This is a genomic window from Dyadobacter subterraneus (genome assembly GCF_015221875.1).
In the GTDB taxonomy this organism is placed as follows: Bacteria; Bacteroidota; Bacteroidia; order Cytophagales; family Spirosomataceae; genus Dyadobacter; species Dyadobacter subterraneus.
The window spans coordinates 2,582,501-2,697,843 of sequence record NZ_JACYGY010000001.1 but is presented as its reverse complement, the minus strand read 5'-3'; the positions used below and the strand labels follow the sequence as shown (position 1 = coordinate 2,697,843).

The following is a 115,343-nucleotide window of genomic DNA, read 5'->3' as shown; positions in this document are numbered from 1 at the left end:
CCTGCGACAAATTATCGGGAAGACAGATCTGCAAATTATCCTACGATCCAGTGGGTTGGAAAAAACCAGTGGATCGAATATATAGCCAATTATCAAAATCCGGCTTTTTTAACCCATTTACCCTCTTTTCAACTGCCAAATTTACCGTCCGGGTATTACCGTGCTTTTGAAAGTAGTAACGATTTTGAGTATCCGGGATCTTTACTGGTTGGTTCTTTTATCAGAAACTGGTATGAAATCAAGGATGGTTCGAATTATCTTTTCGTTCTTAAAAACCAGGGTTTTCTTTATAGAAAAGCATTTAATCAGGTAAAAACGAAAGGGACGTTATTACTAAGTTCTGATATTTCAGGCATTCCGGAACTGGAAGCTGCCCTTCATGAGGTACTTGAAGTTTGGGAAGTTAAAGCTTTTATAAGTTTGCAATTGCCCAATCCTTCTCCTTCTATGGATCGAATTGGGCAATTGGTTGATGAGCTACAAATTGAGCTAAGTCGTGCTAAACCATTCGGCGGATTACCTTATTAATTTAGAAAATAAAGATTCGATCATTTGCAGATCCTTGCTTTTTGCTGTTGTTTCCAATACTGCTACGCCTAGCTGATACCAAAGTTGGTCGCCGATGTAAAGGTATTTCCCTTTTTTAGTAGGTTTACTTTCAGCAGCATTGTCATAAACAAATTCTGCGCGGTAAACGGTATCCATCACTTTTTGCAAAAATCCCCAGTCAAGCTGTTTAAGCGGACCGCCGTTTGCGCTCATTGTGAAAAGTTTTGTTGCGAAAGAAGCTTTTAAGGCCACTTCACTTTTTGGCTCGGCATCGTAGTCAAGATAGGTTAATTCGAAAGGAAGTTCTCGGCCTGATGTTTCCAAAATGGCTTGCATAAATTCCTGAAGAAAGTAAACCCAGCGCTCTTTATCAACCGGATATACGGTTACACGCTTGTCATTTTCTTCAATTTCTATTTCAACAAAATCTTCAAATTCCTTTTCTTCACGTTGACGGATAATTTTGGAAGAGCCGTAAATCTTATCAAATTCCTTGATCCAGTTAGCCGGAACAGCACCTTTCCAGGTAAAATCATCGTCCATCGTAAATCCTTCTTCCAGAATTTCATCCTCTTCAAGATCCTCGCGGTCGGTGTATTTTATTGAAAAATCAACGCTTAAATCATCTTCTGAAATCAGCTGCAATTTGATGGTTTGGAAATTTGCATAAGGCGCTGGCACAACCGGAGCGGTCTGGTAGCGTATGATGTACAAACCGGGAATTTGAAGGTCTTTATTCATATAAGTAATATTTCTGGTATTGGTAAAAAACTGACTTTGTCGAAACTTCGCTATCTACTGTTTCCCATTAAATAACTGTGAAACTGTGCGTCGCTTATCAACCTTATCAGTGGGCGTTTTTATAAATTCGTCCACAAAGTAAACATGTTTTGGTGTTTCATAGGTTGAAATCCGTTTTCTTATTTCACCAAGCAGGTTTTCTTCTGATAAAACATTTACGTTTTTCAATACAACCAAAATAAGTTTCTGACCAAGTTTTTCATCATTTTCAAACCAGGAAAAAAAACTGTTTTCGTATCCGAGCTCGTAAAATACCTCTGCAACTATCTCATCTACTTTATCTAAAACAATTTTCATTCCGCCGGAATTGATAATATTGTCAATCCTCCCTATCCAGTTAAAAGTATTTTCAGAAGTAATTTCTGCAAGATCGTTGGTCTGAATTCTTTCCCAGTTTGTCACATCGCCTGAGAGAAAAATGCATCCCCGATCATCAAGCCCAAATTCAATTTCAGGTAAAACCTTATAACCATTTTCCACTTCCGGACCATTCAATTTTCTTAATGCGACATGAGAAACGGTTTCCGTCATACCATAACTTTGATAAACCGGAATCTTCAACTGATCAATTTGTTTCTGTAACTGAATACCAACCGGAGCTCCTCCAAGAAGTATTTTACCAAGATTTTCAATTTTATCTCTGGTATTTTCATTTCCCAAACCAGTTGAAAGTTGCAAAGGTACCATGGCGGCAAAATCAAAAATTGGATTTTGAAATTCCAACAAAGGGTTAGACGATGGTTCAACGATACTCAGCTCCCACCCCAGCTCCATCCCACGGACCAGCATCATAATTCCTGCGATGTAGGAAATATTCAAACAAACCAACGCACGTGTACCTTTGGGCAATTTCAATGCCTCACCCGTCATATGCGCACTGCTGCTCAGCTGATTTCTTTTTATTAAAATATCTTTTGGTATACCCGTTGACCCGGAAGTATGCAGCATAAATTCGCTTTGCCCGTTCAGCCAGGAAATCATAAAATCGTAAGCCTTACGGAAATACGGTTCTTCGGGAGGAGATTGTGTTTGTATTAAAGCTGCGTTTGTATTCCAAATCATTTTATTACCAAATTGACCAATGCCCGAAAGTTATCATTTTGTTTTTGACGGAAACGTAAACAATCCGTAATTTCGCCAATTAATTCGAATGACCGCTTTAAAACAGCAACAGTCATTTATTTTCACTCATTCACAGATTGCTCATATGTCTAGTTCAATAAAATGGGAAACCATTAAAGAGTACGAAGAAATTCTTTTTACACTGCACGAAGGAATTGCCAAAATCAGCATTAACCGTCCCCATAAACATAACGCATTCACCCCACAGACTGTCACAGAAATGATTGATGCGATGCACATTTGTCGTGAAGATACGCGTATTGATGTAATCATATTAACAGGTGAAGGCGGAAAAGCATTTTGTTCAGGCGGCGACCAATCCGTTCGCGGACATGGCGGATATATCGGAGAAGATCACGTTCCGCGTTTAAATGTCCTGGATCTTCAAAGAATGATTCGTTCTATTCCTAAGGCTGTCATTGCGATGGTGGCAGGCTGGGCAATTGGCGGCGGACACGTGCTTCATGTAATTTGTGATTTATCCATTGCTGCTGAAAACGCTCGTTTTGGACAAACAGGACCAAAAGTTGGAAGTTTTGACGGTGGCTTCGGAGCATCTTATCTTGCCCGTGTGGTTGGACAAAAGAAAGCACGTGAAATCTGGTTCCTTTGCGATCAATACGATGCACAGGAAGCTTTACAAATGGGATTGGTCAACAAAGTTGTTCCTTTGGAAGATCTGGAAACGACAACTGTTGAGTGGTGTAAAAAAATTCAGCAGAAAAGTCCTTTATCAATCCGTATGCTGAAAAGCTCTTTCAACGCAGAACTTGACGGGCAAGCCGGAATCCAGGAACTGGCCGGAAATGCAACATTGCTATACTATCTGAGCGAAGAAGCGAAAGAAGGACAAAGATCATTCCTTGAAAAACGTGATCCTGATTTCAGTAAATTTCCAAAATTTCCTTAACTTTTTTTAGTTGAAAGTTGAAAGCGCCCGGCGCTCGGTGGAGAGTTGAAAGTGTGGGTCCAGGCAGTTGAAATATTTTGCCTCACCATAAATTCTTAACTCTCCAAATAATGCTTCCGCACTAACTTTCAACTCTCAACTCTCCACTTTCAACTAAACAAAAATGAACTACTGGCTTATCAAATCTGAACCTTTCAAATATTCGTGGGACCACTTCGTGGAAGAGGGAAAATCCATATGGGATGGGGTTCGTAGCTACGAGGCACGTAATAATATGATGGCAATGAAAGCCGGCGATCTTGCTCTTTTTTATCATAGCAATGAGGGAAAAGAAGTTGTCGGTCTGGCAAAAGTTTCGAAGGAACATTGGCCAGATCCAACGACAGAAGATGATCGCTGGGTCGTTGTGGAATTTGTTCCGGTTGAACGTTTCCCAAAAACAGTCACATTGGCACAAATAAAAGCGGATGAAAGTTTGAAGGATATGGCTTTGATCCGTCAATCGAGATTATCAGTAATTCCGGTTAAAGCAGAAGAATTTGATCATATTGTTGGCTTGGCACATGCTTAAAAATCAACGTTTCCTTTACCTGGCAACGCAGGTAATGTTTTGTTTTCTGGTTATTTCTTACGCTGCATCAGCACAAGTTGTCAAGCGGATAGAACTTCCGTTACAAAATGCAAATGCAGCTTTTCAGACAATGCCACTTGGTGAGAAAGGTGTTTTGTTGATTTCAAAGCCGGATAAAGGAACGTACAATGTGCAAAAATTTGATACTAATCTGGACCGGGTCTGGTCTATTGATGGCCCCGTTGAGTCAAATCTGGATTATGTAGCTTCTTGCTATGACGGACAATCTGTTTTTCTTCTTTTCAGCAAATACCGCAGTTCGCTTTACCAGATTGTCAAGGTAAATGTTGCGCCAGGATTTGTTGAAACCTTTACAATCAATACGATTGACCGTTTTGAAATTACTGATTTTAAAACATTAGGTTATGCCGTTTTTATGGCTGGAATGGTCAGAAACGAGCCTGTTTTGATCCATACCAATTTGACTACTTCCCAAACAAGGGTTTTACCAACCGCCATCAAAGGCTCAAATGCCATCCAGACTGTTGAAGTAGACACTACACATCATTTGGTTAATGTCTGTTTCGCTGTTAAAAAAGGACGTCAGACAAAAATTGTAGCCCGGTCTTATGAAGAAACTGGCGAGCTTTATGTGCAGGCATCTATTGATCCGGAGGACGATTATTCCTTATTGAGTGGTCGTTTGCAGATTTTGAACGATTCGGTTCGTATGGTAATCGGAACTTATGGGTATCGGAATATGCAGAGCACAAACAATGCTGCATCTCAGGGACTTTATATTTCCAAAATTGTAAACGACGAAGTTATTTTCACCCGTTACCACAGCTTCACCGATTTCAAGAATTTTTTCAGTTACATGAATGAACGCCAGCAGGAAAAAATTGAGCGTAAAATTCGTAAAAAGAAAGAAAACGGTGATGACCTTAAATTAAATTACCGGCTTCTGGTTCATGATATTGTTCCAAAAAATAATCAGTTTTTGCTTGTAGCAGAGGTTTTCTACCCTGAATATCGCTACCAGAATAACATGATGAGTGGGTTTGGCTATGGCTCAATGATGATGGGCGGTTATCCATTTGGCATGGGCTTGTACAATCCTTACTTATGGAATCCGATGTATGGCGGCATGCGCGGGTACAACAATCAAATATTCGATGGCTTCACTTATACCCACGCCATTGTTGCAGACGTAGATCAAAACGGTAAATTGCTCTGGGACAACAGCATCAGTTTTGATAATGTCAAGAGTATGGACCTTCGCGAAAAGATAAAAGTACAAAGCGAGGCAAACGGTACGACCCAACTTGTATACAGCCACAATGGCGGAATCCGCAGCAAAGTAATTAAAGGAAACCAGGTATTAGACAATAACCGGATCGTTGACAACAGTACAACAGTTGAAGGCGATAAAGTCCGGAAAACAAGTACGGATGATATCGATTACTGGTTTGATAATTTCTATATTGCCTGGGGAGAACAACGTATAAGCAACGCGCAGGGAGACGTTCAGACGCGCGGCAGACGTAATGTTTATTATTTAAACAAAATATCATTCTAAATTGTTAACGCTAAGCTTTTAGTAACGACAGGAATAGTCGTAACAAAGCCACTAACAACTTACCATTTATAATTAATCATTAAAATAAGTGATACTTCTTTCACCAGAACAACATACAGAATATCAATTAATTGATACCGGCGGATTCGAAAAACTGGAACGTTTCGGGCCTTACACGCTGACACGTCCGGAGCCTCAGGCGATTTGGGATAAAACATTAAGTGAAAAAGAATGGGCCGATAAATCCAATGCTGTTTTCAAACGGGATAAAAATTCACAGGAAAAAGGCCAGTGGATTTCCAAACCGGATATGCCTGAACGTTGGGTGATGCAATATCGCTCCGGCTCGCTTCATTTGCGGGCAAAACTTGCTTTATCCTCTTTCAAGCACGTGGGCGTTTTTCCCGAACAGGCTACAAACTGGGATTATATTTCCAAAAAAGTTAAGCAAATCCCGGAAGACAAGCCAAATGTGCTTAATTTATTTGCTTACACCGGAATTGCTTCGTTGGCAGCAAAAGCGTCGGGAGCGGACGTAACACACGTAGATGCCGTAAAACAAGTAATCAGCTGGTCGCGTGATAATATGGAACTGAGCGGTTTGGACAACATTCGCTGGGTAGTTGAAGATGCGTTGAAATTTGTAAATCGCGAAGTGCGTCGTGGTAATCAATACAACGGAATTATCCTTGATCCGCCAGCCTACGGTCGCGGTCCCGATGGGGAAAAGTGGCTTTTAGAAGAAAATCTGAATGAAATCCTTCGTCTTTGTGCTTTGCTTTTGAAGAAGAAAAACTTCTTTTTTATCATCAATTTGTACTCGCTTGGTTTCTCTGCTTTAATTCTTGAAAACCTGATCAAAGCACATTTCCCGGACATAACCAATCACGAATTTGGCGAATTGTTTATTCCGGATTCTTTTGGAAAAAATCTGCCGCTGGGAGTATTTTCGCGTTTTTCAGATCAAACGATTTAAAATTCGAACAGATTGCTCAATTTTGCAATTGAGATATATACAACAAGGTTCGGAAAGTTTTTTGCACGGGATTTATTCCAAATGAAGAAAAGTCGTTTCTTACTGGTTTTTTTATTGCTTTTGACAGTCTTGTCGGGAAGCATTTTACAGTCATGCCAAAGTGACGCCAGAAACGCTACGCGCATACCCCCTACGGTTAAAAAATCTAAAAAACAGTGGCAGGACGACGCGCTGTTATCTTTGTCAGATTTGATCAACCGAAATACCGATGTGGATCTCAACTATTTTAAACGGGCAAGAATTTATTTTGACCGTGAAGAATATAGCCTTGCACTAGCGGATATCAATGAAGCGATCGATGAAAAAGATAATGTGGGAGAGTATTTTCTTTTAAGAGGAAAAGTTAACCGCGAGCTTGGAGAAATTGATAACGCACTGGAAGATGCCGAACGTGCAGAAGCGTTGCAGCAGACAAGCCCGGATTTGTATATTTTGCTGGCTGATATTTTTCAGGTAAAAAATAGGTTTCGCGATGCCAACCGATATCTGGTGCAGGCTATGAAAATGGCGCCTTATGATGGTTCGGCCTATTATGTCAAGGGAATGCTGCTTGCACGACAAGGTGATTCTCTGGCAAGTCTGGCGAATCTGAACAGTGCTATTAATATGAATCCGCGCCTTATCAGAGCTTATCAGCAGAGTACAGTGATCTATTTGAAGCTTTTAAACTACGGACAGGCACTTGCCTTTAATAACAGGGCGATCAAACGTTTTCCTAATAACGCCGAATTATATTTTGAACGCGGCGACATTTATAAAAATCTTTCTGTTATAGATACGGCGTTAGCGAATTACCGTAAGGCAACGAGCATCAATCCAAAATACGCAGATGCATTTTTTCAGATTGGAGCATTAGAAATTGGACAACGGGGATATTATAGTGCTTTACTTGCATTTCAATCATTACTAATTCTTCGTCCGGACCATCCCCAGATTAATTATCTGGTAGGTTATTGTTACGAAAGACTTAGAAATGATGTTAAAGCAAAGGAGTATTTCACATATGAAAACGAGAAAAATCCTGCGGATCAAATGGCGATAAATGGTTTGTGGAGAATACGTCAAAGGGAAAATGGCAGATTGTTCCCTGAATATTATTCAGATGAAGGTATAGACCAGGATTATAAAACGCTTGATAGTTCAAGGGTGAAGATTGACCTCATAAAACCGCGCGGAACCATAAATATGCGAATTGATTCCTCTCGAAACGCTAAAATTCAATAGATTTGTAAGAATTAAGAGTAATAGAATTATTTTTTTGAATGAAAGACGAGTCTCTAATTAAAATCACCCTGCCCGATGGTAGCGTGCGCGAATACGAAAAAGGCATTACTGCCCATGGTATTGCGCTGAGTATCAGTGAAGGTCTGGCGCGTAATGTTATTGCGGCCAAAGTAAACGGCGAAGTGTGGGATCCTACGCGCGCTATTGAAAAAGATTCACTTGTAGTGTTGCTCACGTGGAATGATGAAGATGGAAAATCAACATTCTGGCATTCTTCCGCCCACTTATTGGCGGAAGCTTTGGAAGCACTATATCCGGGCGTTAAATTAGGTACGGGTCCTTCAATCGAAAGAGGATTTTATTATGACGTGGATTTGGGTGAAAACACCATTTCATCTGATGATTTCCCAAAGATCGAAGCTAAAATGCTTGAACTGGCTCGTCAGAAAAGCGAATTCAAACGTATTCCGATCAGCAAGCAGGATGCGATCGATTTCTTTACCAAAAAAGGTGACGAGTATAAGCTCGAACTGATTGATGGTTTGGAAGACGGATCTATCACGCTTTATGAGCAAGGTGCATTTACTGACCTTTGCCGTGGACCGCATATTCCTAATACCGGTATTATCAAGGCTGTAAAGCTGACAAATATTGCTGGCGCCTACTGGCGTAACAAGCAGGAAAACAAAATGTTAACCCGTATTTACGGGATTACTTTTCCAAAACAAAAGGAATTGGAAGAGTATGTAACATTGATGGAAGAAGCAAAAAAACGTGACCACCGTAAACTTGGAAAAGAACTCGAATTGTTCGCGTTCTCAGAGAAAGTGGGTCAGGGTTTACCATTGTGGCTGCCAAAAGGTGCCATGCTGCGTGAGCGTCTGCAATCGTTTTTGAGCAAAGCGCAATCTCGTGCGGGTTATTTGCCTGTGGTTACTCCTCATATTGGCAGCAAAGAACTATATGTGACCTCCGGTCACTGGGATAAATATGGTAAGGATTCATTCCAGCCAATTAAAACTCCAAATCCAGGGGAAGAATATTTGTTAAAACCGATGAACTGTCCGCATCACTGCGAGATATACAAAACTTCACCGCGTTCATACAAAGATCTTCCGCTGCGTTTTTCTGAGTTTGGAACTGTTTATCGTTACGAACAAAGTGGTGAATTACACGGTTTAACCCGCGTTCGTGGATTTACTCAGGATGATGCGCATATTTTCTGTCGTCCGGATCAGGTGAAGGAAGAATTTATCCGCGTTATTGATCTGGTTTTGTATGTTTTCAAATCCCTGGGTTTTGAAGATTACAGCGCGCAGATTTCGCTTCGTGATCCTAACGACAAACAAAAATATATTGGTAGAGACGAAGACTGGATACGTGCTGAAAGCGCGATCATCGAAGCTTCGGCGGAACGTGGACTGGAAACAGTAACTGAATTGGGAGAAGCGGCTTTCTACGGCCCAAAACTTGATTTCATGGTTCGTGATGCTTTGGGAAGAAAATGGCAGCTTGGAACTATTCAGGTTGATTACCAGCTTCCGCAGCGTTTTGAACTTGAATACACAGGTTCAGATAATCAGAAACATCGCCCGGTAATGATCCACCGTGCGCCGTTTGGTTCGATGGAACGTTTCATTGCGATTTTGATCGAAAATTCGGCGGGACAATTCCCGTTATGGTTGTCACCAGATCAAATTGCGATTTTGCCGATTTCAGAAAAGTATGCTGAGTATGCAGAAACTGTTTTTGCTCAATTACAAGAGGCCGATATCCGTGGATTTATTGATCACCGCGATGAAAAAATTGGCCGTAAAATCCGTGATGCGGAAGTTACCAAAGTTCCGTTCATGCTGATCGTTGGAGAAAAAGAAGCCGCCGAAGGTAAATTATCTGTCAGAAGAAAGGGTGAAGGCGATTTGGGAAGTATGTCAATTGAAGAATTTGCCTCTTATTTTCAAAAAGAAGCAAAAATAATTGGATGATTTTACAATTTTTCTTATTATTCCCGTATTAACGCACTATTTTTGTCACAGCATTGTTAATTTTCTGATTTCCATCTAAAAATACAAAAATCACCAAACCAAGTAATATGGCATTAAGACCCCCGAGTGGACGTTTCAGAGTAGTAGAAGAACCTTATAAAATCAATGAGCGCATCACAGCAAAAGAAGTTCGTCTGGTTGGCGAAAATATTGAAGCTGGCGTTGTAGATATAAATACCGCGAGAGCAATCGCAAAAACACAGAATCTTGACCTAGTTGAAATTGCACCAACAGCAGTACCGCCTGTTTGTAAAGTAGTTGACTACTCGAAATTCAAGTACGAGCAAAAGAAGAAACAGAAAGAAATAAAAGCAAAAGCACAGAAAGTTGTCATCAAAGAGATCCGTTTCGGCCCTAATACTGATGATCACGATTTTGACTTTAAGCTTAAACATGCTATCAATTTCCTTAAAGAAGGTTCAAAAGTAAAAGCATACGTTCACTTTGTAGGTCGTACGATCGTTTTCAAAGAAAGAGGTGTAAATTTGCTTAATAAATTTTCAGAAGCTTTGACAGATTACGGCAAGCTTGAAATGGAGCCGAAACTGGAAGGAAAAAGAATGACAATTATTCTGGCTCCTTTGCCTCCGAAAAAATAGATTTTTTCAGCTGTTGGCTTTTAGTGATTGGTAGTTAGTCAATTCAACAAACAAAGTGTGGCTTGATTTGATAGATATATTTTCTTGATAAATGAAATATAAAATCGTGTTAAAGACAATTGTCTTTAACACGATTTTTGTTTTACAAGGAAATTCACTAATTTTGCGCGCTGTTTTATATTTTTTCAACTATTATTTTTTTGTACCATGGGTAAAATGAAAACAAATTCTGGTGCTAAAAAGCGTTTTTCGCTTACTGGTACTGGTAAAATTAAACGCAAACATGCGTTCCACAGTCACATCCTGACCAAAAAATCAAACAAGCGTAAGCGTGGATTGGTTAAAACAGGTCTTATTGATGTGTCTAACCACAAACAAGTATTGGCAATGCTTGGGAAGTAATTCCGAAAAAGCCAAAAGATTACCAAATACCATTTCGGTTTTTTGTTCAACCCGATAGCCGGCCTTAAAGTCCCAAAATGGGCGCCGTCAATCAAAAACAGTTACTATTATGCCACGTTCGGTAAACCATGTTGCGTCACGCGCAAGACGTAAAAAAGTGTTAAAATTAGCGAAAGGCTATTTCGGCCGTCGTAAAAATGTTTGGACCGTAGCGAAAAACGCCGTTGAGCGTGGACTTGCATACGCGTACAAAGGTCGTAAGCAAAAGAAACGTAATTTCCGCGCATTGTGGATCCAACGTATTAACGCTGGTGCACGTCTGCACGGACTATCATATTCTGCTCTTATGGGTAAAATTAATGCAAAAGGCATTGAGTTGAACCGTAAGGTACTTGCCGATTTGGCAATGAATCACCCGGATGCATTTAAAGCAATCGTTGATCAGGTTAAATAAAACAGCAAACCCGCTTCGGCGGGTTTTTTTATGTTTAGTTGTACCGTTACTTTTAGCACAATTATTGTCTAAGCTATATACAACTAAATTAATTCGATCATGCTCGACCAACTTCTAGGCCTAATTCAGGAACATTCTCAACAGGCAATCGTACAAAACCCGGAAATTCCAAATAGTCAGAATGCAGATGTTATGCATACTTTGATGGGATCAATTACCGGAGGACTCCAAGAGCAGGCACAATCAGGCAATATTCAGGGAATAATGGGTTTGCTGTCAGGCAAAGAAACCGGCAACGGAATCATGAACAACCCTATCGTGGCATCGATTGCAGGAAACGCAGTTTCGGCCATTATGCAGAAATTCGGTCTTAGCAGCAGTTCCGCAGGTGGAATTGTTTCCTCAGTTCTTCCTGGCGTACTAGGCAGCCTTATTAACAAAACAAGTAATCCGTCGGATGGCAGCTTTGATTTTAACAGTATTCTTGGCGGTTTGCTGGGAGGTGGTGGAGCAACAGCAGCTTCCCCGGCAGCGGCAGCAGCATCGGGATTTGATTTCAATCAAATTGGTTATGCTCTGGCTGACGGAAAACTGGATATGAATGACGTAATGTCAATTGGAAAAAGCTTTATGGGCGGCGGAAATGCGGCGCCAGCAAATCCAAGTCAACCAAAAGAACAAGGAGGATTTGATTTAGGTGGAATGCTCGGTGGCTTTTTTGGAGGAAAATAGTCAAAATTCAAATATTAGTATAAAAGCTGTAAGCAAGGAAATATTCCTGGTTTACAGCTTTTTTGCTTTAAAAAGTTGGTATGATGTGTTTTCCATATAAAAGATAACCGTAATTTAATAAGCCGAAAACAGTAAAGCGTGGTACTTTTGGTAAAATTTCAGGTAATACTGAGTATGATTTCCCAAACCCGTTAATTCAACCCATGGACTCAAGAAGAGAATTTATTAAAAAAGCGGCCATGCTTTCAGGCGGTGCCGGCCTTTTAAGTGTACTTCCTCCTTCAATTCAAAAAGCATTAGCTATTGACCCTCAGCCAGGAAGTACTTATCTGGATGCTGAACATGTGGTCATTCTCATGCAGGAAAACCGTTCTTTTGATCATTGTTATGGTTCGCTTCGCGGCGTAAGAGGTTTTAACGATCCAAGAGCGATTACCTTACCAAATAAAAATCTTGTCTGGCTGCAAACTAATGCGGCTGGTGAAACATACACACCGTTTCGCCTGAATATGAAGGATTCCAAAGCAACCTGGATGGGATCTTTACCTCATTCCTGGCCAAATCAGGTTGATGCAAGAAACGGAGGGAAATATGATAAATGGCTGATTGCAAAACAGGCCGGGCATAAAGATTACATAAAAATGCCGTTGACCCAGGGTTTTTACAACCGGGAAGATATTCCATTTTATTATGCATTAGCCGATGCATTCACAGTTTGTGATCAAAACTATTGCTCTTCGCTGACCGGAACTACGCCAAACCGTCTTTTTTTATGGACAGGAACTGTTCGTGAAAAACAGGACACAGAAGCTTATGCAAATATTCGGAATGAAAATGTAGATTACGATAAACCAGCTACCTGGACAACTTTTCCGGAGAGATTGGAAGACAATGGCATTTCATGGAAAATATATCAAAATGAGATCAGCCTTCCGATGGGATTTGAAGGTGAGGAAGAATCCTGGCTTGCCAATTTTACTGACAATCCGATTGAGTGGTTTACTCAATATCACGTTCGGTATTCGACAGGTTTCCAAAAACATTTAAAATCCCAGGCTGCACAATTACCAAAAGATATAGCTGCACTTGAAGCAAAAATCAAGACCCTACCAGCGGGAAAGGATGCAGATTTGGCACAAAGTGCTTTGAAAGAAAAGCTTGCTTTACAGGAAATCGTAAAAAAAGAACTGGCTGAATGGAGTCCTGAAAATTTTGCCAAATTATCCCAAAGAGAAAAAAATCTTCATCAGAAAGCATTTACAACCAATATTAAAGATCCTGATTACCACGATGTCACTACTTTTAAATATGACGAAGGCGCGACAAGTCGTGAAGTCAAACTTCCAAAAGGTGATGTACTTCATCAATTCAGGGATGATGTCAAAACAGGAAAATTGCCAACCGTTTCCTGGCTGGTAGCACCCGAAAACTTTTCTGACCACCCGACTTCACCATGGTACGGCGCCTGGTATGTATCCGAAGTGATGGATATTCTGACAAAAAATCCGGAGGTCTGGAAAAAGACGATTTTCATTCTTTGTTATGATGAAAATGACGGATACTTTGATCACGTTCCGCCCTATGTAGTTCCAGAGCCATACAAGGAAGACACCGGAAAAACATCGGAAGGAATTGATACCAAAGTTGAATTTGTGACTTTGGAGCAGGATATGAAGAAAAAAGCAAAAAGAGAATCCCGTGAGAGCCCGATTGGACTCGGATTTCGTGTTCCGCTTTTGATCGCTTCTCCCTGGAATCGCGGCGGAAGTGTTTGTTCAGAAATATTTGACCATACATCGGTCATCCAGTTTTTGGAAAAATTTACAAGCCACAAATCCGGCAAGAAAATTGAGGAAACAAATATCAGTGCATGGCGACGTACAATTTGCGGGGATCTGACTTCCACATTCAAACCATATGACGGCCAGAAAATTCCCCTACCCGCTTTTGTCAAACATGACGAATTTATTGAAGGAATCCATAAAGCCAAATTCAAAGGTCTTCCAAATGGCTATAAATCATTGTCGGCAGCCGAAATCTCACAGATAAATCAGGATCCATCATCGTCGCAGTATATGCCTCAGCAGGAAAAAGGAACTCGCCCTGCCTGTGCATTACCATATCAGTTATACGCAGATGGCCACATCAGCGCCGATAAAAAATCTTTTGAAATAAAATTGAAATCGGGAAATGATATTTTCGGAAAAGATTCTGCCGGTTCGCCTTTCATGGTTTATGCACCAGGAAAATACAAAGAGGAAGATGTCAAAGTCTGGAACTATGCAGTGAAACCAGGTGATGCGCTGAGTGATTATTATAAAATTGAAAATTTTGAAAACCAGCATTATCATTTGCGGGCATATGGACCTAACGGTTTTTTCCGTGAATATACTGGTAATACAAATGACCCATTGGTTTTGGTTCAGTGTGATTATCAACTGGATAAAAACAAAAAACCTACCGGAAACATTGAGCTGACGATCAAAAATACCGATCCGAAAAATAAACTAACCGTTGAGATTGTAGATAATGCATATAAAAGTGTGGGGCAAAAGAAGACCCTTGACGCCGCCGGATCAAAATCAGCAACCACTACAATGGTGCTAAATCTTGAAAAAAGTCATAACTGGTATGATTTCAGTTTAAATTTCGAAGGATATAAATCTACTTTAAAGCGATATGCAGGGCACGTGGAAACTGGCAAGGAAAGTATAAGTGATCCTTTAATGGCCAGAATAATTGCTTAAATCATAACCAGTATGTAAAACAACAAACCGTTGAGTAACTAAATTTTTATTTTGTAAGAATTATGTATTACTGTTGAATTAAATATGATATTTCTCATTTAAGTCGACATCAATGACTAAAAATTTAGCTATCCTGTTAACGTGTTTGTTGTTTTCCTTATTACACAAAACTGCAATTGCAAAAGAAGTATTGTTTGTCAACGAAATTGTTGCATCCAACAATACCGGTATTACCGATGCCACCGGTGCTCATGAGGACTGGTTTGAAATTTACAATCCCACCGATCACGTAATCGATATTGCAGGTTATTTTCTGAGCGACAAGCCAGGAACTCCCAACAAATATCAAATGCCAACGGGGAGCGCTCTTACCAAAATTCCTTCGAAGGGATTTATTGTCATATGGGCAAGTGGCGTCCCGTCCAGGGGAGCATTACATGTATCTTTTAGCTTGTCAAAAGATGGAGAAGATGTTGTGATTTCTTCCCCGGAATTAGAACTGATCGATGACGTAACGTTTGGAGCAATTGGAGACGACGTTTCTTATGGTCGCAGTCCTGACGGAGCCACCAGCCTTGTAAATTATTCGACACCCTCTCCTGGCAAAAGTAATGCAACCGGAACTACCCAGCTGCCCACGCTTGCACCTCCCGTATTTTCAGCCTCATCGGGTTTCAAAGGTTCAGCCTTTTTGCTTACGATTACTCATCCTGAACCTGGTGTTACCATCCGTTATACATTGGACGGTTCAGATCCACAAAACAACAATAATCTCAATTTCTGGGCTTACAAAAACAAATACAATGAAAACGGAACTGCGGCTCAGGAACAGCAGGCGCAAGGTCTTGGCCAGGGTTTATCAACGGACGGATATTCCTCAACGGTTTACCAGAATCCAATTTCAATTACTGACCGATCTACCGCTGAGAATAAAGTGTCCCTTAAAAACACCACCTTTACCGTAAATCCTCAGGTGCCATCCAGTAAAATATATAAAGGCACCGTTGTGCGGGTTAAAGTGTTTAAATCCGGATTTAATCCTAGTGAGACTGTTACCAAAACCTATTTTATAAACAATGGCGGCGTATCAAAGTATCCGGTTCCTGTACTTTCTTTGGCCACTACGGAAACTTCTCTTTTTGAATATAATACCGGTATCTATACACCCGGTATTACTTTTGATAAATTCCGCGCTGCCAACCCGACAACACCAGCAGAAGTATGTACGTTTGCCAACTTTTCATGGGCAGGCGACGATTGGCAGCGTGATGGAAATATTGAATATTTTGATAATAATAATCCGGTACTAAACCAGCAAATTGGTTTTCGCCTACATGGCGGATGTACAAGGTCGTTAAGACAAAAAACACTTCGGCTTTACAGCGATACAGAATTTAATTATTCGATCTTTCCCGAAAATCCAACGTTATACCCCAAAAGAATACTGCTGAGAAATTCGGGGAATGACACGCCTTTGACCATGTTGAGGGATTCCTATTTTCAGAATCTGGTAAGGCACTTGCCATTTGACACACAGTTGTCGAGGCCTTCAATCCTTTTTATAAACTCGGAATACTGGGGAATTCATAACATTACGGAACGCTACGACAAATTTTATCTAAAAAAGAAATATGGAGTGGATGAAGATGAAGTAGATATCATATCTGTGGAAGGATCGGAAGTTGAGGAGGGAGATATTACCAAGTACAATGAATTTCTGAATTTTGTAAATAATAATTCTCTTGCCGACGCAGCAAATTATAATACGCTGAAAACAATTATAGACCTGGAAAATTACACTGATTACCAGATCTCGGAAATTTATAGTGCCAACGGTGACTGGCCTTTTAAAAACATGCGCTTGTGGAGATACAAAACGGCTGGTTCTAATCCCACTGCTTCATTTTATGAGGATGGCAGATGGAGATGGATGTTGTATGATACTGATCTTGGTTTGACTAATCCCGGCAGCAATTCTCTCCTGGGAGCTTCTAACGCACCAGCGGCAGGTCCTATGGCGATTGTACTCAAAAAGCTTTTGCAAAATCCTGATTATAAAATCTATTTCACTAACCGTTTGGCAGATCTATTAAATACTACGTTTTTACCATCCAGAGCTTCTGCCCTGCTGGATCAGATCAAGGCGCAATATACGCCACTCATGCCGGATCACATTGCCCGGTGGGGAGCGCCCGGTGACATGAATAACTGGAACCAGAATGTTGATGTTATCAAAACTTTCGTTTCGCAAAGACCTCCCAGTTTCCGGGATCATGTTCGTACCTTATATGGAGCTGCCCTGGCCAACTTTAACCTTACTGTTGATGTTTCCGACGCAGCACAGGGTTATGTTAAGATAAACACCCTTGACATAGTGCCAGAAACGGTAGGTGTTCCTGCAACGCCATATCCATGGACCGGTATTTATTTTCAAACCATTCCGGTGAAATTAACAGCAGTTGCTAAATCTGGTTTTCACTTTGTTCGCTGGGAAGACAAAAATGGTGTGAGTACCACGGATCCTGTACTTACTGTAACCTCTGCAACAGCCGCTTTAAATTACAAAGCATTCTTCTCGGCAGGTCCGCTGCCGGTAGTACTTAAATCTTTTAATGCAAAAAAAGATCAAAGCCAGGTGAAAATATCATGGGAAACGACTTCGGAAACGAACAATGATTATTTTGAAATCGAACGCTCAGCGGACGTAAAAAGCTGGACATCGATTGGTCGGATAAAAGGATTTTCCTCGTCAACTGCCCGGCAGGCTTACAAGTTGACTGATGAACAACCTCTGCCAAATATTAGTTATTATCGTTTGAAGCAAGTTGATCTGGACGGCACATTAACGTATTCAAGAGCTGTTTCGGTTGACATGGGTACTTTAAACCTCACTAACTTTTGGCCCAACCCTGTTTCCGAGACGCTGAATATTGCTTTAGATCAAGCCATTCCCTGGACAAAATATGCAATTACTGACATAAATGGCACAATAGTAAAGTCAGAACAAAAAGTAATGACAACTAATGCCATTCAGATTCCTGTTTCCAAACTTAATAGAGGCATGTACATTATTCAACTTACCAATGACGAAGGCAGAACTGAAAGCGTACGGTTTTTAAAGCAATAATCGAAACGATAAGAAACAAGAACAATGACTTTCAGCATCATTTGATAACTGCTCACTCGTTACTAATCAAGGTATTATAATAAAATTGGTTTATTAAGCCAGACAGAAATATTATGAAACAATATTTCTGTCTGGCGTTTTGATTTTATGCTTTCTATTTCAATATAGCATAAAATTTATGGTTTGGACATGAACACAACTGGCTGTCAAAACTGACACTTTGTCACTGCAATAATCCGTTTGTATAGTCTGGTACGGGCTTTTTAAAGAATACTGAAACACGACATGAAATTGAAAAAGATCTTAGTCGCGAAACAGGAAATAAATAATATTTAACTTTAATATATCACAATGGGAAAAATTATTGGCATAGACTTAGGAACCACTAACTCCTGCGTAGCTGTCATGGAAGGTAATGAGCCTGTCGTAATCGCAAATAGCGAAGGTGCTCGTACGACTCCTTCCGTAGTTGCGTTCATGGACAATGGCGAACGTAAAGTAGGTGCGCCTGCAAAACGTCAGGCAATCACCAATCCCAAGCATACGATTAGCTCCATCAAGCGTTTCATGGGTAAAAAATATGACGAGGTTTCCGGTGAAATGAAAACTGTCGCATATACCGTAGAGAAAGGTCCAAATAACACTCCACGTATCCCGATCGGTGATCGCTTGTACACTCCACAAGAAGTTTCTGCTTTCATTCTGCAAAAAATGAAACAAACTGCTGAGGATTATTTAGGGGTAGAAGTAACAGAAGCAGTAATCACTGTTCCGGCTTATTTCAATGATGCTGAACGTCAGGCTACCAAAGAAGCAGGTCAAATTGCTGGTTTGGATGTTAAACGTATCATTAACGAACCAACTGCTGCTGCCTTGGCTTACGGTCTTGACAAGCAACATATCGATATGAAAATTGCTGTTTTCGATTTAGGTGGTGGTACGTTTGACGTATCTGTACTTGAATTGGGAGACGGAGTTTTTGAAGTAAAATCAACTGACGGTGATACGCACCTTGGTGGTGATGACTTCGACCAGGTAATTATAAACTGGCTTGCTGCTGAATTCAAATCTGACGAAGGTGTAGATCTTACAAAAGATCCTATGGCTTTGCAACGTTTGAAAGAAGCTGCTGAAAAAGCAAAAGTTGAACTTTCAAGCTCAACACAAACGGAAATCAATTTACCATACATTTTCCCGGTAGATGGTATTCCAAAACACCTTGTTCGTTCATTGACTCGTGCCAAATTTGAACAATTGGCAGATAACTTGTTCCAACGCATGATGGAACCTTGCAAAAGAGCGATGAAAAACGCAGGTTATTCAAACAGTGATATCAGCGAAGTTATTCTTGTAGGTGGATCAACCCGTATTCCTCGTGTTCAGGAAGAAGTTGAGAAATTCTTTGGAAGAAAACCTTCGAAAGGTGTTAACCCTGATGAAGCTGTTGCTGTTGGAGCTGCAATTCAAGGTGGAGTATTGACAGGTGAAGTGAAAGACGTTCTTTTGTTAGACGTTATTCCTTTGTCTCTTGGTATTGAAACTTTGGGTGGTGTTTCTACAAAATTGATTGAAGCTAACACGACTATTCCTTCCAAGAAAACGGAAGTATTCTCAACTGCTGCTGATAACCAGCCTTCTGTTGAGATCCACATCTTGCAAGGTGAACGTCCTTTGGCGAATCAAAACCGTACATTAGGTCGTTTCCATTTATCTGATATTCCACCAGCACAACGCGGTACTCCTCAAATTGAAGTAACATTTGACGTTGATGCAAATGGTATCCTGCACGTTTCTGCAAAAGATAAAGGAACCGGAAAAGAACAAAAAATCCGTATTGAGGCTTCAAGTGGATTAACTGATGCTGAAATCAACCGTATGCGTGAAGAAGCGAAAGCTAACGAAGCATCTGATAAAGCAGAACGTGAAAAAATTGAAAAAATCAATACAGCAGACAGTCTGATTTTCTCAACTGACAAACAGTTGAAAGAATTTGGAGATAAATTGTCTGAACCAAATAAAACTGCGATCGAAGGTGCACTTGCTGAATTGCGTACTGCACACCAGACTCAGGATTTGGCTGCTATTGATTCTTCAATGGAAAAACTTAACGCTGCATGGCAGGCTGCTTCTCAGGAGATGTATGCTCAGGGAGGCGAAGGTCAGCAAGGAGCTCCTAACCCACAAGGAAACGGAGCGGCCGGTGAAAGTGCCGGAGCGGAAGACGTAACCGACGTAAATTTCGAGGAAGTCAAATAAGGAATACAAATTGAAAAAATCCCCTTCGAGAGTTGGGGATTTTTTTTCAGCTAAAATTTAAAAAGTGCGTAATTAATCTTCATGGATACGTCATTAAGTTGGATAAAATCCTGGCACAAATTTTTATCACACCGAGCAACACATTCATCAATTAATCAGATCAAACCGACTTTTATGGACGCAATGATGACACTACCTGAATTGAGATATTTGTCTCCCACTACACGTGAAAAAGCAATGACCATTGCACAGGAATTAATTAAAACTTCTAATATCTCTCCAAAGGATGCTATTTCAAAAGCTGTTTTGATAGCAAAAAACTGGGCTGTCAAAAATGTCACAAGAAGTGTTTGGAAAAAATTAAAATCAATCGATAACGAAGCGATATGAGTACTTCTGATCAGCGGTTTAAAGATAAAGTAGTTGTTGTTACAGGTTCGAGCTCAGGAATAGGCAAAGCCTGTGCAGTTTATTTTGGTCAGCTTGGCGCTAAGGTTGTTGTGAATTACAGCGCCAATGCAGATGCCGGTAAGGAAGTTTTAGATGAAATTACTAAAAATGGCGGTACTGCAATCCTTGTAAAAGCTGACGTCAGCAAAGAGGAAGAAGTAAAAGCAATGTTTAATGAAACAATTGCGACCTATGGAAGACTTGATGTGCTTGTAAGTAATGCAGGCCTTCAACAGGATTCTTCATTCCTTGATATGACATTGCAGCAGTGGCAGAAAGTGATTGATGTAAATCTAACCGGACAATTTTTATGTTGTCGCGAAGCAGCCCGTCAATTTGTTACCCAACAAAAAATCGCAACGCAAGATCAGCCTGACCATAGTGAATTATCAATTGGGAAAATAATATTGATGAGTTCTGTGCATGACATCATTCCCTGGGCTGGCCATGTCAATTATGCAGCTTCAAAAGGTGGAATCATGATGTTCATGAAATCAATTTCACAGGAACTTGCACCACACAAAATCCGTGTAAATTCAGTAAGCCCGGGTGCTATCAAGACGACTATCAACAAAGAAGTCTGGTCAGATCCTGATAAATACAAAGGTTTGCTTCAACTTATTCCATATAAAAGAATTGGAACTCCACAGGATGTCGCAAAGGCAGTTGGCTGGCTTGCATCTGATGATTCCGATTATGTAAATGGCGAGACGCTTTACATCGACGGCGGGATGACCCTATATCCGGAATTTGCAGATAATGGCTGACACCATGATTTGTTCAGGCTGAAAAGAAAAAGCACCAGACGATTTTGTCTGATGCTTTCATAAGCCCGGAAAATATTCTATTTTTTGACAAATTCTCCTTTTTCAAAGGACCAGTCATTTCCAAAAAATCCGGCCATTTTTACTCCATCCACTCCGGATTTCAACATGTCTGCTGAAAAGATCATCAAATCGGCAAAACCGCTTCCGCCGCTGAAATATTGATTGGCGTTAGCAGCTTTTAATCCTTTCATCCCGGTTCCTGCAATAACAGAAATTGATCCAAAATCGCTATCCTTTCTTGGCCAGATAAAATAAGCAGCTAAATCATCCCCCGAAAATTGTTTTTCTCCTGCTACAATTTTTCCTCTGGTAACTTTTACCGGACATTCGCCGAGAAGTTTATTCCATGCGAGATTATTTTCTGAATTACCATACAACACAATTCCACGATCCGGGAACTTCGCGGGCTCAAAATCTTTATCTGCAACAATGTCCACGGCACCGTTTCCACGAAAATACCAGGTTTCAGAATCAAATCTTGCTTTTTCAAAAGCCCAGTTATTTTCTTCTTTTGATCCATTGGTAGCATAAACGTAAATCATTCTACTTTTGAATCCATCCTTGAAGGTTCCGTAACGCAATGGATTTTTTTGAGTAAGATCTGGCGCAGCGGCAATTTTCCAGCCATTTTCTTTTTTCAGATAAATAATTTCATCTGGTTTTGTGATTGTATACTGAACGTCAGCAAGGCTATCCAGCTTAATTGTCACGATTTTTCCAACAGAAAAACCTCCAAGATTTAGCGAAAGCAAAGCCGTATTTTCTGTTTTTCCAGTGATACTGTTTTTAATTTTATCTCTGTCTAATTGAATTCTGCTGTAATTAAGAGGAGAAGTTTGCTGGTAAATACCTGCCCAACGCATTTTTGATGAAATGCCTGGATTTGCTGTTTTAAAATCAATGTGATTGTCAGCCGTGTCTTTTTTTATTTTATGCCAGCTGAAAAAGTTAAATATCGGTGCCCAGTCAACGCTTTCATCACCATACCAATGTTCGCCGCCGGGATATTCGTAATAGCTGAAATCGTTATGAAATGTACCCAGCAATTTTCTCATCTGACGTGCATATTCAACGGAAACTGTTTTGTCAGCATCGCCATGAGCTACGTACACACCAAGCGTTTTATAATTTGTAGCCAAAGCCAGAACATTACTTGGATTACTTGCACGAAGTAAAATCGCTTCCATCGGAATTTCTGAATTTTCCGGAATTTGTCCGTCATGTGAGCCGTAAGATGAAAGATTTGGATAACCAGCAGAAGGCGCAATGGCAGCCCAATTTCCCGGATAAGTAGCGCCCAGAAACCAAGTTCCGTGTCCACCCATGGAATGTCCGGTCAAATAAATGCGCGACGGATCTGGCTTATACTGTTTTTTTGCAATCTCAAAAACTTCCAGCGCATCAATCCTGCCCCAATCCTCCCAGTTAAATCCTCTCGGCCGACGATTTGTTGGTGCCACCACAACGCCCCAATCTTTTGGTTTGTAAGCACGCGCCTGGTTAATTGCCTGTACTTCTGCTCCATGCACAGACAGGAAAAGTGCGGGAGCCGTTCCATCAGATTTACTCTGAGGCGCAACGCTATAATACTGAACGCTTCCATCCATTGCACTTACAAATGTCCGGCTGTAATGCTTGCCTTCCGCTATGGATTCAAGTTCCACACTTGTCTCGTCAATAGCTTTTTTGTTCTGTTGCAGCCTGATACCCACCTTATGTTTTCCTGTTGATAGTGAACCTCTAGCATCAACCAGAATAGCAACTTTTCTACTACTCATTGGCGGTATCTCAGGAAGTTTTGTTGTTATCATTTTTCCTGAAAGATCAGTATTCACCTGTAAGCCTGAAAGCTTTTTTGAAGTGGTATTCAAAACTACGATTCCCAGCCACAATGAATCATTTCTCAGAGAGGGAACGATATGAGGAAGTGTTAGGTCATCAGTATTAAATGCGATCGCTTTTTGCGGAAAAGTCAATTTTGCAGTGATGCCACCAAACCTTCCGAATCGGGCTACGCGTATATAAAACTGATTATTTCCTTTTTTTAATTGAACGGGTAAATGCATCCAGCCATAACGATAAGCGTCTCCGCCCCTGGGAACTCCATTGACATAAACCATGTCATGACCCGTAATATTCAACAAAACGGATTGCTCTTTTGAAGATTGATAAGTCAGATAAATATAACCGTTTGTAAAAGCTTCGCCACGAAAACGGCCGGATGTATCCGTTTTTACCGGTTTCCATTTTACTTCCTCCCCCTTTTCATTTTTGGTAAAAACGCTGCCCTCCTGAGGTTTTGTAAGCAAGCCGGAATAGAGCTGGTAAGCAAGCTCATCTTTATAAATCGCCTCGCGGCCATATTGATGACAAGGCCCTACCGCCAACCCATCCGTGAATTTATATACTGTTTGCGACCTGGCCGGATTTGAAATGCAAATAATAACAAAAAAGAAGCCTAAGATAATTTTTCTCATAAAGGATTAACTTAAATAAAAGATTGCAATAAGGGTTTTAGATAATTAAATATTTCTTGTTTTAATACAAATATGAAATCACACAAAAATAAGTATAACAATTTAGTCAGAACAAGAAGCAACTCTTCTCTAACATTTAGAAACACTAAAAATCTAGCCAAAATCTTATACATTTTATTGATTATCAATTATTTATAATTAATAAAAAAATTTAATAAATATTCAATTTCCCAATATCCCTGATGCTGAAAAAAAGTCTAACTTCTTTCCAACCTTTTTCGATCCTCCGGCATCTTATCATTATAAAAACAATAGCTATGAAGAAAATAATAATTCTAATTGTCCTTTGGTTTGCCAGTCTGTCCTGCCATAATAAGAATGAGGAGCCACATCCTCAGGAATCATCGACCAGCGCTTCCTATCGCAAACTCACATCGGTCACTGTTTCAGGAGCTCTGCTAGCTGTGACAGTGCTGGAGGTCAATGACAGCCGCTGCCCCATCAATGCGGATTGCATTTCAGCAGGAACTGTGAAAGTGAAATTTAATATATCAGACGAGGCCAATAGTACGGAGGCATTGATAGAATTAATTAACGACGATAAAACGGTCCAGTCTTTCAAGTTAGGCGACCAGTCTTATTACATCAAAATCCATGAGGTTTCTCCTTATCCTGAGATTTTCAAAACGATAAATCTGGAAGATTACAAAGTAAGCCTGACTATTGAAAAGTTATAAATCGTAACCTCTCTTATAAGTGTATTTGCCGAAAAGCTGCATCAAATATTTTGGTGCAGCTTTTTGTATAGTATTATACCGGAATGATATAGCAACAAATAAAGTAAGAATCGGGAGACAGAATGAATTATCAAAAACTCAATTTACATTTGTCTGAATACACTAATTACATTTGTCTGAATACACTAAAACCAAACCATGCGACCTGCAAATCCATTTCAGCTTCTTTTGAGTTTTCTTTCCAAACACGCCTGGGTTGCTATCTTTTGGACATTACTTATTTTGGTGGCTTGCAGCTGGCCGGGAAAGGATATTCCGGAAGCACCAGTGACAGGTTTTGATAAACTGGTGCACGCAGGTCTTTTTGCCGGTTTTACAGTTTTTTGGCTTTTGTTTTATCCACAAAAAGCAGTGACCGTGATTCTGGCCGGAATTGCTTATGGTGTAGGGATTGAGTTCTATCAAGAAATAATGCCACTAGACCGAACATTTGACTTGCTCGATATAGTGGCAGATTCTATTGGCGTTTTTATTGGATTCGGTTTTAAAGCAATCGTGCTTGACCGTTATCTCCAGCGTTTATATTGATTGATCAAACTGTTGGTTGAGCTATCATGATTGGTCGCTGGCCAGTCATTTTGAAGTTCCGGGTAAATCTTGTTTGCAAGTTGCTTACCAAGTTCAACGCCCCATTGGTCAAAGCTGAAAATATTCCAGATAATTCCCTGCACAAAAATCTTGTGCTCATACATCGCAAGCAGGCTACCCAAAACTTTCGGTGTGATTTTCTTAACCAAAAACGAGTTGGTAGGTTTATTGCCCTGGAACACTTTGAACGGCGTAAGGAAATCGATTTCTTCCTTGCTTTTACCGGCTGCTTTTAATTCTTCGCTTGCTTCTTCGTAGGTTTTACCATTCATAAGTGCTTCTGTTTGAGCGAAAAAGTTCGACAAAAGCATTTTATGATGTTCGCCGATAGGATTGTGGCTTACCGCTGGCGCAATAAAATCGCAAGGGATAACTTTTGTACCCTGGTGAATTAACTGGTAGAAAGCATGCTGCCCGTTTGTACCAGGCTCACCCCAGATAACAGGCCCCGTTTGATAGGTAACAGGTTCGCCGTTACGTCCGACATATTTCCCGTTACTTTCCATATCTCCCTGCTGGAAATAAGCTGCAAAACGATGCAGATATTGATCGTAAGGCAAAATAGCGTGCGTTTGCGCGTCGAAGAAATTGTTATACCATACACCAAGCAATCCCAGAATCACCGGAATATTTCTTTCCAGTTTTGTAGTTCTGAAATGGTTGTCCATATCGTGCGCACCAGCCAGCAACTGCTCAAAATTGTTGAAACCAACAAAACAGGCAATAGACAAACCAATAGCAGACCACAACGAGTAACGACCACCAACCCAGTCCCAGAACCCAAACATGTTTTCAGGATCGATACCAAATTTTTCTACTTCCGGGCGGTTCGTTGAAATGGCAACAAAGTGTTTTTTCACATGTTCCTCATCTTCCGCTTTTTCCAAAAACCAGCCACGTGCCGTAAGCGCGTTTGTCATAGTTTCCTGCGTAGTGAAAGTTTTGGAAGCAATCATGAACAAAGTTGTTTCCGGATCAAGTGATTTTGTAGTTTCTGCGATGTGTGTTCCATCCACATTCGATACAAAATGAACATTCAAGCCTTTTTTACCATATGCTTTAAGTGCCTCAGTTACCATGACCGGGCCCAAATCACTTCCACCGATACCGATATTAACAATGTCTGTAATTTCCTTTCCAGTATATCCTTTCCATGATCCCGAACGTACTTTATTGGAAAAATCTTTCATTTTCGCCAATACTTCATTAACATCCGGCATCACATCTTTTCCATCAACCAGAACTGGTGTATTGGAGCGATTACGAAGAGCGGTGTGAAGAACAGAACGACCTTCGGTAGCATTGATTTTTTCTCCGCTGAACATTTGTTCAATAGCATCTGATAAACCAACTTCTTCTGCAAGTTGAATCAAATATGCTCTTGTCCTTGTAGTAATTCTGTTTTTTGAATAATCCAGAACGATATCTCCAAAACGTAGAGAGAATTTACGTGCACGGTCCGGATCTTCAAGAAAAAGGTCTTTTAAATGCTTCTGGGAAATTGTTTTATGGTGGGTTTTCAGCTTTTTATATGCTGCCGTCTGATCAAAAGGTGTCGATTGAAGCATGAGTTTAACGAATTTATTGTTTAAAAATCAGTTGAAAATTTAGGCCGTTTTTACAAAGACCACTATTACCTTAACACAAAAGTAGCGTTTTAAGACTCTTTTGAGTACCAGAAAAAAATGAAAATAAACTACAAAAACTTAAACAGTTGTTTATCAGTCTTTTCTAAATTGCAAATGAATCAAAAAACGTGTTTTAACTTATTTGAACGCTATAATTATCATCAAATCGCATCACAAACACCTTTATAATAACCGACAGATTCTGCAATTCCCGCCAGTGGATCTTTCATATCCTTCTCATATTCGAGGCTGCACATGCCGGAATATTTTATTTTCCGGAGCGTTTTTATGAACAGGGGAACATCAATTACCCCACGTCCAAGCTCGCAGGTAGTACCACCAGGCGTAGCGGACGTAACATTTTTCAAGTGTAGGTCAAAAATCCTTTTTTGGTATTTTTCCAGATCCGCGATCGGGTCATTGCCATATCTTGCGTCGTGGCCCATATCAAAACATATTCCAACACCCGGATCAAGATTTTTAATCAACTCGTAAACCGACATTGCATTTGGATACAGTTTGTCGCCCGGACCGTGAATATGAATGGCATAACGAATTCCTGTTTCTTTTACTTTTTTGGCAACGTAAGGCAAATCCTCATGATTGGGAATACCCACGATCAATTTCACGCCCACTCTCTTGGCATAATCAAAGGAGTTATCAATTTCCGTTTTTGATTTTGCATATATCGGTCCAACTGCATAACCAGTTACACCCGATTGTTTCAATTTTTCATGAAAAGCTGTGATTTGTTCGGCAGTGCTGGCATAGGGAAGATGAAAATCTTTGATGCAAAGGTAATGCACATCTGTTTTCTTCATCATTTCAAGCGACTGGTCCAGACTGAAATTCACGAAACTGAAACCAGCCATAGCGAGCTTGAATAAATCTTCTTTTTTCTCTTTTGCCTGCGCAGAAAAGGTTTCCGGCAAGGAAACCACAGAACCGGCCATTAAGCCGGCAACTCCTTTTTTAACAAATTCCCGTCGTGTATTCATTCTGAGATGATTTTATAAACAGATTTCAAACTATAAAGTAAAATACCTGAAAATATACCACTCATAAAAAATGAAAGTTTTAAGTACAAAAATGACTGTATCCAGGTAGTGCAGATCATTAATCTAGACTTCCTGGATGTCCGTCATTTGACTTATTGCAATAATTAGATTTTAAGTTTTATACCAATCTTGTTTATCAATCCTGTGATTAAAACAATGATCAATGAGAAAAGCAGCGATTTGATAATACCGATGATACCAGTTCTAAGAAAAATCGGCAAACTGATTCCTGCCAATGTAACTACCGCATACCAAACATAAGGAATCAGATAGCAGGTAAGTGTGGAAGTACCGGCAGGTTTCAGAATTTTTGCCCAGTCTTTTTTTCCCTGCAAATCGGTTAACCAATAGAAAAAGGCAAAAGCAACAAAGCTGATCCCGCTGCAAATTCCAACCCAGGCCGGTGTTGCCCTTATTTTGGAAATTCCCCAAAACGGTCTCGTTCCAAAGCCATAAATAAATGATACTATTCCAAGGCCAATTAAAATAAGTAAAAACGTTGTAGATGACATCTGTTTAGAATATTTTCTATAAATAACAGAAGCTAGAATCCCGCCCATTGCTAATCCAGGCATAGATCCACTGCCAACTATCCAGACATGTGGTCTAATTCTATGAAGAAAACCAAGTGCACCGGAAAACTCTGCCATATTAAAAATCGCAAAAAACACACAGGCAAGAACAACTAACGCAACATTATCGCCGACTATCAAATAAACGAATGCACAGATCAGATAAGTCCAGCCAATCAAGCCGAGAATACCATACCAATGCGTTTTCATCCAGACAATATTATCAGCTTCTCCGCCTTTATAAATTACCGCAAGTCCGATCAAAATCAGAAGCCCGATAAATTTCAGGAGCCTGTAAATTGATTTATTTTCCGGTTTTTCAGGATAAACATTCCAGATTAAAAAGAAAGCTATAACCATGAAGATTTCCCAGACATATTTACTGATAATCATTCCGTCATTAGCACTTTCAAGATTAACAGTAAAAATTCCCATCAAAAGAAGAGCAATTGTGCGTTCAACAATGTGCCTTCCAATGGTCAGATCGCTGTCACCTTTTGACTTTCTGTTTGCTATGGCAAAAGGAATCGAAAGGCCTACGATAAAAAGAAAACATGGAAAAATAATATCGGAAAAACCCATGGCATCATCTTTGGCCGCGCTGTGTTCCAACCATTTAGGAACACCTTCAAGTGTCCAGAGATCATTTACGAAAATCATTAGAAACATAGTCAACGCTCTGAAAATGTCTATAGAATCCAGCCTTGTTACAGAAAATTTGGAAGTCATTTTGTGGTAATTATCTATGGTAAGTAATTTCAAATAACAGATATTATTGATGAAGCTGTTTCAGTTCATCCAGAGTCCAGGGCGTTTCTCTGCCCCCTACCCTTTTCCTTACTTTTTCAACATCGCGATCCTGAATTAACCCGCCCTGATTGCCAAGTCCGGTTCTGATGAAACTGGCTACCGAAGCAATGTATTCGTCATCATTATTTCCCAGGGCAACCATGGTTCCGGAATAATTTTTATTGTTAACCGGCCCTGTCAGCCCGTTGAGAATAATACTGATCAAAACGTTTTTGTTTCCATTAACCCTCGGCGAACCAGCTAATGGTGGCGCCACTTCTGACGGTAAACCTTTGCCATCCAGTCCATGACAAATAGAACAGAATTGTCTGAAAATCGCAGCTCCGGCAAATACCAGTTCTTTGTCATCACCTCTCATTTTTGCCGTTTTCAGCAGCAAATCCTGCATCTCAGGGTCCGCTTCATTCAAGCTTCTTGACGCTGTGACAAACAACAATTCATTAGAATTATTTCGATCTATCAGCTCTTTTAAAATCGCCCGTGCTTTGTCATTTTTACTATATCGAAGAGAAGCCGCAAGCTGAATTTTGACGTCTGCATTCAGGTCATTTTTCAGAGGTTCCAAAGAGGACAGAATCGGTGCTTCTTTCTTTTTCAAATACATTTCACTGATTTTCACAGCAGTTTTTCTGACCTGCGGATCAGTATCTTTCAAAGCAGAGATCAGGATATTTTCGTTGATACTTTTCAAACCTTCCAACGTCCATAAGGCATGAACTTTTGCAATAGGTGCAGGCTTTGATTTCCAGAAAGCCAGTTTCTGCCAAAAACTTCTTTTGCCCAACGCAAGATCTTCCAGTTCCGGCACTATGGTTTTGTCATTACGGACAACCAGTAATTTCTGTGCATTATCACGCCACCAACCGTTGGGATGCGACAAATAGGATATCAGCTTTTCTGAACTTGCATCCAGCAAATCCGGTTTTTCTCCCGGCTTGAAGTCATCATGAACAAGTCTGTAAATTCTTCCTCTGTTGATATTCTTATCAAGGTTTTTACGAAGAATTTGCGGACGAAGATAACTTCCCGGCTTTGTCCAGTTTCCTTCCTGAATTATTCCGTGGTACATATCGACAATGTACAAATTCCCATCCGGGCCTGTATCCATATTAACCGGCCGGAAGTTCATATCCGTCGACGCTATAAATTCCGATTTGTCATAGGCATTTTTCAAAACCGTTTTACCCTCCTGATTTAAGACTTTTGCCCTTCGGATCAGCCGTCCAACAGGTTCACAAATCAGCAGATCTCCTTTCAGGTCAGCTGGTAATTTATCACCCCGATAAACAGTTTGTCCACAGGAAGCAGTAAAATGATTCAATGTACTGTCTGTTTTTAAACGCTTCTTCCCTCCTTCCACATCCGGCGTCGCAATGATTGGATACACAATATCAAAATCGTCAATACGCTGGTCTTTCAAATCAAGTCTTCCATAAATCGGATTTTGCTGAAAATCCAGCGCCGGCGTTTCTCCACCGGCAGATGAGAAGAATAACCTCCCGTAATCGTCATGCGTTAAACCCCATTGTCCGCCAGCGTCCGCCAGGGAATCCACTTCTAGCATTCCATTAGTATACCTGTAACGCGCCGGACTCGTTGTTGTATAAATCCAATTGTCGGTATTCCATATCAGTCCGCTTCTCTGATGTTCCAGATTTGCCTTATCCTCTGCATCATTTTTGAAAACAAGTTTTTTCTCATCGGCAATTCCATCGCCATTTGTATCACGATAACTATGCAGATTGTAAGTGTAAGTTTCATTAACAATCAGCCTGTCATCAAGCGTCAGCATCATTCTTGGCAGCACAAGTTTGTCAATAAATATCGTGCTCTTATCCATTTTTCCATCTCCATCCGTGTCTTCAAGGCGGGAAATCCGGCAGGTCGGAAAACGTTCTCCGGTGCCGTTTATGTCCTGCATATAACTTCTCATTTCAGCCACATACATCCTGCCATTTCCATCCCAGACAATCGCAACTGGTTCCTGAATCATCGGTTCACTGGCGACTAATTGCAAATGATAACCTTCCGGTAAATGCATTGTTTTCATACTTTCTTCCGGCGACAAAACTTTGGAAGAAGGATTTTGTTCAACCTGATCCGGCTTGAAAGCAGCAGTCAAATTTGATTTTGACGCTGGTTGCCGACAGGTAAAGAAAAGGGTTGAGAACAGGATAAATCCTGTCCTTAAAAAATTTCGTTTCATCAGTTCAATGGGTTTTAGGAATTTTAACCGGCATTTTATTAAAGTGTCGTTTTGCAAAGATGCTAATTATTAGCTGCTTAAAAATTGAGAAAATGACGTCTCTTTTAAAAAAGCGGTCCCAACAAATAACCTGACAATTTTTTGTTGGGATTGTTAAAATATTTCTATTCCAAAACCAGCCAGGTATATCCTCGGGCCGGGATCTGAACATTTATCGGCACGTTAAATTCCCTGTCAACCTGATATGTTTTGGATACACCGTCCCTTTCCCTGATTTTCAAACCGGCATGTTTGGAAGTGTAATAAACAGGAAGTTTTATATCCCGTGTGATGCTTTCATTTAAAGGATTGTAAAGCATTACCAATCCTTTTTCTTTCAAACCCGGATTAACATGCATTATGCCATCCCAATCGCGGCCATCCGCACGTCGCAAATGAATAACGTCTGAATTAAGGATATCACGGTATTTTTTGTACCAGTCAACCACCTCTATAACTGTCTTTTTTGTAACATCCGTATCATACAACCGTGGACCGCGATAGCAAGCCTGAATCCCTGCCCCATAATACTGCATCATCAATTGTCTGTAAGCGTCAAGATGTTCAGAAAGTGGTTCCAGAATTGCCTCCGGTCCACCTCCCTGATATTTTGTAAGCGGCACAAAACCCCAGACCATCGAAGGAATTTCACTCCACATGGCATCGAAAATATTCTGGCGGTTTAGTATCATCTGCTGTTCTCTTGACAGAGAAAAATTTACTTCCCGGTAGCCCAGCGCAATTTTATTTGTACCATCCAGAAAGTACCAATCCGGCGCGTTTACGTAAACGCCATTTTGATTACACCAACGGTACAATCCTTTTTGAAGCTCCATCTGTTTCCACTGAGAATCTTCAAGTCCCTGGTGGCCCGGATGCGTTGTTGATGCACATACATCACCGGGATAAGGCCCGTCATTTTCAAAAATATTAAAGCCGGTGGCGGTCATGAAATGTTTCAGCGTTTCGATATATCCCAGTCCCCACTTACTTCCCATGCAGGGAGCATTTCCAAAAAAAGCACCGCCCGGTTTTCCCGTTTTCGGATCAATCACGTCATCTTCCGGACTGATTTTTCTTGAACTGAACAAAGAATAACTACCGATAAAAATATTTTTGCCATGTGCATAATCCGCCAGTTCTTTCCACTTTTTCAGGTTAGCAGCTGTTGTATCTTCCATGTTGCAATGGCTGCCAAAACTTAAAATCAGGGCTTCATATCCGGTTGCGGCACACTGGTCAATTGCAGTACGCACTTCCTGGTCATTTTTGCTGACAAGGTGCATAAAAATTGGATTGCTCGTAGTCCACGGCGCAATGGCACGGTACATTTTTCTTACCGCCAACCCATTTCTTTCCCTGTCATATTTATCGTTTAATAATTCATACGTTCTGACCGATTCGAAAAACTCATCTTTTTTAAGTACAATTCCAATATCCCTTTTTGGATGAATTTCCAGCAAACATGGCGTTTTAAAATCGTAGTTGACCTGCGACGTATAAAGCGGATCGACTTTCCAATGCGTTGCCTGATCGCTCAAAGGGTAACGCATCGCGTTATTGAAAGCAAAATTGTTTTCAATATAAATACCGTTAGGCTTTGCCATTTGTTCCGGCGTTCCTACCACTGCACTTTCTTCCTCGACAACCGCCAGAATTTCGTTAACAACTTGGTCGATTTTAACCGAAGAGCCTGTATTATTTTGAATGGTAACCCATTTACTGATAAGCGGAAGGCCGTCGTAAAGTGAATAATGAACCGCGATTTCCAGTCCTTTTAGAGCTGCAAGGGATGAGGTATAATAAAAAGAAATGGTCTTACCTGTGGCATTTTTCTTATTTCCTGTCCACATGGCGGTTTTCCAATTCAGGTAGGGTTTTATTTCTTCCGTTGTGTATCTGACATAATGAAAAGCACTATCTGAGGTTTTAAATTTGTCGACCCATTCAGGCAATAAATAAGCATTTTCTTTTTGTCCGTACAAACCGCCGACATTATAATTTTTGCCGTTGATGGTGATTCTGGCTTCTGCTTTTACGGCCCGCAGCAACTGCTGTCCGTTGGATAAATTTTTAAAATCCACGCAAGCCAGATCCGGTGTAATCCGAAAAGTCCGTTTTAGTAATCCATTATACAAAACTATATCCTTTCCGTCCTGACTTTTAAATACTTCGGCTTTTTCGGTTATTGGCTGAACAAGCCAGTCTGCGGGTTTTTTGTTTTCAAGATCTGGTTTCCAAACCGGGAAATTTTGCGCATTTGTATCAAATAAAACACAGCAAAAAAGGAAGGTTAAGATTTTAAAATTGACACTCATTTTATCAAAGAATTTATGTTTAGGAATTTTACCCTAAACATAAGACTCCCTGCGTTGTATTGAGCAAAAAACAGTTTATTTTTTTGACTTAGTTTATTTCTGGACTTTAAGTATTGTAGTTTGTTTCTGGCTAAGGCCTGGCTCATAAAGATATCTGGCACCCAGGGCTAAAACCCTGAGTTAATTTTTGAGCACAAAATTTAATGTTGGAGTGACACAATCTTACTCCGAAGCCAGACTCTTGACCGGATTCATTAATGCCGCCGTTACAACCTTATAACCAACAGTCAATAGGGTAATCAAAAGAATTATAATTCCTCCCGACGCCAAAATCCACCAGTCCAGATTAATCCGGTAAGCAAAATGATTAAGCCAGTTTGTCATGGCAAACCAGGCAACGGGCGCGGCAATTAAAAATGCAACTGCCACCAAAATCAGAAATTCCTTTCCAAAAAGCGAAACAATGTCAGCAACACTGGCGCCCAGCACTTTCCTGACTCCGATTTCCTTCGTTTTTTGTGTCACCATAAACGAAACCATACCATACAAACCAAGACAACAAATCAGGATAGCAACCATAGCAAAAGACCTGATCAGCGAAGTGAGCTGTTCTTCTTTTTCGTAAAATTTCGCTATTTTTTCATCTACAAATTCATACGAAAACACTTCATCAGGATAAGTTTTTTGCCAGGCCTGATTAATATGCTGAATAGATTGTGACAGATTTCGGGTGTCCAGTTTTACGGCTACTTCTTTATATAATTTAGGATTGGCGAAAATCACACAAGGCTCTACGGCTTCCTGTAAAGATTTTAAATGAAAACTCTTGACTACGCCAACGATTTCCCCTTTAAAACCGGAAGCACCATCTTCGAGTTGTTTACCAAGAATGAACTGCGGGTCCTGTACACCTAACCGTTTCATCAATTCTTCATTAATCACAAACTCAACAACGGAATCACGTTTCATTAAACTGCGACCGGACAGCAGTGGCATTTTATACGTTTTTAAATAATTTTCATCTCCAAAACGGTCGCGTATTACAAACTTTTCCCACTCCACCCGATTGTCAAAACGCACAGAGCCACCGAATCCCATACTTGACGTGGGCGCTTCGTATTGATATGAAACCGACTTAATATCAGGATATTGCAGCATGTCATTCCTTAATGCATCTTTTGTTTTTTGGATTGTGTCCGACTTTGGTAAAGGAATTGTTATCACCGCATTTTGGTCAAATCCCAGATCTGCATTTTTGAAAAATTTAAGTTGAAGTATGAGAACAAGCGTACCGATAACCAATATCTGGGCTATAATGAGCTGAACGGTAATTAGCGAACGTCGGAGCCCTATTCCACCAATTTGCTGCGTGCCCAACTTGCTTTTGAGAGCCGCAATTGGGTTGAAACCGGAAATAATGACAGCCGGATAAAACCCTGCAAATCCGATGACCGTTATGATAGTCAAAAGCCAGAAGGCAATAACCTCAAATTGAAATAATACGCCGGGATAAAATGACTTTGTATTGGCCCAGTTGTTAAGTGAAGGAAGAACTGCAAACACGAATATCAGTGCCAAAACCGAGGCCAAAATTGTCACCAAAGCAGTTTCTGCCATAAATTGCCAAAACAATTGGCTCTTCGTACTTCCTAAAACTTTCCTTATCCCGATTTCTTTCGATCTTTTCAGCGCTTGTGCGGTAGCCAGGTTTATAAAATTAATGCTTGCGATAACCAAAAGAAAAAATCCTACACCCGCTAAAACCCATAAAATAGATTTCCGGATTTCGCCGCCATATCTTTCATCAAAATGGACTTCGGACAAGGGTTGCAGTTTATGCTGATAATATTTTGAAGTTTCCCCATAGTATTTTGTGCCGTTTTTTTTCAGGGCTTTTTCAATATCCGCGCTACTGCTTCCTTCTGATTTCTTTATGAAAGTAAAATTCCTGCTGCTGATCCACCCAAACTCTTCCTGCCAATTCGTTCTATCCAGCTTTTTCAAAGTAGGAAGTGAAATGTAAATATTGAAGTCAAAATCTGTTGGTTTTTTCTGATCTTTTAAAATTCCAACGATTCTTAAATCGTGGGCGTTGTTCAACCGTAATGTTTTTCCGATGACGTCATTCCTACCAAAATATTTCAGTGCCATTTTTTCACTGAGTACAACGGTAAAAGGCTCACTCAGCAAAACTGAACCGTTATTCTGAATCCAGTCAAACGAAAACAGATCCATATAACCCTGGTCCGCATAGGCAACATTATCTTTTTCAATAAAGCGTTTTACACTACTGCCTGAGTTTGCAGATAGCGTTACATTTGGCAATTTGCTAATGAAGCCGGCTTTTTCAATTTGAGAATAATCGTGAGCAAGCGCAGTTGATAAAGCATATGCAGAGCCTTGTTCATGCTCAATTCCTTCGTCCAGATGAAGATCCAGAACGACTCGGTATATACGATCAAAGTCGGGCTGATGTCTGTCCGTACTCAGATGATATTGGATAAAAAGAAAAATTAAAACAGCACCCGCCATACCCAACGCCAATCCGAAGATGTTGAGAATGGCATAAGAGCGGTTAGTTTTGAGATTTCTTGCTGCAATTTGAAAGTAATTTTTCAACATGGCGATTCAGGGATTGTCAGTATTTAACCAACAATTTATGAATCTTAAACCTTAGTTAAATCTTGATAAAGTCTTTTTAACATGATTTAACGTTGTGCCCCCCTACAAAGCAATAGAATGATCGAGCACAGGTCCCGGTTCTCCGATTAGTCCGGATGCATTTACCTGTTCAAAGTAATTATACCAACCCGCCTCCGCCACCATTTTCTGGAAAGATAACACAAGATCCTGCGTTGGAAATTTCCAGATTGCAAAGTATTGAAAGCCGTTAAAATTGTCAATTGTAGTGTCGTTAAATGACCAGGTTACAATCTCCACGCCCGAAGCTAAAAGACTTTCGATGGCTCCGCCGACAGCAGCGATATAATCGGTACGATCAGCTTTTGGCAGATCAAGCCAGGCCTGTTTTGGATTCCACATTTCAACGAAAATATACATACATTTTGCGTTTAAAGATGAAATCAAATGTACCGATTACATAAGTAGCAAAAATTAATTCTTAGTTAACGGTATTGATAACTAAATAAAAATGAGTTGCTTACGAAAATAATTTTCATAATATAGCATTTCAAAGTTCCGTTTTTTCTTTTTTAAGAATTCCGTTTTCAACACTTTCATTGATCAGGTTTTCTGCATAGTTCCAGATAGAAGTTGAACCGTGTTGCATAACCTTTTTCTTATCATAAACCTTTTGATAATCTACGTCAAATTCTTTCCAGGTTCCACCCTGATTCGATGCGTTTTGGAGAAGGGGTTCAAGCCTGTCCATGGTTCTTGCAAATTTTGCTTCGGCAGTTTCTCCGGCTTCAAATTCTTCCCAGACAGCAATCATTTCATCCCGCTGCTCATCGGGCAAAATTCCGAAAATTCTTTTTGCAGCTAATAACTCTTCGTCCGTATTTGTATGATTTTTGGTTGTATCGTAAAGGAAAGTGTCGCCTGCATCAATTTCGACAATGTCATGAATCAATACCATTTTGACCACTTTCAAAACGTCAATTTCAACATTGGAATGGTTTGACAAAATGATAGCCATCATGGCCAAATGCCAGCTATGTTCTGCATCGTTCTCATTTCTGTCGCTGTTAAATAACTTGGTGCGGCGCTGAATATATTTCAATTTATCAATTTCTTTGATGAATTCGATTTGTTTTATCAGGTCTTCGGTTTGCATAACTGACTATTTTTTAATTAAGCGTTAAAGTTAATCATGAAAACTATTTTCTCCATAAAACAAAATTCCGCCAGATCATTAATGAACCTGACGGAATTTGTAAAATCGTTAATTTTCTAAGCTTTCAGTGCTTTTCTTGCATATTCAACACACTTAGCCGTTTCTTTTACCGCATCTGAACCTGCCGGAATATCATATTCAAGTTCTATCGTAGCCGGGAATTTATATTTGTTTTTACGCATCAGTTCCAGTGCTGCTACTATTGGCGTATCGCCTTCGCCCCAGGGAACATTTTGTCCGCCATTTGCTTTATTTTTTCTGTCTTTTGTATGCATGCTTACGATATGCTCATGTTTGGCAGGAATAAATACCAAAGGATCAAAACCTGCGGCTACATAATGGCCCATATCGAAATTCATTGCATTATATTTTGACTGACCAAGTGCAACATCCCAGGCATCAAAAGTTTGCTGCAAGTGTCCGTGATAACCTACGTAAATCTTGTTTTTTGCGGCAATTTCACCCAGACGTTTCGTCTGTGCCGGATCCGTCGGCAATTCAACCGTAGCCTGATTTGCCCCTAACGCTTTTGCCGCGCGAAAAGCATAATCAACTTCTGCATCCGTATTTTTTGTACCCAAAGCCGAAGGTTTGAATCCATAAATACTTACACCGGCGTCATTATACATTTTACGCAGCTGCACAAAGTTATCCATAGAAACTTTTGCGCGCCATTCAGCCAGTTTTTTGGTATATTCCTCCCGCGCTGCCTTTTGCTCGGGTGTTAATTCAGGGCGTTGTCCATTTGCACCAGGTGCCGCAGATGGCCATTCAGGGGCAGTTGGCGCACCTGCAAAAGCTTCCCCGGCTGGACCCATTAATTCTATTGCGCTGATGTTGCAGTCAATACAATATTGCAAAATCTGTTCTGCGCTGCTTGGCATACTGCGCCAGGAATAAGTAATGGCACCAATCTGTACACCGTTAAATAATGAATTAGGTTTGCCCAGATTTTTGATATAAGCCGGTGCTCCAAAAGCGGATCCAGAAAGAAGTGCAAAGCCTGCTGCTGCGAGCGACGAATTAACTAGAAATTCCCGTCTTGAAATATCCTGATTCTGCATATAATTAATTTTATAAGTTCATATCATTTTAAAGCTGTTCCAGGGAAAATCTACTTTTGCACAACTACCTGTTTTGTGGTTCGCATATAGCCAATCAAATCCGTTATTTCCTTATCTGATAACGTCTCCAAAAGTCCGGAAGGCATCATGGAAACCGGCGTTACTTCTCTGGTTTGGATATCAGACTTGTTGATAGCAACTGCATCCTGACCGACAATTCTTAACGTTACCTGCCTTTCTGTTTCTTTGGCAATATTTCCTACATAAGTGCGTCCGTCTCTTGTGGTAACCACCACCATTTTATAATCATCCTGGATTTCTCCGCTTGGATCCAGAAGGTTTCCCAGCAAATAATCAAGATTTGCCCGGTTGGAGCCGGTAAGTTCGGGACCGATAATTCCGCCTTCGCCATACATTTTATGACAGGGCGCACAGGTTTTTTGAAAAACCAATCGTCCGTTGGCTGTACTTGCGCCAGATACAGCATTATCCGTCAGCAGATTTTTATATTTCTTATATGCCTTTTCGTCAAATGCTACATGATCAATCGGTCCCCATACCTCAACAAATCCGCTGCCCACTACCCTTCTGAGTTGTCTGGCTACATAAGTCGGAATTTCCTTTTTTGAAATAACATTTTTAGAAATTGTCTGTGTCAGCAACCAACCGGATTTTGGCCTGGATGCCAGCGTCTGAATTGTTTCAGATTTTTCAGTTGCATTGAATTTAGGATAACGTTCAATCAATAATTTGGCTAATGGTTCGCTGTCATAACCAGCCATCGCACGAATTGCGTCCAAACGAAGATTTGCATCATCCAGTAAAAAAGGAAGTTCTTTTTCCAATTCCGGTCTTTGTCTTAAACTCAACAATTGTAATGATTTCCTTCTTTCTTCTGTTGAAGCTTTTTTATTTTTAAGTGTAATCATTGCATTTTTTGCCGCCTCCGTATCACCAAAATGCTGAGACATATCCTTGGCAAGCAACGCTACCGATTTTTCCTTCAACTTTAACCTGGCATATACCGAACTCCAATTTGCGGGCGCTTTCAGATCTGTCCTTCCTTCCAAACCGTCGCGCATTCCTTCCAGTAAGGCTTTTTGATTTTTTGCAGCTTTCCCAACAGCTGTAACCAACGTTTCTACTGCATCAGCATCAACTGCCCTTCTTGCGATAAACTGCGTTACCACCGCAATATTACTGTGACCTGCCAATTCCATGGATCGTGCCGGATTTTCCTTTACCAAAGGCTCAATCCCATACCAGATCATTTTAGGCAGATTATGATCATCCGCGTCTTCTCCATGCGATACCAAAGCAGTGGCTATTTTCCATCTTGCATTCAGATCGATCCTTTGCAATGCAGAAGCCAGATACAAACGAACAACCGGTGATTTATCCGTCGCACCCATTTCAGCAAACTTTGCGATCACTTCCGGGGCTGGGTCTTTATCCTCTGTCAAAAACTGGATTGCCCAGGATCTGATATATTCATCTTTATCATTTAGTGCGTCAAAAAGGATTTTCGGCGTAAATCCGTCTGTAATTTGCAAAGTCCACATCGCACGCAGTCGCCAGTCAGGGTTGGGACTATTCTGGTACAAATCGAACAAACGATCATAGGAGGCTTTTTCAATTTTTCCTTTGGAAGCTCTGTTTTGTAAAATGATTCTGGCTCTTCTGGCATGCCATTCACTTGGACTTGATTGCAGTTCTGCTAACTGCAAATCCGAAAACTTGCCAAGATCAGCATAGCGGTCTTTCCAGTTTTCAGCTTTTGAAACTTTCGGCATAATCCTGAAAATCCGTCCGGTTTCTGAATTCAAAACATCTGATCCGCAAATATCGGCATCGTGCCAGTCCAGTACGTACATGCCTCCTTCCGGCCCGATTTCCATGCTAAAACCTACCCATTGCGCATTGTTGGCCATCATAAATTCATCACCATGTTTACCCGTAAATCCGGAACCTTTTGGTACCAGTATGTCAGATAAAATGCCATGTTCATGAATATTTGCCATAAATATTTTCCCTCTTTCTTCTTTTGAAAAAGCATCAGAAAGATAAACTCTTGCCCCGCCATGAGCCGACCGGTGGCTGTGATCCGCAATGGTTTTGATATCGTTATAAACGTAAGGATTAAAATGCTGTCCGCCTTGCCTGTGATAAATGCCGCCAGGAATAACGTGCCAAAGATGAGGAATTACGCAAGCGGTCATCAGCAATTGCCCTTTGGCATCATAGTCAATTCCCCATGGATTACTGAATCCGTGTGCAACAACCTCGAACTTATCTTTGGTGGGATGATAGCGCCAAACGCCGCCATTGATATCGGTTCCTTCGCCTTCCAGAATATCTTCCGGAAAAGCATCTTTGTGTTTATAAATTTTACCTTTTCCTTTCGGCTTACCTACTTTTGAAGGTGTTGCAAAACCTTGCAAACCATATAACCAGCCATCAGGTCCCCAGTGAAAACTGTTCAGCGTTTCGTGGCGGTCGCGTATTCCCCAACCTGTCAATCTGACTTCGATATCATCCATATCCGCCTTATCGTCGCCATTTTTATCCGGGACAAAAAGAAGGTTTGGCGGAGCACCTATAAAAATGCCATCAAAACCCACAGCCAATGCAGACGGAAAGGCAATTCCTTCCATAAAAACCTTACGTTTATCAGCTACGCCGTCACCATTGGTATCTTCCAAAATTAAAATCCGGCTGTCACCTGCATTTGAAAATCCTTTTCCACGAGATTCGTAATCTTTGTTTTCGGCAATCCACATTCGCCCGCGGTCGTCCCAGCAAAAAGCCATAGGCTGTGTCATCATCGGCTCAGAGGCGTAGGCATTTACTATAAAACCGTCTTTGATTGTCATGGCTGCAACGGCTTCCTGAGCACTCAGAAATTTCGCTTCTCTTCCTTCTTTTTGCGCAATTGCCCAAAGCGCGGCGGTATTGTAAGTACCATTATTTCCGATAAAATCTCCAAATGTCTTTGTCAATGCTACGTCGTTGAGCTCACCGGTATACACAACCAATTCATGCTTGATCACTTCGGTTTCGCCTTTTTTAATATGCCAGTCTTCTTTACGGGCACGAGCCGGACCTGCACCTAACTGGCTATCCACGCGCCAGGTCTGCGGATAGCCTTTGTTTTCGGGATGATCAAATATGGCAATATGGGCCAGATCGTTTCTTCCCTCAACCTGCATGCCTATATCAACCCAAAATGCATTTTGCCCTTCCGCTTTTTCATTTTTCTGACGCGCTGCATTTACGACTTCACCTTTTATTCCTTCCTTCCACGGCATTCGAACAAACAATCCGCCATAATCATATTTCCCGATTGTGACATCCGTTTGCGCCTCGCCATTCCATTCCAGATCAAGCAAATATTTTCCGTCCTTCTCACGCATCGACCAGTTTTGTGTTTCGGTCAAAACTGCTGTTCCGGTAGAATCTAAAAGATCATATACTGTTTGCCACTTCACTTCCGCTCCTTTTGCCTCAATAACTTTTGCGGAAACGCGGCGCCAATAACCCTCATCCGGGTGATGAAAGTAATCTCTGCCATTCACACGGGTATAGCCCCAATAAATTCCTGTTTGATGTTTATGATGACCAGGACTGTATTCTGTTAAAACACCTTTCCCATCAGGAGCAACCAACGGGTGCAGATATGGCCGGAAATTTGCTTTTGCATTTTGCGTTAGAATCGGCTTTGTTTCATTTCCACGGAAAATACTGATGGTTTCTGCGGACTGATTTTGGACAATATGCAGCTGAGAATCTTTTGCGGGTTTTACTTCATTACGCACTTTTTCTTTCTGAAAAGGATAACCCAGACTGAAAGCCAGGAAGAGTAAAAAGAATGGAACGGATCTCAAAATATTCATAGCAGAATTAACAGCGTTTTTTAATTCAAAATCAAGACTTTAATCAGCAGAAATGCCATAATAAAAAGCAGTTTTCTATTCATTAATACTCTGATAATCCTTATTAATCGTTGATGACCAGTTATACGTTTCAGGAAAATAATGCTGCCGATCATCCGGATTATTACATATCTGACCGTGTCAATATAGAATTGTACGCGTTTTTGCAGTTACCAAAAAACATAAAATTTGTCTAAGTTTTAAATCATTATACACATTAAGACCAGAACGATCATGAAAAAATTGCTGCCCATTTTATTACCACTTTTTACTTTTTTAATCACTGCATGCAAGAATAACACGGACGATTTAACAGAAACCAATACAGAAGTCCCGGCTATTTATTCCAAAATTTACGGTGCCACCAGCATTACGTCGGATGGGACTTACATTACCATCAAAACAAAAGGATTACCCGATCACAAAAGCGTGTATTATGCGACCAGTAATAGTTTGTATGAAAATTTCAGCGGTACAACTTTCGCAGGAAATACATTTAATAAAAATCCTAACTCGATTTCCGAACAAGCCTATACTTTCAAAATTCCTGTTGATCCCAAAGTCGCAGCCAAGCATGCGGCTACTCCGCTTGGCCCGATTGGTATCGCGCTGAATGGCGTGCCTTTTTTTAATCAATATGCAGGACCAAACCAACCCCTAACTAGCGAAGCAACCAGTTTTGACCAATATTGGGGACATCCTCAGCAGACGGGACAATACCATTATCATGTAGAACCGCTTTATTTAACGACAGTAAAAACGTCAAAATCAGCACTCCTTGGTTTTCTGCTCGACGGATTTCCGGTTTATGGCCCGGAAGAAAACGGTGCTCTTGTGACCGCCACCACCCTTGACGCTTATCATGGACACACGCTGGCAACAACAGAATATCCAAACGGCATTTACCATTACCATATAACCAGTACCGATCCTTATATCAATGGCAGCGGATTTTATGGCACAGCGGGCACAGTTTCCGAGTAGCATAATTTTATGTCTACTCATTTTTATTACCGGTTGTAATCTTAATACAAACGACAAAAAAGTAATGATTAACAGCGCGACTGGTAATTTTAATCATATTAACGGCCGCATTTTTTTTAATAAAGAACCATTCACAGGCTCGATTTACACATTATTTCCTTCTGGTGATACGGCTGAGATTTCGGAATTTTCAAATGGAAAGGAAGATGGTATCTGTATTAAATTTTACAGCGATGGGAGAATACGGGAGAAAAGACAATTTGATCATGGCCAAAAAACCGGACTTTACCAGGCATGGTGGGAAAATAGTAAGGAAAAACTCTTGTACCGTTTCGAAAATGATGAATACGAAGGAATCTGCCAGGAGTGGAATCGGGAAGGTAAATTGATAAAAGAAATGAATTACCGCCGTGGACATGAAGAAGGGCAACAAAAATTGTTTTATGATAACGGAAAGGTGAGAGCCAATTATATTGTAATGAACGGAAGAAGATATGGGTTACTGGGAACCAAAAACTGCGTCAATGTTTCCGACAGTGTATTCAAAAATTAGTATCATTTTTATTTCACTCTGTCTTTTTGGATGCTCCGAAAATACTGAAAAAAGAAATCTGCCTTATTATAACACAGCAGAATTTTCACCGCTGTTTTTAACTTCGACAAAAGACGTTACTGAAAACATAACGCATACGATCCCTCCTTTTTCTTTTACTGACCAAAATGGGCAACAGATAACAGAGAGGGATATTGATGGGAAGGTTCATATTGCCAATTTTATTTTTACAAGCTGCATTAGCATATGTCCCGTGATGACCAGACATTAAAAGTTGATTCAAAAGAATTTTGGTGACAATTCCAAAGTTGTAATGTTATCTTTCAGCGTCACGCCATGGATTGATAACGTGGCCCGTTTGCGGCAGTTCGCTTTGCAAAATCAGATTAGCTCTTCAAACTGGCATCTGCTCACCGGTAATACGGGTAAAATTTATGAGCTTGCCCGCAAATCGTATTTCGCCGAAGAATACCTTGGTTTTACAAAAGACAGCACCCAGTTTCTTCATACAGAACATATTATTCTGGTGGATCAAAACAAAAGAATTCGTGGGATTTACAACGGAACTTTGGAACTAGAAGTGCAGCAGCTTTCAGCTGATATTGAACAACTCTTGAAAGAGAGCGAAAATTAGTAGTACAATTCTAAAAAAGGTGCGCCAAAATTTCTTTCGGCGCACCTTATAAAAAATTCAACTTTCAGTTCAGGCAGTTTCTAATTCCAGTTGTTTGCAATATCTTTTGCAACATTTGGGTTGTAATTTTTTTCAACATCCGGAATTGGTAATAAAACGTTTTTGTCCTGGAACGGTGATTTTCCGTCGCCCGGCTCTGCCGCTCTGGTTGCGTTGATTGTATTTTTGGCAAGCCCCCAACGGATCAGGTCAAAATAGCGGCTTTGTTCACCAGTAAATTCAAGTTGTCTTTCGCGCATTAAGATGGCCATGGCATCCGTTTTACTTGCTCCTAAACTTGCGTACTCGAAAGCATTTACTCTTTTTCTTACCTGATTAATTAAAGCAAGCGGCTGAGCTCCTGTTTGTCCTTGCTGGATATAAGATTCTGCCAGCATTAGCAATACATCAGCATATCTGATAACCTGTCCATTGATACTACTTGCAGGTCCGCCATAAGTGGCAACTTCGTTGTAATATTCATATTTTCTCCAAACATAATATCCCTGGGGATCATTGGCTTTGAAAGGAAAAGTAACTTTTCCGGATGCGCATTTTTCGCAATAAACAGTATCTCCACCACTCGCTGCGTTTCCATAAAAAGTTGAATAAGCACGCGGATCAGTGAAAGTACTACCCGTAGCCGGATTGGTGTATTTAAATGCTTTTACTGCGGCAGTCGTTACGTAAACGTTAAACCAGTCATTAAAACCATATTCCTGAGCACGGTCCGAGTGGGTTGCTTTACCACCCCACGTTTCTTGTCCTCCAAAAACATAATACTGGTTTCCAATTCCCCAATCCGTCCATGCTGCATTCATAACCTGGAAAATATTTTCCGGGCTGCTCTGATTTGATGTACTGAAAAGATTGTCGTAAGAAGTATCCAGTTTGTATGTAAACGGAGCCGATGTCAATTGCGTAAGCGTGGTTTGCGCTTGCGCATATTTGCCCTGGTATAGATATGCTTTGCCCAATAACGCCAAAGCTGCACCCTTGGTTGCTCTTCCCAGGCCAGTAGCAGCATCATAGCTTACCGGCAAATCTGCTGCGGCAGCTGTAAGATCGCTTTCAATAAAACTCCACATGGCACCTGTTGTGGCGCGAGGGAAATAGTTGTTTGCAACGGTGCTGTCATAAGCGGTGATCAAAGGCGCTCTTCCCCACAGATTTACAATATTAAAATAAGCATAAGATCTTAAAAAACGGGCCTCTGCGATATATTGCTTGGCATTCGCCTGATCCGCAGCTACCGTTGGTGCCCATACTTTGGCACGGTCTATGACAACATTTGCACGCAAAACCAAACGGTAAAGACTATTCCAAAGCTGCCCGATCTGGGTTTGACTTGTACCAAAAGAATAATCGGCCAACTGTGCCATATCACCCTGAAGGTTGGTGGTCTTTTTGGCGTCATATCCCAAAAGATCAAAGATAAAATAGTACTCTCTCGACCATAATCCGTTGTGTAACAGCGTCGCATAAGTCGCGACCACGGCCTGATTTAGTCCATCACTTGTCGTGAAATAAGTACTGTAATCATAACTGCTCTGACTTGTGAGTTCCAGTTTTGATTCGTCACAACCTGCAATATTGATTACAGCGAGCAACCCTAAAATATATATTGCTATTTTTTTCATTTCAATTCTCTGTTAGTAATTCCCAATTATTAAAATCCAAGTTGTATACCGCCCAGGAATGTTCTTGGCTGAGGCAGGTTAGCCCTGTCGTCAATACCACGGGAGAAAATATAACTTCCGCCGCTTTGTGTACTTACCTCCGGATCATAACCCGTGTATTTTGTAATTGTCACCAGGTTCTGCGCAGCTACGTAGAAACGAATGCTGCTGAAAACGTGTCCGTTACCAATATTGCTGATAAGGGATTTAGGAATTGTGTAACCTAATGTGATATTTCTAAGTCGCATGTAAGCACCGTTTTCCAGCCACCAGTCCGAAGGTCTCAGGTTTCCGTCACCTGTTGCACTTTGTCCGGCTCTTGGAAGAGCAGCTACATCACCCGATGTTTCCCATCTGTCAAGAATTCCCGTTGTTGCGTTATGTCCGGTCGATTCATTAAGTGTCACGAATTTAAATGCATTCAATAATTTCAGCCCCGAAACACCAGACACAACCATGTTAAAATCAAAGTTTTTATAATTCAATCCAGCATTAAAACCGTAAACAATTTTTGGAATCGGGTTACCCATTATTTTCTGATCTGTTGCATCCACTTTCCCATCTCCGTTGATATCTTTAAAGATAAAGTCGCCCGGTAGCAAACCAGCCTGATAAACTGTTGTAGCATCGCCGGATTTTGCTTTTGCAGCGGCATTCAAAGCATCAATTTCTGCCTGATCTTTTGCTACGTGATCCTTGTTATATCCATAAAATGATCCGATTGGAGAACCTGCCGCAGTGTATGTAAATGTTGGCAAGTTGCTGAATGAACCGGCCTGGATAGGTGCAGCAAATTCACTTCCCAAAGAATTTACAATATTTTTATTGTGTGCAATATTTCCATTAATGGTATAAGTCAAACCGTTTCCGGCTGAACCTCTGTAACCTGCCGAGAATTCAATCCCCTTATTTTGTGCACTCGCTGCGTTAGCATATTTGCTTGGCTGTGTACCACTTTGAGATGCGCCTGTACTTCCTGGTACCGGTACACTTACAAGCAAACCTGTACTTTTTCTGTTGTAATAATCAACAGTGACAGTCAATTTATTATGAAGAAAACCAAGGTCTAACCCAACGTCTGTCTGATCCGTAGTTTCCCAGCGGATATTAGGATTTGATAGCGTAGTGATGGTTGTACCAGGGTTGAATCCTTCATTTGTTCCTAATGAATAAACCAGGTTTCCGTTAGGATTTCCACTGAATGTCAAAACGTTGGTGATACCCGTTGTTGGAATTGTGTTGTTTCCGGTGCGTCCTTGTCCTACTCTCAACTTACCATCAGAAAGAAATGACAGATTATTTTTAACAAAATCTTCATCAATAAATCTCCACGCCAAACCGACACCGTAGAAATTACCAAACCGGTTATTTGCTCCAAAGTTAGAAGCTCCGTCACGACGGAAACTTCCTGTTATAACATATTTGTCGTTGAAAGAATACATACCACGTGCGAAATATGAGATAACTGAGGCGCGCGCATAACCATAACTTGATCCGGAAACAGTTTGTGACTGAGCCACACTGATATTCTGGATGGAATTGTTCGGAATGTTGGTTCCCTTTGCATCCACACTGGATGAGTGTCCCGGATCCAGATAACTATTACCCAAAGTGGCTGAAATAGAATGTTTTCCGAAAGATTTATTGTAGGAGAAATAATTTTCAATTGTGTAAAATGAATAATTATTGTATCCCAAAGTAGCTTGCTGCGGTTGTGTCAAGTTGTTACCGGCTGTGTAGCCATATTGGTAACCACTATTTTTTCCGCCACCGATTTCAGCAGAAAGCTGAGTACGGAAACGCAAACCTTTGATCAGATCCACTTCTGCAAAAACTTGCGGGAAAAACACAAAACCTTGTGTTACAGGATGATTCAAATTTATTGCCGCCAAAGGGTTATTACCACCGTTGAAATCATCAACGTTTGTGGTAATAGAATAACCACCCGGAATTTTCGGATCAAGAATGTCTTTGTAAGGAGCATATGAAACTGCTTCGGTAATGTTAGCCAGCTGCCCTTCATCCTTAACATAACGAACATTCAAAGTTTGTCCCAAATGAAAACGGCCAAGTGATTCATCAAGACTGAATCTTCCATTTACACGTTTGTCTGTATAGTTTTTCACAATCGCTTTCTGGTTCATATAACCAAGAGAGAAATTGTAAGTAACTTTTTCACTTCCTCCACTGATATTCAAATTATTCTGAGATGCCAATGCTGACTGGAAAATTTGTTTCTGCCAGTCGTTTCTATCTACACGAACATCTGCTGTATTGAATTTCTCAGGCAAAACCGCGTTTGTAGTAGCTGCGAAATCCTGTAACAAATCAACATATTGGGAAGCATTCAGCAGATCCAGCTGCTTCCAGGCTTTTGCCACACCCCACTGCGAAGTGAAATTTATTTTTGGCGCACCTGAAAGTCCTTTTTTTGTTGTGATAATTACAACGCCATTCGCCGCAGCAGAACCATAAATAGCCGTTGAAGATGCGTCTTTAAGAATGGTAATATTCTCGATATCCTGTGGACCCAAAGTGTTAAACATTGTTTTACTACCTTGAATACCATCAATAACATATAGCGGATCAACACCTGTGAACGAGCCAGTACCACGAATAAGTATCTGGGAATCAGAGCCCGGCGTACCATTGGATTGTAAAACCTGAACCCCGGCAGACTTACCGATCAGTAATTGCGATGCATTTGTGGCTGTGGTTGAACCAGCATCTTTTGCAGCAACAATGTCAACAGAACCCACCACGTCCTTTTTGCGTGAAGTACCGTAACCAATGACTACTACTTCATTCAGCGATTTGTCATCAGGAACCAGGCTGACATCAATGATAGCTCTGTCTCCAACTGGCACTTCCAAAGTTTTATAACCGACAAAACTGAATACAAGTACAGCAGATCTATCTGCAAACTCAACAGAATAACCACCATTCACGTCCGAAACAGAACCTGACTGTGTGCCCTTAACCCTGACACTAACACCAGGAAGCCCTTCTCCTTTTTCGTCAGTAACTTTTCCGGTTACTTTAATGTCTGCAAACGTTTGCATAGCACTAGAAATCGAGGATTCGTCTTTTGAAGTAACAGGCTTTTCCGCTGTCAGCAAAATTCTTCCTGATCTTGTAAGCTCATATGTGATGCCCAGAGGTACTAAAAGTGAATTTAATACTGTGGATAATTTTTGATTTGATACATGAAAAACCACTTCCCGGTTTGCACCGATTGCCTTATTGCTGTACACAAATTTTACATCCGCCTTCCCCTCAATCTGGCTCAAAACCTGCCTTAATTCTGCTTTTTCAACATTTACAGTGACCGTACGTTCCAAAACTTCCTGTGCTCTTCCTACATGTCCGGCATACGTGAATCCTGCAAAGGATATGCAAAATATAATTTGTGTCAACGAAATTTTCATGAGCAGATAGAGACAGGCACGACCTTTCCTTTGTCGATTTTTTTTCATAGTTTCGATTGTTTTTTGTAAAAAAAATAAGTCTGATATTTTCTCCTTCCCGTATCTTGCCGGATACTTGTTGGAAAGAAGGTATTACGAAGCCGGTAGCGTTCCACCGTTATCGGCTTTTTTTATCCTCTTTATTTCTAAAAAGAATAAGATTTTCAGGAGAGTTTATATTCGCATATATTCTGGTTTATTAGTGATAATTTCTTTAAGCTAATCAATCGCAACCGCTTCCTGTGATCAGTATTCTGGTGCCCTTGATCTCATAACGCGCCGTATTTGCCTTACATATCAAGTCCAGTTTGTCATAAAGCGGAATTTCAGATATATCGCCTGTGAACGTACATTTTTCAAGTAATTCATTCGCAAACACAATTTCGATACCGTATTCTTTTTGAAGTGTTGCGGTTATATCAACCAGCGCCTGGTTATTAAAAACAAGATTAGCACCTGTAATATTTTCAGGGATCAGTACAGGATCTTCCACAATTCCTGTAAGTAAATGCCCGCTTTCTTCATCATAAGAAACTCTCTGATTTGGTGTTAAAATCACTCCCTGTGAGCTCTTTTTGATTTTTTCCTTTCGGTTATTACGCAAAAAATGATTTTCAAAAACCGATACTTTTCCGGTTAACACTTCCACTTCCGTCGTAAAAGTTTCTTCATTGGTTTTAACCCAAAAACTGGTTCCCAGAACTTTCGTAACAAGTTTGCCGCTGTAAACAAAAAAAGGTTTTGTAGGATTTTTTGATATTTCAAAAAAGGCATCCCCTTCCAGCTGCACTTCTCTTTTGTCCAGTGAAAATACGTTAGGATAAGAAATACTGCTGCCCGGTGACAAGGTTACCAAACTATTGTCTTCCAAACGAATTCGCTGAATCGAAGTCGAGCTGTTCACAGAAGATTTCAGATTTCCCTTACGCGAATGCAGTACAAGCGATTCACTTTTCATAGCAACACGTTCCTGACTTTTCTTAAACAAAAAGGAAAAACCAAGAAGCAAGGCCATCGCCGCTGCGATACCATATCTCAGAAGAGAAGATTTCCACCAAACCGCCTTCTGCTCATGTTCTTCTTCGTATATACGTAACTCGGGCTGATCCATATCCCGACTGATATTCTTCAAAATTTTATCTTCCAGAAAAGATATCTCATTTGTATCCATGGAAACCGGGAAATCTTTATTCAGACTTTCGTACCACAAATGAATCCTCATGATTTCATCGGCAGTACAATTTCCCTGTCGGTAACGTAAAAGGAGTTCCTGAATTTCTCGATCTGACATGTGACAAATACTTTGCTTTTTAAAATCAATAGGGTAAGGTCATAGCTGAACTATACTAACAAGCCGCACAACTTCACATTTACCCTAAATGATTTTATTTATTCTTCAAAAGTTTATATGATACAGACACAAGTGACTGAATAAACTTCAAATAGTACTATAAAATTTATTTAGCTTGATCAGAAAGGACCCTATTGTTAGTGCCAGAATGAAATTCCCAAAAGCAAAAGTGAAATCAGCACTTCTTTCAGGTAAATCCGGATGGACTTGGTGGCTTTTGTAAGATGATATTCTACGGCCTTCTCGGAAAGATCCAGATGGCTTGCAATTTTAGCTAATGACCAGTTTTGAAGGCGGCATAGCTTAAAAACTTCTCTTGTTTTTTCAGGAAGGATTTCCAGTCCCTTATCGATCATTTGTACCAGATCATTAAAAACAACGGTATTCTCAGTATTCAAATCTTCAAAAGAAGCGAATGCTTTGTAATACTCAGCATAAGTATTTTGTCTGCCAGCTGCACGAATCTGGTCAATAACCTCATAACGAACAGCCGAAAAAAGATAAAAATCCAGCTGTGTAATCCGGATTGTTTCTCTTTCCTTCCATAATCTTGTAAAAATATCCTGGATAAGCTCCTCAGCCAGTTCGCGGTTTTGCAGTTTGCGGTTCGCTACCGTAAACATTCTGTACCAGTATTCTTTATAAATGATAGTAAAGGCATCCCTGTCTCCCACTCTCAAACCCTCAATTAAATCTGTTTCGGATGGTTTTTTGTAATCTATCATTACCAATTGGTTCACTACCAGATAATCTGACTCTTTTGTTTACTAAACGATTACTTCAACAAAGTAATATTTTTTATTGCAATTATTCTACTTAAAATCTTGCAAAAATTTCCCTCTTTTTCAACACTACGCCAGCAAAGGTAAAATTTGTTGCAAACTCCCATCCTAAAAATGATTAAATTTTTGGAATTTAACCGGGATATTTTTTTCTTCCTGATTATGAAACTATTGACTAATTCTCCAAAAGCTGGTCTTTGTTGATTTTCTTTGATATCTTATCAATTCACCTGCGTACTGTATTCTTCTAAATTATGCATTCACAAAACTTTGTCACCAAACACAAATTTTTAATAACCGGTGTTCTTTTGGCTGCGGTTATTGGAATTCAGTTTGTACGGCCCGGAATTGAAAATCCTCCCGTTACAGAAAATATAATTGCTCCACACGACGTGCAGGTAATTTTAAAAAAAGCCTGTTATGATTGTCACTCCAACGAAACGCAGTTATTATGGTTTGACAAAATTGCTCCTGCTTCCTGGATGGTAGCGAAAGATGTTAAAGATGCCCGGCATGTTTTAAATTTTTCTCATTGGGACAGTCTGGCTCCCGGAGATCAAAAGGCAAAACTGTTTGAAGCCTTCAACCAGATTTCATTGGGCGCAATGCCGCTGAAACAATATGCTGCACTTCATCGCGAAGCTAAATTATCTGCTGCCGAGATTTTAATTTTGAAAAGTTATATAACCAGTCTTGTTTCTTTTAAAACTTCGGACACTTCCCTGGTAAATGCTGCGAACCACCAATATGATGAATGGACTGGTACTAAATCTGCCAAAGTAAAACCTGCACCAAACGGCATTGAATACATTCCGGATTTTAAAAACTGGAAAGCAATAAGTACTTCTGATCGTTTTGATAACGGGACGATGCGGGTTATCGTAGCGAACGATATTGCCGTGAAAGCAATTAAAGAAAACCATATAAATCCCTGGCCCAACGGTGCGACTTTTGCCAAAATTGCCTGGGATGAATTAATCGATTCAACAGGAAAAGTGCAGACTGGCGCCTTTAAGCAGGTAGAATTTATGATTAAAGATGACAACAAATACCAGAAAACGGCTGGATGGGGATGGGCCAGATGGAAGGGAATGCAGCTGACCCCTTATGGTAAAAACGAAACGTTTACCCAGGAATGTATTAATTGCCACCGTCCTGTGAAGGATAATGATTTTGTTTTTACAATGCCACTTCACCTTCAACCCAAATAATCATGAAAAATCTGACGATACCAGGCTTTCTTACCTTACTTATTTTGACGGGTTGTTCAAAAGAAAACTCATACAATGAAAGCGCTTCTCTCTCTGATAGCACAAAGATTTCCAGCGTTTTGGAAGGAAAAGTACTGACCTCCATGGTTAATACAAAAGAAAAAACCATGGCTACCTTATATGGCAATGATATCGCGGTTGAATATGCGAGAAATTCCAAAGATCATAAATATCCGGCCGGTTCCGAACTTTCGCTTGTAACCTGGTCACAAAAAGAGGACGTACACTGGTATGGTGCGAACATTCCCGGGGAAATAAAATCTGTTGAAATTGTGAAATACCAAAGTCCCAACGCGGCCACTTTGGTCTGTTATCAGGGAAAAAATCTGGAACTGCAAAAGCCTGATTTTAAAACTGCTGTGACAAGAATAGCTTTTATTAGTAATCAACGGGCCGCAGTATTACCATAATAAATACTGACTTTTGAATTTTCAAAATTGCCTGAATGAAATGGCCGAAGTATATATTTCTCTAAACAGATACTTCGGCCGCAAAATATTGTTGCAATCAGGCAACAAATAATAATTTTTCTTTTTCCTTTTTCTTCAATTTTCTTCGGTGTCTTTCAAGGTATAAATTGCCGCATATCAGCAAAGTAAGACTAACCGCAGCTTGCAGATAAGTAAACTGAATCAGTACTTTTGACCAGCTTAACTGCTTCATAAATATCTCCTTGAATAACAACAATCCGGCACTGCCCAGATATCCGATACTTTCGCACATATAGACAAAAAAACCGGCATTGGCTCGGATCCTGAATAAGGCAATCATGCGATCAAAGAGAGCAGACTGAATTACTGTAAATCCCAGAAACATTCCTGTTCCGATCGTCATCATCCAGTATAAACCGCTGATCAGATGCATTTCGAAAAGCAAACTTGAAACGCCACTCATGATTACGCCGGCAAAGATGACAAGATTTGTCATCCGAAAACCGATCAGGTTATTTTTGATAAAAGCCAGACTTGCTACTACAATCAGTACTATAAATCCGGTTGTCATTTCTGTTTTTGATAAAACAGAACTTACCCAGCCTACCGAAATTTCATTCCAGATTTCAATGGTAAAATTATCCCGAAAGTCTCGCCCAACGATCAACAGCGCGTAACAAACCAGGATACACAATACCGGAAAACCATATTCTTTCAAGGCATTCTTTTTATCCGCATCGGTCATTGGCTCTCTTTCCGTGCGAAGTAAAACATCCTCTTTCGTGGGTGCAGGCATCACATGAAGCATCCAGACAAAAAACAGAAAAAACGGAAGAAATAATAATCCCATCAAAAACGGCATCCAGAATTCACCAATGGCGGGCAGCCAGTGATGCACTTCCAGATATATGGTTTTGAGTATCCCGGAAGCTGCTATTATACTGATATTTAATCCCAGAGCAATCATCTCTGTAAACCTGCGACCTTCGAGAAAACTAAAAACAACACCGTAAACCATGCCCAGCGGCAAGCCGTTAATAAATAGAAAAACGAAATTATAAGGATAAGGAACGATGCCAAAAAATAATAGTGCAACCTCAGCAACCAGAATCAGCAGAATGATAAGCTTAACCCGGTCAGATGCCTTTAATTCCGAAATGACTTTGATTCCTGCAAATTTGGACAAAGTATAACCCGCAACCTGAGCCAGTATCAAAACTGATTTATACCCAATCCCCCAAAGTTCCAGCCCCTGATAAAGGCCTGAATTAAAGGGTTTTCTGAAAGCATACATACAAAAATAAGCACCAAAAGACGCTACGATGGACCAGATAACAAATAACGTATTTGAGCTTAACAACGCTTTCTTCACTCGCATAATCCGGTATTTTCAATTAATATTTTTCTACCAAAGAGGCTACTTCAAGTGCATTTTCCAAAATCTGTAATGCTTGCTGCAACTCGTCACGCGTAATTGTTAAGGGTGGTGAAAGCTGCAAAACATTGCCCTGGGAAACCTTAAAACTCATTCCATTTTTCAGACATTCGTACATGACAATTTCTGCTTCACGGACGGCTTTTTCTCTCGTTTCTTTATCCTTTACCAATTCAATTCCCCAAAGAAGCCCTATGCCGCGGATATCTCCGATCAGTGGGAATTTTTCAGCCAGTTTAGCAATTTCTTCCTGCATAAAAAGTGCATCATCCTGCACTTTTTCAAGTATATTATTTTGTTCAATAAATTCGAGCATTGCAAGCGCCGCTACACTCCCTAATGGACTTTTTTCATGTGTGAAATGCCCAAGAGAAATACTTCCGGCTACATTATAGCTTTCACGCGCAACGATGGCTGCCATAGGCATTACTCCTGCCCCAAGGCCTTTACCAAGACAAATAATATCCGGCTCAAAACCATAATTTTCAAAGGCAAACATTTTACCGGTACGGCCAAATGCGATCGGAATTTCATCCAAAATCAGCAGCACATTATGACGGGTACAAATTTCCCGAACCCGGTCCCAATATGCCTGAGACGGAATCTGAACGTCGGTATTTCTTATTGTTTCAATGACAAAGGCTCCGATATCTCCTTCTTTTTCAATCACATATTCCAGATAATCAGCATAAGCCATATCACCATTGCCCGATGAAACGAAAGGACCGCGGTACCTCATCGGAGGCGGAATTCTTTCAACTCCTGGCATAAGCGGCCCCATATCTTTACGGAAATCCAGCTCCCCGCCGGCAGAAATTGCGTCAAGCGATGCGCCGTGAAATGAATCCCAAAGCGAAATAATTTTATGTTTTCCAGTTACAATCCGCGCCAGTTTAAGCGCCATACTGATAGAAGAAGTACCGCCCGGAGCGAACAAAACCCGCTTTAAATCACCTGGTAATAAGGACCCAAGTTTTTTTGCCAGTTCAATGGCAGGAACGTTGGTATATCGTCTTGGTGAAAAAGGAAGAACATCCAGCTGCGCTTTGATTTTGTCAAGAACATAAGGATTCCGGTACCCAACCTGATGCACATTATTGCCGTGGAAATCCATGTACTTTTTACCCTGAATATCAGTCAGATAAATCCCTTCGCAAGAAGCCAGAACGTCCAGACAAGGTGTTGACAAAGCCTGGTGTAAAAAATATTCTGCATCCTCTTCAAGATAAGAAAGCGTGTCTGTATCCTTAATTACAGCATACCAGTTGCTTCTTTCTGAGGTCAGATTAATGTCTCCTTCGGTTCTGTTGTGTTGTTTTTCACTCATTTTAATAAAAATTTCACCGGATCAGAATTGTTATCCAAGATATTAAATTAACCCGGGACTTTCGCCCCGGGTTGTTTAGGAATAGTCACTTGTTATTTTGTAAAAAGTTTGTCGGCAGGAATCAGCTGCTTGGCTATGCCCGGACCTTTGTAAAAAGTATCGAGCCAGAATCCTCCTCCGTTATTGTAATAGTCAACCCGGATCGCGTGTTTTCCCGCAGTCAGTTCAGCAGAGCCTGTTTCTTCCTGAACACCATGATTTCCATCATTATCGACAATTTCCTTTCCGTCAATATAAAGTTTACTGCCATCATCCGACTGGGTTGAAAAAGTATATTTACCCGGCGTATCAATCTGGATGAAACCTGAAAACTGTAATGCAAAGCTGAAATTATCCTTTTCAACCATGCCATTAATCTGGTCACGGTTGATATTAAATTCAGGACTTGTCCATGAAGAACCTTTTTTTAAGGTCGAGAACACAGGAATTTTGGTCAGATCTTTTCCCTGATAGAAAGTAGTCGTCAACCCGTTTCCTTGTCCGGGTTTTACGAGACGGAAATAAGCAGTTGAAAGTAAACTTGCGTTTCCTTTCTCATCATAACTTTTTGCTTTTACAACAGTTGTCTTGTTTACAGTAAACGGCTCTTTGTAAACCGGAGAAGAGTTTTTCGGGTCCGATCCATCAGTAGTATACCGCGTCACTCCTTTTTCTGCTTTTGTATCAATCTTTACCGTTGCCGTTTCTGTTGTGTACAATCCGCCGGCTTGCTGATACAATTTGCGATCAGGATAAATTACGGGCTGGGCGACTGTTTTTTCTCCGAGATAGAGATTTTCAGGTTCTGAAAATCCTTCAAAAACTGGTTTTACCGGCCGGCCAATCCATGCATACGGAGGCGTTACTTTTAACGCAAAAGCAATGGTAGCAGCCAGATCATAAGTGTAAACCTGCTGCTCAATTTTGTAGCCTTTTTTTACATCCTTGCCATAAAAAATTCCGGCAATTTCAGCTTCCTGAGGTGTGGCACCGCCATGTCCGTAACCAATTCCACCGTGATCCGCCCAGATTATTACCAGCGTATTTTCTTCAATGCCGGCATCTTTAATTCCTTTCAGTATCTGACCGACCAGAGAATCCGTTTTCGCAACAGCCTGATAATATTCGGCAGAACCATGACCTCCGTGGTGACCGGCATGATCAACGTGATCGAAATGAACAAAACCAAGCACAGGTTTTTTCTCTTTGATATACCGAATGAAATCCGTTGCGGTTGAATCTTCCGTGGAAAAGCGTTTGTCATAATTGACGGCACTTTTTTGAAATAATCTTCCAAAACCATCCCAGTGATAGACCGTACCAATTTCAACCTCAGGTTTTTCGCGGTGAAGCACACTGAAAATGGTTGGAAAACGACCGTCCGCTTCCTGCACAATGGGCGGCAGACTATGATCATCCATTTCCCAGTCATTATTGATAACGCCGTGCTGCTCCGGCCCTGCTCCCGAAATCATGGAAGCCCAGTTCTGGCTGCTGCTGGAAGTCAAAACCGTACGAACATTCCATTTCACGCTGCCATTGGCAATCATGTCATGAATAATCGGCGATTTGGATTTTTGGATACCGTCAGGACTCAATCCGTCAACACCAATAACGATCACGTGTTCAATACCGTCAGGAAATTTTTCACCTTCTTTTTTGCAGGAAAAAAATAATCCGGCAAAGGCAAGAAAAGCAAGGGTTTTGGAATTTTTAAATTTCATCACGTTAATATTTACTCCTTAAATTCATTTAATACTTATTGTTTATCCCACCAGACACGTGTTTTCAAATCATCCGCACCGCCTAGTAAAGCAACGCCTTTGGCATAATTCGCTTCATTAATCCGCAGCTCATCCGCCGGATAAAACATTCTCCTTGGAATATATCCAGGTCCCACCGGCCCAACCGGAATTGTCGGAATCCCCGTTCTTCTCCATTCAGACCACGCTTCATAACCAACAAGATACAACGAAATCCATTTTTGAATACCAATTTTTTCAAGCTTTTGAGCGCTCGTTCCGGTATATGCAACGGCATCCTGTTTGAAATAGGCATCGTCAGCCGTGATACCTGCCGGAGTAAGTTTCAGGTAAGAAGTTGCGTAATTTGCAGGAATGCGAGAAGCCAGATAAGTAAACTGATCTTTTATTCCATTTTGATAATACTTTTCTGCCGCTGTTGATCCACCCGTGATATAACCCTTTTCCGCGGCTTCTGCCAGAATAAATTGTAACTCGGAATAACTCATCAATATACCTTCGCCTGCTTTTGCATTGGCAAGGTCCGGGCTGTATTGAATCGACATCCACAACATGCCCGTCGGAGAAGTAATATTGGCATTTGGCAATGATCCTATCCCATTAAGATCACCTGCATAAACGAATTTAGAAGGATCAGGGCGATTTCCACTGGCATCAATTGCGCTGCTTGCCGGCGTTGGAAGTGCATAAACATAAAGTCTTTTGTCGTTCATTTCGATCAGGTAATCGACAAGCTGTTTGGAAATTTTCGTGCTTGTTCCCCCATTTCCCGAACGGTAGAAAGGAGATTCGTTAGCTGGAATATCAGCGATATATTCCAGTGCCGCCTGATCCGCGTTTGATGTAAAAACCGGATAGGTTGTAACATCACCAACCATTTTTTTCATTTCTGCCGTCGGATCAACTCTCTTGGATTGACGCATCAATAGGCGCAATCTTAAACTGTTCCCGAATTTTCGCCAACTGGAAGTGCTGCCGTTATAAAGAATATCACCTGTTACCGACTCAGTTCCGGTACTTAACAAAGTATTAGCTTCTTCAAGATCTGCCAGTAATCCGGCATAAACTGCTTTCTGAGATTCGTATGTTGGATTACTGATGCCGGTAAGTTTTGCACTGGCCGCATCGCGAAAAGGAATCGGGCCATAAATATCGGTCAGATTTTGAAACAGCCATGACCGGAGCACCATGGCAATTCCTTTATAATTTTTTAAACCTTTCTCTTCCGAAAGCATAATAACTTCGTTCAGATCACGGATGTAATCATAATTGTTCCATAAAAAGTAGCCGCTTGCATCTGCCCGCGCCCAGTTGCTGAAATTACTTGCGTAATCGGAGGCAATTAAATTTGCCGCTATACTCCCCCGGTCGTAAGAACTTGAAAAGTTATTGTTAACGGCGGAACGTATTGCATTGGGTAACAAAAGCCCAACATTCGTTACTTCATCGGGTGAATTGGGATTTGTATTTATTTTTTCAAAGTCGTTGGTACAGCTTAAACTCAGCAGCAGTAACAAGAATGGTATAAAGCTTAACTTTTTCATAATTTCTGGTTTTGCCGTTTAAAAAATCAAGTTCAAACTAACACCCATTTCCCTTGTGGAAGGAGTACTCATATTTTCAAATCCAGGGATTAAACCGCTGCCATCCGTTGCCGTTGTAACTTCCGGATCAAAATGTTTATTGCTTTTTGGCGTAATCAGGAACAGATTTCTGCCGGTAACGGAGATTTTCGCCGTTTTTATGAATTTGCCATTTGCAAGCCATTTTGAAGGCAAAGAATACCCGATCGAAAGTTCACGCAGCTTGAAATAAGTTGAGCTGAAAAGCTGTGCTTCCGAAATGTGATCCAGCGGTTTTTTGATGAAATACCGTGCATTAGTTCCATAAACACCAGTGCTGTATGTTCCGTCTGTACTGGTGTTATTTGGCTGGTAAGATCCGTCTGCCATAAGTGCCGCACCCGGAATATAATACTTGCCATCATATTCCTTACCCGGCGTACGAGCGCCACGTCCCACTGCACTTTCTTCTAACTGACCAGAACCAACTGCTTTGTTGTAGAATCGGGAAACAAACTTACCGCCATATTGACCGCCAAACATAAAATTCAGACTTAGCCCTTTGTATGTCAACTGGTTATAGATTCCACCAGTCCAGTCCGGATGATAATTTCCCAGATAAATATCTTCGCTGGTACCTCTTGGATAAGAATCGTTGAAGATGATCACATTTCCTTTCATGGGTCCGTCTGGAACTCTTTGGTAACCAGGTCCCCAAATTGATCCCATTTTTTGTCCAACCCGAGCCTGAATAGAAGCATCTTCACCAGGAGCAGCCTGAACAATTTTATCAACATCAGGTGTTAAAGAAAGAAGTTTCCCTACATTATGAGACCAGTTTACGGTAATATTCCATTTGAAATCGCCTGTTTTAATGGGTGTAAAATTCAAGACAACTTCAACACCTTTATTTCTGATTTCACCGGCATTGATTTGTCTGCTTGTAGCGCCTGAGCTTTGTACCGAAGGAAGGCTGATGATCTGATTCTTGGATAGCGCATTGTAATACGTTACATCAAATCCTAAACGGTTTTGGAAAAAGCTTACAGCGGTCCCAATTTCATAAGTTGTGATGATTTCAGGTTTCAATTTTGGGTTCAAAAGTGATCCTGTACCAACCAAAGCATAATTACTTCCCCAGGGCGATGCATAATTGTATGTATTTTTCAAAGCATATGGACCTGTGTCATTACCCACTTTCGCCCAGCTTCCTCTTAACTGTGCCTGGCTGAAAAATTCAGGAAGATTGAAAATGCTTTTAAGATTTCCATTCAAACTGACAGAAGGATAGAAATACGAATTATTTCCAGCGGGTAATGTACTTGACCAGTCGTTACGTGCAGTTACATCCAGGTAAACATAATCTTTATAATTCAGATTGGCAGTACCGTAAAGACTGTTGATCCGTTTTTTGAATTTACTTGAACTTCCCGTTAAAGCAGTTCCCGTATTTCCAATGCTGTAAACACCTGGAATCAGCAGTTGCGGAGCAGCTACATCTTCGCTATGGCCATTGTTGTCAAAACGGTTTCCACCAGCTGAAACATTGATACCAAAATCTCCATTCCGGGTTGTGTTGTTGTAAGTCAACAGGAAATCTGCATTGCGTTCTTCATTTTTGATTTGAACAATTTCATAGCGACCGCTTTCATAATCAACCGTACTTACGGCCCACTGCATTGGTCTGAAATCGTTGTAAAAATCGTCTGCAACACGCGCCTTTAATTTCAAATGATCTGTGAAGGCATATTCGAGTGCAACGTTTCCATAAACGCGATCTTTGTTCTGCCCCTTCGTGTCCTGATATTGAAGGAAGAATGGATTGTTATGATTTTCACCGTAGTTATATTGATACTGACGAATTCCTTCCAAACCTGGCTGCCAGTAATTTTTCAGACTGTTCATGTTCACATTTCTGCCCATCCAGGTAAAGAAATACATGAACGTGCTGCGACCATAACCATTATCCGGCCGATTGTCGCTGGTTTGTCTTACATAATTGATATTGATCGAAGAAGTCAGTTTTTTAGATAGTTTGTAAGAGCTGTTTAAATTCACCTGGTAACGATCCAGATTGTTATTGGGGATAACACCTTTTTCATTTAACGAAGTAAGGGAAAGACGGTAATCTCCATGCTCGTTTCCGCCAGAGAAAGCTAGGTTGTTATAGTACTTTTTCCCGGTGGTAAAGAAATCCTTCACGTTATTTGGTTGTGAAACCCAGGGTGTCTGCAGCACGTCACCTCTGTTGCTGACAGCTACATCACCGCCCCGATAACCATTGGTAGTTGGGGAATCAAACTGAGCTCTTGTAGTTCCGATATCCATTCTTGGCCCCCAGCTTTCATCATAATCATCATTATTTCCATTTGGATAAGCCGACCAGCTTGCTCCAAAATTCGATCCGTCATATTGTCCGTTATTTCCCTGACCAAACTGATTCTGGAATTTCGGCAGCCGTCCTACTTTGGTACCGAATATATACGAGTTAAAACTTACGCCAACGCCTTTTCGGTTGCTGCCTTTTTTCGTTGTGATCACAATCGCGCCTCTCGCCGCACGTGAACCGTACAAGGCAGCTGCCGCAGGACCTTTTAAAACGTTAACCGACTCAATATCAGCCGGATTTATTTCTGACGCACTATTTCCGTAATCTGCTGAACCACTATTATTTGTATTATCATTACCAACTGGAACTCCGTCGATAATAAAAAGCGGCTGGCTTTGCATGGACAAAGAAGATTCTCCCCTGATTACAATCCTTGCAGACGAACCAACGCCGCCTGCTCCACTGATATTGACACCGGCGATTTTCCCGGAAAGGTTATTGACGAAATTGGAAGCAGGAGACTCGTTAAGTATCTCACCTTTAACCTGCTGTGTTGAATACCCAAGTGATTTTTTCTCTCTGCTGATACCCAGTGCCGTTACAACAACCTCATCCAAAACATTGTTATCTTCTTGCATGGTCACGTCGACAGATGTTTTTCCGCCTACTATTACCTGCTGGGTCTTATACCCGATAAAAGAAAATACCAGTATGTCAGCAGTTGAGCCGACCGCAATCTGAAAGTTTCCGTCCGCATCACTCGCAGTGCCTTTTTGCGAATCTTTGATCACAATATTAACACCAGGAAGACTCTGTCCTTTTGAATCCGTTACCTTTCCCTTGACATTAATATCAGCACTAACGGCATCTGATATCGAACGATTACTGTTATACGCTAGAATATTTTCTATCGCTTTATTTTTTCCAGTCAAGGTGTTTGTCCCGGCTTTGTTGACTTCCAAATCCGGAAATCGGGTTTTGACTGCGGCGTGCACCGGGCTGAAATTCCCGTTGGCAATCAGTATCCCAAACGCAAACAATCCGGCACTTTTCAGCTGGAAACGTTTTGTAGAGAGAGGTTTCATCCTAGTATCAAGTTTATGGGTATATGCTTTGATTTGTTCAATCCTAGTCCGGTGAGCGCAGGCAAAAAGCTGCCATTTGCTCAATACAATGCCAATACCATTCTGCGAAAAGCAAACTGGCTCAATAACCTGATCTGATATTATTCGATTTCAATAATCTGTGAGGAATATGAGTCCTCACAGATATAAATTATTTCTATTGATAAGTTCCGCCGATCACCTGATCGCAAAGGCCGAATGAAAGTGTCATTCCTGCGCCGCCCAATCCATTAATGATGGTAACCCCATCCTCCGGTTTTAAAACAATTTCGGTATTTCCGTTTGTCATTTTCGGGTAAATTCCATGCCATGTCTGGAATACTTTCGGCGATTTGAACTGCGCAAAAGTAGCCAGATAATCAAGAATCATCGTATTGATAAATTCACGGTCAAAAGGATCAAAGGTCAGTGCATATTCGTGCGAATCACCTACCGTAATCTCGCCAAGGCCATTTTGTGAAGCCATCACGTGAATTCCCCATTTCAAATATTCTGCATATTCTTCCTTGTATCTCGCTTTCAATGTTTCAAGAGAAGGCGCCGCTTTGAAACCATCATAATGAATCAAAGATAGTCCCCCACACAATGACGGACCAATTTTCCAGTTATCCGGCTGCGCTTCAAGCCTAAGCATCTGAAGCTTGCATTTCGTTAATGGTGAAGCTGAAAATATGGCTGGATAAAGTGTTTCAAAATCCTGACCGCTGCATACAAAAATTTCGTCTGCCGCCCACTGTTTTGCGCCTGATCTTACCGTCGGATAATCCACTTCGGCAATGGCAGTATCCCAGATAAAATTCACACCGTATTTTTCAGTAAGGTAAGCCGGAATTCCGGCAATTGCCTGCCTTGGATCGACGATCATTTCATCTTCACAAAATAAGGAGCCCAACAATCCGTTTGCATTTACGGCCGGCGACATATCCAGTGTTTCCTGAGCCGTTAATACACGAACAGGCCGTTTGTCGCTCACTTCAACAATCTCTTTCACAACATTCAGTTCATCCTGGTGGTAAGCCATATGCAAACTTCCTCCTTCATGAAACCAAAGTTTTGCACCCGTTAAAACTTCTTTCCAGATACTTTTAGCCTTTAAAGCTCTTTCGTACATCTTTCCTTCCGGCTGCCCAATAGGCCACACCATACCAAAATTGCGGATCGAGGCTCCAACTGCCTTGCTTGATCTTTCGATAACCGTAACGTGATAGCCCCTTGCACCTAATGCGCGTGCCGTTGCCAGCCCAACAATCCCTGCACCGATCACAATTGCTGATTTACTCATCTTTTTAATATCTAATCTTGTTGAGTCGTGACTGTTTGAGGCATAATAATATTGATGACATCCGAAATATCATCGATGATATGCGTAGGGTTGTATGGAATTAATTCTTCCCGCGTAAAAGCTCCGGTTGTAACTCCAATCACATATTTGCAGCCGCTGTTGATTCCCTCATTAATATCTACTTCGGTATCGCCTACTTTGGCTATTACTTCCGAGGATTTAATTTCCAGGGCCGCCTTAATTTTTTCTATCATATCAGGAAACGGACGACCGTGTTCCACTTCATCACTTGCTACAAGGAAATCAACTTTATCGGCCCAGCCCAAACGTCCCATAATAACGTCTGCAATATTTCTTGAAAAACCAGTATCCAGAGCGATTTTAATTCCTGCCTCACGCAACTTCAAAAACGTATCTTCTACATTCGGAAGCGGAACAATATCATTTGAAGTTTCATAGAATTTAATCATACTGTCAACAAACTCGGTGTGAATACTATCTATGAGCGCTTCGGTTATTTTTTGCTTTTCCGGTTCATGCTTTTCAAGCATCATTTTAATTGCGACCGGTTTCTCATATCCCATGATCGGATTGATGTTTTCAATCGCGATTGGGTAGCCGTAATTATCCATCGCATTCTGAAAAGCTATGCCCACGAAATTTTTATCTTTTACCGTGGTGCCAGCCATATCAAACACAACAAGCTCAATTGACATTTTTATATCTGTTTAATTGGTGAACTAATACTAAACATTAAAGAAATCAAAAAAACGATTAAGTAACAAATTAGTGATACAAGCAAATACAACAAGTCAATTATTACTTAACTTTTTAAAATTCAAATATTTGCTAACTATTACATTTACAAGATAAAAATACTTTAAAATTAAAATATCACCAAATATAAGTTAATAAATATTTAACAATTAACAAAAAGAACTATTTTAATATTGTAAAATTAAGTGGTTTAAACTTAATGTATATTAAGTAAATGTTAATTAATACTAAACAAATCATAACGCAGCCGATGAATTGTTTTTCTTTCGCCAAGGCTGGATTTTTTGTAAACTTTTCAAATCAACAAATAAAATAAAGTACTAAAACGATTTTCCATGCCGATTTTCTGCTCTTTGCCTTAAATTGCCGGCAGCATACCGGTTATTAAGTTAATATTTTGACCTCACATTAATCAGCCTATTATGAAGTTCGGGTTATATCAAATTGATGCTTTTACAGAAAAGGTTTTTGAAGGAAATCCAGCTTGCGTGGTTCCTCTGGAAAGCTGGCTGCCGGACGAAATACTTTTAAAAATCACCCGGGAAAATGCAGTTGCCGAAACCGCATTTTTTGTGATAACCGGTGACCGGATTCATCTCAGATGGTTTACGCCTGAAATTGAAATGGATCTTTGCGGCCATGCCACCTTAGCCACGGCTCATGCACTTAAAACAATTTTGAACTATCCGAAGGAAGAAATCATCTTCGATACTTTAAGCGGTGAACTGGTGGTAAGTACAAGTGAGGAAATGTATTTCCTGAACTTTCCATCCAGAAAAGCACAACCCGCCGAATTACCTGAAAACATCAAAAAATCGCTAAACATACAACCTAAATCAGTCCTCAAATCAAGAGATTATGTTTTGGTTTACGATACTGAAAGTGAAATAAGAAATATTAAAATTGACAGGAATTTATTCGATCAGGAGAATCTGGATCCGGGTGGTGTTATTGTTACTGCGAAAGGCGATAATTGTGATTTTGTTTCCAGATTCTTCACCCCACAGGCTTCAATTTTGGAAGATCCAGTTACGGGTTCTGCGCATTGTACGCTTATACCGTATTGGAGTGAACTATTGGGTAAAAAAGAAATGAAAGCAGAACAAATTTCTGAAAGATCAGGAAAGCTGCTTTGTTTCGATAACGGGGACCGGGTTTTGATCGGCGGAAAAGCAAAAACTTATTCTGAAGGTAATTTTTGGATTGAGTAATGAAAATTCTTTGTCAAAAGCGACAGCTTGAAACCATCGATTTGACAAAAGATTGATTATCGTCCAAAGAAACTGCCAATTGAAATCATTAATAAAAGCGATTCTTCTTTGGAGGTTCCGGCGCTGATATTAAATGCAAATTGTTCCCGGAAAGGCGTGACATAAAAACCGCCTCCATAGCCCTGATGCCAGTATTCACCAGAGGAAGGCTCACCATCAGCCCAAACTCTGCCGACATCATAAAATCCTCTGACACCTATTTTCAATGGAATGAAAGTGTTTCTGGTCTGGGTTAGCTGGTATCTTAATTCTGTGTTCAAAAAGGCGCGGGATTCGCCTGTAAATCTGTTTCTTCTAAAACCTGCCAGATCATTTAACTGACCCAAAGACAAAAGTTTGTAGAACGGCAGCTGACCTTTGGTAATACCTCCACCAAGTCTCAAACCAAAGGTCAGTGGATTTTTGTGATGGGTTGAAAGATATTGCTCCATTTCAAATTCCGTGATCGAAGCAACTTTGTCATCCGATTTGGAAACATGACCTATTTGCTGGATTAATTGCACACGAAATCCGCGTTCCGGTAAGGCAATTCGGTCCCGGAAATCCAGATTGAAAATCCCCTTTGCAAAAAGGAGGTTCAATTTTTCAACACCAAATGCATCCGGATGATCGGACAAATAGCTGTTATTTCGCTGGATTCCTTCGTCCCGTTCATATTTCGCAGTGAGCTCGATTCTGCTTAATTTCCAAAACTGACGTGTGATTCCCGCCGCGAGGGAAACGGAATTGTATTGAGTCCGGTAGTAATTATTACCCTTTTCGGTGTCTTTTTTCGTATCATTTCCTACACCAAAGAAAAAGTTGTAATTGAGTGGGCGCGACACGATAGCTTCTGAAATCCCGTCCCATTTCCCAAAAAGCTCCCTGAACTGATTGGCATAACTAAACTCGTAATTTCCCTTGGTACTAACCGATGCTTTGAAAATATGCCTGGCACTGAAATCGGGTTTTGAGAAATTCTGTCTCGTAAACGTAACGCCGCCCGTTAGAGCCACACCGGTAAATGAATTAAAAGTGATGAGTCCGAGTGGAAAATAGGTATTGTAAGCAAATGCGTTACGATCATATTCATACAATTTTTCGCTGGCCGGTTTTACATCTTCTCCCTCAACACCAAGATCAAGTTTTCCATCTTTGTCTTTTTCATAAATCAGCGTTTTTTTGCTTCCTCCTTTTACAATCGAGTGATCAGTAACAATATCATTCCCGCCTCCGCTGATTACCCGCACAAGGATCGAGTGATCCGTTTCTCCTTTGATATCAAACACATCATCTTCCAGTAATCCAAATAACCGGATTTCTTTGGTTTCCTTATTATTAAAAATTCGATGATAATAAATTTTTGACCGGATTGGCTGCCTTGTATTCTTATCAATATCAAAAACAGTGACTTCAACAGAACCATTTATGTTTCTGATTACTTCAAAAAATTCTGCTTTATTTGAGCCGACGGCATCCACTTCTTTTGCCAGCAACAGATAATATTCCTGGGCATAGCGGGTCAGATCCTTGATACGGATTTTGAGTTTTCGCTCAATTTCCTTTCCGTCCTTTTCATAAATTTCTGATGGCATATTCCTGACAGCAGTTTCAATATCCTTCTCAGTAACAGCCGACTGAATTTCTTTTGCAGCATTAATCCAGTCCTCCCTCGTCAGTTCGCTGGCGACGAAGCGATCCAGATGCCGGGCTTGCCACATCAGACTTTTCAGGCCAACGATATGATCACCAAAATTTTCGCCATTCGGAATCCCCCACTCTCTGTCCGCAATCCAGGGAATAATGCCGTCCCATCTTGAAAAAGCGTGATCTCTGTCACGCGGAACAGGACGAAAAATCTCACCATTTTTATCTTTGAAACCAGCCCATTTCCAGTTGTCTTCATGTTTGCTCCAATCACCAATCCAGAGATCAAACATCCTGGCTCGCCCAAATTCCTGTTTGTCTACCCTTTTATCATGGTCATGATACAGTTTCTCAAACATTTTAAAACTCTTTTCGATATCATCCGCGCCGGCAAATATTTTCCCCTTTTCAATCTTATCCGTAGGACGCTCTTCGAGCATACCGAAAAGATTTCCGTAATCCTTTTTGAAAGAGCCCAGTTTGTTGTCTTTTGGCAAAACATAAAGTGTGGGGGTGGCATGCAGAATTCCGATTTTATCCAAAAGTCCGGAAACAGCCATAGCGCCATAAGGCTGCTGGGTCGTTGTCTGATCTTTTAAAACCTGCGAAACAACAGTCCCTCTCAACTCAAAATCCAGTGCACGAAAAGGGTCTTTATCAACAGACCTGAACACATATTCACGGCCGTCACCTCCCACAAGTTTGAGGGAAGTCGTTTGTCTTCCTCCACCTTTTCCGCTGATTATCAATCCATTTTTGGTGGTATCCATATTCAGATAAGGTACTTCCACCGGAACCGTCCATGAATCACGGTAATGTTTGCCAAACCACTTTTCCTTGAATTTTCCGCTGGCATATTCTTCGCCTGCCGCCACTTTCACAAAACCTCTGTCGCTAACCTCCATTTTATCCGATGGCCTGACCGGATTTTTGCATGGCTGGTAAAGCGTATTTTTAACCAACGCCTCCGGTTCATCACAAGCCGAGTGCATCAGTATCCCTGTTTTGTCTTTGGTAAGTTTATTATCTGTCAGTGTGTAATTCTGATAATTTACTGCGCCGTTTGCAGCATAGGTAATTTCTACAAAACCCGTCTTGGAAGAAGTTAGCGGCGCTTTTTTATCTTTGGTAATATAATCTGCGGTTGCAATTGAACCGCTATTGATATAAAAGTTATTTTTAATTTTCAGTATCGACTCATTTCTTTCATGACCGGAAGCAAAAATCAGTGAAGAATAATCCTGAAGAATGTGGCTTAGTTTGTATCGAAACAGATCAAATCTGGAATTAACAATATCCTCACTTGTCCCGACATTTTGCCTGAATGCAACTTTTGCACTACCAATAACCGGCGGAAATAAATAGGAAGAAACCGGAAATCTACCGCCATAATTCCCTAGCGACTGCAAGGGAAAATGTGACAGGATCATTACATTTTTGTTTGTCACCTCATCCAGTGTGCCTTCAAATTCTTCGATAAAATTGTCTGTATCCGCTATGGTACAAACGTCGGATGAAGGCACTGGTTTTTCATGAGGATGATTCCACCATTGAGAATTGATAATGACAACTTCCAGCGAGGGCAAAGAATATGTCCACGGTCCGGGACAACCGCGTTCCAGAAAAATATGGAATCTGGGGTGTTTTAATTTTTGCAATGATTTTTCAAGTGTTTGCACTTTTTTCCAGCCTTTTTTGCCCGAATCATCCCAATCGCGGTCTCCCTGATTGAGCAGAATTTGAAGTTTGGGAAAACGGTTTAATAGCCCGTTGGCTTTACTTTTCCAATTATTTATCTGTTCATCCGTATAATTCTCAGGAAAAATATCACCGTTTAAAACCCACAAAACGTCTGTTGAATTAGCCGCATTGTATTGTTCTATAATGTCAAATAACTGGTCAGGGTTTTTCAGCTCAGAAGTATTTCCTGTGAGTACAACTTTCAGTTCCGCAGCTTTTATCTCAAAATTGGCAAGGAAAAAGATCGACGCAATCAACAAAAACTGTGAAACGGCATACCTGAAAAATTTTAGAAGTAGTGTTTTTCTCAAAGTGTATATTAATTTGTCCGTGAGATAAAATATTATCGAATTCAGTACAAATTAACATTTTCTTCAATTCCTTTCACATAGCCATTTAAAGGTTAATGTTGTATAAATTACATTATCAGTGTCAGGCAACGGGTTATTTTTCAGCTATTATAATCCTGAATTTATTATGATACACTACGTGTCCGTTTTCTCGGACATAAGGATCAACAGTTTTTGACACTGTTTCAAATACTTTTTCAAAACCGCTATTTTGAATAGCTCTTGCAACCGGACCGGCAGAAATCAGTCCTTTAAGAGCAATTTCCTTATCCGGATAATCCCAGACCGAAGGAATATCTTTATTGTCAATAATTTTAAAACCTGCCGCTTCCAGTAAGTTTTCCAGTAAATTATTTTCTGAAAGTGCAAAAGGACCTGGTGCTCCGGGCGGAGACGGCGGCAGCAAACTTCCTACTGCTTTCAGGTAAGTGGACGCCTCACAATCTTCCTTGTTTCCCCAAATCATAACCACGATCTTTCCGTTTTTCTTTAAAACTCTCCCCGCTTCATCCAATGCATTTTTGACATTTGCAGCATATTGAAAAGAATTAAAACCACAGACAAAATCAAAAGTGTTGTGATCAAAAGGAAGTTCTTCCATTTCCCCCGTTAAAAAATCTGCCGAATTTGTCCTTCGTTTTGCTTCCTCAATCAATTTTTCACTGGCATCAATACTTGTTACTTCTGCACCGGCTGCACTGGCAAGGCTGCTGAATAATCCCGATCCGCAGCCGACATCGAGTAACTTGTCGCCAGATTTCAGATCAAGAAAATTCAATACATAATCATAACCTGCCTTACCGGTTTTTTCCTGAATTTCTGCCCAGTCTTTTGGCTGTTTTCCCCAAAGTTCTCCCTGAATTGCTTTTGAACCCATAATTGCTGTTTTGTCAAAATTATTCCATATCTAATAAATTAAAAATCAACAACTTATACTCTAAATTTATATAAAAAATTAAAAACCGGCGATCATTTCGCCAGTTTATCTAATCTTTACCTGCTCGATTGTTTTATTCTAAAAAGTCGTATACTATTTTTACATTTAAAGATATTCATTGACATCCGATTTCGGGATAGCAGAAAATCTAACCAGTTTAACCAATTGCTCCCAATGAAAACTTTGCTCCTGTCACTCACCTTTCTTGCTATAATCTCAGGCGTTTTTGTCTTAAACTATCATCACGAAAAATCTGCACAGGCTGATTTTTACAAACAGGAAGCAATTCCAGTTTGCGGACAGTTACCTTCCGGGAATCCTGTGAAAAGTGAAAGCGGAAAATTTGTTATGCCTTTACCAGGGGCCGGGCAATATTCCTATAAAATAACCAGTACCAACGACAGCGCCCAGTTCTATTTTAATCAGGGACTTACCATGTATTACAGTTACCATATGAAAGAAGCGCTTGCCTCTTTCATGGAAGCTTCCCGGTTTGATCCACGCCATCCAATGCCTTATTGGGGACAAGCGCTTGCGATGGGACCATACTATAATGCCGCCCACTCTTACGTTTTACCGGCAACCGTTCGCGAAGTTATTGACAAAATGAACAAGGCAGCGACGTATGGTAATGACAGTGAAAAGGCGCTGATCAGCTCAATGACGCAGAGATATTCGGATGATATTTCTGATAAAAACCGGAAAACTTTGAACATCGCTTACGCCAATGCGATGAAAAAGCTTGTGGCCGGGCACAAGAGTAATGCGGATGTAAATGCGTTATATGTAGATGCCGTTATGCTCATGCATGCCTGGGATTTTTGGAATGCCGATGGTTCTGCAAAGCCGTGGACGCAGGAACTGATAGCATTATGCGAGAATATTTTAAAGGAAAATCCAAATCATCCGGCGGCTTTACATTATCACATCCATCTTACCGAGGCTTCCAGACACCCGGAAGCGGCACTTCCCAATGCAGACAAACTGAAAAATCTTCTGCCGGGGGTTGCCCACATGGTTCACATGTCAAGTCATGAATATCAAAGAAACGGAATGTACACCAAGGGTGTTCAGGTGAATGATCTGGCCGATAAAAATTTGCTGCATTATGACTCGCTCGCTCCGCACCTTCAATTAAATAAACATAGCACACATTATTTTGCAGTGCAAACCTACTGCGCCATGAGTGGAGGAATGTACAAAACCGGCATGCGTGACGCCTTGCGATGCAGAAAAAGTGTTTCGCCCGGACCTCTGCAAACTTACGACCAATATATGTTTATGCTGCCAGTCCTTACTTTGGTGAGACTTGGAAAATGGGAAGAAATCCTGAAAGACAGTGTAAAACCGGATCCAAAATGGAGTTATGCTTCTCTTCTTTCGAATTTTTCCAAAGGGCTTGCATTTGTAAACACCGGTGATGTAATTGCCGCAAAAAAAGAGCTGGAAATGCTTCAACAAAACAGCAAAGATCCAATTTTGAGCAAAGTCCGGATTCCATTTAATGCACCAACTTTCATGGCTGCCATAGCGGAAGACATCTTAAATGCTTCAATCCTGTTTTCAGAAAAGAAATTTGATAAAGCTTTTGACAGTCTGGATAAAGCGATAAAAATTGAGGACAATCTGGTATACACTGAGCCCAATGACTGGCCGATTCCGGCAAGACAGTTTCTGGGAGCTTTTCTTTTAAAAACAGGAAAATTTGCCGGGGCGGAAAAAGTGTACAGGGAAGATCTGGTGATTAATCCTGGTAATGGCTGGTCTTTGGTAGGGTTATCAAATAGTTTGAAGGCACAACGAAAAAATGGCCAGCTGGCTGCTTATAAAACAAAATATCTGCGCGCATTTGCGAGTTCAGAAAAAATCCCGTCGGCGTCAGTGTATTCAAAATAGCAGAAAAAGCTTTTAATTTTAGTACTTCTTTCAGGCAAAACAGATTTGATTAAGCACGTAACGGTTACATTTTTTTATTAATTCAAAAAAAATTTGCAGATTTAGAAGATTTTGAACTCGAATTACTCAACGTACAATGAAATACCTTCCCATTCCTCATAACGAAAATGAAAGGTTAAAAGCACTGAAAAACTACCAGATTCTGGACACGTATAGTGAAAAAGAATTTGACCGGCTCACCGAGCTTGCTTCTGTAATTTGCGACACTCCGATTTCACTTGTATCTCTGATTGACGAAAAAAGGCAGTGGTTCAAATCAAAAAAAGGACTTGATATACCAGAGACATCCCGAGATCTTGCATTTTGCCAGTATTCGATCATGGAAAATGTAATTTTTGAGATTGAAGATGCCACCAGTGATGAACGTTTTAAGGATAATGCACTCGTAACGGGAAATCCACACATTCGTTTTTACGCAGGTGTCCCATTGGTTGATCCAAAAGGTTTTGCTCTGGGTACGCTTTGCGTTCTTGATGATAAAGCCAGAAAACTTAGCGACCAGCAAAAAAATGCTCTGAAATTAATAGCAGAGCAGGTTATGTCGCTTATCGTAGATCAGCGGAAACGCCAGGAATTAAAATATTTTGAGCGAATTTTTCAGCTGTCCAATGACCTGATATGCATTGCCGGTGCGGATGGCTATTTTCGTCAGATTAATCCTGCCTTTGAACAATTACTTGGTTGGGATGAGAAATTTCTTCTCAGAACTTCCTTTTTCGAACTTACTCATCCGGATGATCTGGAAAACACTTACAACCAGATTTCCAAGCTTTCTTCGGGAGTTCCCGGTATAAATTTCACACAAAGATTCCGTCAGAAAAGCGGAGAATATTTATATCTGCAATGGGTTGCCACACCCGAACCTTCAACCGGAAATATTTTTGCTATTGCACGGAATATTACCGAAGAGAAAATTCAGGAGCAAAAATTACAGATCAGCGAAGATAATTTCCGCTCGTTCTTTGAAAATTCTCAGGGACTGATGTGCACACATGATCTTAAAGGTAACTTTATAACGGTCAATGCAGCCGGTGCTCAGTTGCTGGGTTATTCCACAACGGAGGTTTTGACGATGGGGCTTGCAGACCTGATTCCTGCCAAACATCATTATGCGCTTCAATATTATTTGAAAGAAATAAAAGAAACCGGAAAATCCAGCGGGCTGATGACTACGCAGCATAAAAACGGTTCTTATCTGATATGGAGCTATCATAATATTCTTGTACACAATCCTTACGGAGAGGATTATATCGTTGGCAATTCCATTGATGTGACTGAAAGTCAGCAACTTGCCGAGCGCTTGCAAAGAACTCAGGAAATGCTGGTGCAAACTAACAGGACCGCGCGTGTTGGTGGATGGGAAGTGGATATTGCTTCCGGAAAGGTAAACTGGTCGGAAGTCACCAGGCAAATCCATGAAGTTGATCCTGATTATGAACCAGATTTGGTTACTGCTTATCAGTTTTATCCGGATGAAGACAGCAGAAAAATGCTTATGAAAGCGGTGGAACTGGACATTGCCGAAGGAAAAGGTTACGATCTGGAACTTGAATTAGCCACCGCAAAAGGGAATTCCATCTGGGTTCGAATTATTGGAAATGCTGAAATGGAAAACGGAATTTGTAAAAGAATTTACGGAACGTTTCAGGATATTGACGAGAAAAAAAGGGCTGAACTTGAAACCGCTAAATCCAGAAAATTACTGGACGACGTATTGAACGCCGCTTCCGCCGTCAGCATTGTTGCTACCGACGTCAATGGCTTAATCACAGTATTTAATAAGGGTGCCGAGAATCTTTTGGGTTATGCATGTGAAGAAGCAATTGGACATTTCACTCCGGAAATTTTTCATACGACGGATGAATTAAAAAAGCGGTCGGCAGAATTAAGTGAACAGTATGGCATGCCAATTAATGGTTTCCGGGCGCTGGTTCACAAGGCAGAAAAAGATGGTTTTGAAGTAAGGGAATGTACTTATAAAACAAAAAACGGCGAGCTTTTTCCGGTTTCCTTGGCAGTAACGATGATTCGCGACCTTGATAATGCGATTATCGGATACCTCGGCGTAGCAACCGATTTGTCTGCGCGTAAAAAAGCGGAACAGGAACTTATCGCCGAACGCGCCAGACTTTTGGCCTTTGTGGAGCACGCGCCTGCCGCTGTGGCCATGTTTGACAAAGACATTAAATATCTGGCTATCAGCAGAAAATGGCTTGAAGAATATCATTTGACAGACCGCGATATTATTGGTTTAACACATTACGAGGTTTTCCCCAACATTGGAGACAATTGGAAAGAGATTCATCAAAGGGCATTGATGGGCGCAATTGTGACAAAAGAAGAAGAAATGTGGATACCTCCGGGATGGGATCATGAACAATACCTCAAATGGGAAGTGCGGCCATGGTATCATTTTGACGGTTCGATTGGCGGGATTATGATGTTCACGCAGGACATCACTGAAACTGCGCTTGGAAGAGACGAATTGAAACACGCCAAACTTCTTGCCGAACAAGGGAATATTGCCAAATCTGAATTTCTGGCCAACATGAGTCATGAGATCAGAACGCCGCTCAACGGAATTATCGGTTTTACGGATCTGGTTTTAAAAACCCAGCTGAATGATACACAAAAACAATACTTGGGGATTGTAAACCAATCGGGAACAGCGCTGCTGAACATCATCAACGATATTCTGGACTTTTCAAAAATTGAAGCCGGCAAACTGGAACTGGATATAGATCAGTGTGATATTTTTGAAATTGCCTCGCAATCAGCCGACATTATTTCATTTCCGATCCAGAATAAAGGTCTGGAAATGCTGCTTAACATTCCTGCCGATTTACCCCGTTTCGTGTGGGTTGATGAAATCAGGCTGAAACAGGTTTTGATTAATTTGCTTAGCAACGCCGCCAAATTTACCGAAAGCGGGGAAATTGAGCTAAAAATTGAAATGCTTGAATATAAACCCGAAGATAATAGTCAGGTTACGTGTCGGTTTTCGGTGCGCGATACCGGTATCGGAATCAGGGAAGAAAAACAGGCAAAAATATTTGAAGCATTTTTGCAGGAAGACGGTTCTACAACAAAAAAATATGGCGGCACAGGGCTTGGTTTGACAATTTCCAACAAGCTTTTAGGTATGATGGGAAGTCATCTTCAACTAAAAAGTGCTCCGGGAATTGGCAGTACTTTCTTTTTTGACCTGACCCTGAAATCAGAACCGGGAGAACCTATCCTGTGGGAACATGTCGATGCTATCAAGCGAGTTCTTATTGTAGATGACAATGACAATAATCGCATCATCCTTGAAAAAATGCTTGAAATCCTGAAAATTGAATCTTCTCAGGCAAAAAGCGGCTTGGAAGCGCTGGATATGATTGTAAACGGGGAAATGGTTTTTGACGCTGTCCTGATGGATTATCATATGCCGCAGCTGGATGGACTGGAAACGATCAGAGAACTTCGGATCACCTATGGATTGAGTGCGGACCAACTTCCAATTGTGTTGCTGAACAGCTCTGCGGATGATGCAGCTGTTTTAAAAGGATGTGAAGATTTGAAAGTAAATTACCGTTTGATGAAACCCATCAAACTGAATGATATTTTTATGTCGCTTTCCCGGTTGTCCCAAAAGGGAAAAATTGAAGAATATCATCTTTTACCCGGAAGTAATGAAATTGACACAAGCGGACTTGTCATTCTGATTGCAGAGGATAATCCGGTTAATATGTTTTTGGCAAAAACCGTAATAAGAAAAATTGCACCAAACGCGGAAATTATAGAGGCTGAGAACGGTTTGAAAGCAGTTGAATTATGTAAAAAACAATTACCTGCAATCATTTTCATGGATGTGCAAATGCCCGAAATGAATGGTTACGAAGCAACGGTGGCTATCAGAGATCTTGAAGGCGAAAATCACGTTCCAATCATCGCGCTGACAGCCGGCAATGTAAAAGGTGAAAAGGAAAAGTGCCTTGAAGCCGGTATGGATGATTTTGTGACGAAGCCTTTTGTTGAAGATATAATCTGGCAGATGCTGAATAAATTTTTAGGCCTGGACGCCCCTCGAAATAAAGAGAATAAAATGGATCCCGCCTCGGTATCTGATAGCAATCATTTTGATATTGAAAAACTTAACAGCACTTACATGAATGATAAAGAGTTTATTCGTGAACTGCTGGAACTGACCAAAAACGGACTAAACAATAATTTATCAGATTTAAAACAGTCTTTCGCAAAACAAGATCTGATAGCAATCAAAGCTTCCGGACATAAATTGAAAGGCTCTTCTTCATCTGTTTACCTTAATCATGTTGCCGAGCTTTCGGGAATTTTGGAACGTTTAACTGTTTTTGACAAAACTTTTATTGAAAAATTACTGACAGAACTGGAAACTGAAATTGAATATCTTTTACCCATTCTTGCCGAGCAATAATCTTTTTATCAGTTTAACGTTTACTGATAACGTTCATAGTAACAGCACGTTGCATCTTTGATTTAAAACGATTGATAGCCGAATCTCTTTTCAGCAAGTGTTTCTGACTTACACCACTGTTGACTCTTTTTCTCCATAAATTAAAACTGCTTCGCTTCAATTCCCCGCGCATCAACCGGATCACGCTGTTTTCAGATATTCCAAATTGTGCTTCAATTGCTTCAAACGGCGTTCTGTCTTCCCAGGCCATTTCAATAATTCTGTCGGTTTCCTCTGCGGTCATAATTTTTGTTTTTAACAACTGATACAAAAACCGTGCAAACCTGATCAATCGTTTTATCGGGAATAAGACTAACCCCTTATCCCCGATAAAACTGATGAACTAAATTTATTCAGATTTTAAACTTTTAACCGGATTCATCAGAGCGGCTTTTATACTTTGGATACTGACCGTCAAAAATGCTACGCCGATTGTCAGTATTCCGGCCACTATGAAAACCCAGATTTCAATATCAATTTTGTAAGTATAATCTGATAAAAAAGCTTTCATCACATACCAGGCCAGCGGTGAGGCGATCACAAACGCGATGGTTACCATCACTAAAAAATCTCTTGAAACAAGTGTAATGATACTGGCAACAGTAGCTCCCAATACTTTTCGAACACCAATTTCCTTTGTTCGCTGCGTTACGACAAAAGAAACCAAACCGAAAAGCCCCAGACTTCCTATGATAATTCCGACGCCCGCAAAAAGTGTGAGGAAATTTGAAAGCTTTTGTTCATTATCGTAAAAGCTTTTAATATCATCTTCCAAAAACTTGGGATCGTAATAATTATTGGGAAACAGAGCTTTCCAATCTTCTCCAATATGCTGAATGGCCTCCGCTTTGTGAGCCGGATAAATGCGAATACTGGCAAGTTGAAAATTCCAGGATCTGTATAAATAAACATGCGGCATGAGATTACCTTTCAGTGTCTCTGAATAATAATTTTTCACCACTCCGACGACAGTCGCTTTACCATCCCAAATAACCAGTCGCTGTCCCAGTGCCTTTTCCGGATTTTGAAATCCCATATCTTTGGCAGCCTTCTCGTTGATAAGCACATCCGTATTTTCCGCATTGGTCTTAAAACCGGTTGTAGTATCGGATGAAGTAAGTCCACGGCCAGCGACCAATGGAATGTGAAAAAAACTGAAATAATTAGTATCAACATGCTGGATACGGAATGATTCTTCATTTCCAGGAAAATTCGGATTCAATACATTACCCCACCAGTGGTTTCGCTTACTTGCCGGGGTTGTAAGCCCAAAAGCAACGTCTTTTATCTCAGAATGACGTGATAAATTCTGCCGGAAACGCTCCCTCAGATTGTTATTTCCACGTTCAGGCATGGGAACGGTTATGATCGCACTTTTTTCAAAACCCAAGTCTTTTTCATAAAAATACCGGATTTGTTTTATGCCAAGAATTGTGCAGATAATGAGTACCTGTGCAATCACAAATTGAAAAACTACGAGCGTCGAGCGCAAGGAAATCCCTTTTCTAATGGGTACAAAAATTTTATTTTGCAAAGCCTTGATCGGCTGAAATCCTGTTAAAACAATAGCCGGATATATGCCAGCCAGTAATGTCACAACCAAAGCCAGAACAAAAAGAAAAATTATTGTGCTGAATTCCCAGACCGAGGAATCGGCCACTTTTGTATTGATGAGCTCAGACGAATATTGTATCAGATTTGTGGACAGCAAACTGCCCAGCAGGATAGCAATAAAAACAAGCACAAATGTTTCACCGAAAAACTGAGCGATTAATTGTTTTTTCCCGCTCCCGAGTATTTTCCGCATCGCTATTTCACGGCTGCGCTGAATGGCCTGAACAGTAGCAAGATTTACAAAATTGATACAGGCAATGAAAATTAAAAACAAACCGATACTGATCAGCGTGTAAATCAGCCATTGCGGCATTGAATAGTTATAACTGTCTTTATCTGTATCAAAATGCATTTTAGACAGCGGTTGCAGTTCATACGAGCGGATAATGGTTTCGTCTTTATATTTTTGGACCATTTTGGTCAGCTGACGATTCACTGATTCCGGAGAACCTTTTTCTTTCAGCAAAACAAAACCTTGGTTCATCGAATCTCCCCCACCCCAATATTCTTCATTTTGAAATTCCGGTTGCAGCCGCTTCCATGTTTCTCTCGAAATGATCATTTGAAAAGGTAATTCAGAATTGGACGGCACCTTTTCTATTACACCCGAAACGGTCAGATCGATCTTATTATCAAAACGAAAAGTCTTATGCATGGCATCACCATGAAACAATTTTTGGGCCGTTTCTTCATCCAGAACAACATTTCCTACGGCGCTCAAAGAATTTTCCGGTGAACCCTCAATCCACTTCACATCCAGAATTTTCAGCAACTGCGGCGGTGAAAAGAAGACATTTTTCTGGTCAAACACTTCCGTCCCAACCTTGACACTGGCAGAACCTACACCTTGTAAATTTGCAGCCATTTCAACACCCGGGATTTGTGTGTTGAGTGCTTTAATAACACCCTGAGGCACATGAGATTGTTTCGCACCGAACCTGTCAGTAGAAGAAATTCTATAAATCCGGTCCGCTTTTGCGTGATAGTTATCAAAACTGTACTCAAACCTGACAATCCAGAATAAAGTGATAGCAACGGCCAGACCCAAAGTCAAACCCGTCAGGTTAATAAAAGAATACTGCTTATTCTTTTGCAGGTTTCGGAAAGCGACTTTAAAATAATTTTGTATCATATCCGGATGAAAAATTAAAGGTTTTGAATATTCCTGTTTAGGTTTTCGCTGACGAACAAATGGAGGCAAAACGGAAAAGACGCTAAAAACGTAACGGAAAACGGCATAAAAACTTCCCTTTTCTTTATACCAGTATGCATACAATTCTTCCAGATCTCCCAAAACTTCTTCCAGGGTTTCTTCGGGATGAAACCAGGTTAGTATTTTTTCTATCCAGCGAGGCGGATAATTTTGGCCTGATGATTTCATAAACCGCTCAGTTGAATTAAATTTGGAGGAACCAGTTCCCAAAGCTCTTTGCGCAACTGCTGAATATCAAGAAGTGCACGGCTTCCCGATGCAGTCACTGTAAAAATTCTTTTTCGGCGCCCTCCTCTTTCCGTTGTCGCACCACCAAGACGCGACGTTAAAAATCCTTTTTCTTCCAGTCTGATCAAAGTATTGTGAACGGTCCCGAAAGTAACTTTCCGTCCGGTTCGCTCGTCGATCTCCTGATTTATTGTCGCTCCATATGCCTGTTCGTCAAGAATGACGGCCATGAGCAACACAATTTCTTCAAATTCACCCAAATAAGTTCGTTTCATCCGCCTGAATGATTAGTTTCTATTTTGTCGTACAAATAACTTGCCAGAAAATTGTTAATCTATAAATTATTGATAATCAATAATTTGAAAAATTGAGTCAATCAATTACTGTTCATTTGCGGACAATACGGTTCAGGAGCGTACAATATTTTCCAGGAGAATTATTTCAGCTTATTAAACCATAAATAAGACGTACCTTCCATACATGGCGTTTTGCCGAATTCATTCTTCACCACATCTGCTTGGTAGATATCTTTAATACCCTCATCGACAGTTTCATTGAAAATAAGGTGGGCATTGCAGAAAATTTTTTAAGTCCGTCTTTGGCCGCGCATCTGAAAGACAACCTTAATGAATTGTATTCCGGAAAACAGCTTTTATCCGCAGGAACCGGAAACGAGAAGATTACTGCACACGACAAACTGGTAAGAAGCGATAAAATTTACTGGCTCGACCGCAATCATAATGATCCATACGAAAATGATTTTTTCGATCTGATGGACGGTTTTATCAGCCATCTCAACAGCACTTGTTATACGGGAATTACCGGTTACGAATTTCATTATACGATGTATGAAAAAGGCAGTTTTTATAAAAAACATATTGACCAGTTCAAAAACAACAGCAGCCGGCAATATTCAATGATTATGTATCTGAACGCCGACTGGAAAGAAAATGATGGTGGAGAATTATGTATTCATCATGAAGATACTTTACAAAATATATCTCCTGTGAACGGGAAAAGCGTTTTTTTCAAAAGCAGTGAATTGGAACACGAAGTTTTACTAACTAATAAACCCAGGATGAGCATTACCGGATGGTTGAAAATTAATTGAGCCCGGTATAACACAAAAGTCCTTGCCGATGTGGTAAGGACTTCTTTTGTTATAAAAATTATGATTAATTATATTTGGCTACCCATCTGCTTTTTATTTCGGCTCTTGCATTAATAAACTCAATATCAGTTCCTTCTGCAATAGCATCCAATGGCATGCGCAAAGGACGTGTTCCCTTTTCCATATTGACAAGCTTCAACACACCGTCGGCGATGGTTTGCGGATCCATGTTATACGTTGCCATTTTGCCAAACAAAGCAGCTCCCAAAGCGTTGAATTTCTGTGTTGCGGCGTCACCATATTCCTCAATTATTTCTGGCTTGTCGGCATGTATTCCTGCTTTGCTGCCGTTGTTCATTTCGGTAGGATAAACGCCCGGCTGAATACTGACATTCTCGATTCCATAATCTTTTAATTCATCCTGCAAACCTTCTGTAATGCTTTCAACCCCAAATTTTGAAGCTAAATAAGGAATCATAAAAGGCAGTGTATGTCCGCTCGCACCGGATGTGATATTGATGATCAAGCCATTTTTATTCCTACGCATAGACGGTAAAACTGCCTGGTAAGTTCTTAATACACCATAGAAATTGACATCAAACATTTTTTTCACCTGCTCGATTGAATAACCTTCCAATAATCCAAAACCGGAAACGGCTGCGTTGTTGATCAGCACATCAATTTTACCATATTTGGCTAATGTTTGTGTTACTGCATTCAGAACGGATTCATCGCTGGTTATTTCAAGTTCTACAACTTCAACATTAGGTAACGCGGATAATTCTTTTGCAACTTCTGCATTTTTTCCATTTATACCACGCATACCTGCAATCACAGTATGGCCGGCTTCCGACAAGGTGATTGTCATTAATTTACCAAAACCTGTACTTGTTCCTGTTATTAAAATAATACTTGACATTTTGTTTCGCTGTTTAAATTTGTTGATACAAAATTACCGGCAACAGGCGCCCGCTCCATTGATATATGATACAATCGGGCTTGATAAATATCAAGAAAACGGATTCATAACATCTTGGTTAAATTATAATAAGCTGCTTAAAGAAATAAAGGAATTTTGACGTATATTAATATCATAAATCATGATATATGAAGCACATTTCACTCCTCATCTTCTTTATTTTTATTTCGGGCAATATATTAGCACAAACAGGAAAAATTTCCGGCCGGGTAATTGATGCCAAAACACTGGAACCGCTGCCTTTTACCAATGTTTATATCAACAACACAACAATCGGAGTTACAACTGATACATCGGGTAAATTCACTTTGCCAAATCTGCCATTGGGCTCCGCTGAGATCGTTTTTTCCTTTATTGGTTATATTCCGCAGCAGCTTAAAGTTGTCGTTAAAGAAACTGGAAATGTTCCTTTATCCATCTTACTCATTGCAGATTCCCAGCAATTGTCAGAAGTCGCGATCAAATCCGGAAGAGATAAAAACTGGGAAAAGCAATTAAAAAAATTCGAAAAAGTTTTCTTTGGCAATAATGCCAATTGTAAAATACTGAATTCGTGGGTGCTTGATTTTACTGAGGAAAACAACATGATGACTGCCAAAGCATCGGTTCCGCTTGAAATTGAAAACGATGTATTGGGTTACAAATTTTTTTTTCAGTTGAAAAAATTCAGTTTTTCAGCGACAGAATTTTCGATTGTAGGTAATATCCGCTTCACAGAAATGGAAACAACGGACAAATCTGTGGCTGCAACCTGGATGAAAAATCGTGAAAGCGCATACCGGGCTTCCGCCAAATTTCTTATGAAATCGATTCTTGATGGAAACATGAGTAAACACGGTTTTGTGATTTACAAGGATAAACTGAAAGGTAGCCCTCGAAGCGATAATTTCAGTCTGGAAATTAAACATAACCTTTTACCATATGATACAACCGGGATGGTTGCCCGGCTATCGGGAATTAATGAATTCAGGATTGGTGTGAAGGAAAAAATGGAGGTTCATAACAAACTGGACTATACAAAAAATCGATTTTATCTGGATGTAAACAATCCGGTAAGCTGGCTTGAAACAAGAAATGGTTACATTCTGACCAACAAGGAAGGTACAATTCTGAATCCTACCGATGTTGCTATTTCCGGTAGTATGGCTGATGGACGTGTATCCGGAATGCTGCCGTTTGATTACAAACCGGGCAGTATCATTACGGTCCAATCGCCGGAAAGTTTACTGGCAAAAAGTCTTCAGGAAAAAGTATATCTGCACACCGACCGGCCGTATTATTATCCGGGTGAAAATATCTGGTTCAGTGGTTTTATGAATTACAGCACGCCCGGACTTATGGATACGTTAAGCAAGGTGCTGTATGTCGATCTTATAGCAGCCGATAAAAAAATCAGTAAAAATCTTGTCATCCCGATCGATAGCGGAAGAGCTGCCGGATCTATACAAATTCCTTCGAAGATATTGCCTGGAAATTATGTTTTGAGAGCCTACACGCAATGGATGAGAAACTATGGTATTGATCAGTTTTTTTATAAACCTGTTACCATTTTAAGTCCAGCCGAAGGTATTGAAGGAATTGCTTCCGTACCTGTTGCTGATAATTTGCTAAAAGTAAAATTTGACAAGACAGAATATAAAACAATGAGCAGGGTTAAAATGACCTTTGGGCTTGATAGTACTATTTTAAATAATCTGGTAAAAGGCACATTTTCTGTAACAGTTCTGGACGAAAAACTGACAGTTCCTGCAACGGAATCAGCAAGTATAAAAAATGATTTTGAAATGCTTGCGGTGCCAAAAGTAATGGCCACAGAATTTAAATATCCGATAGAAGCCGGTATTTCGCTCGACGGTATTTATCAGGATAAAAAAGGAAAACCGAAGAAAGCAAAACTGACTTTTATTCCCGAAAATATGGGCGGAATTTTCCAGGCTGTCACGACAAATACTGGCGAGTTTTCGCTCAAAAACATGATATTTTATGACAGCACAAAATTCGTTTTTCAGCCTTCGGAAGGAAAAATCATTGTCGTAAACCAGGATACGCCTTACCTCCCTGAAAAATTACCTGTCTCTAATTTGAAACACAAATCGCTGGCGACTCCCCGTGTTTACAATTCAAATGATACGCTTCGGGCTAATTTGCTCAAAGAATTTAAGGTGACCGGTACTAAAATAGTCAAACCGGAAAATGGTTATGCCAATCCTGATTTCTATATTAAAGGACAAAGTATGGGAAATTTTGGCAGTGCGGCCGAAGCTATCGCAGCCAAAATTCCAGGTTTCAAACTGATTTCCGAAGATAATAACTGGTTTCTGATCTGGAATCGCTTCACTATTACCGGAAAAGACGGCCGTCCGAATGAACCCAATTTATATATTGACAATGTAATGGTAACCGGGGAAACTGCCGGGAACAGACTATTTCAGATAAATCCAACCATGATTGATCACGTTGAAGTTAACGGTATGATAAGTGCTAACCAGGGAGCTAACGGCTCCAATGGGCTCATTAATATCTTTACAAAAAAAACCAGCGAAGTTGATTCCAGGGCTTTATCCTATTTCAGTGCACACGGATTTGATAGAATGCTTCCTTTTCCACAACCTGATTATGATCTTTTTAAACCAGACGCAAGTCATACGGATAACCGCTCAACGCTTTACTGGAATCCTCGTGTTGAGATGACATCCACACATATTCCTGTGGAGCTTTCCTTTTTTACATCTGAACAAACAGGAAATTTCCGGGTTATTGTGGAAGGCGTTACCAACAGGGGAAATACGATTCACTCGGAGGCAATTATTCATGTAATTGAATAATCATTTTTCCATAATCTGTTTTCGGATTCTGCTAAGCGTTTCAGGTGTGATGCCCAGATAAGATGCCACCATATGCCTTGGAACACGATTGGCCAAACCAGGAAATGAGGATAAAAAGTTGAGATATTTTTCTTCCGCAGTCATACTGATCACTGCGTTGATTCTTTCCTGGGAAGCGTTAAAACTTCTTTGCAATATCGTGTTTGTCAGCTCGTAAAAAGCCGGTATTTTTTTGCAGAGCATTTCAAAATCTTCTTTTCTGATCAGAATTACTACCGAATTTTCAATAGCGTCCACATTATACTTCGAGGGCGTTTCGTTCATCAGACTTTGCCTGTCGCCAGCCCACCAGTTTTCAGTACTAAACTGGATTATGTGTTCAATCCCTTTATCATCAATACTATATCGTCTCAAACATCCCTCACAAATAAAAGCATTATAACGCCAAACGTCGCCCTGTTCCAAAAGAAACTGCTGTTTCCTGATTTTCTTTACAATACATACAGAAGCAATGGTTTCCCATTCTTCTTCGGACAGCGTAACTTTTTCTGTAAGATATTTTTTAAAAACTGATAACATAAACTGTTTTGATTGGGGCTAAATCATAAAATTAAGGTAGCTCTTTTTATTGCATTTCAATATCTCCAAATATTTCAAATTTTAATAAAAGCGGCCAATTCATGCGTTCAGTTATATAAAATAAGTGTTCAAAAATGAACGTTTGCAAAGCCGATTATTTTTACAACAATTTGATCATCAGCTCCTTAAAAAATAATTCATGTTTTGGTATATAATTTGTGAAGCACCAGGAGTCCTAACGCTGAAACTTAATCCTTTTCATAAAGTTCTAAAACTTTCCGGCCATGTTCAAAAATTACTTTAAAATCGCGATCCGTAGTTTATTGAAGAACAAACTTTTCTCCTTTATCAACATTTTTGGTCTGGCACTTGGGATGTCGTGCAGTATGCTGATATGGCTTTGGGTAAGGGATGAAATTTCCTACAATAGTTTCTATCCCGATCTCGAACAAATTTATCTGGTACGCTCCGGTTCCGACTGGAAAGGTGAAAAAATTGTCGGAGAAGCAACGCCCGGTCCATGGTCGGAAGCTATTCAAAAAGAAGTACCCGAAGTTGCAGCACTTACCAAAATAACCTGGAACAGGGATTTGCTGGTCAGAGTCGGAGAAAAGTCCACCAAAGAAAATGGCCTTTATGCTACACAGGATTTCTTCAAAGTTTTTCAAACTCCATTTTTGGAAGGAAATGCAAAAACAGCGATTGAACAACCGACTTCGATTGCCATTTCAAGAAAACTGGCTGAAAAATATTTTGGCAAAACAAACGCTGTCGGTAAAACTCTAAAACTCGACAATTCAACGGATTACACGGTTAGCGCAGTTTTTGAAAACATTCCTCAAAATGCATCTGTTCAGCTGGACTGGATTATCAACTTTAAAGTTCAGGAACAGGACTGGATGAAAACCTGGGGCAATTTCGGCTTTAAAACATTTGTACGCCTGAACCCGCAGGCTGATCCTGCGCATGCCGACGCTATCATCAAAAAAGTAATTAAGAAAAACACGCCTCCACAGTTTGCCAGTTTCCCGATTCTCCAGGGACTGAAAGATCTATACCTTCACGGCGAATATGAAAACCTGAAACCTTCCGGTGGCCGGATAGAATATGTCCGTGTTTTTTCTATCGTAGCCATATTCATTTTGCTGATTGCCTGTGTCAATTTCATGAATTTATCCACTGCCCGTTCTGTAAAAAGAGCCAAGGAAGTAGGTGTCAGAAAAGTGGTGGGTGCGGAAAGGAAATTTCTCGTCATGCAGTTTTTAGGAGAATCGCTTATCGTCAGCGGGCTTGCTGCACTTTTGGCTATGGTTTTTGTAATCAGTTTGTTACCTGCATTCAATGAAGTGGTTCAAAAGCAGATCAGTCTTAAAGTCCTGGACCCGATTTTATGGCTTTCGATTATTTCGCTGGTATTAATTACAGGCATGGTTGCCGGCAGTTACCCTGCCCTTTACCTTTCGTCATTACAGCCAATCAGGATTTTGAAGGGCAGACTGACATTCACTAACAAAGGCGCTTTTCTCAGAAAAGGACTTGTTGTTTTTCAGTTTGGGTTATCGATATTCCTGATCATAGGAATGCTGGTTATTGGTCGCCAGATGAAATATATTCAAACAAAGCGTTTGGGATTGAATAAAGAAAATGTTCTTTACATCACACTGGAAGGAAATTTAAATAATAAACTCGAAGTTTTCCGGCAGGAAATCCTGAATTCTCCTTTCATTGCATCTGCTACCACAACTGGCTCAATGCCCACAAATATCCAGGGAAATTCGGGCGATCTGGATTGGGATGGCCGGGATAAAGATTTGGTCAATACCGTCAGCGCAACTTTCGTGGGTTACGATTTTGCCAAAACAATGAATATTGAAATGCTGGACGGCCGGGATTTTTCAAAAGATTTTGCTGCTGATACGGCAAATTATATTGTCAATGAAGCGGCTGTTAAAATGATGAAAATGAAAGATCCGGTTGGAAAACAGGTGAAATTCTGGATGGGAAAAGGAACAATCGTTGGTGTTATGAAAGATTTCCATCTAAGCTCATTCCACCAGGCTATTCAACCGCTCATTCTGGTAAATTATAAGGGTTTGAATACAGAATATATGATGATCAGGACCAAGCCCGGAAAAACGAAAGAGGCCATTGCTTACGTTGAAAAAACTACCCGCTCATTTAATCCAGACTATCCATTCAGCTATCACTTTCTGGATGAAGATTATGACAAAATGTATCGTTCCGAAATGATCGTCAATACTCTGATCAAATATTTCGGGATACTCGCTATTGTCATTTCATGCCTTGGCTTACTAGGTTTGGCGGCTTTCACAGCTGAACAACGCACCAAGGAAATCGGAATCAGAAAAGTGCTGGGTGCTAATGTAGCCAGTGTAATTGCTTTACTGTCAAAAGATTTCATCAAACTCATTCTGGTTTCTATTATTCTTGCATCGCCACTTGCCTGGTATGTGATGGATAAATGGCTGCAAGATTTTGTCTATCATATTGATTTATCCTGGGGTATTTTTACGCTTGCCGGCGGGATTGCCATTAGTGTGGCTTTGTTCACTGTGAGTTTTCAAAGTATTAAAGCAGCTTTGATGAATCCGGTAAAATCTCTGAAATCAGAATAGGTTTTATAGAAAATTTTGCCATGGATACATGAATTTTCACCAATTATATTCTTGAAAAATTCGTGTATCTGTGGCTTAATTTTTCCTTTTATAATTTGATAATTAATTTCCCAACTGTTTTTCCTGTTTCGATTTGCTTGTGCGCTTCCACGATTTCATCCAGTGAATAGGTTTGAAAAATATGTGGTTTTATAATTCCTTTTGATAGCAGATCGGCAATGGATTTTACGTCGTCACCATTCGATTTGACAGAAGTATTGTAAACGTTGACTTCTTTCTCCTTTCCTTTTTCAGTAATCGCGGGGTCCAGTCCCGAAGGAATACTGATAATTGTTCCGTCCTTTTTAACGATTTCCATGGAACGGATGGCATTGTCGCCGCCGATTGTATCAAGTACAAAATCGAGATCTTTGACCACTTCTTCAAACCTTTCATTTTTGTAGTCAATATGCTGATCCGCGCCTAGACTGAGAACGAAATCCTTATTTTCTGTGGAAGAAGTACCGATTACATACGCGCCAAGATGTTTAGCAATTTGTATTGCAAAATGCCCTACGCCGCCCGCAGCGGCATGGATCAGGATCTTGTCATTTTCTTTAATTTTGGCATGGTCTACCAAAACCTGCCAGGCCGTAATGGCCGCTAGTGTTGATGCGGCCGCCTCTTCAAACGACACATTTTCAGGTTTCAGTGCAAGATGAGAAGCTGGCGCTGCCACATATTCAGCATAACATTTGCCATGTCCCGGAAAATTAATCATACCAAAAACCGCGTCGCCAACTTTAAATTTCATTACGTTTTCACCAATTTCTGTAATGACTCCGGAAGCGTCCCACCCCAGAATAATCGGATCAAACTGCGACAATACCTTGGCCTGAGCTTTGCCTGATCTCGTTTTTATATCAACCGGATTCACACTGATCGCCTTAACCTGAATTAATACTTCCTCCGCAGATATCACAGGTTTTGGTATTTCCTGCAAAACCAGATTTTCCGCAGGTCCGAAATCTTTTAATGTGATTGCTTTCATATAAATCATTTTTCGTAAAATAAACATTCTAATGTTGCACGATGGCGGTTAACATTGTATTCTGAATGGTCAAAAATTATGCCTTATTTATTATTTTGTGATGTTTGTTTAAACAACAAAAAAAAGTGTCAACCGAATTCATCTTGAATTCCATTGACACTTTTAATTTCCTGAAAAAATTCCCCCTACTCCACTCCAACCCTCTCCTCAACCTTTACCACCGAATTTTTCTTTGCCAGATATGGCAAATGATATTGCTGATCGAATTGCTTTTTTGAATCCGTGTAAGAGCTAACCGCCCCTAGAAAATTCATAAATCTGATATAATAAAATGCCATGTCAATTTGGTATGGTTTAAAACCACTTCTGGCGCTTTTTGGAAAAAGGTGATGGTTGTTATGCCACTCGCCCGCCACCAAACCTGGCCATATCTGATTGATTGACTTATCTTTAACATTATAATCTACACCTTCCTGCTGTTTATCTTCTCCTTTTGCATGCCCTTCATAATTAAATGTACGAACGCCTACTGCCCAGAAACCTGCCGCACCAAACAAAGTGCAAGCCAGCGCATGTCCACCCATAAGATAAAATGCAGTGTACCAGAACGCCCAGTTAAGTCCCCATGAAAGTATCGCCCTGCCCGGATTTACATAAGATCCCCATTTAAGATATTGCGTGTAATTATTTGCAGTCACACCTGTATGTTTCATCAACAACTTTACACGTCCGTAATCTGCTTCACTCAGGTTTTTTGCAATGGGCTGATGATTCACATCGGCCAGAAAACAATACAAAAAACCCGCCTCTGCGTTGTAAGGATCGCCCGGCTGATCAGATTTTGCATGGTGTACATGATGCGATACCACGTAAATCTCTTCCGGAATCACATTGATTGTCAGATTCTGTGTAAAAAAACGCCAAAATTTATTTTTAAATTTATAAGCTCCATGTGTACAGTACCTGTGATGCCAGATCGTACCATGTGTTCCCATGATAATCATGCTGTATACAAAAGCGGCGGCCAATAATGGGAAACTGAAAAATTTAAAAACAAACAGAAATAAAAAAGGAGCCAGACACAAAACTTTAAGCCAGCTAAAAAATGGAAGCCAGTTTTTGATATCCGCAAAAACATTCAGCCTTGCGAAAAATTCCTTGAAAATCTGGCCTGCGTCCGGTTTTATTAAATTGCCTTCATCATCCTTCCATCCATAAGAGGGGGTTTGTAATACGTGATCCAAAAATGCCATTGAGTGATTTTTATTTAAAAATATTAACAGTCCAATTCTTTGCCGACTGTCTTGAAAAATGGCAGCAGATCAATCTCTTGATATAAAACTAAATTTTCAAAACGGGTTTAATCTTAGGTAATTATTCTGATATCGCAATTATAATTCAATTCCTCGACAACTTCATTCCTTCGGTAAACAGCTTACTTTAACATTTCCAACTTGTAAAATTCAAAGTTCTTATATTAAACAAACTCGAATAACAGGTTTTTATTGCACAATATGCTCATAACAAGTCGAAACCTAAAAGATACGACATTTAATCCGGCTAATTTAGAATATTACAAAGTAAGAGAATTTATTTTTACTGTAATATTAACGTTCAATAATACACGTAGTAACTCATTGTTGACCTAATATTCCTGAAAGTGTTAACAATCATTTACCATGAAAGTTAAACCGGGATTAAATACTCACTTCGCCCAAAATGAAGGAATCGATCTTTTAAATAACTTCACTTCCTGTTATGCTAAATTATGATGCAAGCTTCTGTCAATTCATTGGAAACCAGCGGTGTTAAACAAATTTTAACAAACAAAATCCAAACCGTTAAATAAATAATTACAAAAATTTCAGTATAAAAAATCTATTGCTTCTTTAAAAGCGTAAGTTATTCTAAATGGTACGATGTTCAACGAAAACGATTTGGAATGACAAACGAGGAATATTTTAGTCTATTCTCGGAGGCAATGAATAAGAAAAAAATAATCCGCTACGAAAATAGCAACAGCAAAGACGATTACTATACGTATGCCATAAGAGAAACACCTGAGGGATACGTTTTCTTTTGTTTAATGGAAACCTTTTTTAGAGCAGGAGAAAATAAAGAAGGCTGGAAAACGGGTTCACTTTCCTCTTACCTTGAGTTTCGGTCCGTCAGAGGTGCTACACTTTCAACACTAAATTTAACAAACGAAATTTTCACGCCCAGAAGCAATTATAAAGAAAAACTTCCAGTATTAGCGCAGGGCGAATCAGCGTGGATAACAGTAAATTAAGAATAACCTAAACTAAATAAGTACCAGAGGGTGTTCCGGAATCTAAAAATCCTGCACCCTCTTTTTTTAATTTTGCGGTAATTCCACACAAAAAACAGCACCTTCTCCTGGTTCCGACGAGATCGTCAAACTACCTTTCAGGCTTTCTATCAGATGTTTTACCAAAGCAAGTCCAAAGCCATAACCATGCTCACCGCCTGTACCATCCGTCGTGCCTGATGTGCCGGACAGGATCGAGCTAATCGCATCCTGACTAAGGCCGATACCACTATCTTTTACTTTAATTATCAGCGTTTCCGAAAAATCATTTAATACCAGATCCAGATTTACAATTACTTCTCCGCCCACCGGGGTGAACTTCATGGAATTGGAAATAAGATTTCCTGCGATTTGCAATAACTTATTTTTTGAAAAAGGCACCGATTCAGTTTCCAGGGTTGTTATTACTTCGAAACGGATATGTTTATTAACAGCCTGCGCCTTATAAAGTTTTTCAAGCTTATCCTTGAAAATCAATAAATTAAAATCATTCAGAGAATTTCCTACCCGCTTTTTCTGCGGTTTATGTGCGCTTAAAATTTCCTCGGCAAGATCCAGAATAGAATTTCCACTTTTATGAATCAGGTTGATAAATTCCAGAACTTCTTCCATCTGGTTATCTTCGCCCTGATCACGGATAATCGAGGCGAGACCAATAATTCCCCCAAGCGGCCCGCGGATATCGTGAGCTACCTTTTGCTGCGTATGATGAGATTCTAAAAGTTTGGCTTTCAATCCTTCCAGTACTTTCTGGGTTTTCAAACGGCCTACAATCTCGTCGGCTATGATTTTCAGCAGCTCTATTTTTTCAGGCTCCAAAACCCTTTTCTGGTGGTCAAGCATACACAAAACCCCAATATTCAACCCCTTGGTTACCTGTAAAGGAATGCCATAATAGTAGCTTACATTCGGCTCACCCGTCACAAAAGATTTATCTTTAAAACGCTCGTCTTCTGTCAGGTCAGGTACTTCAAAATGATCATCCGTCATGATGGTATATTGGCAAATGGTATCCTGCCTGAGCATTTGCTCCACATCAAGTCCGTAATTGGAAATAGTCCATTGCGTGAGCGAATCAATAATGTTAACCAGTGAAATACTGGTTCCCGCTACTTTGGCAGCCAGTTTCGCAAGATCTTTAAAATGAGTTTGAGGATCGGAAAAATCCAGATCCAGTTCGGAAAGACTGAGGATCCTTTCCATCTCATTTTTGGGTATTGGAAGTTTGTCTTGAATTAATTCTTCCTTAACGTTGAGTTCCATGAGAAATACTTTTACTACAATTGATAACCTTAGACCAAGTAATACCTAAATCTGGTTAATTACAAGCAAACTAATGCTATTTTTTTGTCAAAAAAAAAGCAATTCTCAAAACACTTCAAGACCTACCTTTAAGATTTGAATAATACCTAAGTTTTTTTTACCAGCTAAAATGCAAATTCTTTTTGGATATCATTTTTTAAATAGTACCCAGGCATATCAGGATTGCAAATCTAAGCACCACAAATATGCACAGTACTTTTAATTAATATAATTAGTAACCAAAGTATCCAGACTAATCAGATTTTTCACAGCGTCTCCGGCCGTATTGTTAAAATAACAATAGACTTCTTTTTCCTCATGATTCCACTGATCAATGATTTCTGCATAATCATTTAAAAAACCATCTTCATAATGACCTTTGTAGTCGCCATTCGGTCCATGGAAACGAAGATATTTGAAATTTTCAGCAAGATCATTTAAAGGAGTGGCAGACCTAGGTTTGTCATGTATTACGATGGACGCGTTAAATTCATGAGCAAGATCATACACATCTTCATGATACCAGGAAGCATCTCTGAATTCGACAGCTATTTTCCATTCACGATCCTGATCTGCTTCCTGAATGTTTATCAAAAGCTTTTGCAATTGGGAAAACATGTGGATTTTCAAACTTGGAGGAAATTGCACCAGTAAACATGCCTTCTTATTTCCTACATTATTGATCGTTTTGATAAAACGGTGAACATCATTTTCCTGAAAGATCAGTCCCTTGGGATGTGTTATTTCACGCCACAATTTGAAGGTAAAACGAAAGTTTTCGGGAACACTTTCACCCCACTTTGTTACCGTCGAAGGCATCGGGATTTTATAAAACGAACTGTTTATTTCAATACTGTTAAACAAGGAAGCATAATATTCCAGGCGGCTTTTGTCTTTGAATTCGGCAGGATAATGTTCTTTATTAGGCACCGGAAGTACAAGTCCGCTGGTTCCGGAATAAAATGCTCCCTTATCGTTTGCGCTCATATTCACTATTAAAAACTTAGTAATGACCTTAGTTTTTTATCCGAAATTTTTCCTTTCAGCGCTTGTATGGTTAAAGCAGTAACGAGTCCGCCGGCAAGATACCAGGCAACCGTTAATATTTTTGTCTTGTTTGTTTTGGTAACCGGCGTGTCATCCAGTCCCAATGGCTTTGTAAAGAATACCGCACCAAGACCGGCAGCTAATCCATAACCGGCTCCGCGAAGCAGCAGATGTTTTTTCTTGCCCACACCAATCGCGCTGAAATACATGGCGTTACTCACTACGTCAGCAGCCAGGGTCAATCCGAATAACTTTTCGCCCTTTGGAGCTTTCAAACCTACACTTTCAACTGTTTTTGTCAGTGCTTCTTCACCAACAAGATCAACGCGTGGCGCCTCACTATCAAATCTTTTATAACTTTCATGCAATACATTCAATGCCAGCGCACCGGCCAGTCCACCTGCAATATTTTCAATTTCTTTCATGGTCCGAGATTTAACTGAATAATAATTTCCCAGTTTAAATCAAATTCCGTTCCAAGTAGAAATGTGCTATTATTTTCCCAATTGTTATGGTGTTAGTCATGCAGTTTCAGACCGTCAATCGCCTTATCAACTTTTCTGTTTTCGCCGTAAATGATAATTCCTGCCAGTTCCTGACTTTCGTCTGTTTCCTTCGCGATTTCTGAAAGATTTTGTTCTTCATTTCTGGTAGAAAACAATGGCTGCGTATAAATCCCAATCGCAAGTTCACGATCTTTTGCCCGATTAAATGCCCGGATTATTTGCTGCGGCGAATCTGCTTTATACACCAAAACGGGATGTTTCATCAATGGCAAATACTGAGATCCCGAAGCATTAATAAGCGGTTGACCATGGGTTTCGGGAAATCCGATTGCAACCGAACTCGCCAGAAATGATGCCACATTCAGTTTTTGCCAGGTTTCCAGATCGTTCCTTACAACCATGACAATCTTGTTTTCATAACGCATCCTTTCCCTTATTTTATGACCAATTCCATTTGAATATTGCAGCGTTCATAAGGCGTTATTCTGCCCGCAACTTTTTGAAAACCAAGCTTGTGATATAAATTGATAGCAGGTTTCAAAATCGTATTACTTTCAAGATATATTTTCTTTGCACCAAGTTCTTTTGCTTTTGAGATTATAGCCTGACCTAAAAGCCAGCCGATGCTTTTTCCCTGAGCTTTGGGAGAAACGGCCATTTTGGCAAGTTCAAAATCATAATCAGGATCATCCATTTTGATCAAAGCACAAACTCCAAGCGGTTCTCCATTGTACAGCGCGACGAGAATTTTGCCACCTTTATTGAGGATATAACCCTCCGGATCATCCAGTGCCTTAAAATCCGATTCCTCCATTTTAAAATATGTAGATATCCATTCCTGATTCAAATTCCGGAAAGCTGTCTGATAGGCAGGCTGATAATCCACAATCTGTACCTGGCTGCTCTCCCGTAACTTTTTCTGTTCCTGCACTCTTCTCAGCAGCGATTTTTGTTCTAAAACAAATTCCCATTCCTCTATCGCTTTCCAGAGATCATTGCGCGTTTGCGCCGAAATTTCATCAATAGCACTTGCCACATCAACATATTGAGCTTCTATCTGATGGGTAACCTGCATTCCTTTTTCAGACAAACAAACCACATTTCTTCTGCCATCAGTTTCATCCTTTTTTTCCCTGACAAAACCTTTTTTTGACATTTCGCTGATGATCTTACTGACGGAAGGATGTGAATGACCAATTTCCCTGGCAATAGCCGTAATGGTTTTTTCCTCACCTTTTGACAAAACATAAAACACCGGAAACCATTTCGGCTGCATATCAATGTCATATAGTTTGTAAATCTGGGCCGCATCTTCGGTAATTTTTTCGGTAAGCATTCGGAGTCTGCTTCCCAACGCCATTTTTCCGATATGATTAAAAAATTCCATATAAAACTAATTACGTAACTAATTACGCAAATTTAAAAAAAATTATAAAATAAGGTAATTTATTTTCAACTATTATAATTTCCCCTTATCCAGCTTTTAAAATTTGAAGCTTGTAGTGAAAAATCTCCTCTTACACAATACACTTGTTATCAAAAGTTTACATTCCAAATAAAACAAAAACTACAAATGAAAAGTCGCTTAATATTTCTGATGTCAACACTGACTATAATAATTTGCGCTTTTATTTCAACACCACCTATTCCAAATGAAGACTGGCCAGAATATAATGGAAATGGAGACCGGAATCATTTTTCTGTTCTTACGCAGATTGATAAGGAAAATGTAACCCAGCTTAAAATCGCCTGGACTTATCATTCCGGAGGAGCAGATACTGTCAGGAACCGTACACAAATGCAGTGTAATCCGATAGTCATCAATGGAATGTTATATGGTGTGTCCGCCGAAACACAGGCATTTGCCATTGATGCAGAAACGGGAAAGGAAATTTGGAAAACAAAAATTTCTGATAATGGCGGAACCACCAGCCGCGGCGTTACTTTTTGGGAAAATAAAGAAGATAAACGTATTTTTTTCGGGGCGGGAAAATGGCTATATGCGTTGAATGCCGACACCGGTGAGTTAATAGCAAATTTTGGAGAGCAAGGGCGAATAAATCTTAAAGAAGGAGTTGAACGGCCCGGGGCTGATGATTATATACTTTCCAATACGCCCAACACAATCTTTAAAAATCTGATCATTACCGGAACGAGAGTCAGTGAATCTGAAACTGCATTACTTGGGGATATTCGGGCATTTGATGTGGTGACGGGCAGAAAAATCTGGACCTTTCATACCATTCCCGAAAAAGGAGAACCGGGTTATGAAACATGGTTAAAACAACCGGCTAGACAAAATATCGGCGGAGCAAATTCCTGGGCAGGCATGGCAATTGACAGAAAACGAGGAATTGTATATATCCCGACGGGTTCAGCAGCCTATGATTTTTATGGCGGCAACAGGCCGGGAAAAAACCTTTATGCCAATTGTCTTCTCGCCTTAAATGCAAAAACCGGAAAATTGATTTGGCATTACCAACTGGTGCATCACGATATTTGGGACCGGGATCCGCCTTGTCCGCCTAATTTGGTAACGATAATAAATCATGGAAAAAAAGTTGATGCGGTGGTACAAATCACCAAGCAAGGTTACGTTTTTGTCTTTGACAGAGAAAATGGAAAACCTTTATTTCCGATAAAAGAAACGGCATTTCCAATGGATGGAGTCCCGGGTGAAAAGCCAAATGCCACGCAGCCCATACCTACCCTGCCACTACCTTTTACACGACAAAGTTTTACGGAAAAAGATCTTAATTCATTTGTAGCAGACCGCGACTCGCTTGCCGGACTTATCAGAAAAGCCAGAACTGGCAGTGCTTATATTCCGATTGGTTTTGAGATGACGATTTTTTACCCCGGAACAGATGGAGGTGCGCAGTGGGGTGGCGCAGCGGCAGATAACGACGGAATTTTATATGTTCCGGCAAAAGAAATTCCCGTATACACCTCGCTGGTCAAAAAACCTTCAACTGCTGAAAACAAAGCTGGCACTTCCCGTCTTTATATGCTAAACTGCGCAGCTTGTCACGGCGCCGATCGTAATGGAAATCATGACGGCTCCTACCCTTCTTTGGTTAATATTGACAAGAGATTAAATCAGAAACAGGTTCACCAGCTTTTACTAAAAGGCCGCGGAATGATGCCCTCTTTTTCACATCTTCCGGAGGCCGAAAGAGAAGCAATTGTTGACTTTATTTTCGGTAAAAAATCTGAAAAAGAAATGGCGTCAACCCAGAAAACTGACGTTCCTTACCAGCATACAGGATATAATCGTTGGTATGACAAAAATGGTTATCCAATCAGCCAACCACCGTGGGGAACGCTTACTGCGGTAGATTTGAACACAGGGCAACGAAAATGGCGGGTTCCGCTTGGCGAGTATAAAGAATTGACTAACAAAGGAATAAAACCAACTGGTACGGATAATTATGGCGGACCACTTGTAACGGCAAGCGGCCTGGTATTTATTGCAGCATCCAAAGACGAATACATCAGGGCGTTTGATAAGGTAACCGGTAAAATACTCTGGAGTGCGAAATTGCCATTTGCCGGCTACGCCTCTCCGAGCGCTTATTCTGTGAATGGCAAACAGTATATTGTAATTGCCTGCGGCGGCGGGAAACTTAATACAAAATCAGGCGATCAGTTTGTTGCTTTTGCTTTACCTTAACAGCTGTTTTAATTTAAAATTTAAATTGTGAGCATATATAATCTGCCTTTTGATTTAGACGAGCTGCAAAATCAAACTTCGGAAAATGTAATTATCCGGACCTATACTTCCAATCAAAATACGAACAAGAACAAAATCATTTTGCATCAGAATATGATCAATATGATTATTAACGGAACAAAAAGTGTCGTTTATGCCGAAAATACGACTACAATTTCTGCCGGAGAATTGCTGATCTTGTCAAAAGGAAATTGCCTAACCAGTGAAGTACGGCCTGAAAACACTGCTTTTACAAGTATCCTGCTTTATTTCAGCAATACAGTTTTGTCCGAATTCCTGATTAAATATAAATCCGTGGTTCCGGGTGACCAGGCTGAATTATCCAAAACACCATTTCTGGTTTTCAGGCAAGACAGTTTTATAAAAAATTATATTGAGTCTCTAAATCTGATGCTCAAACCTCCCAAAACGTTTTCATCCGAACTGAAACGGCTGAAACTGGAAGAGTTGTTACTATATCTGCTGCAAAATGATCCGGAAAAATTTCTTTCCCTGCAAGTTGACATGCTGGACAACGAGGATATGAGAATACGCAAAGCGGTGGAAAGCAATCTAACAAATCAGGTTACGGTGGAGGAACTGGCTTTTATTTGTAATTGCAGTATTTCCACTTTCAAACGGAAGTTTACAAAAATCTATAATACTTCTCCTCAAAAATGGTTATTAGAGAAAAAGATGCAGTTCGCTGCCACTTTGCTGCACCAAAAAGACGAAAAACCAGGATTGGTTTACCAAAAAGTAGGTTATGAAAACCATTCAAGTTTCTCCAAATCCTTTAAACAATATCACAGTATCACACCGACGGAATATCAGCAAAAAATATTGAACGTCCAGCCACAATAATTGAACTTCCTGCGATAACTTTCATCTAACCGCTCATGGTACATTTGTTGAAAATTTATTCGACAATAATTGATAAAAATGGAAATTACAGAAAGGAATAAAGCAGTTGTTCTGCGTTTTAATAAAGAGGTGATTGAAGAGGGAAATCTTCAATCGTTTGAAGAATTGATGGATAAAGATTTTATCAATCACTCCGCTCCGGAAGGTGCGGATCATGGACCAGCCGGTATGATCAATTTTTTCAACAATATCCTCAGACCCGCTTTTCCGGATTTGAAAGTAATCATTCATACGCAGGTAGCGGAAGATGATTTAGTGACAACCAGAAAATCGATAACCGGTACGCACAGAGGAATTATTTTTGGCATAACACCAACGGGAAAAGAGGTTAGCATCGACGTTATTGACATTGTTAAAGTCCGTGACAGAAAATATTTTGAACATTGGGGACTAAATACACTGCCGGCCGTGCTCGCTAAATTATCTGAGTAATTTCAACTTTGAAAAACCAAAAAACTGTATCCGAAAAATTCGGGATACCGTTTTTTGGTTTAAATTTCCTTCCAACAATTATAACTCAGCAACTTCCGGATATTCCTTTTTCCTATGCAATTTTGAAATAAAATTGGTTGATAAACTTGCGACTGCTGCAACTGCCAACAAGGCGATAAGCCATGGGGCGTGTCCAACAATTCGCTGCGTTTGAACCGTTATAAAATTTGAATTTTCTGTGATTCTTTCTACCATCCATCCTGATGCTGCAAGGGCAGAAAATACTGCGCCTGAGATTCTGATCACGGAGTAAAATTTGCTTCTACTTAAAATAATCAGCCACGGAAATACAGCTGCAATGACAAAAAGCTGCATCAGTTCGATGCCAAGATTAAATCCGAGAATACTTAATCCCAAATGAAAAATATCAAGATTCAGACTTACCAGCGTTCCTGCGAAAGCCATGCCGTGAATCAATCCAAAACCCACAGCAACAACCGCCTCTTTTCCTGAAAATATGGGTCTGAAAGCATGAATTGCTGAAATAATAATAGAAAAGGCAATTACAATTTCAACCAGTTGTGACGGAAAAGTAAACAAACCTAAGGCACCGGCTATCAAAGTAACTGAATGCCCGATTGTAAAAGCCGTAACAATTTTCAAAAGACGGATCCAGCTATAACGCCAGCCGCCAAATGTTCCCCAACGTCTCCGGTTCACAAGTAAAGGGGCAGGAAGTAAAAGTACCAGAAGAAACAGTAAATGGTCTGTTCCCTCGGCAATATGGTGCATGCCCAAAACGACGGTTTGTTTAAATCCATTCCATATACCGCCTGTTTCCAGATTTACTTTAAATGGAAAAATTTTGTTGCTTCGGATGTCGAAAGAAATCACACCAAGTTCCACCGGTTTTTCTCCATAAAGTCCTGCTTCCCAATCCTGTTGAACCGAAATTAATGCGAAATGTGTAACAACCTGATGCATGATCACGTCATAATTCAAATCAAATTCCCGCGTGGTTTCGCCTTCGGAAGGAGTCATAACTACTTTTGCATGAAGTTCAAAATACGGTCCGCTTGCGCTTGCGGGAATTTTCTGTACAAAAAGATCTTCAACCGAAACAGTCCATGGTTTACCATCTTTACTTACCGGGTGAATATGTACAATAAGATAAGATTTCAGTTCAGGCGACAGGCGACTTACCAGGTTTTCCGGATGCTGATTTACCTGATGTCCAAATGCCAGTTCAAGTTCATTTAAAGGAAGTTGTAATTCGGCATAAACTTTACCTGGCTGAATATCCAGAGACATAACGGAATTCGGCATCGGGTGTGCAGATACATTCCCCGAAATAAAAAACAGAACCAGCAGCGTTAACATCAGCCGCCGGTATTGGCGACTGATGTTGGAAATGGCTATTTTCATATTGCTGATTAATTATTAAAGCCCGTTATAATCCCGTGTATGATCACGATACACAGAGTGATAATGAATTTCATTTTGATATACCACACCCGACTGACAAACAAATTCTATCCAGACACTTGGTCCGTCGATTCGAACATAATCTGCATTGTTAGTAAGTGTTGCATTACCTGAATAGGAAATGTACGTTCCTGCCAACTCGTTTTCGTAAAGTTTGAGATTTGCCGTACCGGTAGCATTATCCACATCATTGGTCCATGGTTTCATGGCAGCCAGCACTAAAAGTTTTTGGGCATCACTTAAAGTACTTACCGCAACGCCCAGTTTTGTAGTCGGAAATTGTCCGTCCTTATTTGGTCCCAGCGCCACATCACTGAATGTAGTCGATAGTTTTGCCGAGGCCAGCTGAGCTGTTGAAAGTGACGCCAGCATCGCAGCCATTGCATCATGCTCAACTGCCAAAGGTGCGTAGGTAGTGGTTCCGGCAGTCCAGGTTTTGGGTTCAATTCCCTGGTGCGACGGCGTTGCACTGGCCACAGCTCCGGCATTGTACGTTATATTCTGTGCGTAGTGATGGCCGCCAAATTGCAGCATCCACGTTCCGGTCACACTTGGTGTTCCTAAAAACGCAATAATATATAGTCCCGAGCCGTAGCCATTTGCTTTGGTAGCCAAAACATCATCGGCAGCATTTATTTGGCTGAATTCATCATAGCCATCATTGGCACTTGTACCCGACGCCGCAGCAATTATAGCTTTTGCGGCCGCAAGTTGTGTGGCGCTTAATGTGCTGAATTCAATTCCATTTCGAATTTTTACACCACCTGGTAAGTTTGACCATTTTATTGCATTTGCCTTGGTAAGACTAATCTGAACCGTTGCCAGCTGGGCAGCAGAAAGTGTTGCCTTGAACGCCTCAACTGCACAAACCACCTTTGCAACCGTTGTAGTGGCCGTGCTGCAATCAACGGTGCTGGTAGTAGCATCGGAAACTGTCAACGAAATATTACAGCTCATGCTGCCGAAAGTAATGGCAAAAATGGCTGTCCCGACTGACGTCGGCGTTCCGGTAATTGTATAGGCCAGATTTCCCGCACCAGATGCCAACTTTCCCGCCTGCAAAGTGGCAGTGAGGCCGGTTACACCCGTTGAAGAAATGGCAGAACCCGCATTATAGGCCACCGCGTTTCCACCTGTGTAGGGCACCGTCACCGTTCCGGTATAAGCAGTTCCGTTTATTGCAGTTGAAGAAAAAGTGGCAGAGGTACAGGTTAAGGCGGTAATTGTAGCAGTTTCCGATGTTACATCGTCACTCGTGCTGGATTTACAGCAAATGAAAAAAGCAAAAAAGAGTAGTAGTAATAATTTGGAAAGAAATTGTTGCGCTTTCATAAAAATGAAATTAGATGGTCAGATATAAATCTATAACGCAGTGTCTTTTTCCTTGCCCAAAAGTTTGTGGTGAACTGATAGAATGTTGTGGTGAATGATCCGTTAGAAAAAAATAGGTTTACAAAAGGAAGTTTTCTTGGTCGCACACAAATAGTTAACCCTTGAAAACTGCATTAAAACTTTCCTCAAAACTGCTTCCCAGTGGAATTTCCTCTTCTGCAATTTTGATGACCTTGTTTCGTACCAGAATAATTTTATCGAGAGAAACGGTGTAGGAACGGTGTACGCGTAGAAAACCTTTTTCAGGAAGTTTTTCCAAAATCGCTTTCATCGTTAATCTTACTACGACCGGCTTTTGTCCGGCTAAATGGATTTTAAGATAATTGTCCAGTCCTTCAATAAAAATAATGTCAGCTATGGCCACTTTGACCAAACTGTAATCTACCCTGAAATAAAGATATTTCTCCTGGCTGCCAGACGATTGCTGATGCAATTTCTGCAAATCCTGGGCTTTGGTTACGGCTTTCAAAAATCTGTCGAATGTGAAAGGTTTTAAAAGATAATCTACCGCATCAAGTTCGTAACTTTCAACGGCGTATTCGTTATAGGCTGTGGTGAAGATGACCATGGCAGGATGAGGCATGGCTTTGTAAAAATTTATTCCGGAAACCGCCGGCATATTAATATCCAGAAATACAAGATCCACAGGATTTTCTTCGAGATAAAGGTTTGCTTCACCAGTTTTAGAAAACGTTTTTTTGAGATCAATAAAATTAACCTGACTACAAAACGCATCCAATACTTCCAAAGCAGGTCTTTCGTCATCCAATGCTATTGCCTTGATCATATCAGTTCAATTTCAAGTTCGACTTTAAAAAACTCCGTGTTGTTATCAATCCGCAATTTGTGTTTATTGGCATAAAAAAGATGTAAACGTTCCCTTGTGTTCGCAAGGCCGATATTTGTCGAATATTCTTTATTTATGATCGTTACTTTTTTGTTTATTACCAACAGATAAACGGATTCATTTTTGATATCAATCCGAATATCAATTTTTGAATCTTCATCCGGATTCACGCCATGTTTGAAAGCGTTTTCGATAAATGAAAAAAGTAGAAGGGGCGCAATTTTTTGATTTTTCGCCGTTCCGTTCACTTCAAAATTCAGATTTACAGAATCTCTTAAACGTGAAATCTGCAAATCAATATAATTTGTAATATAGCCGATTTCCTTATCCAGAAAAACTTCATTTTCATTCGCATCTTTCAACAGATAACGCATGAATTCCGAAAGTTTTACAATGGAATCCGGCGCTTTGTCATCCTTTTTGATCGTAAGTGCATAAATACTGTTAAGCGTGTTAAACAAAAAATGCGGATGGATTTGCGCTTTCAAATGTGCAAGTTCAGCGGCAAGCCTTTCTTTTTCGGCCTGTAACAAACGGCTGTTTACTTGCAATAGAATTGAAAAAAGTGCAACCACGGCAAACAGATAAATATGATGTTTCACTTCTTCAAAAAAAATGCTTCCTACTGGTCTTGATGGAATAAAATGGCCATTGTGAGGATTGAAGCCACCCATTCTGCCGGGATGATCCTGCCAGGAAAAATTGCCTGTTACAAATGATGGAAAAAATAAAATTAGCCCGAAGCCGACGGCAAGGAATAATGAATAAACCAGATACTTTTCCCGGAAATAAACCCTTGGTATCAATATGTAATAGTTGATATAAAAGAAAACCAGCATAAGTAAGTTCACAACAAAATCTCTTTGTGTTGGTTTTGACAAAAAATAACCAACTTCTTCCGGCGGCCTGGGTGATAAGGTCAGCGGCAAAAGCAGAAATGCCAGACATCCCAGAATATGGTACAGATATTGGTTTTTAGGTTTTGTCATTTCATTCAAAACTTTGTCATAATAACTTACAAGTTACCTGAAAGAAAGTACAGCTTACCAAAATTGTGATCAATATTAAAAGTGTGGGGGCGAAAAAGGCTTTCACGCAATATTGTGTTAGCTGTGACTGTCTTATCAAAATTAAAATTGCTATACAGAATCCTCGTTATTTTTATTTCAAAACAAACAAATAAAATAGTTATATTTCTTCTGCAATTCAGACTATTAAAATTTTTACAAGACTTAAAAATGGAAGATAAACACCCAACTTACGCAAACGGGAAAGTCTGTTACATTGAAATTCCTTCTGATGATGTAAATGTATCAGCTGCCTTTTATGAAACCGTTTTTGGCTGGAATATCCGGCGCCGTGATGATGGCAGCATTTCCTTTGATGACGGTGCCGGGGAAGTGAGCGGAACTTGGATTACCGATAGAAAAGCAGTTTCGGAAATTGGCATGATTACGCATATAATGGTTGATGATATCAACATTACAATGAAAATCATAAAAGATAACGGAGGAAAAATTACGGAAGAGATCGGAAGACATTTACCGGAAATCACCGCGCGTTTTGCTGATCCGTATGGTAACATCTGGGGCCTTTATCAGGAAAGAAATTAATAAGTGCTTAACTATGAAGATGATCAGATCACACCTGACTTTTTCAATCCAATGTTTGCTCTGTACGCCATAATAAATCCGCAACAGGAAAACTTTCCGTAAAATAAGTAATCAGGAATATTTTATGGAGTTGTAACCTAAAACTGACTTTTAGTAATAAATTTGTCAGTAACAGATACCGAAATTAATACCCTCCAACGTTTGATTTTTATAATTTAAAGAATGACTAATCCAGAAACCGTTCAGGAATTTTACAGCCGTGTACCCGCAGCTAACCGACTTGGTTTACCAATGAACAATGCAGGTGCCGGACATTTTAATGTTTTTTCCAGGGAATCCTGTGCCATTATTACGCCATACAGCCGCAGGGATTTTTACAAAGTTTCACTCATTATCGGCACAGGAAAACTGCATTATGCAGATAAGTGGATCGCAATTGACAGGCCTGCACTTCTCTTTTCAAACCCTGTTGTCCCCTATTCCTGGGAAGCAGAATCACATGTACAACAAGGCTGGTTTTGTCTGTTTACTGAGGCATTTCTTCAACCGGATGAACGAAACCAAAGCTTGCAGGACTCACCATTATTCAAAATCGGAGGAAACCCTGTTTTTTTTATTGACGATTTGCAGCTTGAAGAAGTTTCCGGGATTTTCAAAAAAATGATGCGCGAAATTGCCTCTGAATATACCCATAAGTATAGTTTATTGCGAAATTACCTTCATTTGGTTATCCATGAAGCCATGAAGTTGAACCCCGCAGATAATTTCGAAAAACATGTAAATGCATCTTCAAGAATCACTTCCCTTTTTATTGAACTTCTTGAAAGACAATTTCCTATTGACACGCCGGAAGCTGCTCTTAAAATGAAAACGGCGAACGATTACGCACTTAACCTTTCGGTACATGTAAATCATTTGAACCGGTCGGTAAAAGAAACTACCGGAAAGACTACTACCGAGCATATTGCTGCCAGAATAACCCGTGAAGCCTGCGCCTTATTGCAGCACACGGATTGGGATATTTCAGAAATTGCTTATAGTCTTGGTTTTGAATATCCCGCCTACTTTACAAATTTCTTCAAAAAACATATTGGCGTACCTCCCGGCGAAATCAGACATCCGGCTGTTTGAATTTTATAAATATCTGTTTGAATATTTTAAAACAGGCCACGCCATGTTCTATTAATTTTGTTCCAACAAAAATCAGGAATTATGAAGTACAGAAATCTTGGAACAACAGCCGAAAAACTTTCAGCCCTGGGGCTGGGGTGCATGGGAATGAGCTTCGCTTATGGCCCCACTGATGATGCAGAAAGTATCGCCACATTACACAAAGCACTGGATCTGGGAATCAATTTTTGGGATACCGCGGATATGTATGCCAATGGTTTGAATGAAGAACTTGTTTCAAAAGTACTGGTGCCAAACCGGGATAAAATTTTCATAGCTACCAAATTCGGTTTTCGTTTTAAAGATGGAGTTGCCGGACCCAGCAATTCTGCCGGCACCTATTTTGACGGCTCTCCCGAGTGGATAAAAGTAGCGGTAGAAAAAAGTTTGAAAAGATTAAAAATCGATACTATTGATCTTTATTACGCTCATAGGGTAGACAAAAATGTACCTATTGAGGAAACCGTTGGCGCAATGGCAGAACTTGTTAAAGAAGGAAAAGTGCGCTATCTGGGTTTGAGTGAGGCTTCGGCAACATCAATCCGAAAGGCGCAGGCGGTTCACCCGATTGCTGCATTGCAAAGTGAATATTCGTTATTGACAAGAGATGTTGAAGGTGAGATTTTGACTACAATTCGTGAGCTCGGCATTTCGCTGGTTCCCTATTCTCCTCTGGCAAGAGGGCTGGTTACAAATAAACTTAATCTCGACACCTTAACTGACGATGATTTTCGCAAATCCTTGCCGCGCTATCAACAGGAAAATGCCGACAATAATGCAAAACTGGTAAGCGGTTTTGCTGACATTGCATCCGGTAAAAACTGTACACCTGCCCAGCTTGCACTTGCCTGGGTATTGGCTCAGGGAGATGATATTATTCCAATTCCGGGTACGAAAAAACGGAAATATCTGGAAGAAAATGTTGGTGCAATTGACGTAAATTTATCTGCTGAGGACCTGAAAACAATTGATGAATTAATAGCAAAGTATCCTAACACAGGCGAACGCTACAACGAAGGCTCCATGAAACTGGTGAATAATTAATTTGAAGATATAAAATCCTTGCAAGCGCAGACAGACTGATTTCTGTTTGCGCTTTTTTATTTGATTTAATAGCTGGTTCAACCTCTTTAAATCAAATCATTACAATTCTTCAAAACCATAATAAATACATCACAAGACTTGGTTTAACCATTTCATTTTCAGTCAGTATCCCACAAATTTGTTGTGATAAAAAACTATAAGAAGTCATTATCAGATAGCACGTTTTGGTGCAATCAGAATTGAAAATATTTAGAATAAGGTTTTGGAATATAGAAAGTGGTGATCATGAATATCGTTCCGGGCTCCGGGACGATATTTTCAAATCTTGAAATGAACAAATTATCCTGATAATATACAAGCATTCCCATCATTGGGCCATTTCAACAGCTTTTAGAAAGCAATATTTTTGTAACAAGAAACTTAATGTCGTTTGGTGAAGAAACTTAGCGCCAGCAATTTCACTGAGTATTCCCTCTCGGCACTCCTGCCCTAAAACTCACTTTTGGCATTAGCGGCACAGACCGCTTTTCATACCAGATGACATTAAGTTTCTCAATTTAAATCAAAAGATCATGGCTAAATCTTCCAGAATTCTAACCATCCTGTTGCTGGGCGCTACTGTTTTACTGGCATTTGCAGTTTTATGCAAACTTCATGCAGATACTTATTAATTGGTATTTCGAGAAAAGCAGCCATTTTTGAATAAAATCTTTTTGATAAAAAAAGAGCGCACCTGAAATTCAGGTACGCCCGTCAGGTTATTTTGAACAGATTTATTGTGCAACGAATATTTTATTTAATCTGCTTAATCACAGCAATAATATCTTCTTCGCCAAAAACCGTTTCGGCTTCCTGAAAAGTTTTATAAACTGTTTCAGCCAAAGGCGTATCCAATCCCTCCGCTTTTGCCAGACGGAGATCTTTGGCGATGTGTTTTAAAGCAAAAGCAGCCTGGTAATTATCATGGATAATTGCTTCACCTTTAATTTTTCCAAACACATTTCCTAACGCGCTGTTGTTGATAATTGTCATTAAATCTTCGGTAGCAATTCCGTTTTTATTGGCAAAGCAGATTGCTTCGGCCAACCCCTGTGCGTGAAATGCAAGTAAAGTATTAACAGCAAGTTTAGCCGTATTACCAGCACCGGTATCACCCACGCGCAAGGCAAGTTTTCCCAATTTTTCCAGAATAGGTTTAGCAGTTTCAAATATTTCGTCTTCACCTCCCGCCATGATGACAAGCTGTCCTTCTTCCGCCTGCTTCACACTGCCGGACACCGGCGCATCCAGATAATTATTCCCCTGACTTTTGCAGAGAGCAGCCATTTCCTTGCTGATTGCGGGAGAAACTGTGCTCATGTTAATAATGATTTTCCCGCTCGTTCCGGCACTTAATAATCCTTGGTCGCCGTTGAAAACAGCATGAATTGCCTTATCATCCGACACCATAATAATTATTAAATCTGTTAGTCCGATCAGTTCCGCCGGCGTAGAAGCTATCTCTGCTCCTGACTCTTTCAAATCTTTTTTTTTATCCTTGCTTCGGTTAAAAACGGTTATCGAAAATCCGGATTTTATCAACTGGCGAGACATTGGCACACCCATTTTTCCCAGCCCAATCCAACCTATTTTAGTGTTGCTCATCATTTTTTTCTGTTTATTATATGAATTTAGATTGTTATGATCACAATTTAAACTGCAAGGTAAAAAAGAAGCTGCGTGCATCGCATTGATCAGCACCAGATTTGTAAAAACCGAAAGATAAGTTTCAAGGATTGTTTGTTTTATATAATGCAACAGCTCTTTCCGCAAAAGATTCAATACCTGGATTTCTGGATTGATACATTGGTACGCTACCGGTAGATATTGAAGGTAACAGTATCCGATTTTTGAACCGTAAATAATATATCATTCAAATAACCTATTAGCAGCGCTAGCTCGGATGCATTTTGAAGATAAATCCGAGTTTTTTAATGATGTTTTTACGATAAGTTTTGATGGTATGAAAACTCAAAAATAACTGCTCAGCAATCTCTTTATTGGATAATCCTTTTGATATAAGTTATATGATCTCCGTCTCACGATCAGACAGAAAAGGAATATTTCTTCCCTTTGGGAAGCCCAAATCCTTCGTATCAAACTCACTAAGAAAATGATGGTCCAATGATTTTTGGGCAAAAATGTTTTTGTCGAAAATTTGTACGCTTATTGGTTTAATTTTACACAATGTTGGATGGACATTGTACTAACCAGAATAATAATCCGTATCTATGGCGATGACAAACGAAGAAAAGGCAGTTAAGGCAACTTACTTTAGTATTATCGGAAATACCAGTTTGGCGGTTATAAAAGGATTTGCTGGTTATTTTGGGAACTCCTACGCACTTATTGCTGATGCTATCGAATCCACAAGTGATATTTTTTCATCGCTTCTGGTACTCTTCGGGATTAAATATTCTAATCGTCCCGCCGACAAAAATCATCCATATGGGCATGGCCGTGCCGAGCCATTGATCACTTTTCTTGTGGTTGGTTTCTTAATAACTTCTGCCGTTGTGATTGCCTATGAAAGCATTGAAAATATTCTTACTCCCCATGAGTTGCCCAAACCTTTCACGCTTTTTGTTTTAGGTGCTATTATTGTTTGGAAAGAAATTTCATTCAGGCTTGTAATTAAGAAAAGTGTTGAGACGAATAGTTCTTCATTGAAAGCAGATGCCTGGCATCATAGAAGTGATGCGATTACCTCCGTGGCTGCGTTTATCGGTATTTCCATTGCTCTTGTTTTCGGAAAAGGTTATGAGTCAGCTGATGACTGGGCGGCGCTTTTTGCATCTGTATTTATTCTTTATAACAGCTATCTCATTTTCAGACCTGCCCTTGGAGAGATTATGGATGAAAATCTTTATGAAGATTTAATTGAAGAGATCAGGCGTATTGCATTAACTGTCGAAGGTATTTTAGGTACCGAAAAATGCCTGATCAGGAAATCAGGAATGAAATATCTGGTTGATTTGCATGCAACCGTAGATGCCAATATTTCAGTAAAACAAGGACATATATTGGCTCATAAATTGAAAGATAAATTACAGCTGGAAATTCCTGAGATAGAATTTATTCTAATCCATATTGAGCCATTTGAGAGGAAATTTTAAGATAAATTAGTTTGTAGCGACTAATGAAGTATTGCGAGTATTGCCTAAACATTGCCTGCCCATTTTGAAATGTAGAAATGTTAGGTTTTAATCTAATATCTAAATAGTTACATACAATTGTGATGGCAAGAATTCGCGTCCCGCCTACACGGTGCAGTATTATGCGCAGTCCCGGGTCGGGCGAGCGGGACTGCGGATCACGGAAGAGATAAACAGCACAAAAAAGACCATCCTTTCGAGATGGTCTTTTTTGTGTAATAGTATTGTGGCGGCTACACTAGGCGTGCCCCCTACTTTACCAGGTTTGACCGGGTCGCGCAGACCGGGTCACGTTGACCCAAGTATCATCGGCGGTTCCCGGCTTAGCTTCTCTGTCCCGGGCCGGGCTCGCGGACGAGCGGACAACGCAGCCTGGGAAGAGGTGAAGGGAGTGTCGCCCCAGACCGAGCCAATAGTAACCAACAAAAAAAGCCTCACATTTCTGCGAGGCTTTGATTATAATAGTATTGTGGCGGCTACCTACTTTACCAGGTTTGACCCAAGTATCATCGGCGGTTCCGGGCTTAACTTCTCTGTTCGGGATGGGAAGAGGTGAACACCGGGCCAATAGCCACCAACAAGATTTTCTGTTGGTTAATTTGTGACTTCGGGATGGAAACAGGTGAAGACTTCGCGTCTCGGCGAATCGTCGCACCGTCCAGGCCAATAGCCACCAACAAGCTCTTTGAGTGTGTACAATGATTGAATGATAGAGTGTTGGAATGATAGCGGTCCGCCGCTGCGGAATATTCTCTCATTCACTTATTCAAAATTCATTCATTGAATTTCATGTCATATTGGAAGCAAAAGAGAATGAGTTTTAAGATTTTTCTGTCTTTTAAGGGAAAGAAAATGAGCAAGCTGTTGGGTAATTAGTACTGCTCAGCTGAATGTATTTCTACACGTACACCTGCAGCCTATCAACGTCGTAGTCTACAACGACCCTTGTGTGGAAGATTCATCTTCGGGCTAGTTTCGCACTTAGATGCTTTCAGCGCTTATCTATTCCCCACATAGCTACTCGGCCATGCCCCTGGCGGGACAACCGATTCACCAGCGGTGGGTCCACCCCGGTCCTCTCGTACTAAGGGCAGCCCCCGTCAATCTTCCTACGCCCACCACAGATAGGGACCGAACTGTCTCACGACGTTCTGAACCCAGCTCGCGTGCCACTTTAATCGGCGAACAGCCGAACCCTTGGGACCTTCTCCAGCCCCAGGATGTGACGAGCCGACATCGAGGTGCCAAACCTCCCCGTCGATGTGAGCTCTTGGGGGAGATCAGCCTGTTATCCCCGGCGTACCTTTTATCCTTTGAGCGATGGCCCTTCCATACAGAACCACCGGATCACTATACCCTGGTTTCCCACCTGCTCGACCCGTCGGTCTCACAGTCAAGCCTGCTTGTACTATTGCACTCCACACACGGTTACCAAGCGTGTTGAGCAGACCTTTGGAAGCCTCCGTTACACTTTTGGAGGCGACCACCCCAGTCAAACTACCCACCATGCACGGTCCTGCTCATTGAGCAGTTAGATCCCAGGCCAGCGAAGGGTGGTATTTCAACGTTGGCTCCACGATGCCTGGCGACACCGCTTCAAAGCCTCCCACCTATCCTACACATCCCTGACCCGAAAACAATGCAAAGCTATAGTAAAGGTGCACGGGGTCTTTCCGTCCCGTGGCGGGTAAGCGGCATCTTCACCGCTACTACAATTTCACCGAGCTCACGGCCGAGACAGTGCCCAGATCGTTACACCATTCGTGCAGGTCGGAACTTACCCGACAAGGAATTTCGCTACCTTAGGACCGTTATAGTTACGGCCGCCGTTTACTGGGGCTTCGATTCAATGCTTTACCTTGCGGCTGACATCCCCTCTTAACCTTCCAGCACCGGGCAGGTGTCAGGCCCTATACGTCAACTTGCGTTTTGGCAGAGCCCTGTGTTTTTGCTAAACAGTCGCCTGGGCCATTTCTCTGCGGCCTCTCTTGCGAGGAGGCTCCCCTTCTCCCGAAGTTACAGGGTTAATTTGCCGAGTTCCTTAGCCGTGATTCACTCGAGCACCTTAGAATATTCTTCTCGACTACCTGTGTCGGTTTACGGTACGGGCTGCATTCAGCTGGCGTTTCAAAAGCTTTTCTTGGAAGCGTTTTCGTATGTTCGCTTCGCCCGTAGGCTCTGCTCAACGCACTATTCCGTCAGTACGTACATACCACAATACTCCGTCACTCTTTCACACTGAACGCAGGGGCAGGAATATTAACCTGCTGTCCATCGGTAATCGCCGCTCGGCTATACCTTAGGCCCCGCCTAACCCTCCGTTGATTAGCATAGCGGAGGAATCCTTAGTCTTTCGGTGTGCGGATTTCTCATCCGCATTATCGTTACTTATGCCTACATTTGCTTTTCTCACCAGTCCAGCCCGGCTTACGCCAAACCTTCACCCCTGTGAGAATGCTCCCCTACCGATCGTAATAAATTACTATCGCATAGCTTCGGTAATATGCTTGATGCCCGTTTATTATCGATGCCCGCCCCGCTCGACCAGTGAGCTGTTACGCACTCTTTAAATGTATAGCTGCTTCCAAGCTAACATCCTGGCTGTCTCTGCAGTCGGACCCCCTTAGTTCAACTTAGCATATATTTTGGGACCTTAGCTGATGCTCTGGGTTGTTCCCCTCTCGGACTGGGACCTTAGCACCCCAGCCCTCACTGCCGTGTATATCATAGCCCATTCGGAGTTTGTCAGAGTTTGGTAGGATTTGACTCCCCCTAGCCCTATCAGTAGCTCTACCTGACCATGACTCAACCACGACGCTGTTCCTAAAAACATTTCGGGGAGTACGAGCTATTTCTCAGTTTGATTGGCCTTTCACCCCTACCCTCAGTTCATCCGAAAACTTTTCAACGTTTACCGGTTCGGTCCTCCACGATGTGTTACCAGCGCTTCAACCTGACCAAGGGTAGATCACCAAGTTTCGCGTCTACAGCCACTGACTAATCGCCCATTTCAGACTCGCTTTCGCTTCGGCTCCTTCATTTCAATGAATTAACCTCGCCAGTGACCGTAACTCGTAGGCTCATTATGCAAAAGGCACGACGTCACCCGAAGGCTCCGTCCGCTTGTAAGCGCATGGTTTCAAGTTCTATTTCACCCCGCTGCTCGCGGTACTTTTCACCTTTCCCTCACGGTACTCGTTCACTATCGGTCTCTCAGGAGTATTTAGCCTTGGCGGATGGTGCCGCCGGATTCGAAGGGGATTTCTCCGGTCCCCACCTACTCAGGATACTCACTCATATAACGCTCTTACCTGTACAGGACTCTCACCCTCTGCGGTTGGCCTTCCCATGCCATTCCAGTTCAATTGTTATACACTTGGTGAGTCCTACAACCCCAGTCTGGCCGTAACCAGGCTGGTTTGGGCTCCTGCGCGTTCGCTCGCCACTACTTGCGCAATCATTATTATTTTCTTCTCCTGGGGGTACTTAGATGTTTCAGTTCCCCCCGTTTGCCCCCCGCAGGGTAATACCACTTCATGGTACTGGGTTGCCCCATTCGGAAATCTGCGGATCAAATCATATGTGCTGATCCCCGCAGCTTATCGCAGCTTATCACGTCCTTCATCGCCTCTGAGAGCCTAGGTATCCTCCATGCGCCCTTAATTCGCTTGCGCGCTCTTAGTTCTTATTCTCTTTTGCTTCTCAATATGTCAATGAACTCGTTACGACTCATTAGTCGTAATGTAGGTAATACTAAACTCGCGTTTTTGTATCACCCTCTTCGATGATGGAAGAGAGTAAATAGTCCGTCTCCAGAAAGGAGGTGTTCCAGCCGCACCTTCCGGTACGGCTACCTTGTTACGACTTAGCCCCAGTCGCCGATTTTACCCTAACGGTGTCTTTAACCTACCGCTTCAGGTCTCCCCGACTCCCATGGCTTGACGGGCGGTGTGTACAAGGTCCGGGAACGTATTCACCGCGTCATAGCTGATACGCGATTACTAGCGATTCCAGCTTCATAGAGTCGAGTTGCAGACTCCAATCCGAACTGAGAACGGCTTTTTGGGATTGGCATCACCTCGCAGTGTAGCTACCCTCTGTACCGCCCATTGTAGCACGTGTGTTGCCCTGGACGTAAGGGCCATGATGACTTGACGTCGTCCCCTCCT

Annotated in this window: 80 protein-coding genes, 3 rRNA genes and 1 pseudogene (2 of these 84 running past the window's edge); 37 read left to right on the top strand and 47 right to left on the bottom strand. The window is 40.7% G+C overall.

Annotated elements, in window-relative coordinates:
- Positions 1–528: the 3' end of a helix-turn-helix transcriptional regulator gene (locus IEE83_RS11035; RefSeq protein ID WP_194120636.1), read on the top strand. The gene continues 528 nt to the left of window position 1, outside the view; 528 of the gene's 1,056 nt are visible here — the last part of the coding sequence; its start codon lies off the left edge, out of view; the stop codon is at positions 526–528.
- Here the strand turns inward: IEE83_RS11035 and IEE83_RS11030 are convergent.
- Complete coding sequence (locus tag IEE83_RS11030; RefSeq protein ID WP_194120635.1) at positions 517–1,290, bottom strand: hypothetical protein; 774 nt, start codon at positions 1,288–1,290, stop codon at positions 517–519. The genes IEE83_RS11035 and IEE83_RS11030 overlap by 12 nt on opposite strands.
- A 54-nt stretch (positions 1,291–1,344) precedes the next feature.
- A complete protein-coding gene (locus tag IEE83_RS11025) occupies positions 1,345–2,412 on the bottom strand; it encodes an AMP-binding protein (RefSeq protein ID WP_194120634.1) in 1,068 nt (355 codons plus the stop codon).
- 145 nt (positions 2,413–2,557) lie between these two features.
- Between IEE83_RS11025 and menB the strand changes: the two genes are divergently transcribed.
- The 15 genes from menB (at position 2,558) to IEE83_RS10950 (ending at position 21,371) form a co-directional block, all read left to right on the top strand.
- The gene (gene menB, locus IEE83_RS11020) at positions 2,558–3,382 is read left to right on the top strand and encodes a 1,4-dihydroxy-2-naphthoyl-CoA synthase (RefSeq protein WP_194120633.1); all 825 of its coding nucleotides are present in this window, start codon (positions 2,558–2,560) and stop codon (positions 3,380–3,382) included.
- A 163-nt stretch (positions 3,383–3,545) separates the two neighbouring features.
- Positions 3,546–3,953, top strand: a complete 408-nt coding sequence (locus tag IEE83_RS11015; RefSeq protein ID WP_194120632.1) for an EVE domain-containing protein — start codon at positions 3,546–3,548, stop codon at positions 3,951–3,953.
- Complete coding sequence (locus tag IEE83_RS11010; protein ID WP_228101767.1) at positions 3,946–5,532, top strand: hypothetical protein; 1,587 nt, start codon at positions 3,946–3,948, stop codon at positions 5,530–5,532. Before IEE83_RS11015 ends, IEE83_RS11010 begins: the two co-directional genes overlap by 8 nt.
- 88 nt (positions 5,533–5,620) lie before the next feature.
- Positions 5,621–6,508: a class I SAM-dependent methyltransferase gene (locus IEE83_RS11005; protein ID WP_194120631.1), complete on the top strand. Its 888-nt coding sequence runs from the start codon at positions 5,621–5,623 to the stop codon at positions 6,506–6,508.
- An 81-nt stretch (positions 6,509–6,589) separates the two neighbouring features.
- On the top strand, positions 6,590–7,792 hold the full coding sequence (locus IEE83_RS11000) for a tetratricopeptide repeat protein (protein ID WP_194120630.1): 1,203 nt from the start codon (positions 6,590–6,592) through the stop codon (positions 7,790–7,792).
- 38 nt (positions 7,793–7,830) lie between these two features.
- Positions 7,831–9,777, top strand: coding sequence for a threonine--tRNA ligase (gene thrS / locus IEE83_RS10995; RefSeq protein ID WP_194120629.1), 1,947 nt, complete (start codon positions 7,831–7,833; stop codon positions 9,775–9,777).
- Positions 9,778–9,884: 107 nt separating this feature from the next.
- A complete protein-coding gene (infC, locus tag IEE83_RS10990; protein ID WP_194120628.1) occupies positions 9,885–10,436 on the top strand; it encodes a translation initiation factor IF-3 in 552 nt (183 codons plus the stop codon).
- A 207-nt stretch (positions 10,437–10,643) separates the two neighbouring features.
- The gene (gene rpmI / locus IEE83_RS10985; RefSeq protein WP_090338052.1) at positions 10,644–10,838 is read left to right on the top strand and encodes a 50S ribosomal protein L35; all 195 of its coding nucleotides are present in this window, start codon (positions 10,644–10,646) and stop codon (positions 10,836–10,838) included.
- A gap of 109 nt (positions 10,839–10,947) precedes the next feature.
- On the top strand, positions 10,948–11,292 hold the full coding sequence (gene rplT, locus IEE83_RS10980; protein WP_194120627.1) for a 50S ribosomal protein L20: 345 nt from the start codon (positions 10,948–10,950) through the stop codon (positions 11,290–11,292).
- Between the two features lie 99 nt (positions 11,293–11,391).
- Positions 11,392–12,024 carry a DUF937 domain-containing protein gene (locus tag IEE83_RS10975; protein WP_194120626.1) on the top strand — a complete coding sequence of 211 codons (633 nt, stop codon included), beginning with the start codon at positions 11,392–11,394 and terminating at the stop codon, positions 12,022–12,024.
- Between the two features lie 203 nt (positions 12,025–12,227).
- On the top strand, positions 12,228–14,771 hold the full coding sequence (locus IEE83_RS10970) for a phosphocholine-specific phospholipase C (RefSeq protein ID WP_194120625.1): 2,544 nt from the start codon (positions 12,228–12,230) through the stop codon (positions 14,769–14,771).
- Positions 14,772–14,883: 112 nt separating this feature from the next.
- Entirely contained in the window at positions 14,884–17,898 is a 3,015-nt protein-coding gene (locus IEE83_RS10965; protein WP_194120624.1) for a CotH kinase family protein, read from the top strand.
- A 351-nt stretch (positions 17,899–18,249) separates the two neighbouring features.
- The gene (dnaK, locus tag IEE83_RS10960) at positions 18,250–20,154 is read left to right on the top strand and encodes a molecular chaperone DnaK (RefSeq protein ID WP_194120623.1); all 1,905 of its coding nucleotides are present in this window, start codon (positions 18,250–18,252) and stop codon (positions 20,152–20,154) included.
- Between the two features lie 174 nt (positions 20,155–20,328).
- Complete coding sequence (locus IEE83_RS10955; RefSeq protein WP_194120622.1) at positions 20,329–20,544, top strand: hypothetical protein; 216 nt, start codon at positions 20,329–20,331, stop codon at positions 20,542–20,544.
- Positions 20,541–21,371: an SDR family oxidoreductase gene (locus IEE83_RS10950; protein ID WP_194120621.1), complete on the top strand. Its 831-nt coding sequence runs from the start codon at positions 20,541–20,543 to the stop codon at positions 21,369–21,371. Before IEE83_RS10955 ends, IEE83_RS10950 begins: the two co-directional genes overlap by 4 nt.
- Positions 21,372–21,448: 77 nt before the next feature.
- On the opposite strand, the gene IEE83_RS10945 is transcribed toward IEE83_RS10950, so the two are convergent.
- Positions 21,449–23,908, bottom strand: a complete 2,460-nt coding sequence (locus IEE83_RS10945) for a carboxylesterase family protein (RefSeq protein WP_194120620.1) — start codon at positions 23,906–23,908, stop codon at positions 21,449–21,451.
- Between the two features lie 317 nt (positions 23,909–24,225).
- Here IEE83_RS10945 and IEE83_RS10940 point away from each other — a divergent pair, with 317 nt between their 5' ends.
- Both IEE83_RS10940 and IEE83_RS10935 read left to right on the top strand, forming a co-directional pair.
- Positions 24,226–24,645, top strand: a complete 420-nt coding sequence (locus IEE83_RS10940) for a hypothetical protein (RefSeq protein ID WP_194120619.1) — start codon at positions 24,226–24,228, stop codon at positions 24,643–24,645.
- Positions 24,646–24,843: 198 nt separating this feature from the next.
- Entirely contained in the window at positions 24,844–25,233 is a 390-nt protein-coding gene (locus IEE83_RS10935; RefSeq protein ID WP_194120618.1) for a VanZ family protein, read from the top strand.
- Here the strand turns inward: IEE83_RS10935 and pgi are convergent.
- The 10 genes from pgi to IEE83_RS10885 form a co-directional block, all read right to left on the bottom strand.
- Positions 25,212–26,861 (bottom strand): glucose-6-phosphate isomerase, encoded by a 1,650-nt coding sequence (gene pgi / locus IEE83_RS10930; RefSeq protein WP_194120617.1) that lies wholly within the window; start codon positions 26,859–26,861, stop codon positions 25,212–25,214. The genes IEE83_RS10935 and pgi overlap by 22 nt on opposite strands.
- A 221-nt stretch (positions 26,862–27,082) precedes the next feature.
- Entirely contained in the window at positions 27,083–27,919 is an 837-nt protein-coding gene (locus IEE83_RS10925; protein ID WP_194120616.1) for a sugar phosphate isomerase/epimerase family protein, read from the bottom strand.
- Between the two features lie 164 nt (positions 27,920–28,083).
- A complete protein-coding gene (locus tag IEE83_RS10920; RefSeq protein WP_194120615.1) occupies positions 28,084–29,280 on the bottom strand; it encodes a DUF5009 domain-containing protein in 1,197 nt (398 codons plus the stop codon).
- Between the two features lie 43 nt (positions 29,281–29,323).
- Complete coding sequence (locus IEE83_RS10915; protein WP_194120614.1) at positions 29,324–31,567, bottom strand: DUF7133 domain-containing protein; 2,244 nt, start codon at positions 31,565–31,567, stop codon at positions 29,324–29,326.
- 164 nt (positions 31,568–31,731) lie between these two features.
- Positions 31,732–33,924 (bottom strand): alpha-galactosidase, encoded by a 2,193-nt coding sequence (locus IEE83_RS10910; RefSeq protein WP_194120613.1) that lies wholly within the window; start codon positions 33,922–33,924, stop codon positions 31,732–31,734.
- A 222-nt stretch (positions 33,925–34,146) separates the two neighbouring features.
- A complete protein-coding gene (locus IEE83_RS10905) occupies positions 34,147–36,546 on the bottom strand; it encodes an ABC transporter permease (protein ID WP_194120612.1) in 2,400 nt (799 codons plus the stop codon).
- Positions 36,547–36,648: 102 nt separating this feature from the next.
- A complete protein-coding gene (locus IEE83_RS10900; RefSeq protein ID WP_194120611.1) occupies positions 36,649–36,984 on the bottom strand; it encodes a DUF6616 family protein in 336 nt (111 codons plus the stop codon).
- A 130-nt stretch (positions 36,985–37,114) separates the two neighbouring features.
- Complete coding sequence (locus IEE83_RS10895; protein WP_194120610.1) at positions 37,115–37,720, bottom strand: HD domain-containing protein; 606 nt, start codon at positions 37,718–37,720, stop codon at positions 37,115–37,117.
- 116 nt (positions 37,721–37,836) lie between these two features.
- A complete protein-coding gene (locus tag IEE83_RS10890; protein WP_194120609.1) occupies positions 37,837–38,844 on the bottom strand; it encodes a sugar phosphate isomerase/epimerase family protein in 1,008 nt (335 codons plus the stop codon).
- 50 nt (positions 38,845–38,894) lie between these two features.
- The gene (locus IEE83_RS10885; RefSeq protein ID WP_194120608.1) at positions 38,895–42,737 is read right to left on the bottom strand and encodes a PVC-type heme-binding CxxCH protein; all 3,843 of its coding nucleotides are present in this window, start codon (positions 42,735–42,737) and stop codon (positions 38,895–38,897) included.
- 273 nt (positions 42,738–43,010) lie between these two features.
- On the opposite strand from IEE83_RS10885, the gene IEE83_RS10880 reads away from it, so the two are divergent.
- The 3 genes and pseudogenes from IEE83_RS10880 (at position 43,011) to IEE83_RS10870 (ending at position 44,947) form a co-directional block, all read left to right on the top strand.
- Positions 43,011–43,760, top strand: a complete 750-nt coding sequence (locus IEE83_RS10880) for a YHYH protein (RefSeq protein WP_194120607.1) — start codon at positions 43,011–43,013, stop codon at positions 43,758–43,760.
- Between the two features lie 64 nt (positions 43,761–43,824).
- Positions 43,825–44,313, top strand: coding sequence for a toxin-antitoxin system YwqK family antitoxin (locus IEE83_RS10875; protein ID WP_194120606.1), 489 nt, complete (start codon positions 43,825–43,827; stop codon positions 44,311–44,313).
- Positions 44,255–44,947: pseudogene (locus IEE83_RS10870) on the top strand (SCO family protein). The gene IEE83_RS10875 and the pseudogene IEE83_RS10870 overlap by 59 nt, the downstream one beginning before the upstream one ends.
- Positions 44,948–45,027: 80 nt before the next feature.
- On the opposite strand, the gene IEE83_RS10865 reads toward IEE83_RS10870, so the two are convergent.
- The 4 genes from IEE83_RS10865 to IEE83_RS10850 all read right to left on the bottom strand — a co-directional run bounded on the left by IEE83_RS10865 (position 45,028) and on the right by IEE83_RS10850 (position 52,208).
- The gene (locus IEE83_RS10865; RefSeq protein ID WP_194120605.1) at positions 45,028–46,626 is read right to left on the bottom strand and encodes a RagB/SusD family nutrient uptake outer membrane protein; all 1,599 of its coding nucleotides are present in this window, start codon (positions 46,624–46,626) and stop codon (positions 45,028–45,030) included.
- Positions 46,627–46,655: 29 nt separating this feature from the next.
- The gene (locus IEE83_RS10860) at positions 46,656–50,141 is read right to left on the bottom strand and encodes a SusC/RagA family TonB-linked outer membrane protein (protein WP_194120604.1); all 3,486 of its coding nucleotides are present in this window, start codon (positions 50,139–50,141) and stop codon (positions 46,656–46,658) included.
- 214 nt (positions 50,142–50,355) lie between these two features.
- A complete protein-coding gene (locus IEE83_RS10855) occupies positions 50,356–51,423 on the bottom strand; it encodes a FecR family protein (protein ID WP_194120603.1) in 1,068 nt (355 codons plus the stop codon).
- 197 nt (positions 51,424–51,620) lie between these two features.
- A complete protein-coding gene (locus IEE83_RS10850) occupies positions 51,621–52,208 on the bottom strand; it encodes an RNA polymerase sigma factor (protein ID WP_194120602.1) in 588 nt (195 codons plus the stop codon).
- Positions 52,209–52,519: 311 nt separating this feature from the next.
- On the opposite strand from IEE83_RS10850, the gene IEE83_RS10845 reads away from it, so the two are divergent.
- Entirely contained in the window at positions 52,520–53,476 is a 957-nt protein-coding gene (locus tag IEE83_RS10845; RefSeq protein ID WP_194120601.1) for a heme-binding domain-containing protein, read from the top strand.
- A gap of 2 nt (positions 53,477–53,478) precedes the next feature.
- Complete coding sequence (locus tag IEE83_RS10840) at positions 53,479–53,946, top strand: cytochrome P460 family protein (protein WP_194120600.1); 468 nt, start codon at positions 53,479–53,481, stop codon at positions 53,944–53,946.
- 97 nt (positions 53,947–54,043) lie between these two features.
- Here IEE83_RS10840 and IEE83_RS10835 read toward each other — a convergent pair whose 3' ends face one another.
- The 7 genes from IEE83_RS10835 to IEE83_RS10805 all read right to left on the bottom strand — a co-directional run bounded on the left by IEE83_RS10835 (position 54,044) and on the right by IEE83_RS10805 (position 65,544).
- Positions 54,044–55,345, bottom strand: coding sequence for a DUF5690 family protein (locus tag IEE83_RS10835; protein ID WP_194120599.1), 1,302 nt, complete (start codon positions 55,343–55,345; stop codon positions 54,044–54,046).
- Positions 55,346–55,361: 16 nt separating this feature from the next.
- Positions 55,362–56,729, bottom strand: a complete 1,368-nt coding sequence (locus IEE83_RS10830) for an aspartate aminotransferase family protein (RefSeq protein ID WP_194120598.1) — start codon at positions 56,727–56,729, stop codon at positions 55,362–55,364.
- Positions 56,730–56,821: 92 nt separating this feature from the next.
- Positions 56,822–58,492 carry an alkaline phosphatase family protein gene (locus IEE83_RS10825; RefSeq protein WP_194120597.1) on the bottom strand — a complete coding sequence of 557 codons (1,671 nt, stop codon included), beginning with the start codon at positions 58,490–58,492 and terminating at the stop codon, positions 56,822–56,824.
- Positions 58,493–58,527: 35 nt separating this feature from the next.
- Positions 58,528–60,075: a SusD/RagB family nutrient-binding outer membrane lipoprotein gene (locus tag IEE83_RS10820; protein ID WP_194120596.1), complete on the bottom strand. Its 1,548-nt coding sequence runs from the start codon at positions 60,073–60,075 to the stop codon at positions 58,528–58,530.
- A gap of 18 nt (positions 60,076–60,093) precedes the next feature.
- Positions 60,094–63,507, bottom strand: a complete 3,414-nt coding sequence (locus IEE83_RS10815; protein ID WP_194120595.1) for a SusC/RagA family TonB-linked outer membrane protein — start codon at positions 63,505–63,507, stop codon at positions 60,094–60,096.
- A gap of 196 nt (positions 63,508–63,703) precedes the next feature.
- Positions 63,704–64,828, bottom strand: a complete 1,125-nt coding sequence (locus IEE83_RS10810; RefSeq protein WP_194120594.1) for a TIGR03364 family FAD-dependent oxidoreductase — start codon at positions 64,826–64,828, stop codon at positions 63,704–63,706.
- An 11-nt stretch (positions 64,829–64,839) separates the two neighbouring features.
- Positions 64,840–65,544, bottom strand: coding sequence for an HAD hydrolase-like protein (locus IEE83_RS10805; protein WP_194120593.1), 705 nt, complete (start codon positions 65,542–65,544; stop codon positions 64,840–64,842).
- A gap of 483 nt (positions 65,545–66,027) precedes the next feature.
- On the opposite strand from IEE83_RS10805, the gene IEE83_RS10800 reads away from it, so the two are divergent.
- Complete coding sequence (locus IEE83_RS10800) at positions 66,028–66,816, top strand: PhzF family phenazine biosynthesis protein (RefSeq protein WP_194120592.1); 789 nt, start codon at positions 66,028–66,030, stop codon at positions 66,814–66,816.
- Between the two features lie 56 nt (positions 66,817–66,872).
- On the opposite strand, the gene IEE83_RS10795 is transcribed toward IEE83_RS10800, so the two are convergent.
- Positions 66,873–70,553, bottom strand: a complete 3,681-nt coding sequence (locus IEE83_RS10795) for a BamA/TamA family outer membrane protein (protein WP_228101766.1) — start codon at positions 70,551–70,553, stop codon at positions 66,873–66,875.
- Positions 70,554–70,686: 133 nt separating this feature from the next.
- On the bottom strand, positions 70,687–71,469 hold the full coding sequence (locus tag IEE83_RS10790; protein ID WP_194120591.1) for a class I SAM-dependent methyltransferase: 783 nt from the start codon (positions 71,467–71,469) through the stop codon (positions 70,687–70,689).
- A gap of 234 nt (positions 71,470–71,703) precedes the next feature.
- Here IEE83_RS10790 and IEE83_RS10785 point away from each other — a divergent pair, with 234 nt between their 5' ends.
- Complete coding sequence (locus IEE83_RS10785) at positions 71,704–73,425, top strand: tetratricopeptide repeat protein (protein ID WP_194120590.1); 1,722 nt, start codon at positions 71,704–71,706, stop codon at positions 73,423–73,425.
- A gap of 136 nt (positions 73,426–73,561) precedes the next feature.
- Positions 73,562–77,923 (top strand): PAS domain S-box protein, encoded by a 4,362-nt coding sequence (locus tag IEE83_RS10780; RefSeq protein ID WP_194120589.1) that lies wholly within the window; start codon positions 73,562–73,564, stop codon positions 77,921–77,923.
- Positions 77,924–77,936: 13 nt separating this feature from the next.
- On the opposite strand, the gene IEE83_RS10775 is transcribed toward IEE83_RS10780, so the two are convergent.
- The 3 genes from IEE83_RS10775 to IEE83_RS10765 all read right to left on the bottom strand — a co-directional run bounded on the left by IEE83_RS10775 (position 77,937) and on the right by IEE83_RS10765 (position 81,292).
- A complete protein-coding gene (locus IEE83_RS10775) occupies positions 77,937–78,206 on the bottom strand; it encodes a TIGR03643 family protein (protein WP_194120588.1) in 270 nt (89 codons plus the stop codon).
- A gap of 105 nt (positions 78,207–78,311) precedes the next feature.
- Positions 78,312–80,957 (bottom strand): ABC transporter permease, encoded by a 2,646-nt coding sequence (locus IEE83_RS10770; RefSeq protein WP_228101765.1) that lies wholly within the window; start codon positions 80,955–80,957, stop codon positions 78,312–78,314.
- Positions 80,954–81,292: a PadR family transcriptional regulator gene (locus tag IEE83_RS10765; protein ID WP_194120587.1), complete on the bottom strand. Its 339-nt coding sequence runs from the start codon at positions 81,290–81,292 to the stop codon at positions 80,954–80,956. Before IEE83_RS10765 ends, IEE83_RS10770 begins: the two co-directional genes overlap by 4 nt.
- Before the next feature lie 242 nt (positions 81,293–81,534).
- Between IEE83_RS10765 and IEE83_RS10760 the strand changes: the two genes are divergently transcribed.
- The gene (locus IEE83_RS10760) at positions 81,535–82,128 is read left to right on the top strand and encodes a 2OG-Fe(II) oxygenase (RefSeq protein WP_194120586.1); all 594 of its coding nucleotides are present in this window, start codon (positions 81,535–81,537) and stop codon (positions 82,126–82,128) included.
- Between the two features lie 64 nt (positions 82,129–82,192).
- On the opposite strand, the gene IEE83_RS10755 is transcribed toward IEE83_RS10760, so the two are convergent.
- Complete coding sequence (locus IEE83_RS10755; protein WP_194120585.1) at positions 82,193–83,047, bottom strand: SDR family oxidoreductase; 855 nt, start codon at positions 83,045–83,047, stop codon at positions 82,193–82,195.
- Between the two features lie 188 nt (positions 83,048–83,235).
- Here IEE83_RS10755 and IEE83_RS10750 point away from each other — a divergent pair, with 188 nt between their 5' ends.
- The gene (locus IEE83_RS10750) at positions 83,236–85,932 is read left to right on the top strand and encodes a carboxypeptidase-like regulatory domain-containing protein (RefSeq protein WP_194120584.1); all 2,697 of its coding nucleotides are present in this window, start codon (positions 83,236–83,238) and stop codon (positions 85,930–85,932) included.
- Here IEE83_RS10750 and IEE83_RS10745 read toward each other — a convergent pair whose 3' ends face one another.
- The gene (locus IEE83_RS10745) at positions 85,933–86,511 is read right to left on the bottom strand and encodes a Crp/Fnr family transcriptional regulator (protein WP_194120583.1); all 579 of its coding nucleotides are present in this window, start codon (positions 86,509–86,511) and stop codon (positions 85,933–85,935) included.
- A 284-nt stretch (positions 86,512–86,795) separates the two neighbouring features.
- On the opposite strand from IEE83_RS10745, the gene IEE83_RS10740 reads away from it, so the two are divergent.
- Positions 86,796–89,147, top strand: coding sequence for an ABC transporter permease (locus IEE83_RS10740; RefSeq protein WP_194120582.1), 2,352 nt, complete (start codon positions 86,796–86,798; stop codon positions 89,145–89,147).
- Positions 89,148–89,235: 88 nt separating this feature from the next.
- Here IEE83_RS10740 and IEE83_RS10735 read toward each other — a convergent pair whose 3' ends face one another.
- Positions 89,236–90,177, bottom strand: coding sequence for an NADP-dependent oxidoreductase (locus IEE83_RS10735; protein WP_194120581.1), 942 nt, complete (start codon positions 90,175–90,177; stop codon positions 89,236–89,238).
- 185 nt (positions 90,178–90,362) lie between these two features.
- Positions 90,363–91,430: a fatty acid desaturase gene (locus IEE83_RS10730; RefSeq protein WP_194120580.1), complete on the bottom strand. Its 1,068-nt coding sequence runs from the start codon at positions 91,428–91,430 to the stop codon at positions 90,363–90,365.
- A 689-nt stretch (positions 91,431–92,119) separates the two neighbouring features.
- On the opposite strand from IEE83_RS10730, the gene IEE83_RS10725 reads away from it, so the two are divergent.
- A complete protein-coding gene (locus IEE83_RS10725) occupies positions 92,120–92,467 on the top strand; it encodes a hypothetical protein (RefSeq protein ID WP_194120579.1) in 348 nt (115 codons plus the stop codon).
- Between the two features lie 66 nt (positions 92,468–92,533).
- Here IEE83_RS10725 and IEE83_RS10720 read toward each other — a convergent pair whose 3' ends face one another.
- From IEE83_RS10720 to IEE83_RS10700, 5 genes are all read right to left on the bottom strand, one after another.
- Complete coding sequence (locus tag IEE83_RS10720) at positions 92,534–93,769, bottom strand: GAF domain-containing sensor histidine kinase (RefSeq protein ID WP_194120578.1); 1,236 nt, start codon at positions 93,767–93,769, stop codon at positions 92,534–92,536.
- 258 nt (positions 93,770–94,027) lie between these two features.
- Entirely contained in the window at positions 94,028–94,795 is a 768-nt protein-coding gene (locus tag IEE83_RS10715; RefSeq protein WP_194120577.1) for a DUF72 domain-containing protein, read from the bottom strand.
- A gap of 8 nt (positions 94,796–94,803) precedes the next feature.
- Positions 94,804–95,280 (bottom strand): hypothetical protein, encoded by a 477-nt coding sequence (locus IEE83_RS10710; protein ID WP_194120576.1) that lies wholly within the window; start codon positions 95,278–95,280, stop codon positions 94,804–94,806.
- A 92-nt stretch (positions 95,281–95,372) separates the two neighbouring features.
- Positions 95,373–95,786, bottom strand: coding sequence for a DUF2000 domain-containing protein (locus IEE83_RS10705; RefSeq protein ID WP_194120575.1), 414 nt, complete (start codon positions 95,784–95,786; stop codon positions 95,373–95,375).
- A gap of 8 nt (positions 95,787–95,794) precedes the next feature.
- Positions 95,795–96,748 carry a bifunctional helix-turn-helix transcriptional regulator/GNAT family N-acetyltransferase gene (locus IEE83_RS10700; protein ID WP_194120574.1) on the bottom strand — a complete coding sequence of 318 codons (954 nt, stop codon included), beginning with the start codon at positions 96,746–96,748 and terminating at the stop codon, positions 95,795–95,797.
- Positions 96,749–96,934: 186 nt separating this feature from the next.
- On the opposite strand from IEE83_RS10700, the gene IEE83_RS10695 reads away from it, so the two are divergent.
- The 3 genes from IEE83_RS10695 to IEE83_RS10685 all read left to right on the top strand — a co-directional run bounded on the left by IEE83_RS10695 (position 96,935) and on the right by IEE83_RS10685 (position 100,429).
- Entirely contained in the window at positions 96,935–99,034 is a 2,100-nt protein-coding gene (locus tag IEE83_RS10695; RefSeq protein WP_194120573.1) for an outer membrane protein assembly factor BamB family protein, read from the top strand.
- Between the two features lie 27 nt (positions 99,035–99,061).
- On the top strand, positions 99,062–99,937 hold the full coding sequence (locus IEE83_RS33425) for a helix-turn-helix domain-containing protein (RefSeq protein ID WP_194120572.1): 876 nt from the start codon (positions 99,062–99,064) through the stop codon (positions 99,935–99,937).
- Between the two features lie 78 nt (positions 99,938–100,015).
- Entirely contained in the window at positions 100,016–100,429 is a 414-nt protein-coding gene (locus IEE83_RS10685) for an ester cyclase (RefSeq protein WP_194120571.1), read from the top strand.
- A 78-nt stretch (positions 100,430–100,507) separates the two neighbouring features.
- On the opposite strand, the gene IEE83_RS10680 is transcribed toward IEE83_RS10685, so the two are convergent.
- The 4 genes from IEE83_RS10680 to IEE83_RS10665 form a co-directional block, all read right to left on the bottom strand.
- Entirely contained in the window at positions 100,508–101,854 is a 1,347-nt protein-coding gene (locus tag IEE83_RS10680; protein ID WP_228101764.1) for a HupE/UreJ family protein, read from the bottom strand.
- Positions 101,855–101,869: 15 nt separating this feature from the next.
- The gene (locus tag IEE83_RS10675; protein ID WP_194120570.1) at positions 101,870–103,246 is read right to left on the bottom strand and encodes a DUF3500 domain-containing protein; all 1,377 of its coding nucleotides are present in this window, start codon (positions 103,244–103,246) and stop codon (positions 101,870–101,872) included.
- A gap of 154 nt (positions 103,247–103,400) precedes the next feature.
- Entirely contained in the window at positions 103,401–104,093 is a 693-nt protein-coding gene (locus tag IEE83_RS10670) for a LytR/AlgR family response regulator transcription factor (RefSeq protein WP_194120569.1), read from the bottom strand.
- The gene (locus IEE83_RS10665; protein ID WP_194120568.1) at positions 104,090–105,142 is read right to left on the bottom strand and encodes a sensor histidine kinase; all 1,053 of its coding nucleotides are present in this window, start codon (positions 105,140–105,142) and stop codon (positions 104,090–104,092) included. Before IEE83_RS10665 ends, IEE83_RS10670 begins: the two co-directional genes overlap by 4 nt.
- 249 nt (positions 105,143–105,391) lie before the next feature.
- Between IEE83_RS10665 and IEE83_RS10660 the strand changes: the two genes are divergently transcribed.
- The 3 genes from IEE83_RS10660 (at position 105,392) to IEE83_RS10650 (ending at position 107,980) form a co-directional block, all read left to right on the top strand.
- Positions 105,392–105,766, top strand: a complete 375-nt coding sequence (locus IEE83_RS10660) for a VOC family protein (RefSeq protein WP_194120567.1) — start codon at positions 105,392–105,394, stop codon at positions 105,764–105,766.
- A gap of 222 nt (positions 105,767–105,988) precedes the next feature.
- On the top strand, positions 105,989–106,897 hold the full coding sequence (locus tag IEE83_RS10655) for a helix-turn-helix domain-containing protein (protein ID WP_194120566.1): 909 nt from the start codon (positions 105,989–105,991) through the stop codon (positions 106,895–106,897).
- An 81-nt stretch (positions 106,898–106,978) separates the two neighbouring features.
- Positions 106,979–107,980, top strand: coding sequence for an aldo/keto reductase (locus IEE83_RS10650; RefSeq protein ID WP_194120565.1), 1,002 nt, complete (start codon positions 106,979–106,981; stop codon positions 107,978–107,980).
- A 792-nt stretch (positions 107,981–108,772) separates the two neighbouring features.
- Here the strand turns inward: IEE83_RS10650 and IEE83_RS10645 are convergent.
- Together IEE83_RS10645 and IEE83_RS33190 are read right to left on the bottom strand one after the other, a co-directional pair.
- Positions 108,773–109,627 (bottom strand): NAD(P)-dependent oxidoreductase, encoded by an 855-nt coding sequence (locus tag IEE83_RS10645; protein ID WP_194120564.1) that lies wholly within the window; start codon positions 109,625–109,627, stop codon positions 108,773–108,775.
- Between the two features lie 286 nt (positions 109,628–109,913).
- Positions 109,914–110,039 carry a response regulator transcription factor gene (locus IEE83_RS33190; protein WP_310588576.1) on the bottom strand — a complete coding sequence of 42 codons (126 nt, stop codon included), beginning with the start codon at positions 110,037–110,039 and terminating at the stop codon, positions 109,914–109,916.
- Between the two features lie 217 nt (positions 110,040–110,256).
- Between IEE83_RS33190 and IEE83_RS10635 the strand changes: the two genes are divergently transcribed.
- Positions 110,257–111,135: a cation diffusion facilitator family transporter gene (locus IEE83_RS10635; protein WP_194123367.1), complete on the top strand. Its 879-nt coding sequence runs from the start codon at positions 110,257–110,259 to the stop codon at positions 111,133–111,135.
- A gap of 506 nt (positions 111,136–111,641) precedes the next feature.
- Here the strand turns inward: IEE83_RS10635 and rrf are convergent.
- From rrf to IEE83_RS10620, 3 genes are all read right to left on the bottom strand, one after another.
- Positions 111,642–111,753 (bottom strand): 5S ribosomal RNA (gene rrf / locus IEE83_RS10630).
- 273 nt (positions 111,754–112,026) lie between these two features.
- Positions 112,027–114,848 (bottom strand): 23S ribosomal RNA (locus IEE83_RS10625).
- Between the two features lie 142 nt (positions 114,849–114,990).
- A 16S ribosomal RNA gene (locus IEE83_RS10620) occupies positions 114,991–115,343 on the bottom strand (it continues 1,156 nt past the right edge of the window).
- Together the 16S, 23S and 5S rRNA genes form the textbook arrangement of a ribosomal RNA operon.

Coding starts and splice junctions, on each gene's coding strand:
- IEE83_RS11010 (WP_228101767.1), top strand. CDS start 3,946: ATGCTTAAAAATCAACGTTTCCTTTACCTGGCAACGCAGGTAATGTTT.
- IEE83_RS10880 (WP_194120607.1), top strand. CDS start 43,011: ATGAAAAAATTGCTGCCCATTTTATTACCACTTTTTACTTTTTTAATC.
- IEE83_RS10825 (WP_194120597.1), bottom strand. CDS start 58,492: ATGAAATTTAAAAATTCCAAAACCCTTGCTTTTCTTGCCTTTGCCGGA.
- IEE83_RS10840 (WP_194120600.1), top strand. CDS start 53,479: ATGAAAAATCTGACGATACCAGGCTTTCTTACCTTACTTATTTTGACG.
- IEE83_RS11030 (WP_194120635.1), bottom strand. CDS start 1,290: ATGAATAAAGACCTTCAAATTCCCGGTTTGTACATCATACGCTACCAG.
- IEE83_RS10925 (WP_194120616.1), bottom strand. CDS start 27,919: ATGAATACACGACGGGAATTTGTTAAAAAAGGAGTTGCCGGCTTAATG.
- IEE83_RS10650 (WP_194120565.1), top strand. CDS start 106,979: ATGAAGTACAGAAATCTTGGAACAACAGCCGAAAAACTTTCAGCCCTG.
- IEE83_RS10715 (WP_194120577.1), bottom strand. CDS start 94,795: ATGAGCGCAAACGATAAGGGAGCATTTTATTCCGGAACCAGCGGACTT.
- IEE83_RS10860 (WP_194120604.1), bottom strand. CDS start 50,141: ATGAAAAAAAATCGACAAAGGAAAGGTCGTGCCTGTCTCTATCTGCTC.
- IEE83_RS10720 (WP_194120578.1), bottom strand. CDS start 93,769: ATGGAACTCAACGTTAAGGAAGAATTAATTCAAGACAAACTTCCAATA.
- IEE83_RS10680 (WP_228101764.1), bottom strand. CDS start 101,854: ATGAAAATAGCCATTTCCAACATCAGTCGCCAATACCGGCGGCTGATG.
- IEE83_RS10755 (WP_194120585.1), bottom strand. CDS start 83,047: ATGTCAAGTATTATTTTAATAACAGGAACAAGTACAGGTTTTGGTAAA.
- IEE83_RS10635 (WP_194123367.1), top strand. CDS start 110,257: ATGACAAACGAAGAAAAGGCAGTTAAGGCAACTTACTTTAGTATTATC.
- IEE83_RS10820 (WP_194120596.1), bottom strand. CDS start 60,075: ATGAAAAAGTTAAGCTTTATACCATTCTTGTTACTGCTGCTGAGTTTA.
- IEE83_RS10775 (WP_194120588.1), bottom strand. CDS start 78,206: ATGACCGCAGAGGAAACCGACAGAATTATTGAAATGGCCTGGGAAGAC.
- IEE83_RS10855 (WP_194120603.1), bottom strand. CDS start 51,423: ATGTCAGATCGAGAAATTCAGGAACTCCTTTTACGTTACCGACAGGGA.
- IEE83_RS10780 (WP_194120589.1), top strand. CDS start 73,562: ATGAAATACCTTCCCATTCCTCATAACGAAAATGAAAGGTTAAAAGCA.
- IEE83_RS10745 (WP_194120583.1), bottom strand. CDS start 86,511: ATGTTATCAGTTTTTAAAAAATATCTTACAGAAAAAGTTACGCTGTCC.
- IEE83_RS10765 (WP_194120587.1), bottom strand. CDS start 81,292: ATGAAACGAACTTATTTGGGTGAATTTGAAGAAATTGTGTTGCTCATG.
- IEE83_RS10915 (WP_194120614.1), bottom strand. CDS start 31,567: ATGAAACGAAATTTTTTAAGGACAGGATTTATCCTGTTCTCAACCCTT.
- IEE83_RS10790 (WP_194120591.1), bottom strand. CDS start 71,469: ATGGGTTCAAAAGCAATTCAGGGAGAACTTTGGGGAAAACAGCCAAAA.
- IEE83_RS10935 (WP_194120618.1), top strand. CDS start 24,844: ATGCGACCTGCAAATCCATTTCAGCTTCTTTTGAGTTTTCTTTCCAAA.
- dnaK (WP_194120623.1), top strand. CDS start 18,250: ATGGGAAAAATTATTGGCATAGACTTAGGAACCACTAACTCCTGCGTA.
- pgi (WP_194120617.1), bottom strand. CDS start 26,861: ATGCTTCAATCGACACCTTTTGATCAGACGGCAGCATATAAAAAGCTG.
- IEE83_RS10895 (WP_194120610.1), bottom strand. CDS start 37,720: ATGCAAACCGAAGACCTGATAAAACAAATCGAATTCATCAAAGAAATT.
- IEE83_RS10900 (WP_194120611.1), bottom strand. CDS start 36,984: ATGTATATTTTCGTTGAAATGTGGAATCCAAAACAGGCCTGGCTTGAT.
- IEE83_RS10695 (WP_194120573.1), top strand. CDS start 96,935: ATGAAAAGTCGCTTAATATTTCTGATGTCAACACTGACTATAATAATT.
- IEE83_RS10965 (WP_194120624.1), top strand. CDS start 14,884: ATGACTAAAAATTTAGCTATCCTGTTAACGTGTTTGTTGTTTTCCTTA.
- IEE83_RS10730 (WP_194120580.1), bottom strand. CDS start 91,430: ATGGCATTTTTGGATCACGTATTACAAACCCCCTCTTATGGATGGAAG.
- IEE83_RS10725 (WP_194120579.1), top strand. CDS start 92,120: ATGACAAACGAGGAATATTTTAGTCTATTCTCGGAGGCAATGAATAAG.
- menB (WP_194120633.1), top strand. CDS start 2,558: ATGTCTAGTTCAATAAAATGGGAAACCATTAAAGAGTACGAAGAAATT.
- IEE83_RS10645 (WP_194120564.1), bottom strand. CDS start 109,627: ATGATGAGCAACACTAAAATAGGTTGGATTGGGCTGGGAAAAATGGGT.
- IEE83_RS10675 (WP_194120570.1), bottom strand. CDS start 103,246: ATGAAAGCGCAACAATTTCTTTCCAAATTATTACTACTACTCTTTTTT.
- IEE83_RS10710 (WP_194120576.1), bottom strand. CDS start 95,280: ATGAAAGAAATTGAAAATATTGCAGGTGGACTGGCCGGTGCGCTGGCA.
- IEE83_RS10810 (WP_194120594.1), bottom strand. CDS start 64,828: ATGAGTAAATCAGCAATTGTGATCGGTGCAGGGATTGTTGGGCTGGCA.
- IEE83_RS11015 (WP_194120632.1), top strand. CDS start 3,546: ATGAACTACTGGCTTATCAAATCTGAACCTTTCAAATATTCGTGGGAC.
- IEE83_RS10955 (WP_194120622.1), top strand. CDS start 20,329: ATGGACGCAATGATGACACTACCTGAATTGAGATATTTGTCTCCCACT.
- IEE83_RS10910 (WP_194120613.1), bottom strand. CDS start 33,924: ATGAGTGTCAATTTTAAAATCTTAACCTTCCTTTTTTGCTGTGTTTTA.
- IEE83_RS10670 (WP_194120569.1), bottom strand. CDS start 104,093: ATGATCAAGGCAATAGCATTGGATGACGAAAGACCTGCTTTGGAAGTA.
- IEE83_RS10740 (WP_194120582.1), top strand. CDS start 86,796: ATGTTCAAAAATTACTTTAAAATCGCGATCCGTAGTTTATTGAAGAAC.
- thrS (WP_194120629.1), top strand. CDS start 7,831: ATGAAAGACGAGTCTCTAATTAAAATCACCCTGCCCGATGGTAGCGTG.
- IEE83_RS10835 (WP_194120599.1), bottom strand. CDS start 55,345: ATGCGAGTGAAGAAAGCGTTGTTAAGCTCAAATACGTTATTTGTTATC.
- IEE83_RS10905 (WP_194120612.1), bottom strand. CDS start 36,546: ATGTTGAAAAATTACTTTCAAATTGCAGCAAGAAATCTCAAAACTAAC.
- IEE83_RS10850 (WP_194120602.1), bottom strand. CDS start 52,208: ATGATAGATTACAAAAAACCATCCGAAACAGATTTAATTGAGGGTTTG.
- IEE83_RS10750 (WP_194120584.1), top strand. CDS start 83,236: ATGAAGCACATTTCACTCCTCATCTTCTTTATTTTTATTTCGGGCAAT.
- IEE83_RS10805 (WP_194120593.1), bottom strand. CDS start 65,544: ATGTCAATTGAGCTTGTTGTGTTTGATATGGCTGGCACCACGGTAAAA.
- IEE83_RS10700 (WP_194120574.1), bottom strand. CDS start 96,748: ATGGAATTTTTTAATCATATCGGAAAAATGGCGTTGGGAAGCAGACTC.
- IEE83_RS10665 (WP_194120568.1), bottom strand. CDS start 105,142: ATGACAAAACCTAAAAACCAATATCTGTACCATATTCTGGGATGTCTG.
- IEE83_RS10865 (WP_194120605.1), bottom strand. CDS start 46,626: ATGAAAAAAATAGCAATATATATTTTAGGGTTGCTCGCTGTAATCAAT.
- rplT (WP_194120627.1), top strand. CDS start 10,948: ATGCCACGTTCGGTAAACCATGTTGCGTCACGCGCAAGACGTAAAAAA.
- IEE83_RS10705 (WP_194120575.1), bottom strand. CDS start 95,786: ATGCGTTATGAAAACAAGATTGTCATGGTTGTAAGGAACGATCTGGAA.
- IEE83_RS10890 (WP_194120609.1), bottom strand. CDS start 38,844: ATGCAGAATCAGGATATTTCAAGACGGGAATTTCTAGTTAATTCGTCG.
- IEE83_RS10655 (WP_194120566.1), top strand. CDS start 105,989: ATGACTAATCCAGAAACCGTTCAGGAATTTTACAGCCGTGTACCCGCA.
- IEE83_RS10785 (WP_194120590.1), top strand. CDS start 71,704: ATGAAAACTTTGCTCCTGTCACTCACCTTTCTTGCTATAATCTCAGGC.
- IEE83_RS10945 (WP_194120620.1), bottom strand. CDS start 23,908: ATGAGAAAAATTATCTTAGGCTTCTTTTTTGTTATTATTTGCATTTCA.
- IEE83_RS10885 (WP_194120608.1), bottom strand. CDS start 42,737: ATGAATATTTTGAGATCCGTTCCATTCTTTTTACTCTTCCTGGCTTTC.
- IEE83_RS10660 (WP_194120567.1), top strand. CDS start 105,392: ATGGAAGATAAACACCCAACTTACGCAAACGGGAAAGTCTGTTACATT.
- IEE83_RS11025 (WP_194120634.1), bottom strand. CDS start 2,412: ATGATTTGGAATACAAACGCAGCTTTAATACAAACACAATCTCCTCCC.
- IEE83_RS10875 (WP_194120606.1), top strand. CDS start 43,825: ATGATTAACAGCGCGACTGGTAATTTTAATCATATTAACGGCCGCATT.
- IEE83_RS10685 (WP_194120571.1), top strand. CDS start 100,016: ATGGAAATTACAGAAAGGAATAAAGCAGTTGTTCTGCGTTTTAATAAA.
- IEE83_RS10950 (WP_194120621.1), top strand. CDS start 20,541: ATGAGTACTTCTGATCAGCGGTTTAAAGATAAAGTAGTTGTTGTTACA.
- IEE83_RS10770 (WP_228101765.1), bottom strand. CDS start 80,957: ATGAAATCATCAGGCCAAAATTATCCGCCTCGCTGGATAGAAAAAATA.
- IEE83_RS10815 (WP_194120595.1), bottom strand. CDS start 63,507: ATGAAACCTCTCTCTACAAAACGTTTCCAGCTGAAAAGTGCCGGATTG.
- IEE83_RS10830 (WP_194120598.1), bottom strand. CDS start 56,729: ATGAGTGAAAAACAACACAACAGAACCGAAGGAGACATTAATCTGACC.
- IEE83_RS10920 (WP_194120615.1), bottom strand. CDS start 29,280: ATGACTTCCAAATTTTCTGTAACAAGGCTGGATTCTATAGACATTTTC.
- IEE83_RS10845 (WP_194120601.1), top strand. CDS start 52,520: ATGCATTCACAAAACTTTGTCACCAAACACAAATTTTTAATAACCGGT.
- IEE83_RS10970 (WP_194120625.1), top strand. CDS start 12,228: ATGGACTCAAGAAGAGAATTTATTAAAAAAGCGGCCATGCTTTCAGGC.
- IEE83_RS10940 (WP_194120619.1), top strand. CDS start 24,226: ATGAAGAAAATAATAATTCTAATTGTCCTTTGGTTTGCCAGTCTGTCC.
- IEE83_RS10735 (WP_194120581.1), bottom strand. CDS start 90,177: ATGAAAGCAATCACATTAAAAGATTTCGGACCTGCGGAAAATCTGGTT.
- IEE83_RS11000 (WP_194120630.1), top strand. CDS start 6,590: ATGAAGAAAAGTCGTTTCTTACTGGTTTTTTTATTGCTTTTGACAGTC.
- rpmI (WP_090338052.1), top strand. CDS start 10,644: ATGGGTAAAATGAAAACAAATTCTGGTGCTAAAAAGCGTTTTTCGCTT.
- IEE83_RS10975 (WP_194120626.1), top strand. CDS start 11,392: ATGCTCGACCAACTTCTAGGCCTAATTCAGGAACATTCTCAACAGGCA.
- IEE83_RS10800 (WP_194120592.1), top strand. CDS start 66,028: ATGAAGTTCGGGTTATATCAAATTGATGCTTTTACAGAAAAGGTTTTT.
- infC (WP_194120628.1), top strand. CDS start 9,885: ATGGCATTAAGACCCCCGAGTGGACGTTTCAGAGTAGTAGAAGAACCT.